The organism is Knoellia sp. B-D-2 (genome assembly GCF_057714695.1).
In genome coordinates this window covers 2543886-2657459 of sequence record NZ_CM173189.1, presented here as the reverse complement: position 1 = coordinate 2657459, position 113574 = coordinate 2543886, and the positions used below count along the sequence as shown (strand labels likewise).

Annotated in this window: 108 protein-coding genes and 1 pseudogene (2 of these 109 running past the window's edge); 67 read left to right on the top strand and 42 right to left on the bottom strand. The window is 70.2% G+C overall.

What is annotated here, in order from left to right; genetic code table 11:
• Together AC3EU2_RS12605 and AC3EU2_RS12600 are read left to right on the top strand one after the other, a co-directional pair.
• Positions 1-228, top strand: the final stretch of a protein-coding gene (locus AC3EU2_RS12605; RefSeq protein WP_488176644.1) for an acyl-CoA carboxylase subunit beta. The gene continues 1413 nt to the left of window position 1, outside the view; the window shows 228 of its 1641 coding nt (coding positions 1414-1641); its start codon lies beyond the left edge, outside the window; it ends in the stop codon at positions 226-228.
• Between the two features lie 80 nt (positions 229-308).
• Complete coding sequence (locus AC3EU2_RS12600) at positions 309-560, top strand: acyl-CoA carboxylase epsilon subunit (RefSeq protein WP_488176643.1); 252 nt, start codon at positions 309-311, stop codon at positions 558-560.
• Between the two features lie 110 nt (positions 561-670).
• On the opposite strand, the gene AC3EU2_RS12595 is transcribed toward AC3EU2_RS12600, so the two are convergent.
• The gene (locus AC3EU2_RS12595) at positions 671-1345 is read right to left on the bottom strand and encodes an MOSC domain-containing protein (RefSeq protein ID WP_488176642.1); all 675 of its coding nucleotides are present in this window, start codon (positions 1343-1345) and stop codon (positions 671-673) included.
• A gap of 67 nt (positions 1346-1412) precedes the next feature.
• Between AC3EU2_RS12595 and AC3EU2_RS12590 the strand changes: the two genes are divergently transcribed.
• The 4 genes from AC3EU2_RS12590 to AC3EU2_RS12575 all read left to right on the top strand — a co-directional run bounded on the left by AC3EU2_RS12590 (position 1413) and on the right by AC3EU2_RS12575 (position 6789).
• Positions 1413-2327 carry an endonuclease domain-containing protein gene (locus AC3EU2_RS12590; protein WP_488176641.1) on the top strand — a complete coding sequence of 305 codons (915 nt, stop codon included), beginning with the start codon at positions 1413-1415 and terminating at the stop codon, positions 2325-2327.
• 101 nt (positions 2328-2428) lie between these two features.
• Positions 2429-4132 (top strand): DUF885 domain-containing protein, encoded by a 1704-nt coding sequence (locus AC3EU2_RS12585; RefSeq protein WP_488176640.1) that lies wholly within the window; start codon positions 2429-2431, stop codon positions 4130-4132.
• 96 nt (positions 4133-4228) lie between these two features.
• Positions 4229-6127, top strand: a complete 1899-nt coding sequence (locus tag AC3EU2_RS12580; RefSeq protein ID WP_488176639.1) for a Na+/H+ antiporter — start codon at positions 4229-4231, stop codon at positions 6125-6127.
• Complete coding sequence (locus tag AC3EU2_RS12575; protein WP_488176638.1) at positions 6124-6789, top strand: Maf family protein; 666 nt, start codon at positions 6124-6126, stop codon at positions 6787-6789. Before AC3EU2_RS12580 ends, AC3EU2_RS12575 begins: the two co-directional genes overlap by 4 nt.
• A gap of 69 nt (positions 6790-6858) precedes the next feature.
• Here the strand turns inward: AC3EU2_RS12575 and AC3EU2_RS12570 are convergent, their stop codons facing one another.
• Positions 6859-8451, bottom strand: a complete 1593-nt coding sequence (locus AC3EU2_RS12570) for an acyl-CoA carboxylase subunit beta (protein ID WP_488179487.1) — start codon at positions 8449-8451, stop codon at positions 6859-6861.
• A gap of 25 nt (positions 8452-8476) precedes the next feature.
• Complete coding sequence (locus tag AC3EU2_RS12565) at positions 8477-9664, bottom strand: acyl-CoA dehydrogenase family protein (protein WP_488176637.1); 1188 nt, start codon at positions 9662-9664, stop codon at positions 8477-8479.
• A gap of 65 nt (positions 9665-9729) precedes the next feature.
• Between AC3EU2_RS12565 and AC3EU2_RS12560 the strand changes: the two genes are divergently transcribed.
• The 4 genes from AC3EU2_RS12560 (at position 9730) to AC3EU2_RS12545 (ending at position 12741) form a co-directional block, all read left to right on the top strand.
• Positions 9730-10149, top strand: a complete 420-nt coding sequence (locus AC3EU2_RS12560) for a MerR family transcriptional regulator (RefSeq protein WP_488176636.1) — start codon at positions 9730-9732, stop codon at positions 10147-10149.
• Positions 10150-10178: 29 nt separating this feature from the next.
• Positions 10179-10358, top strand: a complete 180-nt coding sequence (locus AC3EU2_RS12555) for a hypothetical protein (RefSeq protein ID WP_488176635.1) — start codon at positions 10179-10181, stop codon at positions 10356-10358.
• A gap of 230 nt (positions 10359-10588) precedes the next feature.
• Positions 10589-11881 carry a sensor histidine kinase gene (locus tag AC3EU2_RS12550; RefSeq protein WP_488176634.1) on the top strand — a complete coding sequence of 431 codons (1293 nt, stop codon included), beginning with the start codon at positions 10589-10591 and terminating at the stop codon, positions 11879-11881.
• Positions 11878-12741, top strand: coding sequence for a response regulator (locus AC3EU2_RS12545; protein WP_488176632.1), 864 nt, complete (start codon positions 11878-11880; stop codon positions 12739-12741). Before AC3EU2_RS12550 ends, AC3EU2_RS12545 begins: the two co-directional genes overlap by 4 nt.
• Positions 12742-12757: 16 nt before the next feature.
• Here AC3EU2_RS12545 and AC3EU2_RS12540 read toward each other — a convergent pair whose 3' ends face one another.
• The gene (locus AC3EU2_RS12540; RefSeq protein WP_488176631.1) at positions 12758-13681 is read right to left on the bottom strand and encodes a PfkB family carbohydrate kinase; all 924 of its coding nucleotides are present in this window, start codon (positions 13679-13681) and stop codon (positions 12758-12760) included.
• Between the two features lie 46 nt (positions 13682-13727).
• Here AC3EU2_RS12540 and AC3EU2_RS12535 point away from each other — a divergent pair, with 46 nt between their 5' ends.
• Both AC3EU2_RS12535 and AC3EU2_RS12530 read left to right on the top strand, forming a co-directional pair.
• A complete protein-coding gene (locus AC3EU2_RS12535) occupies positions 13728-14645 on the top strand; it encodes an AAA family ATPase (protein ID WP_488176630.1) in 918 nt (305 codons plus the stop codon).
• An 11-nt stretch (positions 14646-14656) separates the two neighbouring features.
• Positions 14657-16117 (top strand): VWA domain-containing protein, encoded by a 1461-nt coding sequence (locus AC3EU2_RS12530; RefSeq protein ID WP_488176629.1) that lies wholly within the window; start codon positions 14657-14659, stop codon positions 16115-16117.
• Between the two features lie 38 nt (positions 16118-16155).
• On the opposite strand, the gene AC3EU2_RS12525 is transcribed toward AC3EU2_RS12530, so the two are convergent.
• Positions 16156-16992 carry an aldo/keto reductase gene (locus AC3EU2_RS12525; RefSeq protein ID WP_488176628.1) on the bottom strand — a complete coding sequence of 279 codons (837 nt, stop codon included), beginning with the start codon at positions 16990-16992 and terminating at the stop codon, positions 16156-16158.
• Complete coding sequence (locus AC3EU2_RS12520; protein WP_488176627.1) at positions 16968-17924, bottom strand: EamA family transporter; 957 nt, start codon at positions 17922-17924, stop codon at positions 16968-16970. Before AC3EU2_RS12520 ends, AC3EU2_RS12525 begins: the two co-directional genes overlap by 25 nt.
• 40 nt (positions 17925-17964) lie before the next feature.
• On the opposite strand from AC3EU2_RS12520, the gene AC3EU2_RS12515 reads away from it, so the two are divergent.
• Positions 17965-18468, top strand: coding sequence for a MarR family winged helix-turn-helix transcriptional regulator (locus AC3EU2_RS12515; RefSeq protein ID WP_488176626.1), 504 nt, complete (start codon positions 17965-17967; stop codon positions 18466-18468).
• Between the two features lie 27 nt (positions 18469-18495).
• Positions 18496-20271, top strand: a complete 1776-nt coding sequence (locus tag AC3EU2_RS12510) for an acetyl/propionyl/methylcrotonyl-CoA carboxylase subunit alpha (protein ID WP_488176625.1) — start codon at positions 18496-18498, stop codon at positions 20269-20271.
• A 98-nt stretch (positions 20272-20369) separates the two neighbouring features.
• On the opposite strand, the gene AC3EU2_RS12505 is transcribed toward AC3EU2_RS12510, so the two are convergent.
• From AC3EU2_RS12505 to AC3EU2_RS12495, 3 genes are all read right to left on the bottom strand, one after another.
• Positions 20370-20990, bottom strand: coding sequence for a hypothetical protein (locus tag AC3EU2_RS12505; RefSeq protein WP_488176624.1), 621 nt, complete (start codon positions 20988-20990; stop codon positions 20370-20372).
• Between the two features lie 227 nt (positions 20991-21217).
• The gene (locus AC3EU2_RS12500; protein WP_488176623.1) at positions 21218-21814 is read right to left on the bottom strand and encodes an antitoxin; all 597 of its coding nucleotides are present in this window, start codon (positions 21812-21814) and stop codon (positions 21218-21220) included.
• 83 nt (positions 21815-21897) lie between these two features.
• Positions 21898-23316, bottom strand: coding sequence for an NAD(P)H-quinone dehydrogenase (locus AC3EU2_RS12495; RefSeq protein ID WP_488176622.1), 1419 nt, complete (start codon positions 23314-23316; stop codon positions 21898-21900).
• 28 nt (positions 23317-23344) lie between these two features.
• Between AC3EU2_RS12495 and AC3EU2_RS12490 the strand changes: the two genes are divergently transcribed.
• The 18 genes from AC3EU2_RS12490 (at position 23345) to AC3EU2_RS12405 (ending at position 42868) form a co-directional block, all read left to right on the top strand.
• Positions 23345-24193, top strand: a complete 849-nt coding sequence (locus AC3EU2_RS12490) for a purine-nucleoside phosphorylase (protein WP_488176621.1) — start codon at positions 23345-23347, stop codon at positions 24191-24193.
• A gap of 10 nt (positions 24194-24203) precedes the next feature.
• Positions 24204-25907 (top strand): phospho-sugar mutase, encoded by a 1704-nt coding sequence (locus AC3EU2_RS12485; RefSeq protein WP_488176620.1) that lies wholly within the window; start codon positions 24204-24206, stop codon positions 25905-25907.
• 42 nt (positions 25908-25949) lie between these two features.
• A complete protein-coding gene (locus AC3EU2_RS12480; protein WP_488176619.1) occupies positions 25950-26756 on the top strand; it encodes an isocitrate lyase/PEP mutase family protein in 807 nt (268 codons plus the stop codon).
• Positions 26756-27226 (top strand): DnaJ family domain-containing protein, encoded by a 471-nt coding sequence (locus AC3EU2_RS12475; RefSeq protein ID WP_488176618.1) that lies wholly within the window; start codon positions 26756-26758, stop codon positions 27224-27226. The genes AC3EU2_RS12480 and AC3EU2_RS12475 overlap by 1 nt, the downstream gene beginning before the upstream one ends.
• A gap of 82 nt (positions 27227-27308) precedes the next feature.
• Complete coding sequence (locus AC3EU2_RS12470; protein WP_488176617.1) at positions 27309-27857, top strand: hypothetical protein; 549 nt, start codon at positions 27309-27311, stop codon at positions 27855-27857.
• Between the two features lie 183 nt (positions 27858-28040).
• A complete protein-coding gene (locus AC3EU2_RS12465) occupies positions 28041-28760 on the top strand; it encodes a hypothetical protein (RefSeq protein WP_488176616.1) in 720 nt (239 codons plus the stop codon).
• Positions 28761-28845: 85 nt separating this feature from the next.
• Positions 28846-29853: a deoxyribose-phosphate aldolase gene (gene deoC / locus AC3EU2_RS12460; RefSeq protein WP_488176615.1), complete on the top strand. Its 1008-nt coding sequence runs from the start codon at positions 28846-28848 to the stop codon at positions 29851-29853.
• A 23-nt stretch (positions 29854-29876) separates the two neighbouring features.
• The gene (locus tag AC3EU2_RS12455; RefSeq protein WP_488176614.1) at positions 29877-31316 is read left to right on the top strand and encodes an aldehyde dehydrogenase family protein; all 1440 of its coding nucleotides are present in this window, start codon (positions 29877-29879) and stop codon (positions 31314-31316) included.
• A gap of 1 nt (position 31317) precedes the next feature.
• Positions 31318-32229, top strand: a complete 912-nt coding sequence (locus AC3EU2_RS12450) for an aldehyde dehydrogenase family protein (RefSeq protein ID WP_488176613.1) — start codon at positions 31318-31320, stop codon at positions 32227-32229.
• Positions 32226-32840 carry a uridine kinase family protein gene (locus AC3EU2_RS12445; RefSeq protein WP_488176612.1) on the top strand — a complete coding sequence of 205 codons (615 nt, stop codon included), beginning with the start codon at positions 32226-32228 and terminating at the stop codon, positions 32838-32840. Before AC3EU2_RS12450 ends, AC3EU2_RS12445 begins: the two co-directional genes overlap by 4 nt.
• 76 nt (positions 32841-32916) lie before the next feature.
• Complete coding sequence (locus tag AC3EU2_RS12440) at positions 32917-34302, top strand: magnesium chelatase ATPase subunit I (protein ID WP_488176611.1); 1386 nt, start codon at positions 32917-32919, stop codon at positions 34300-34302.
• A gap of 9 nt (positions 34303-34311) precedes the next feature.
• Positions 34312-36324 (top strand): vWA domain-containing protein, encoded by a 2013-nt coding sequence (locus tag AC3EU2_RS12435; RefSeq protein WP_488176610.1) that lies wholly within the window; start codon positions 34312-34314, stop codon positions 36322-36324.
• Between the two features lie 83 nt (positions 36325-36407).
• Positions 36408-37553, top strand: a complete 1146-nt coding sequence (locus AC3EU2_RS12430) for a glycerophosphoryl diester phosphodiesterase membrane domain-containing protein (RefSeq protein ID WP_488176609.1) — start codon at positions 36408-36410, stop codon at positions 37551-37553.
• The gene (locus AC3EU2_RS12425) at positions 37550-38194 is read left to right on the top strand and encodes a DUF4129 domain-containing protein (protein WP_488176608.1); all 645 of its coding nucleotides are present in this window, start codon (positions 37550-37552) and stop codon (positions 38192-38194) included. Before AC3EU2_RS12430 ends, AC3EU2_RS12425 begins: the two co-directional genes overlap by 4 nt.
• Entirely contained in the window at positions 38191-39396 is a 1206-nt protein-coding gene (locus AC3EU2_RS12420; protein ID WP_488176607.1) for a DUF4350 domain-containing protein, read from the top strand. Before AC3EU2_RS12425 ends, AC3EU2_RS12420 begins: the two co-directional genes overlap by 4 nt.
• Positions 39393-40403: an AAA family ATPase gene (locus tag AC3EU2_RS12415; protein ID WP_488176606.1), complete on the top strand. Its 1011-nt coding sequence runs from the start codon at positions 39393-39395 to the stop codon at positions 40401-40403. The genes AC3EU2_RS12420 and AC3EU2_RS12415 overlap by 4 nt, the downstream gene beginning before the upstream one ends.
• A gap of 7 nt (positions 40404-40410) precedes the next feature.
• Entirely contained in the window at positions 40411-41703 is a 1293-nt protein-coding gene (locus tag AC3EU2_RS12410) for a DUF58 domain-containing protein (protein ID WP_488176605.1), read from the top strand.
• A gap of 247 nt (positions 41704-41950) precedes the next feature.
• Positions 41951-42868 carry a hypothetical protein gene (locus AC3EU2_RS12405; RefSeq protein WP_488176604.1) on the top strand — a complete coding sequence of 306 codons (918 nt, stop codon included), beginning with the start codon at positions 41951-41953 and terminating at the stop codon, positions 42866-42868.
• Positions 42869-42981: 113 nt separating this feature from the next.
• On the opposite strand, the gene AC3EU2_RS12400 is transcribed toward AC3EU2_RS12405, so the two are convergent.
• A complete protein-coding gene (locus AC3EU2_RS12400; RefSeq protein ID WP_488176603.1) occupies positions 42982-43977 on the bottom strand; it encodes a stage II sporulation protein M in 996 nt (331 codons plus the stop codon).
• A 43-nt stretch (positions 43978-44020) separates the two neighbouring features.
• Here AC3EU2_RS12400 and AC3EU2_RS12395 point away from each other — a divergent pair, with 43 nt between their 5' ends.
• The gene (locus tag AC3EU2_RS12395) at positions 44021-44842 is read left to right on the top strand and encodes an RDD family protein (protein WP_488176602.1); all 822 of its coding nucleotides are present in this window, start codon (positions 44021-44023) and stop codon (positions 44840-44842) included.
• 30 nt (positions 44843-44872) lie between these two features.
• Here the strand turns inward: AC3EU2_RS12395 and AC3EU2_RS12390 are convergent, their stop codons facing one another.
• The 5 genes from AC3EU2_RS12390 to AC3EU2_RS12370 form a co-directional block, all read right to left on the bottom strand.
• Positions 44873-46015: an adenosine deaminase gene (locus tag AC3EU2_RS12390; RefSeq protein ID WP_488176601.1), complete on the bottom strand. Its 1143-nt coding sequence runs from the start codon at positions 46013-46015 to the stop codon at positions 44873-44875.
• A complete protein-coding gene (locus tag AC3EU2_RS12385) occupies positions 46015-47304 on the bottom strand; it encodes a thymidine phosphorylase (RefSeq protein WP_488176600.1) in 1290 nt (429 codons plus the stop codon). Before AC3EU2_RS12385 ends, AC3EU2_RS12390 begins: the two co-directional genes overlap by 1 nt.
• 30 nt (positions 47305-47334) lie before the next feature.
• Complete coding sequence (locus tag AC3EU2_RS12380; protein ID WP_488176599.1) at positions 47335-47730, bottom strand: cytidine deaminase; 396 nt, start codon at positions 47728-47730, stop codon at positions 47335-47337.
• Positions 47727-48962, bottom strand: coding sequence for an amidohydrolase (locus AC3EU2_RS12375; RefSeq protein ID WP_488176598.1), 1236 nt, complete (start codon positions 48960-48962; stop codon positions 47727-47729). Before AC3EU2_RS12375 ends, AC3EU2_RS12380 begins: the two co-directional genes overlap by 4 nt.
• Positions 48963-49084: 122 nt before the next feature.
• On the bottom strand, positions 49085-49645 hold the full coding sequence (locus AC3EU2_RS12370; protein WP_488176597.1) for a GbsR/MarR family transcriptional regulator: 561 nt from the start codon (positions 49643-49645) through the stop codon (positions 49085-49087).
• 53 nt (positions 49646-49698) lie between these two features.
• On the opposite strand from AC3EU2_RS12370, the gene AC3EU2_RS12365 reads away from it, so the two are divergent.
• Positions 49699-50634 carry an ABC transporter ATP-binding protein gene (locus tag AC3EU2_RS12365; protein WP_488176596.1) on the top strand — a complete coding sequence of 312 codons (936 nt, stop codon included), beginning with the start codon at positions 49699-49701 and terminating at the stop codon, positions 50632-50634.
• Positions 50631-52223, top strand: a complete 1593-nt coding sequence (locus tag AC3EU2_RS12360; protein ID WP_488176595.1) for an ABC transporter permease — start codon at positions 50631-50633, stop codon at positions 52221-52223. The genes AC3EU2_RS12365 and AC3EU2_RS12360 overlap by 4 nt, the downstream gene beginning before the upstream one ends.
• Before the next feature lie 96 nt (positions 52224-52319).
• Here AC3EU2_RS12360 and AC3EU2_RS12355 read toward each other — a convergent pair whose 3' ends face one another.
• Positions 52320-53399, bottom strand: a complete 1080-nt coding sequence (locus AC3EU2_RS12355) for a mannose-1-phosphate guanylyltransferase (RefSeq protein ID WP_488176594.1) — start codon at positions 53397-53399, stop codon at positions 52320-52322.
• Positions 53400-53495: 96 nt separating this feature from the next.
• Between AC3EU2_RS12355 and manA the strand changes: the two genes are divergently transcribed.
• A complete protein-coding gene (gene manA, locus AC3EU2_RS12350; RefSeq protein WP_488176593.1) occupies positions 53496-54665 on the top strand; it encodes a mannose-6-phosphate isomerase, class I in 1170 nt (389 codons plus the stop codon).
• A 73-nt stretch (positions 54666-54738) separates the two neighbouring features.
• Positions 54739-55932, top strand: coding sequence for a glycosyltransferase family 4 protein (locus AC3EU2_RS12345; protein WP_488176592.1), 1194 nt, complete (start codon positions 54739-54741; stop codon positions 55930-55932).
• 14 nt (positions 55933-55946) lie between these two features.
• On the opposite strand, the gene AC3EU2_RS12340 is transcribed toward AC3EU2_RS12345, so the two are convergent.
• Positions 55947-56546 carry a dTDP-4-dehydrorhamnose 3,5-epimerase family protein gene (locus AC3EU2_RS12340; RefSeq protein WP_488176591.1) on the bottom strand — a complete coding sequence of 200 codons (600 nt, stop codon included), beginning with the start codon at positions 56544-56546 and terminating at the stop codon, positions 55947-55949.
• Complete coding sequence (rfbA, locus tag AC3EU2_RS12335; protein WP_488176590.1) at positions 56546-57424, bottom strand: glucose-1-phosphate thymidylyltransferase RfbA; 879 nt, start codon at positions 57422-57424, stop codon at positions 56546-56548. The genes AC3EU2_RS12340 and rfbA overlap by 1 nt, the downstream gene beginning before the upstream one ends.
• A 65-nt stretch (positions 57425-57489) precedes the next feature.
• Between rfbA and rfbB the strand changes: the two genes are divergently transcribed.
• Together rfbB and rfbD are read left to right on the top strand one after the other, a co-directional pair.
• Positions 57490-58497, top strand: coding sequence for a dTDP-glucose 4,6-dehydratase (rfbB, locus tag AC3EU2_RS12330; RefSeq protein WP_488176589.1), 1008 nt, complete (start codon positions 57490-57492; stop codon positions 58495-58497).
• Positions 58497-59351 (top strand): dTDP-4-dehydrorhamnose reductase, encoded by an 855-nt coding sequence (rfbD, locus tag AC3EU2_RS12325; RefSeq protein ID WP_488176588.1) that lies wholly within the window; start codon positions 58497-58499, stop codon positions 59349-59351. Before rfbB ends, rfbD begins: the two co-directional genes overlap by 1 nt.
• Positions 59352-59358: 7 nt before the next feature.
• On the opposite strand, the gene AC3EU2_RS12320 is transcribed toward rfbD, so the two are convergent.
• Genes AC3EU2_RS12320 through trpS form a run of 3 tightly spaced genes read right to left on the bottom strand, consistent with a single transcriptional unit; the run spans position 59359 to position 62055 of the window.
• Positions 59359-60498 (bottom strand): YihY/virulence factor BrkB family protein, encoded by a 1140-nt coding sequence (locus AC3EU2_RS12320; protein WP_488176587.1) that lies wholly within the window; start codon positions 60496-60498, stop codon positions 59359-59361.
• A gap of 2 nt (positions 60499-60500) precedes the next feature.
• On the bottom strand, positions 60501-61013 hold the full coding sequence (locus tag AC3EU2_RS12315; RefSeq protein ID WP_488176586.1) for a 2'-5' RNA ligase family protein: 513 nt from the start codon (positions 61011-61013) through the stop codon (positions 60501-60503).
• A 10-nt stretch (positions 61014-61023) separates the two neighbouring features.
• Positions 61024-62055 carry a tryptophan--tRNA ligase gene (gene trpS / locus AC3EU2_RS12310; protein WP_488176585.1) on the bottom strand — a complete coding sequence of 344 codons (1032 nt, stop codon included), beginning with the start codon at positions 62053-62055 and terminating at the stop codon, positions 61024-61026.
• Between the two features lie 32 nt (positions 62056-62087).
• Between trpS and galK the strand changes: the two genes are divergently transcribed.
• A complete protein-coding gene (galK, locus tag AC3EU2_RS12305; RefSeq protein WP_488176584.1) occupies positions 62088-63248 on the top strand; it encodes a galactokinase in 1161 nt (386 codons plus the stop codon).
• 65 nt (positions 63249-63313) lie between these two features.
• Positions 63314-63901, top strand: coding sequence for an arsenate reductase/protein-tyrosine-phosphatase family protein (locus AC3EU2_RS12300; protein ID WP_488176583.1), 588 nt, complete (start codon positions 63314-63316; stop codon positions 63899-63901).
• A 10-nt stretch (positions 63902-63911) separates the two neighbouring features.
• Here the strand turns inward: AC3EU2_RS12300 and AC3EU2_RS12295 are convergent, their stop codons facing one another.
• Positions 63912-65345 carry a tyrosine-protein kinase domain-containing protein gene (locus tag AC3EU2_RS12295; protein WP_488176582.1) on the bottom strand — a complete coding sequence of 478 codons (1434 nt, stop codon included), beginning with the start codon at positions 65343-65345 and terminating at the stop codon, positions 63912-63914.
• A gap of 111 nt (positions 65346-65456) precedes the next feature.
• Between AC3EU2_RS12295 and AC3EU2_RS12290 the strand changes: the two genes are divergently transcribed.
• Positions 65457-67319 (top strand): polysaccharide biosynthesis protein, encoded by a 1863-nt coding sequence (locus tag AC3EU2_RS12290; RefSeq protein WP_488176581.1) that lies wholly within the window; start codon positions 65457-65459, stop codon positions 67317-67319.
• Here AC3EU2_RS12290 and AC3EU2_RS12285 read toward each other — a convergent pair.
• Together AC3EU2_RS12285 and AC3EU2_RS12280 are read right to left on the bottom strand one after the other, a co-directional pair.
• Complete coding sequence (locus AC3EU2_RS12285) at positions 67297-67911, bottom strand: sugar transferase (RefSeq protein WP_488176580.1); 615 nt, start codon at positions 67909-67911, stop codon at positions 67297-67299. The genes AC3EU2_RS12290 and AC3EU2_RS12285 overlap by 23 nt on opposite strands.
• Positions 67908-69062 (bottom strand): DegT/DnrJ/EryC1/StrS family aminotransferase, encoded by a 1155-nt coding sequence (locus tag AC3EU2_RS12280; protein ID WP_488176579.1) that lies wholly within the window; start codon positions 69060-69062, stop codon positions 67908-67910. Before AC3EU2_RS12280 ends, AC3EU2_RS12285 begins: the two co-directional genes overlap by 4 nt.
• A gap of 124 nt (positions 69063-69186) precedes the next feature.
• On the opposite strand from AC3EU2_RS12280, the gene AC3EU2_RS12275 reads away from it, so the two are divergent.
• From AC3EU2_RS12275 to AC3EU2_RS12235, 9 genes are all read left to right on the top strand, one after another.
• Positions 69187-70419, top strand: coding sequence for a glycosyltransferase family 4 protein (locus AC3EU2_RS12275; RefSeq protein ID WP_488179485.1), 1233 nt, complete (start codon positions 69187-69189; stop codon positions 70417-70419).
• Positions 70416-71438: a polysaccharide biosynthesis protein gene (locus AC3EU2_RS12270; protein WP_488176578.1), complete on the top strand. Its 1023-nt coding sequence runs from the start codon at positions 70416-70418 to the stop codon at positions 71436-71438. The genes AC3EU2_RS12275 and AC3EU2_RS12270 overlap by 4 nt, the downstream gene beginning before the upstream one ends.
• The gene (locus tag AC3EU2_RS12265; protein ID WP_488176577.1) at positions 71435-72046 is read left to right on the top strand and encodes a GNAT family N-acetyltransferase; all 612 of its coding nucleotides are present in this window, start codon (positions 71435-71437) and stop codon (positions 72044-72046) included. Before AC3EU2_RS12270 ends, AC3EU2_RS12265 begins: the two co-directional genes overlap by 4 nt.
• Positions 72047-72110: 64 nt before the next feature.
• Positions 72111-73217 carry a polysaccharide biosynthesis C-terminal domain-containing protein gene (locus AC3EU2_RS12260; protein ID WP_488176576.1) on the top strand — a complete coding sequence of 369 codons (1107 nt, stop codon included), beginning with the start codon at positions 72111-72113 and terminating at the stop codon, positions 73215-73217.
• Positions 73214-74344 (top strand): non-hydrolyzing UDP-N-acetylglucosamine 2-epimerase, encoded by a 1131-nt coding sequence (gene wecB / locus AC3EU2_RS12255; protein WP_488176575.1) that lies wholly within the window; start codon positions 73214-73216, stop codon positions 74342-74344. Before AC3EU2_RS12260 ends, wecB begins: the two co-directional genes overlap by 4 nt.
• A gap of 497 nt (positions 74345-74841) precedes the next feature.
• Positions 74842-75570: a glycosyltransferase family 4 protein gene (locus AC3EU2_RS12250; RefSeq protein ID WP_488176574.1), complete on the top strand. Its 729-nt coding sequence runs from the start codon at positions 74842-74844 to the stop codon at positions 75568-75570.
• Between the two features lie 26 nt (positions 75571-75596).
• Positions 75597-76796, top strand: coding sequence for a hypothetical protein (locus tag AC3EU2_RS12245; RefSeq protein WP_488176573.1), 1200 nt, complete (start codon positions 75597-75599; stop codon positions 76794-76796).
• 23 nt (positions 76797-76819) lie between these two features.
• Positions 76820-77845 (top strand): glycosyltransferase, encoded by a 1026-nt coding sequence (locus AC3EU2_RS12240; protein ID WP_488176572.1) that lies wholly within the window; start codon positions 76820-76822, stop codon positions 77843-77845.
• A 37-nt stretch (positions 77846-77882) separates the two neighbouring features.
• Positions 77883-79151 (top strand): O-antigen ligase family protein, encoded by a 1269-nt coding sequence (locus AC3EU2_RS12235; protein ID WP_488179484.1) that lies wholly within the window; start codon positions 77883-77885, stop codon positions 79149-79151.
• On the opposite strand, the gene AC3EU2_RS12230 is transcribed toward AC3EU2_RS12235, so the two are convergent.
• Together AC3EU2_RS12230 and AC3EU2_RS12225 are read right to left on the bottom strand one after the other, a co-directional pair.
• Positions 79042-80130, bottom strand: a complete 1089-nt coding sequence (locus AC3EU2_RS12230) for a glycosyltransferase family protein (protein ID WP_488176571.1) — start codon at positions 80128-80130, stop codon at positions 79042-79044. The two genes, AC3EU2_RS12235 and AC3EU2_RS12230, sit on opposite strands and share 110 nt — an antisense overlap.
• 162 nt (positions 80131-80292) lie before the next feature.
• On the bottom strand, positions 80293-80757 hold the full coding sequence (locus AC3EU2_RS12225; RefSeq protein WP_488176570.1) for an acyltransferase: 465 nt from the start codon (positions 80755-80757) through the stop codon (positions 80293-80295).
• Positions 80758-81054: 297 nt separating this feature from the next.
• Between AC3EU2_RS12225 and AC3EU2_RS12220 the strand changes: the two genes are divergently transcribed.
• Positions 81055-82428 (top strand): IS1380 family transposase, encoded by a 1374-nt coding sequence (locus tag AC3EU2_RS12220; protein ID WP_488176569.1) that lies wholly within the window; start codon positions 81055-81057, stop codon positions 82426-82428.
• A 219-nt stretch (positions 82429-82647) separates the two neighbouring features.
• Here the strand turns inward: AC3EU2_RS12220 and AC3EU2_RS12215 are convergent, their stop codons facing one another.
• Positions 82648-83814: a nucleotide sugar dehydrogenase gene (locus tag AC3EU2_RS12215; protein WP_488176568.1), complete on the bottom strand. Its 1167-nt coding sequence runs from the start codon at positions 83812-83814 to the stop codon at positions 82648-82650.
• Positions 83815-83901: 87 nt separating this feature from the next.
• Here AC3EU2_RS12215 and aqpZ point away from each other — a divergent pair, with 87 nt between their 5' ends.
• The 6 genes from aqpZ (at position 83902) to AC3EU2_RS12185 (ending at position 88553) form a co-directional block, all read left to right on the top strand.
• On the top strand, positions 83902-84744 hold the full coding sequence (aqpZ, locus tag AC3EU2_RS12210) for an aquaporin Z (RefSeq protein WP_488179483.1): 843 nt from the start codon (positions 83902-83904) through the stop codon (positions 84742-84744).
• Positions 84745-84835: 91 nt separating this feature from the next.
• A complete protein-coding gene (locus AC3EU2_RS12205) occupies positions 84836-85087 on the top strand; it encodes a type II toxin-antitoxin system Phd/YefM family antitoxin (protein WP_488176567.1) in 252 nt (83 codons plus the stop codon).
• A complete protein-coding gene (locus tag AC3EU2_RS12200; protein WP_488176566.1) occupies positions 85084-85518 on the top strand; it encodes a PIN domain-containing protein in 435 nt (144 codons plus the stop codon). Before AC3EU2_RS12205 ends, AC3EU2_RS12200 begins: the two co-directional genes overlap by 4 nt.
• Positions 85519-85545: 27 nt before the next feature.
• Positions 85546-87756: an NADP-dependent isocitrate dehydrogenase gene (locus AC3EU2_RS12195; RefSeq protein WP_488176565.1), complete on the top strand. Its 2211-nt coding sequence runs from the start codon at positions 85546-85548 to the stop codon at positions 87754-87756.
• Between the two features lie 142 nt (positions 87757-87898).
• Positions 87899-88228 (top strand): nucleotidyltransferase family protein, encoded by a 330-nt coding sequence (locus AC3EU2_RS12190; protein WP_488176564.1) that lies wholly within the window; start codon positions 87899-87901, stop codon positions 88226-88228.
• Between the two features lie 94 nt (positions 88229-88322).
• Complete coding sequence (locus tag AC3EU2_RS12185; RefSeq protein WP_488176563.1) at positions 88323-88553, top strand: HepT-like ribonuclease domain-containing protein; 231 nt, start codon at positions 88323-88325, stop codon at positions 88551-88553.
• Here the strand turns inward: AC3EU2_RS12185 and AC3EU2_RS12180 are convergent.
• On the bottom strand, positions 88499-88978 hold the full coding sequence (locus tag AC3EU2_RS12180) for a GNAT family N-acetyltransferase (protein WP_488179482.1): 480 nt from the start codon (positions 88976-88978) through the stop codon (positions 88499-88501). The genes AC3EU2_RS12185 and AC3EU2_RS12180 overlap by 55 nt on opposite strands.
• Positions 88945-89958: a UDP-glucose 4-epimerase GalE gene (gene galE, locus AC3EU2_RS12175; protein ID WP_488176562.1), complete on the bottom strand. Its 1014-nt coding sequence runs from the start codon at positions 89956-89958 to the stop codon at positions 88945-88947. The genes AC3EU2_RS12180 and galE overlap by 34 nt, the downstream gene beginning before the upstream one ends.
• An 84-nt stretch (positions 89959-90042) precedes the next feature.
• Here galE and AC3EU2_RS12170 point away from each other — a divergent pair, with 84 nt between their 5' ends.
• Entirely contained in the window at positions 90043-91032 is a 990-nt protein-coding gene (locus AC3EU2_RS12170; protein WP_488176561.1) for a malate dehydrogenase, read from the top strand.
• Positions 91033-91285: 253 nt separating this feature from the next.
• Here the strand turns inward: AC3EU2_RS12170 and AC3EU2_RS12165 are convergent, their stop codons facing one another.
• The 7 genes from AC3EU2_RS12165 to AC3EU2_RS12135 all read right to left on the bottom strand — a co-directional run bounded on the left by AC3EU2_RS12165 (position 91286) and on the right by AC3EU2_RS12135 (position 98028).
• A complete protein-coding gene (locus AC3EU2_RS12165; RefSeq protein WP_488176560.1) occupies positions 91286-91681 on the bottom strand; it encodes a lasso peptide biosynthesis B2 protein in 396 nt (131 codons plus the stop codon).
• 55 nt (positions 91682-91736) lie between these two features.
• Entirely contained in the window at positions 91737-93545 is a 1809-nt protein-coding gene (locus AC3EU2_RS12160) for an ABC transporter ATP-binding protein (RefSeq protein ID WP_488176559.1), read from the bottom strand.
• Complete coding sequence (locus AC3EU2_RS12155) at positions 93542-94456, bottom strand: hypothetical protein (protein WP_488176558.1); 915 nt, start codon at positions 94454-94456, stop codon at positions 93542-93544. The genes AC3EU2_RS12160 and AC3EU2_RS12155 overlap by 4 nt, the downstream gene beginning before the upstream one ends.
• A complete protein-coding gene (locus AC3EU2_RS12150) occupies positions 94453-95595 on the bottom strand; it encodes a 50S ribosomal protein L11 methyltransferase (RefSeq protein ID WP_488176557.1) in 1143 nt (380 codons plus the stop codon). Before AC3EU2_RS12150 ends, AC3EU2_RS12155 begins: the two co-directional genes overlap by 4 nt.
• 24 nt (positions 95596-95619) lie before the next feature.
• A complete protein-coding gene (locus AC3EU2_RS12145; protein ID WP_488176556.1) occupies positions 95620-95745 on the bottom strand; it encodes a hypothetical protein in 126 nt (41 codons plus the stop codon).
• Positions 95746-95850: 105 nt separating this feature from the next.
• The gene (locus tag AC3EU2_RS12140; protein ID WP_488176555.1) at positions 95851-97719 is read right to left on the bottom strand and encodes an asparagine synthetase B family protein; all 1869 of its coding nucleotides are present in this window, start codon (positions 97717-97719) and stop codon (positions 95851-95853) included.
• A gap of 6 nt (positions 97720-97725) precedes the next feature.
• The gene (locus AC3EU2_RS12135; RefSeq protein WP_488176554.1) at positions 97726-98028 is read right to left on the bottom strand and encodes a PqqD family protein; all 303 of its coding nucleotides are present in this window, start codon (positions 98026-98028) and stop codon (positions 97726-97728) included.
• On the opposite strand from AC3EU2_RS12135, the gene AC3EU2_RS12130 reads away from it, so the two are divergent.
• The 3 genes and pseudogenes from AC3EU2_RS12130 to AC3EU2_RS12120 all read left to right on the top strand — a co-directional run.
• Positions 97966-99114: a nucleotidyltransferase family protein gene (locus tag AC3EU2_RS12130; protein ID WP_488176553.1), complete on the top strand. Its 1149-nt coding sequence runs from the start codon at positions 97966-97968 to the stop codon at positions 99112-99114. The two genes, AC3EU2_RS12135 and AC3EU2_RS12130, sit on opposite strands and share 63 nt — an antisense overlap.
• 899 nt (positions 99115-100013) lie before the next feature.
• Positions 100014-100760 carry a glycosyltransferase gene (locus AC3EU2_RS12125; protein ID WP_488179481.1) on the top strand — a complete coding sequence of 249 codons (747 nt, stop codon included), beginning with the start codon at positions 100014-100016 and terminating at the stop codon, positions 100758-100760.
• A gap of 202 nt (positions 100761-100962) precedes the next feature.
• Positions 100963-101361 (top strand): annotated as a pseudogene (locus AC3EU2_RS12120) (malate dehydrogenase); the annotation flags it as partial.
• Positions 101362-101424: 63 nt separating this feature from the next.
• Here AC3EU2_RS12120 and AC3EU2_RS12115 read toward each other — a convergent pair.
• On the bottom strand, positions 101425-102216 hold the full coding sequence (locus tag AC3EU2_RS12115) for a ceramidase domain-containing protein (protein WP_488176552.1): 792 nt from the start codon (positions 102214-102216) through the stop codon (positions 101425-101427).
• Between the two features lie 92 nt (positions 102217-102308).
• Between AC3EU2_RS12115 and AC3EU2_RS12110 the strand changes: the two genes are divergently transcribed.
• The 4 genes from AC3EU2_RS12110 to AC3EU2_RS12095 all read left to right on the top strand — a co-directional run bounded on the left by AC3EU2_RS12110 (position 102309) and on the right by AC3EU2_RS12095 (position 107045).
• On the top strand, positions 102309-103118 hold the full coding sequence (locus AC3EU2_RS12110) for an N-formylglutamate amidohydrolase (protein WP_488176551.1): 810 nt from the start codon (positions 102309-102311) through the stop codon (positions 103116-103118).
• Positions 103115-104284: a peptidase MATCAP family protein gene (locus AC3EU2_RS12105; RefSeq protein WP_488176550.1), complete on the top strand. Its 1170-nt coding sequence runs from the start codon at positions 103115-103117 to the stop codon at positions 104282-104284. Before AC3EU2_RS12110 ends, AC3EU2_RS12105 begins: the two co-directional genes overlap by 4 nt.
• Complete coding sequence (locus AC3EU2_RS12100) at positions 104281-105327, top strand: glutathione synthetase (RefSeq protein WP_488176549.1); 1047 nt, start codon at positions 104281-104283, stop codon at positions 105325-105327. The genes AC3EU2_RS12105 and AC3EU2_RS12100 overlap by 4 nt, the downstream gene beginning before the upstream one ends.
• A gap of 248 nt (positions 105328-105575) precedes the next feature.
• Complete coding sequence (locus AC3EU2_RS12095; RefSeq protein ID WP_488176548.1) at positions 105576-107045, top strand: S8 family peptidase; 1470 nt, start codon at positions 105576-105578, stop codon at positions 107043-107045.
• Positions 107046-107169: 124 nt separating this feature from the next.
• Here AC3EU2_RS12095 and AC3EU2_RS12090 read toward each other — a convergent pair whose 3' ends face one another.
• The 4 genes from AC3EU2_RS12090 to AC3EU2_RS12075 form a co-directional block, all read right to left on the bottom strand.
• On the bottom strand, positions 107170-108039 hold the full coding sequence (locus tag AC3EU2_RS12090; protein WP_488176547.1) for a bifunctional methylenetetrahydrofolate dehydrogenase/methenyltetrahydrofolate cyclohydrolase: 870 nt from the start codon (positions 108037-108039) through the stop codon (positions 107170-107172).
• A 244-nt stretch (positions 108040-108283) separates the two neighbouring features.
• Positions 108284-109723 carry a YlbE family protein gene (locus tag AC3EU2_RS12085; protein WP_488176546.1) on the bottom strand — a complete coding sequence of 480 codons (1440 nt, stop codon included), beginning with the start codon at positions 109721-109723 and terminating at the stop codon, positions 108284-108286.
• On the bottom strand, positions 109723-111216 hold the full coding sequence (locus tag AC3EU2_RS12080; protein ID WP_488176545.1) for an AllF/FdrA family protein: 1494 nt from the start codon (positions 111214-111216) through the stop codon (positions 109723-109725). Before AC3EU2_RS12080 ends, AC3EU2_RS12085 begins: the two co-directional genes overlap by 1 nt.
• Entirely contained in the window at positions 111213-111920 is a 708-nt protein-coding gene (locus AC3EU2_RS12075; RefSeq protein ID WP_488176544.1) for an oxamate carbamoyltransferase subunit AllH family protein, read from the bottom strand. The genes AC3EU2_RS12080 and AC3EU2_RS12075 overlap by 4 nt, the downstream gene beginning before the upstream one ends.
• Positions 111921-111998: 78 nt before the next feature.
• Between AC3EU2_RS12075 and AC3EU2_RS12070 the strand changes: the two genes are divergently transcribed.
• The gene (locus tag AC3EU2_RS12070; RefSeq protein WP_488176543.1) at positions 111999-113327 is read left to right on the top strand and encodes a PucR family transcriptional regulator; all 1329 of its coding nucleotides are present in this window, start codon (positions 111999-112001) and stop codon (positions 113325-113327) included.
• A 129-nt stretch (positions 113328-113456) separates the two neighbouring features.
• On the opposite strand, the gene AC3EU2_RS12065 is transcribed toward AC3EU2_RS12070, so the two are convergent.
• Positions 113457-113574: the final stretch of a DUF1479 domain-containing protein gene (locus AC3EU2_RS12065; RefSeq protein ID WP_488176542.1), read on the bottom strand. The gene runs 1169 nt beyond the window's last position; the window shows 118 of its 1287 coding nt (coding positions 1170-1287); its start codon lies off the right edge, out of view; its stop codon occupies positions 113457-113459.

The following is a 113574-nucleotide window of genomic DNA, read 5'->3' as shown; positions in this document are numbered from 1 at the left end:
CTCGCCGCCGCCGCCGACCAGGGCGCCGACGTCGACGCCACCCGGCAGAGGTTCATCACCGAGTACGAGGACACCCTCGCCAACCCCTACGTCGCCGCCGAGCGGGGTTACATCGACACCGTCATCACCCCCTCGAACACCCGGATGAACGTCACCAAGGCGCTGCGGGCCCTGCGCACCAAACGCGAGACCCTCCCGCCCAAGAAGCACGGGAACATTCCCCTATGACCTCTTCGCAGGCTCAGAGCTCAGGGGGACCCGGCCCTATGACCTCTTCGCAGGCTCAGAGCTCAGGGGGACCCGGCCCTATGACCTCTTCGCAGGCTCAGGACGCGGACGGCGCCGCCCCCGGCACCGTTCCGGCACAGCGCATCGAGGTCCGCGGCGACGCCACCCCCGAACAGGTGGCCGCCCTCGTCGCGGTCCTCTCGGCCGCGGCCGGCGGCCCGGTCGAGGCCGGCGGGCACCGAGCCGTCTCGGAGTGGTCGGCACCGGCGCGGGCGATGCGCCGCCCCCTCACCCCGGGGCCGGCCGCCTGGCAGAACTCCCTGCGTCCCTAACTCGCCAATTCCCCCACTCGGTCCGCGACACGCCGGTATGCCGTCCGCTCGCCTTCCGTCCCCAACTCACCAATTCCCCCGTTGGGTCCGCGACACGCCGGTGTGCCGTCCTAGGCGCTCCGTGACCGGGACCCTTCCCACCTGGCCAGGCGACCCGCGAGCTCCTCGTGCCCGGCGGGAGTCAGGACCCGGGCGCCCAGCACCTCTCGCGCGAGGTCACGGTCGCCCATCCACGCGCGGAACGCGGTCGGCACGGTGATCCCGTGGCCGGGACGCCACGCCACCTCGACGGGGGCACCCGGACGGACGGTTCCCGGCTGAAGCACCGCGAGGTAGGCCCCGGTCCGGCCCCGAGCCGTGAAGGCCTTGACCCAGCCGCGGACGCCCATGTGGGCGGCGAACGTCGCGCACGGCACCCTCGGCCCCGTCACCTGGAGGATCACGTTCCCCCCGACCCGCCACTGCTCCCCCACCACCGCCGCGTCGACGTCGAAGCCCGCCGTGGTGAGGTTCTCGCCGAACGCCCCCGGCGCCAGATCCCGACCGAGGTCCATTCCCCACGAGTCGAGCTCCTCGCGGGCGAAGGCGTAGACCGCCTGGTCGGTCCCTCCGTGGTGCTTGCGGTTCATCACGGCATCACCCTCGACTCCGCTGCCCCCGGCGCCCTTGGGACCGGGGTCGAACACGTGGATCTCGTCCGTCGACCGCTTGTCGATCCCGGTCCGGCGCTTGATGATTCCCGCCCTCGGCGGGCTGGTGTTGACCGAGTGCACGCGCGCTGACATGAGCTGAATCCTAGGCGCCTGTGGAAAACCCGGACGAGGTATGCCGGCCAGTTGCCACTGTGGTCCCATGTCCGATTTCGACCCCTTCCGCCCCTTCCTCACGGACTGGGCTCGAGCGGCCGGCGTGAGCAAGCGGGAACTGGCGGGACCGGCATACCGACAGATCTTCCGGGGAGTGCATGTCAGTGTCGTGGTGCCCGACTCCTTGGTGGTGCGCGGCCGCGCGGCGCTTCTGCGTGCGCCCTCGCACGCACTGCTCAGCCATGACAGCGCAGCGCAGCTGTGGGTCCCGTCGTGGCCGCGCAGCAGCGAGGTTCATCTGGCGTTCAGCCGCAACGTCAAGACGATGGGTGACGGCATCCGGGCGCATCGCTTCACGTACCGGATGGAGCGGTGGCGACGGCACGGGTTGCCGGTCACGGGTCCGGCCATGACCTTCATCCACCTCGCCGTCCGGCTCGACCTCGTCGAGCTCGTCTGCTTCGGTGATCGCCTCGTCGCTCGCGGGGTCATCTCACCGGAGGAGCTTGTGCAGGCGGCGCTCACCTGGGAAGGCCACGGGCGCCGGGCCTCGATCACCGCCGCCCGGCTGGTGCGGGCCAGGTCGGAGTCGGTCCCGGAGACCCAGTGCCGACTCCTCATGGTCCTGGCCGGGCTCCCGGAACCGCAGTGCAACCACCCCTACCTCGTCGACGGCGTGGAACGCTTCCGGCTCGACCTCGCGTGGGTCGGGGCGAAGGTGGCTCTGGAGTACGACGGTCGTTGGCATGACGAACCGGGGCAACGGGTCAAGGACGAGGCCCGACGCAAGGAGATGCGCGCGGCCGGCTGGATCATCATCGTCATCCGCGCCGTGGACCTGTACGACCACCCCGAAGACGTCGTCCGGCGGGTGGCCGAGGCGCTGCGCGAGCGCGGGTGCACCGTCGACGTGAGTCTCGCCTACCAGCGGTGGTTCCCGTCGCGAGACGACGTCGCCTGACGAGGACCTCCGGAGGACGCGTCGGTGGGTGAACGGCATACGGCGTGTCGCGTGCCCAACGGGGGAAATGGCGAGTTGGGGCCGGGGGTAGCGTGCGGCGGGTGACCGACACCTCCACCGCCACCACGTCCGCCCGCCGCGAGCCCACCGCCGTCGACGCCATCGCCGAGCGCCACTTCGACGCCGTCATGGAGAGCAGCCCGATCGAGGCCACCTACCTCGGCGTCGACGTCCGGCAGGGCGAGCTCGACGACTTCTCGCCGGAGGGGTACCGCGCCCGGGCCGAGCTCGCCCGAGCCACCCTTGCCCGGCTCGAGACCGTCGACCCGGTCGACGACATCGACCGGGTGACCGTGGCCGCGATGCGCGAGCGGCTCGGGCTCGACGTCGCCCTCCACGAGTCGGGGTACGACCGCGCGGACCTCAACGTCATCGCCTCCCCGATGCAGTCGATCCGCGACGTGTTCGACCTCATGCCCACCGACACGCCGGAGCAGTGGGCGACCATCACGACCCGGCTCGGCGTCGTGCCGGCGGCCCTCGAGCAGTGGTGCACCTCGCTCCTCGCGTCTGCCGCGGAGGGCCGCGTGTCCGCCCGGCGCCAGGTCGAGGCCTGCATCAGCCAGTGCGACGACCTCGTCGGCGACGACGGCTTCTTCGCCACCTTCGCCGCTGCAGCGCGCACCGCGGACGGCGAGCCGCTGCCCGAGGAGCAGCAGGCCGCGCTGACGGACGCGGCCACCCGCGCCGGAGACGCCTACGCCGAGCTCAAGACGTTCCTGCGCGACCGGCTCCTCGACGTCGCTCCCGCCGACGACGCCGTCGGCCGCGAGCGCTACCAGCTCGCCAGCCGGCACTTCCTCGGCGCGACCGTCGACCTCGAGGAGACCTACGCCTGGGGCCAGGAGGAGACCGACCGCCTCGACGCCGAGATGCGCCGCACGGCCGACCGGATCCGGCCCGGCGCCACCGTGAAGGAGGCGATGAAAGCCCTGGGCGAGGACCCGGCCTACCGGCTGGACGGCACCGACGAGCTCCAGCGGTGGATGCAGACCAAGGCCGACGAGGTCATGGACCTGCTCGACGGGACGCACTTCGACATCCCCGCCCCCGTGCGCACGATCGAGTGCCGCATCGCGCCGACCCACACCGGCGGCATCTACTACACCGGCCCCAGCGAGGACTTCACCCGACCGGGCCGGATGTGGTGGTCGGTGCCCAAGGGTGTCGAGACGTTCGGGACGTGGGCCGAGCTGAGCACCGTCTACCACGAGGGCGTGCCGGGCCACCACCTCCAGGTCGCCCAGACGACCTACCGTGCCGAGCTGCTCAACCGGTGGCGGCGGATGCTCTGCTGGGTCAGCGGCCACGGCGAGGGCTGGGCGCTCTACGCCGAGCGCCTCATGGTCGAGCTCGGCCACATGGAGAACCCGGGCAACTACCTCGGCTTCCTCGACGCGCAGTCGCTGCGCGCGGCCCGCGTCGTCCTCGACATCGGGATTCACTGCGGGTTCGAGGCGCCGGCGGAGGTCGGCGGTGGCGAGTGGACCTACGACAAGGCGTGGCAGTACCTCAGCGCCCACGCGAACAACGACGAGGCGTCGCTGCGCTTCGAGCTCGATCGCTACCTCGGCTGGCCGGGGCAGGCGCCGAGCTACAAGATCGGTGAGCGGATCTGGATGCAGCTGCGCGACGAGACCGCGGCGCGAGAGGGCGACGCCTTCGACCCGAAGGCGTTCCACCGGCGCGCCCTCGACGTCGGCTCCGTCGGCCTCGACGTCCTCGTCGAGGCCATGCGCCCCTGACCCGGCCCCGACCCCTACCCCGACCCCGGCCCCGGCCCCGGCCCCGGCCGACGGACAGGTGCCGCCCTCCCCCGGCCCGCCGGTGACAATGTTCCGGTGACCCTCGCCCTCACCCTCGCCGCCATCGCCGTGACGGTCATCCTCGTCGCGCGCCTGTGCGCCCCCCTCGGGCTCCCCTCGCCGATCGCGCTGCTGCTCGTCGGCCTCGTCGCGTCGGTGCTGCCGTTCGTGCCCGACGTCTCGCTCGATCCCGACGTCGTCCTGCTCGGGCTCCTCCCGCCGCTGCTGTACGCGGCGGCGCTCGGGACCTCGCTCGTGGACATCCGCGCGAACCGGCGCGCGATCCTCGGCCTCTCGGTGGGGCTCGTGCTCTTCACGACGTTCGGGGTCGCGCTCGTCGCGTGGTGGCTCCTGCCGATCCCGTTCACGGTGGCGGTCGCCCTCGGCGCGATCGTCGCCCCACCCGACGCCGTCGCGGCCACGGCGGTGGCGCGCGGGATCGGGCTGCCCCGGCGGGTCACGACCATCCTCGAGGGCGAGTCCCTCCTCAACGACGCGACCGCGCTGGTGACCCTGCGGACCGCGATCGCCGCGGCAGGGCTGGCGACCACGCACCACGGCTTCGCCTCGCACGGAGCGGTCTCGGTGGGGTCGGTCGCCCGGGACTTCGGCCTCGCGGTCGTCGGTGGTGTGGGCGTCGGGTGGGTCGTCTTCGTCCTCATCGGCCTCGTCCGCAAGCAGCTCACCGAGGCCTCGTGGGACACGGCACTGTCCTTCGCGGCCCCGTTCCTGTCCTACCTCCCCGCCGAACAGCTCGGCGCCAGCGGTGTCCTCGCCGTGGTGACGACGGGGCTGATGCTCGCCCACAAGGCGCCGGTGCTGCAGTCCGCGACCTCGCGCCTCAGTGAGCGGATCAACTGGGCGAGCGTGACGTTCCTGCTGGAGAACGCCGTCTTCCTCCTCATCGGGCTGCAGCTCTCGCGGCTCGTCACCGACGTGGCGGCGAGCGAGATCACGGTGGGTCGCGCCGTCGTCGTCGGGCTGGCCGTCCTCGTCACGGTGCTCGCACTGAGGCCGCTGTGGCTCTTCCCGTTCACCTGGCTGGTCACCCGGCTCGACCGCTCCGACCGCACTCCCCTCGACGTCCCCGGGGTCACCGTCACCTCCTGGGCCGGCATGCGCGGCGTCGTCACCCTCGCGGCAGCGCTCACCCTCCCGCAGTCCACCGTCCACCGTCCGACGCTGGTCCTCATCGCGCTCATCGTCACCGTGGGCACGCTGGCCCTCCAGTCGACGACGCTTCCGACGCTCGCGCGGGCCCTCGACGTGCGCGGGCCCGACCCCCGGGAGGACGCGCTGCAGGAGGCCACCGTCGTGCAGGCGACGACCGGTGCCGGCCTGCGGGCGCTCGACGCCGAGGCGGACCTCGACCCCGCGGTCGCGCAGGAGCTGCGCTACAACGCCGAGCTCCGGGTCAACCGCATCTGGGAGCGGCTCGGGACGCTCGGGCCGAGCGTGGACGAGACCCCGAGCGAGGCCCGGCGCCGTCTCCGCACGGTGATGCTCGAGGCCGAGCGCCGCGAGCTGCTGCGCATCCGCGACGAGGACGACGTCGACCACGAGATCCTCTCCAGCGTGATGAACCAGCTCGATGCCGAGGAGGCGGCGCTCTCGTGGCGCACAGCCCGGGCCGCCCGGATCCGTGATGCCGTCGTGCGCACGCCGGACCAGGTGTCGCGCGCGTGCGAGCACCTCGTCGGCGAGCCCGACTGCGCGGTCCCGTCGAGCGCCGAGGGCTGCGAGCAGTGCCTGCGCGAGGGCATGACGTGGGTGCACCTGCGCATCTGCACGCGGTGCGGCCACGTCGGCTGCTGCGACTCCTCGCCGGGGCAGCACGCGTCACGGCACTTCGGCGACACCCGGCACCCGGTGATGCGCTCGCTCGAACCCGGTGAGGCGTGGAGATGGTGCTTCGTGGACGAGGTCCTCGGATGAGCGGCGTATGCCGTCCGGTCGTGCTCGTGCTGGCGTCGGCGTCCCCGGCGCGGCTGGCGACCCTGCGCGCCGCCGGGGTCGAGCCGGTCGTGCAGGTGAGCGAGGTCGACGAGGACGCGGCCCTGGCGGTTGCTGAGGAGGTCCACGGCCGTCTCGGCCCGGCCGACGTCGCCCTCCTGCTGGCCCGGGCCAAGGCGGAGGACGTGGCGCGGGCGCGGGTCGCCGGCGACGCGCCCGAGGCCCTCGTCCTGGGCTGCGACTCCGTCCTCGAGCTCGACGGCGAGGCCCACGGGAAGCCGGAGGACGCCGCCGTCGCGACGGCCCGCTGGCAGCGCATGCGGGGGCGCTCCGGAGTCCTGCACACGGGGCACTGGCTCGTCGACGACCGCGGCCCCGACGACGGCGGCACGAGCGGCACGGTCGGCGCCACCGCCTCGACGACGGTGCACTTCGCCGACCTCGACGACGACGAGATCGCCGCGTACGTCGCGACCGGGGAGCCGCTGCACGTCGCCGGCGCCTTCACCCTCGACGGGCTCGGCGCTCCCTACGTCACGGCGATCGAGGGCGACCCCTCCAACGTGGTCGGTGTCTCCCTCCCCCTCCTCCGCGACCTCCTCGGTGAGCTGGGCGTGCCCTGGCGCGCCCTCCGCGACCGCTGACTCCGAACCTCCCGCCTCGTGTGCCTGAGCGCGAGCCCAAGGTCGCGCTCAGACACACGAGGCGGGGTGTCAGACGGGAGGGATGTCGCGACGCTTCGTCGCGAAGGCCCGGTCCCGGTGGGCGGCGTAGCGCAGCCGCCGCAGCAGCTCCGAACGCAGGTCCTCGGGCTCGACGATGTGGTCGATGACGAGGTCGGCGGCGAGCCGCTCGAGGTCGACGTCCTCCTCGTACTCGCTGCGTCGAGCGGCGACGAAAGCGTCCCGCGCCTCGGCACCCTCGGCGGCCTCGATCTCGGCGATCTTGTTGGCGTAGACGGCGTTGACCGCTGCCTCCGGGCCCATGACGGCGATGCGAGCCGTGGGCAGCGCGATCGTCGCGTCCGGCCCGAAGCCCGGCCCGCCCATCGCGTAGAGGCCCGCGCCGTAGGCCTTTCGGACGACGACGCAGAACTGCGGGACGGTGGCGGACGACACGGCCGAGACCATCTTGGCGCCGTGGCGGATGATGCCGCCGCGCTCGACCTCGGAGCCGATCATGAAGCCGGGCACGTCGGCGAGGTAGATGAGCGGGATCGAGTACGCGTCGCAGAGCCAGATGAACCGGGTCGCCTTGTCGGCACTGTCGGTGAACAGCACCCCGCCCTTGACCATCGAGTTGTTGGCGACGATGCCGACCGTCTCGCCGTCCATCCGGCCGAAGCCGATGACGAGCTCCGGGGCGAAGAGCGCCTTGATCTCGAAGAAGCTGTCGTCGTCGATGAGCCCGTCGATGATCTCGTGGACGTCGAAGGGCTGGCTCTCGCGCTCGGGCACGCTCGCCCGGGTCAGGGGCGCGTGCGGCTGCTCCATCGCGTACGAGGGGCCGGGGGTCCGCCAGTTCTGCGGGACGTACGAGAAGTAGAGCTTCGCGAGCTCGATGGCCTCGGCGTCGTCGTGGGCGAGGATGTCACCGACCCCGGAGACGGTGCAGTGCATGCGCGCACCACCCATCTCCTCGAGCGAGACCGTCTCGCCGACGACCATCTCTGCCATCCGCGGGCTGCCGAGGTACATGGACGCGTTGCCCTCGACCATGATGAGCAGGTCGGTGAAGCTCGGGATGTAGGCGCCACCGGCGGCTGACGGCCCGAAGAGGCAGCAGATCTGGGGCACCTTGCCCGACAGTGCCACCTGGTTGTGGAAGATGCGGCCGGCACCGCGACGGCCGGGGAACATCTCGACCTGGTCGGTGATGCGCGCGCCGGCGCTGTCGACGAACCAGAAGACCGGCAGCTCCTCGCGCAGCGCCGTCTCGGTCGCCCGGACGATCTTCTCGACGGTGCGGGCCCCCCACGACCCCGCCTTGACGGTCGGGTCGTTGGCAATGACGACGACCGGGCGGTCGTCCACGGTGCCTCGACCGGTGACGACGCCGTCCGCGGGCAGGCCCTTGGCCAGGGCGTTGGCGTAGCGGCCGTCCTCGACGAAGCTGCCCTCGTCGACGAGCAGCGCGATGCGGTCGCGGACGTAGAGCTTGTTCTGGGACGCGAGCTTGGCCGCCGCCTTCTCGGGGGGTGCGGCCGAGGCGACGAAGGCGGCCTCGAGGCGGGCCCGCACGTCGGCCACCCGGGGGTCGCCGACCACGGCGGGACCTGCGCTGTCTGGGGACTCGCTGACCGGCATACCCCTCACTGTGTCAGCCACGAGCTCAGGCCGGGAGACCGAGGTGGCGGGCGATGACCATGCGCTGGACCTCGCTCGTGCCCTCACCGATCTCGAGGATCTTCGCGTCGCGGTAGAACCGGGCCACGGGGTACTCCTCCATGAAGCCGTTGCCGCCGAAGACCTGCGTGGCGATGCGGGTCGCGGAGACGGCGGCCTCGCTCGTGTAGAGCTTGGCGATGGCGGCGGCCTTCTTGACGTCGGCGACGGACCGGCGACCGACGTCGTGCTCGTCCTTGAGCCACGCGGCCTTGTAGGTGAGGACGCGGCTCGTCTCCGCCATGACGGCGAGGTCGGCGAGCTGGAAGGAGATGCCCTGGTTGACCCCGATCGGCCTCCCGAACGCGGTGCGCGACGACGCGTATGCCGTGCTCTCGGCCAGCATGCGCTCGATGAGTCCCAGCGCGAGGGCGGAGATGGCGATGCGGCCGTCGTCGAGGGTCTTGAGGAACTGCTTGAAGCCGCTCCCCTGGTCGCCGAGGAGGTTGCTCGACGGGACGCGGCAGCCGGCGAAGCTGAGCCCGTGGGTGTCGGAGATGTGCCAGCCGAGCTTGTGGTAGGGCTCCTCGACGGTGAATCCCGTTGTGCCAGAGGGGATCATGATGGCGCTGATCTCCGGACGTCCCTTGTCGTCGGTGCCGGTGCGGGCCGTCACGGTGACGACGGAGGTGATGTCGGTGCCGGAGTTGGTGATGAACGCCTTGGCGCCGTCGACCACCCACTCGTCGCCGTCACGGACCGCCTTGGTGCGCGTCGCGCCGGCGTCCGAGCCGGCGTCGGGCTCGGTGAGGCCGAAGCCCGCGAGGGTGCGCCCGGCGACGAGGTCGGGCAGCCACTGCTGCTTCTGCTCCTCCGTGCCGAAGGTGAGGATCGGGTTGATGCCGAGGCCGACCCCTGCGGAGAGGGTGATGCCGATCGACTGATCGACCCGGCCGAGCTCCTCGATCGCGACGCACAGGGTGGTGAAGGCACCGCCCTCCTCGGGGTCGAGGCTGCCCCCGAACTCCTCGGGGACGACGAGGCCGAACAGGCCCAGGTCACCCATCTTCGGGACGAGGTCGGTCGGGAAGTGCGAGTCCCGGTCCCACTGGGCCACGTGCGGCTCGACCTCACGCTCGGCGAAGTCGCGCACGACCTTGCGGAAGTCCTCGTGGTCCTGGCTGAGCTCGAACATCGTCGTCCTCTCGGGGGGCGGGCACTGCTTGACGTTGACGTCAACGTAAGGCAATACTGCCGACCGTGGCAACCCGGAGCGCGGCCCTGACGGCCCCCACGACCCCCGAGCAGACCTGGACGATCCGCGAGATCGCCGAGGAGTTCGACGTGACCCACCGGACCGTCCGCCACTACGAGGAGCTCGGGCTCATCACGCCCGAGCGCCGGGGGACGACGCGGATCTACCACCGCCGCGACCGGACCCGTCTCGGACTCATCCTGCGCGGCAAGCGCCTCGGCTTCCCGCTCGAGCAGATCCGCACGATCATCGACCTCTACGACGCGCCCCGAGGGCGCCGGAGCCAGCTCGAATACGTCCTCGCGCAGATCGACGAGCGTCGCGCGGACCTCGAGCAGCGGCGCCGGGACCTCGAGGACGCCTTGACCGAGCTGGACCGTTTCGAGGATCGTTGCCGCGAGGACCTCACCCGGCACTCGTCGTGAGCCCGGGGCCCGAACGAGAGAAGGCTGCGATGGACCGCTCGGACGAACCATCAGCGTTCGCGTGGATCATGTCGGGCACGGTGGGTGCCGTCGTCGCAGCCGGGCTCGGCAAGTTCCTCCTGGACCGCCGGCGCCACCGTGCCGTCCTGGACGCGCAGGCTGCCGCGGAGGCCGAGGAGATGGCCGAGGCGGAGGGCCACCCCAGCTGACGCGGGGCCGGGCGACCCGCTCGCCCGGCGTTCCTGGGGCGAGAAGCTCGCGGATTCGTGGGTGTCCCGCGCGCGCACGGCAGGGAAAGACTGCGTGGACCACTCCCCCGTCGTCCCTGCCGGACCACGCCTGCCCGGAAGGCCCGTCACCGTGTCCCGAGTCGAGGTGTCCCCGCTCGCACTCCGGGCACGCCGGGCCCCGGCGCGGCCGCTGGGGCAGGATGGCCCGCGTGGCGAACGAGACCGAGACGGGGACCGTCGCTGGAGTCGTCAAGGTCCCGACGACCGCCGCCGGGGCGGAGCGCGCGTTCGCCCTGCTCATCGTGGGTGCGCGCGTCGGGACCGTCGTCCAGATGGCGCCGTCGCTGCCGCAGGGCATGTCCCAGTCGTCGACGCGGTGGGGCTACCTGCTCGTGTGGCTGCTCGCCGCGGGCACGGCGACCGTCGTCAGCGTCGTCGTGTGGCGCAAGGGCCGCACGCTCACGCCGCGGGAGTACCTCGTGGACGCCGCCCTCTGCGTGCTCATCCTCCTGCTGGGGCTCGTCGTGGTCCCTGAGGACATCAGGCTCGGCACCTGGTCGAGCTTCCAGCCGGGCTACGCGGTCTCGGTCGTGTGCTGCGGTGCGGCCGTGCGGAGCAGCCGCGTGTGGCTCCTCGCCCTCCTCGCCATCAGCGCTGCCCACCTGGCCTTCCTCCTGCCGGTCCTGTCCCGGGACACCGCGGCGACGATCGTCGGCAACGTCCTCAGCCTCGTCGTCCTGGCCGGCGTCGGCCGCTGGGTGGCGCTGTTCGTCCGGCGCATCGCCGAGGACGGGGACCGGGCCCGCGCCCAGGCCCTCGAGCTCGGCCGCCGCGAGGAGGAGCAGCGCGCCCAGCTCGCCATCCACAACGGGGCCGCGGTGATCCGGATGCTCGGCGACCCCGCCCTCGACGACCGGGCCAGGCTCCTGCTGCAGGAGGAGGCCCAGCGCGAGGGCCGGCGCATGCGCTCCTACCTCCAGGGCCGTGACCACACCGGCCCGCTCCTCACCGCAGCCGGCGGCCACGGCGGATCGGTGACGCTTCCGCACGCCGTCCGCCGCGTGTGCGACCGCTTCAGCGACCTGCCCCTGCACGCGACCCTCGACCTCGCCGACGCCGTCGTCATCGACGACGCCGCCGCCGAGGCGCTCGACCACGCGCTGGCCAGCGTCCTCCTCAACGTCCGCAACCACTCACGGGCCGAGACCGTCGTCCTCCACGCCGACTCCGGCGACTCCGGCGACTCCGGCGTCTCCGGCGACGAGCCCGCTGCCGACGCTGCCGACGCGTCCGACGCGTCCGACGCGTCCGACGCGGGCGAGCCGTGGGTGCTCACCGTCCACGACGACGGAGTCGGCTTCGACGCCGACCCCGAGACCTTCGGCGTCGGCCTGCGCGAGGTGGTCGTGGGCCAGCTGCGCCCCCTCGGCATGGACGTCGAGGTCTCGTCGACACCCGGGCTCGGGACGACGGTCACCATCAACGGAAGGACCGCCTCGTGACCCCCCACGACGCCACCACGCCGGGCGAGCCGGTCGCCGCAACCGCCCGTCCCGCGGTCCGGGTGGTCGTCGTCGACGACGCCACCGTGATCCGCGAGTCCCTGCCGGCGCTCCTGCCCGGCCTGGGCTTCACCGGGAGCTTCGCCAACGTCGAGACGATGCTGCGCGCCCGCCCCGAGGCCGACGTCGTGGTCCTCGACCTCCACCTCAGCAACGCTGGACAGCCGAACGTCAGGCAGGGGGTCGCGGCGATCCGGGCGGTGACCGACGCCGGCTACCGCGTCTGCGTCTTCAGCCAGGAGGAGCGCCGCTTCGTGCTCGCCGCGTGCCTCGCAGCCGGGGCCCACGGGCTCGTGTCCAAGGCCGCCTCCACCCCGCGGCTCGAGGAGGCGCTGCGCGAGGTCGCCGCCGGGCAGGTCGTCATCCCGCCGGCGGTGATCGGCCTCGTCGAGGTGCTCGTGCGCCGCAACAGCCTGACGATCCTCTCTGACCGGCAGCGCCACGTCCTCGCCGGACGGGCGCGCGGGCTCACCTACGCCGAGATGAGCGGACGGCTCCACCTGTCCGAGTCGACCCTGCGCGGGTACTGGGGCGAGGTGACCCGCAACGTGTCCGAGCACTTCCAGCGGACCGCCCCCGGCGACCTCGAGCACGCCCTCGGGCTCGGCCCCGGCGACCTGCTCGACTACTGGCCCGAGCCGCTCCCACCCGGTGCGCTCGGGACCTCGCGGACCTCGCCGACCTCGCGGACGCCGGGGAGTCCCGGCACTCCCGGCACTCCCGGCACTCCCGGCACGCCCGGGTCCGCGACCTCGCCGCAGCGGGTGGACCGCTGGTGGCGGCTGCACCGAGGCCGCTGACCCGCGCACCGACCGGTCAGGTCCGCGTCGCGAGGAACGCGTCGATCTCGCGCGCGGTCGGGGCGGTCGCCGGCCCGCGCCGGGTCACCTTGATGGCGCCGCCGGCGTTGGCGCGGCGCGCGGCCTCGACCCAGGACATCCCCGCCGCCCGGCATGCCACGAGCACCCCCGTGTGCGTGTCGCCGGCCCCGTTGGTGTCGACCGCCGTCTGCGGGTAGCCCTCCAGGTCGGTCGTCTCCCCGTCGGCGTGGACGGCGCACCCCTCGGGTCCGTCGCGCACCACGGCCACCGCTCCCGCAGGGAGGTGCTCGACCGCCCTCGCCACGGCGGTGACGATGTCGGACTCGCCGGTGAGGGCCTCACTCTCCTCGGCATTGCCCGTCCACACGCTCGTCATCGCCAGCATCCGCAGGCGCACGTCGTCGTCGAGCTCGGCAAAGATCGCCCCCGGGTCGAGCACGACCTCCACCCCGGACGGCAGGCCGGCGAGCCACTCGAGCAACGGGTCCCGGGTCTGCCCGGTGAGGGTGTAGCCGCTGACGCAGACGAGGTCACCCGGCTCCGGCTCCGACGTCTGGAGCGACGCGACCGTGATGACCCGCTCGGCGGCCTGGGTCGTGACGAAGGTGCGCTCGGCGGTCGGCTCGAGCATGACGACACAGATCCCGGTGTCGAGGTCTGGGACGACCGGACTCGACACCTGCACGCCCTCCGCGGCGAGAGCGGCCCGGACGAGGTCGCCGTGGGGACCTGTCCCCGTCGCCCCCGCGTGCACGCACTGGGAGCCCTGGCGCGCGGCGGCGAGCAGGATGTTTGCCGCTCCCGCGGCATACTCCTTCGGCGGCGGGGCCATGACGTTGCCGCCGCGGCGCGGCAGCGCCGGCACCTCGACGACGACGTCGACGAGCGCCTGGGCCGTGTGGATCACCCGGGGAGACATGCACCGCAGCGTATGCCGTGCCGTCCCGGCTGCGAGGATGTCGCGCGTGAGCATCTCCGCCCCTCCGACGCCCGACGCCTTCCGCTTCTCCTCGATCGACGAGGTGCGGGAGCGGCTGGCCGACGCCGGCTACCTCGCCTCCGACGCGATCGCGACGACGACGTTCCTCGCCGACCGGCTCGGCAAGCCGCTCCTCGTCGAGGGCCCCGCGGGGGTCGGCAAGACCGAGCTCGCGAAGGCGGTCGCCACGGCGACGGGAGCCGAGCTCATCCGGCTCCAGTGCTACGAGGGCGTCGACGAGGCCCGGGCGCTCTACGAGTGGAACCACGCCAAGCAGCTGCTGCGGATCACCGCCGAGCGTGACGCCGCTGACGGCTGGGACGCGTTGCGGGACAACATCTTCAGCGACGAGTTCCTCCTCCCCCGGCCCCTGCTCGCCGCGATCCGCAGCGAGGAGCCGGTCGTGCTGCTCATCGACGAGCTCGACAAGGCCGACGTCGAGATCGAGGGGCTGCTCCTCGAGATCCTCGGCGACTTCCAGGTGACCGTGCCCGAGCTCGGCACCATCACCGCCCGGCACCGCCCGTTCGTCGTCCTCACCTCCAACGCCACCCGTGAGCTGTCCGAGGCCCTGCGGAGGCGCTGCCTCTTCCTGCACATCGACTACCCGAGCGCCGAGCTCGAGCGGCAGATCGTCACCCTGCGCGCCCCGGGCCTCGACGACGCCCTCGTCGCCTCCGTCGTCCGCCTCGTGCAGCGCCTGCGTGAGCTGCGCCTGCGCAAGGCCCCGTCCGTCGCCGAGACCGTCGACTGGGCGCGCACCCTCATCGCCCTGGGCGCCACCCGTGACGCGGACCTCAGCGCCGACCTCGTCCGCGACAACCTCGGTGTCCTCCTCAAGCACCAGGACGACATCGAGCGCGCGGCCGTGGCGCTCGACCTCCCTGCCCCGGCGACCCGCTGACGAGCCCGCCCATGTCCGTCGCCCTCGACTCCCGCCTCGTCGGCTTCGCGCGCGCCCTGCGCGGCCATGGGGTCGTCGTCGGCACGAGCGAGGTCGTCGACGCCGGCGCCGTGACCCACGCCCTCGGCCTCGACGACCGGGACCGGCTGCGCGAGGGCCTCGCGTCCGCGCTCCTGCGACGGGCCGGCCAGCGGCAGGTCTTCGACGACCTCTTCGACGTCTGGTTCCCCGCCGCGGTCGGGGACCGCACGCACGGCTCGGCGCAGTCCTCCCCCGCGACCCTGCCCGAACGCCGGGCCAGGGCGGAGGAGCTGCGGGAGGAGCTGGCCCGGGCCCTGGCCGCCGGTGACGAGCGGGCCCTCGACGAGCTCGCCGCCCGCGTGGTCGCCGAGCTGGGCGCCCTCGCGAACGCCGCGACGACGGGCTCCTTCTCGGTGCAGCAGGCCCTCGACACGCTCGCCCCGCAGACGGCCATCGCCTCGGCCCTGGCCCGGCTGCAGGACGCCGGCGAGGACTCCCCCGGCGGCAGCGGTGACGGCAGCGGCGGATCCGGCGGAGCGGGAACGGGCGTGTCCGGGCCGGCCGGTGGCGCCGGGTTCGCTTCGCGCTTCACCCGGGACGAGCTCCGCTCCGGGGTGGCGGCCTTCCGGCGCCGCGTCGAGGTCGAGACCCGCCGGCGCAACGCCGAGGCCCGAGGCGCCGAACGGATCAGCCGGTATGCCGTCCGGGCCCCCGCTGACCAGACGCCCTTCCTGCTCGCCGGACCGGACGAGCTGGACGAGCTCCGCGCCGCCGTCGCCCCCCTGTCGCGCAAGCTCGCGACGCGGCTCGCCGCCCGCCGTCGACGGGCGTCGCGTGGCTCGATCGACGTCAGGCGCACCCTGCGTCGCTCACTGTCGACGGGCGGCATACCGATCAGGCCGGCACTGCAGCACGCCAAGCCGCACCGCCCGGACCTCGTCATCCTCTGCGACCTGTCGACGTCGGTCTCGGGGTTCTCGCGGTTCACGATCCTGCTCGTGCAGGCGCTCGCCGGCCAGTTCCGGCGGGTGCGCATCCTCGGCTTCGTCAACCGGGTGGACGACCTCACCGACCGGGTCCTCAGCGCCCCGCCCGGCAGCGACCTCAGCGGGGCGTTCGACGACCTCTCGCGGATGACCCGCTGGCACCGCAACAGCGACTACGGCGCCGTCCTCGCCGACGTCGTCGAGAACCACCTCGACGCCATCGGCCACCGCACCGCCGTCCTCGTCCTGGGCGACGCGCGGTCCAACCACACCGACCCGCGGCCGGACATGCTCCGCGAGATCGCCGGACGGGCCCGCCACGTCTCCTGGCTCAACCCCGAGCCGGCCCGCATGTGGGGCAGCGGCGACTCCGTGGCGCTGCTGTACAGCGAGATCGTCGACATGCACGAGTGCCGCAACCTCGCCCAGCTCCGCGACTTCGTGTCCCGCCTGCTCCCCGTCTGACCCCGGGACCGTTTCCCGCCGTCCCCGGAAAGAGGACCTCAGCCGTTGAACTCGTCGGGGTTCGGGCCGGTGCGCATCCCCCGGTCGAGGGCGGCGATCTCGGCCATGTCGGCCTCGGTGAGCGTGACGTCGGCAGCGGCGAAGTTCTCGGCGATCCGCGACGGGGTCACCGACTTCGGCAGGACGACGAAGCCGTGGGCGACGTGCCACGCGATGACGACCTGCGCGGGCGTCGCGCCGAGCCGCTCGGCGATCGCACCGATGACCGGGTCGTCGAGGACCTCCTTGCCGGACGCGAGCGGGCTCCACGACTCGGTGACGATCCCGTGGGCGTCGTTGAACTCGGCCACCTCGCGCTGCTGCAGGTAGGGGTGCAGCTCGACCTGGTTGATCGCGGGCCACTCGCCGGTCTCGTCGAAGAGCCGCTGGAGGTGCTCGACGTGGAAGTTGCAGACACCGATCGCCCGCACCCGGCCGGAGTCGCGCAGGGCCTGCAGCGCCTTCCACGCGTCGACGTAGCGGTCCTGCTCCGGGAAGGGCCAGTGCAGGAGGAAGAGGTCGAGGGTCTCGAGGCCGAGGCGGTCCATTGACGCGTTGAACGACTCGACCGTCTCCTGGGCACCGAACTCCGAAGGCCACACCTTGGTCGTCACGAAGATGTCGTCGCGAGGCACGTCCGTGGCCGCGAGCGCACGCCCGACACCGGACTCGTTGTTGTAGAGCTTGGCCGTGTCGATGTGGCGGTACCCGGTCTCGAGGGCGGCCAGCACGGCGGCGTCGACCTCGTCGTCGGGGACCTGCCAGACGCCGAAGCCGACCTGCGGGATCTGGATCTTGGCGGTGCCGGACGTCAGGGGGATGTCGTTGATGGGCATGCGTCCACCGTATGCCGGGTGCGCACCTGCCGCGCACGGCGCACCTTCGCGACGCCGCCGCGGACCTGGGGCTGGGCGAGCACGACGCTGCCGAGGACGAGGGCCATCCCGAGCAGGTGCACGGGCCCGAAGGGCTCGCCGAGCAGCACGACGCCGAGCAAGGTCCCGGCGACGGGGTTGAGCAGGCCGATGACGGCCACGGCCCCGGCGCTCATCGACTCCAGACCGGTGAACCAGGCGACGTAGGCGACGCCGGACCCGATGAGTCCGAGGTAGGCCAGGGCGAGCCAGCCCGAGAGCGGCAGGCTCGGGGGCGGGCCCTCGAGGAGCAGGGCGAACGGCAGGAGGACGAGCCCGCCGGCGACGAGCTGCCACGTCGTGACGATGAGCACCGGCTCGTCGACGGCCCACCGCTTGGTGAGCACGAAGCCCGTGCTCGCCGAGGTGACGGCGCCGATGGAGGCGAGGAGCCCGATGAGGTCCACGTGCCCGCCGCCGTCACCCTGGAGGACGAGGAGCAGGACGCCGAGGGCGCCGACGAGCGAGGCCAGCACGGTCGCGGGCGTGGAGCGCTCGCGGAGGATGGCCCAGGCCAGACCCATGGTGATCATCGGTGCGACCGCGGTCAGTGTGGACCCGAGCCCGCTCGGGAGCCGGATCGCCGCGACGAAGAGGAGCGCGACGAACAGCCCCATCGTCAGGGTGCCGAGGACCACCGAGCGCCACCACCAGGAGCCGCGTGGCAGGCGCCGGTGCCACGCGAGCATGAGCAGCCCGACGGGCAGGATCCGCATGACGCCGGCGAAGAGCGGACGGTCCGGCGGGAGGAAGAGGTGCGTCACGGCATACGTCGAGCCCCAGACGACCGGGGCGATCGCCGTGACGGCGACGAGCGCGAGCCCACCGAGCTTCTTCCCAGAGATAGTTTCCACGGAAGAGACAATACCTTCCGAGGAAGGTATATTCCGCCCCATGCCCGACCAGAGCCCTCCCGACCGCGCGGCCCAGATCGTCGAGCAGTGGCGCACGGAGCGACCCGACCTCGACCCCACACCGTTCCTCGTCATCGGCCGACTGCACCGCGTGGCCGCCGCGCTGACCACCGAGCTGGTGCGCGTCTACGCCGAGTTCGGGCTCGGCGAGGGCGAGTTCGACGTCCTCGCGACCCTGCGACGCCAGGGCGGCGACTTCGCCCTGACGCCGTCGGACCTGTCCGAGCAGACCGTCGTCACGAGCGGGGCGGTGACCAAGCGGGTCGACCGGCTCGTCAGCCTCGGGCTCGTCGAGCGGCGGCCCAGCGGGACCGACGGCCGCTCGCGCCTCGTGGCCCTCACACCACCGGGACGCGCACTCATCGACCGGGCGTTCACCGCCCACATGGCCAACGAGGCCCGGCTGCTCGAGGTGCTCTCGCCCACAGAGCGCGCCGGCCTCGAACGCGGCCTGCTCGCCCTCGCCCGGTCCCTCGACGTCTGAGGCCGCACACCCACTACAGTCCCGGTCATGGCCATCAGCAAAGTCCTCATCGCCAACCGTGGAGAGATCGCCGTCCGGATCGCCCGCGCCTGCAAGGACTCGGGCATCGGCTCCGTCGCCGTCTACGCCGAGCCCGACCGTGACGCCCTGCACGTCACGGTGGCCGACGAGGCCTATGCGCTCGGTGGCACGACCCCCGGCGACTCCTACCTGCTCCAGGACAAGCTGATCGAGGTCGCCAAGGAGGCCGGCGCCGACGCGGTCCACCCCGGCTACGGCTTCCTCGCCGAGAACGCCGACTTCGCCCAGAAGGTCATCGACGCCGGCCTCACCTGGATCGGCCCCTCCCCGGAGGCGATCGACGCCCTCGGCGACAAGGCCAAGGCCAAGCACATCGCCGTCAAGGCGGACGCGCCACTGGCCCCCGGCACCAAGGACCCGGTCAAGGACGCCGACGAGGTCGTCGCGCTGGCGAAGGAGTTCGGGCTCCCCATCGCGATCAAGGCGGTCTACGGCGGTGGCGGTCGCGGCCTCAAGGTCGCCCACACCCTCGAGGAGATCCCCGAGCTCTACGAGTCCGCCGTCCGCGAGGCCGTCACGGCGTTCGGCCGCGGCGAGTGCCTCGTCGAGAAGTTCCTCGACCGGCCGCGCCACGTCGAGACGCAGTGCCTCGCCGACCAGCACGGCAACGTCGTCGTCGTCTCCACCCGTGACTGCTCGCTGCAGCGGCGCAACCAGAAGCTCGTCGAGGAGGCCCCGGCGCCGTTCCTCACCGACGAGCAGAACGCCGAGCTCGTCCGCGCCTCCAAGGCCATCCTCCGCGAGGCGGGCTACGTCGGCGCCGGGACCTGCGAGTACCTCGTCGCGCAGGACGGCACGATCAGCTTCCTCGAGGTCAACACGCGCCTCCAGGTGGAGCACCCGGTGACCGAGGAGGTCACCGGCATCGACCTCGTGCGCGAGCAGTTCCGCATCGCCGACGGCGAGGAGCTCGGCTTCGACGACCCGACGCCGGTCGCCCACTCGTTCGAGTTCCGGATCAACGGCGAGGACGCCGGCCGCAACTTCATGCCCGCGCCCGGCACCGTCACCCGCATGGTCGTCCCGCACGGGCCGGGGGTCCGCTGGGACGCCGGCATCGTCCAGGGGGACACCGTCGCCGGGGCGTTCGACTCGATGATCGCCAAGCTCATCGTCACCGGCCGCACCCGCAAGCAGGCCCTCGAGCGCTCGCGCCGGGCGCTGGCCGAGCTCGAGGTCGACGGCATGCCCACGGTCCTGCCGTTCCACCGCGCCGTCGTCGACAACCCGGCCTTCGCGCCCGAGGGTGACGCGCCGTTCACCGTGCACACCCGCTGGATCGAGACCGAGTTCGACAACCAGATCCCGCCCTTCGCCGCCGACGGCGCCGCCGCCGACGGCGAGGAGCCGGGCGAGCGCCAGCGCGTCACCGTCGAGGTCGGCGGTCGCCGCCTCGAGGTCGTCCTCCCCGCCGGCCTCTCACTCGGCGGCGGCGGCGGTGGCGCGGCGAAGAAGAAGGCGCCCAAGCGCTCCAGGGGCAAGAAGGCCGGCGCCGCGGCGTCGGGCGACTCCCTCACCGCGCCCATGCAGGGCACGATCGTCAAGGTCGGCGTCGAGGACGGGGCAGAGGTCGCCGAGGGCGACCTCGTCGTCGTCCTCGAGGCGATGAAGATGGAGCAGCCGATCACCGCGCACAAGGCCGGCACGATCAGCGGGCTCGCCGCCACGGTGGGTGCCACGGTGACCAACGGCCAAGTCCTCTGCGAGATCAAGGACGCCTGACCACGCCGACCACCGCCTGTTCGCGAAGTGGACGACACCCCGCCCCGAGGACTGGGGGGCGGGGTGTCGGCTCCTCGCGAACAGGGGTTGGCGCGGCGTCAGCCCAGGAAGGTCATGACGTCCGTGCAGAAGTCGCGCTCGCCGAGCTGGCGAGTGCCGTGGTCGGCCAGGACCTTGTCACTCACGTCCACGTCGTCCTCGGGATCGGCAGGGTCGCCGATGTCGACCACGACCTGGATCTTCACGAGTCCGGCGTCTACGCCGACGAGCTTGCCGTTGCCGTCGAAGAGCTTCCAGCCGAGGCGGTCCATGATGGTGATGACGAGGTTGCCGTCGTCGTCCCACACGAGCTTCTGGTCGCGTGACGAGAAGGCCGTCTGCTCGTGGAAGCTGGCACCGGTCACGACGTTGGTCCACGTGTTCTTGGCCGAGAAGTGGAACGAGTAGTAGTCGAGGCCGCCCTTCCTCGTCCTCGCGGCCTCGGTCAGGTTGAGCTGGCCGTCGAACCTCACGGGGAACGGCACGTCCGGGCAGAACTCTGCTCCGTGCTGCTCCTGCTCGATGTGGCTTTGCCGGTCGATGACATGGTCGCGGAACACGACGTTCCCACCGGGTGCAGCGGAGGCGGGCCCGACCGATGTCAGGGCTGCCGGTACGGCGAGAGCGACGATCGCAGCCGCGGCGGCGAGTGCGCGGGACGGGGCGGCTCGGTGGTTCATGGGCGTCTCCTTCGGGCTGGCGGCGACGGGCACTGCACTCCGTGGGTGTGGGCGACGCCGAGTTCGGCTCTGCGGTGATGCGCCTCACGCTAGGAGCGCGCCCCGGTCACCGACAATCTGCATTCAGCCACCCGACCTGACCATCTTTGGTCGCGGTGAGGTCACCCGAACGCCCCGTCGGCCATGGCCTGGATACGGGGCGTTCGTCGAGGTCGCGTGGCCTCGCCTCAGCGGGTGGTCGGGTCGTCCTGGCCGAGGTCGATCCGGTTGCCGCCGTCGGCGGGCTGGGTGCCGCCGGGCTGGCTCGTCGCGCCCGGGTCACCCTGCTGGGTGGAGCCACCCTGCGGGAGCCCGCCACCCTCGCCCGGGCTGGTGGACCCGGTCGACTGGGGGTCGGCGTCCGGCGCGGGGAACCCCGTCTCGGGCAGCTGCGGCTCGCCCTCCCCGGGGATGATCGAACCCGGCTCGGCGGGGTCCTGCCGCGGCTGCGGGTCGTCGCCGGTGCCCGGGGCGGGGCTGGGCACGGGGACCTCGGACGGCGGCATCGGCGTGGGAGGGGTCGTGGGTGTGGAGCCCGGGTCGGCCGGCGGGGCACTCGGGTCGGCCGGGACCGTCCCGCCCTCGTTGCTCGGCAGGCCCAGCTTCTCCTCGAGCATGTCGCCGCCCTTGTCGATGGCGCCCGAGAACTTGCCGCCGGTCTTCGCGTCGAGGAAGTCCTCGACCTTGTCGATGGCGCTGCGGGCCGAGTCGGGGTTGTCCTTGGCGTACTCCTTGGCCTTGGTGATGGCCTCGTCGCCGCTGATCGGCTGCTTCTGGTCGCTCATGGTGCTCACGTCTCCCAACGATGTCGCGTGGTTCGGACGCTCTCCAAACTAGCGACGCGACCGGGCAGGAGGGGGCTTGGCGCTCAGCTGCCGGTGGCGTGCAGCCGGCGTGCGGCCTCCGCGATGGTCCCGGAGAGCGAGGGGTAGACCGTGAACGTGCTCGCCACCTGGTCGACGTTGAGCCGGTGGTGCACGGCCAGCGTCACCGGGAAGATCAGCTCGGAGGCGCGCGGCGCGACGACGACACCGCCGATGACCGCACCGGAACCCTTCTGCGCGAACAGCTTGACGAAGCCGTCGGTGATGCCGGCCATCTTGGCCCGGGGGTTGCGGGACAGGGGCATCATGACGACGTCGGCGTCGGCCGTGCCGTCGTCGATCGCCGTCTGCGAGATGCCGACGGTGGCGATCTCGGGGTCGGTGAAGATGTTGGCCGAGACCACGCCGAGGTTGAGCGGGGCGACGGCGTCGCCGAGGGCGTGCGACATGGCGATGCGTCCCTGCATCGCGGCCACGGACGCGAGCGGGAGGACGCCGGTGCAGTCGCCCGCGGCATACACCCCTCGCACCGAGGTGCGCGAGACGCGGTCCACGGCGATGTGCCCGGACGGCGTGAGGTCGACACCGATCTCCTCGAGCCCCATGTCCGCGGTCTGTGGGACGGAGCCCACGGCCAGCAGCGCGTGCGACCCCTCGACCTCGCGGCCGTCCTCGAGACGCACGACGACACCGTCGCCGCGGCGCTCGACGGACGCCATCCGCGAGCGCCCGAGCACCTCCATGCCGCGGCGCGTGAACACGTCCTCGATGACGGTGGCGGCGTCCGGGTCCTCGCCGGGCAGGACCCGGTCGCGCGAGGACACGAGGACGACGTCGGACCCGAGCCCGAGGTAGGCCTGGGCGAGCTCGGCCCCGGTGACGCCCGAGCCGACGACCACGAGCCGCTCCGGCAGGGCGTCCAGGTCGTAGATCTGCTGCCAGGTGAGGATGCGCTCGCCGTCGGGCTGCGCGGAGGCCATGATCCGGGGGGTGGCACCGGTCGCGACGAGGACGACGTCGGCGTCGATCGTCTCCGTGCCGCCGTCGGTGAGCGTGGCCTCGACCCGAGTGGGGGACAGCAGCCGGCCGGTGCCCCTGAGGACGCGGACGCCGACCTCGAGCACCCGCTCGCCGATGTCGTGGCTCTGCGCGGCGGCGAGGTCCTTGACCCGGGCGTTGACCTCGGCGAGCTCGGCGACGGCGTCGCTCACGGCGTCGCCCTCACCGTCCTCGAGGTGCACGCCGAGGTGGGCGGCGGTCTCGAACTCGGACATGTAGTCGGCCGTGGAGATGAGCGTCTTGGAGGGGACGCAGTCGGTGAGCACCGCCGCCCCGCCGAGCCCGTCGCGGTCGACGATCGTCACCCCGCCCCCGAGGTGGGCGGCGACGAGGGCGGCCTCGTAGCCACCGGGTCCGCCCCCCAGGATGACCACTCGACTCGTTCTCCCGTTCACGCGGCCCATCCAACCACGCGGCCGATACCCTGCTCGCGTGACCGACAACGCCGCCGCCCCGCACTCGCTCGACCTCGCCGACCCCGCGACCGACCCCTTCGCGGTGGCCGAGGCCGCGGCCGGGGTGATCCGCGAGCGGACGGGCGTCGCGACCCACGACGTCGCCCTCGTCCTGGGCTCCGGCTGGGGCCAGGCCGGCGACCTCATCGGCGAGACCCTGGCCGAGATCGACAACACCGACGTGCCGGGCTTCGGCAGGGCCGCCGTCTCGGGCCACTCCGGCACGATGCGCTCCGTCGCCATCGGCGACACCGGTCGCCGCGCGCTGGTCTACGGCACCCGAACCCACTTCTACGAGGGTCGCGGCGTCCGTGCGGTCGTCCACGGGGTGCGCACCGCGGCCGCCCTCGGCTGCCGCACGATCGTCCTCACCAACGGCTGCGGCGGGGTGCGCGAGGAGTGGGCTGCCGGGACGCCCGTCCTCATCAGCGACCACATCAACCTCACCGCCCACTCCCCCATCGAGGGCGCGAACTTCGTCGACCTCACGGACGTCTACACCCCGCGGCTGCGCGACCTCGCCCGTGAGGTGGACGGCGACCTCGGGGAGGGCGTCTACGTCCAGTTCCGCGGACCGCACTACGAGACCCCCGCCGAGGTGCGCATGGCCCGCGTCATGGGCGGCGACCTCGTCGGCATGTCGACCTCCCTCGAGGCGATCGCCGCGCGGCAGAGCGGCATGGAGGTCCTCGGCATCTCGCTCGTGACGAACCCGGCGGCCGGCATCTCCAAGACCCCGCTCGACCACGCCGAGGTCCTCGAGGCCGGCCGGGACGCCGCCGACCGCTGTGGCCGACTCCTCGCCGCCGTCGTCGCCAAGATCTGAGAGGTACGCAATGACGTATGCCGGCCGGCACGGGTCCGTGGGCACCCCCGGCTCCGAGACCCCCCACGCGGAGCTCTTCGAGGCCGCCCGCGCCTGGGCCGCTGACGACCCGGACCCGCAGACCCGGGCCGAGCTCGAGGCCGTGGTCGACGCGGCGTCCTCCGGTGACGCGGCGGCGACCGCCGACCTCGCCGACCGGATGTCGGGGATGCTCCAGTTCGGCACCGCCGGCCTGCGTGGGGCCCTCGGTGGCGGCCCGAACCGGATGAACCGCGCGGTGGTCATCCGTGCGGCAGCCGGCCTCACGGCATACCTCAAGACGTCCCAGCCGTCCCCGATGGTCGTCATCGGGTTCGACGCGCGCATCAACTCCGACGTCTTCGCCCGCGACACCGCCGCGGTCGTCGTCGGCGCCGGTGGGGTCGCCGCCGTGCTGCCACGGCCGCTGCCGACCCCCGTCCTCGCCTACGCGGTCCGCCTGCTCGGGGCCGACGCCGGTGTCATGGTGACGGCCAGCCACAACCCGCCCGAGGACAACGGCTACAAGGTCTACCTCGGCGACGGCTCCCAGATCGTCTCGCCCTCGGACGTCGAGATCGCCGCCCGGATCGCCCGCGTCGAGCGAGTCGCCGACGTGCCGCTCCCCGACGACGGGTGGGAGACGCTCGACGAGTCCGTGCTCGAGCGCTACCTCCGCGACGTCGTCGGGGTCGTGTCGCCGGACACCCCCCGAGACCTCGTCGTCGTCCACACCGCGCTCCACGGCGTGGGGTCCGAGACCGTCGCCCGAGCCTTCGAAGCGGCGGGGTATGCCGTCCCGCTGCCGGTCCCGAGCCAGGCCCAGCCCGACCCCGCCTTCCCCACCGTGTCCTTCCCCAACCCCGAGGAGCCCGGGGCCATGGACGCGGCGCTCGACCTCGCCGAGCAGACCGGTCCCGACGTCGTCATCGCCAACGACCCCGACGCCGACCGCTGCGCCGTCGCCGTGCCCGGCCCCGGTGGCTGGCGGATGCTGCGTGGCGACGAGGTGGGCGTGCTCCTCGGCGCGCACCTGCTGGAGCGCGGAGTGCCGTCGGACGCCGTCTTCGCCAACTCGATCGTGTCGTCGCGGATGCTCGCCACCGTGTGCCGGGCCGCCGGGATCGCCCACGAGGAGACGCTCACCGGCTTCAAGTGGATCTCCCGGGTGCCCGGACTGCGCTACGGCTACGAGGAGGCGCTCGGGTACTGCGTCGACCCGGCGAACGTGCGCGACAAGGACGGTGTGTCCGCGGCGCTCGTCGTCGCCGAGATCGCCGCGACGCTCAAGTCGGCCGGTCGGTCGATCCCCGACCGGCTCGACGAGCTGGCGGTGACCCACGGCGTGCACGCGACCGACGCCTTCTCGGTGCGCGTCGAGGACCTCTCGCTCATCGACACGATCATGGCGAGGCTGCGGGCGCAGCCGCCCACCACCGTGGCGGGAGTGGGCGTCGCCCGTCTCGACGACCTCGCAGCCGGTGACGGTGGGCTCCCGCCGACCGAGGGCCTGCGCTGGTTCCTCGACGACGACTCGAGGGTCATCGTGCGCCCGTCCGGGACCGAGCCCAAGCTCAAGGTCTACCTCGAGGTGGTCGAGGCCGTCACCGACGGCGACCTCGCCGGGGCCAGGTCGCGGGCCGCGGGGCGGCTCACCGCCATCCGGTCCGACTTCGAGGCGGCCACCGCCCCCTGAGGAATACAGTGGACGTCTTCCGGGACTGAGGCGAGGTGCGACATGGGCGTCCGCGACGACCGCGTATCGGAGTTCCACCGGCTGCACGCCGCAGGGTGCTTCGTCATGCCGAACCCGTGGGACGTCGGCAGTGCGCGCATCCTCGAGCGGATGGGCTTCCCCGCACTGGCGACGACGAGCGCCGGGCTGGCCTGGTCGCTGGGCCTGCCGGACGCCGAGGTCGGGGTGGAGGACGCCCTCGAGCACCTGCGCGCCGTCGCGGGAGCCGTGTCGGTGCCGGTCAACGCCGACTTCCAGGACGGGTACGCCGAGGAGCCCGCCGGGGTCGCCGAGAACGTCCGGAGGGCCACCGACACCGGCGTGGCCGGTCTCTCGATCGAGGACTCGTCGGGTGACCCGGACGAGCCGTTGCTCGCCTTCGACCTCGCGGTCGCGCGGGTCGCGGCCGCACGGCGGGCGATCGACGAGTCCGGGACCGGTGTGCTGCTCACCGGGCGGTCGGAGGGGTTCGTCGTCGGGCGCCCCGACCTCGACGAGACGATCCGCCGACTGCGCGCCTTCGCCGAGGCTGGCGCGGACTGCCTCTACGCGCCACGGCTCACCCGGCTCGAGGACGTGGTGGCGATCGTCGAGGCGGTGGCCCCACTGCCGGTGAACCTGCTCGTCAACAGCCCGTTCACGACCGTCTCGGAGGCGGCCGGGCTGGGCGTGCGGCGGATCAGCGTCGGCGGCACCCTCGCGCGCACGGCGTGGGGTGGGTGGCTCCCGGCCGCGCAGGAGATCGCCGACGAGGGCACGTTCTCGCGGTTCGAGGCGCTCCCCGATGTCGAGGGGCTGTTCGGTCGCTGATGTCGTTCCAGGAGTCGTGGGTCGAGAAGCAGATCCGGGAGGCGCAGGAGCGGGGCGACTTCGACAACCTGCCGGGCGCCGGTCGGCCACTGCAGGGGCTGGATGACCCGGACCCCGACTGGTGGGTCAAGAAGATGATGGCCCGCGAGGGGCTGGACCTCGCCGACGCGATGCCGCCGGTGCTCATCCTGCGCCGCGAGTTCGCCGGGTTCCCCGAGTCGCTGCTCGACCTGCGGACCGAGGAGGGCGTGCGGGAGGTGCTGCGCGACTACAACGTGCGGGTCGTCGAGGACCGCCGCCGTCCGGTGCTCGGGAAGCAGTCGCCGGTCTGGGCCCCGACCGTCGACGTCGACGCCATGGTCCAGCAGTGGCGCGACCTGCGGGCTGAACGACTCCCGGCACCGGCCCCGGAGCCCGAGCCGCCGGCAAGCCCGCCCCGGGGGCGCAGCTTGTGGCGCTTCCGACGTTGAGCACCGAAAACGTTTGTGACACAGTCGATTTGATGGGATCAGCACCTTGTCAGTGTCATCGAACGGGTGTACGATTTGAGGCATGGAAGAGACGTCACCGCAGACGCCGGGACCTGAGGGCGAGGTCCTCACCGTCGTGTCCTCGTTGGCTGATGTCAGCGCGGAGGGTCTCTCCGAGGCGGAGCGGGTCGCGACCGTGTCGGCACTGGAGTCGCTCAAGGGTGCCGCTGCGGCCGCGCAGACCAGGCTCACCGCGGCAGCCGTGGCCGACCGGGAGCAGCTCGGCGAGGACTCCCGCTCGGTGCGCGCCGACCTCGCGCTCGCCCGCCGCTGCTCACCCACTCTCGCCCACCAGCACGTCGGTGTGGCGAAGGCGCTGGTGGGCGAGATGCCGCACACCCTGCAGGCCCTCGAGCGTGGCGAGATCAGCGAGCGGCGCGCCACCATCATGGTTCGCGAGACCGCCTGCCTCAGCGTCGAGCACCGCGCCGAGGTGGACCGGCGACTGGCACCCGTGCTCGGGTCCTCGGTGACAAGGCGCTGGCCGCGGCGGCCCGACGCGCCGGTGCCGCGTTGGACGCGGAGTCCCTGGCCGAGCGCCACCGCCGGGCCGTCGCGAGCCGCCGCGTGAGCATCCGCCCCGCCGCCGACGGGATGGCTGTGCGTCGCGCGTAGTTGTCCGTGCGCCGCTGTCCCATCCGCACTCGCGCGCTGAGCGCGCATCGTGCTCCCGCCAGGCCCAGCCGGCGACGCACGGACAACGACGCGCTCCCTTGGCTCGGCCCGCGCCGACACCCGGGGCAAGGGCGCGTGGTTGGCCGACCGCGCGCTCGAGCTGCTCAGCGGTCGCGCTCACGGCCAGCCGCAGCCGGTTGAGGTCAACCTCGTCATGAGCGACCGGGTCCTTCTGCCTGCAGCGTTCGGTGGCGCGGCGCCGGTGGACGACGTCGCTGTCATCCCGGGCTGGGGACCGGTTCCCGGAGCCGACGCCCGCGCCCATGTCGCCGACGTGCTCGACCACCACGATGGCGCTGACGACACCGGTTTCCCGTGGTTGCGGCGACTCTTCACCGACCCCACCGGCCGCGACCTCGTGGCCCTCGACTCCACGCGGCGCCGGTTCCACGGCGGCCTCCGCCGGTTCCTCCAGCTGCGTGACCCCACCTGCCGGGTGCCGTGGTGCGACGCGCCCGCCGTCCAGACCGACCACGTGACCGCGATCCACGCGGACGGGGACACGACAGCCGGCAACGGCAACGGCAACGGCAACGGCAACGGTCAGTGCCAACGTCACAACCTCGTCACGGAGCTCGCCGGTTGGCACGTCGGCGCGCAGTCGACAGGGCTCGACGGCACGGGACCGCACGGCATCCGGATCACGACGCCGACCGGCCGCGTCCATGACTCCACCGCGCCCCCGATCCTCGGCGAGGGGTGGATCCCGCTCGAACCGGAGGACGGGGTGGACGACTTCGAGCAACGGTTCTGCGACTGGCTGGAGCACGCCCACGAAGGTCACTCCTGGGCCGCGTGAGCCCGGGCCGCACCCCGGGGCACCACCTGGCCGATGGAGCAGTCGGGCTCACGGCATGCGACCCGGGCACGGATAGACTCCGTGGGTGAGCACCCTCAAAGCGGACGTCGACCCTGCGCTCGATGCCACGGCCCGCGCCCGAGACCTCGTCGGCGTCTCCCGGCTGACCAACCAGGCCCTCACCGGCTGGCTCCACGGCCTCCCCGGCGTCGACCAGGTCGGCTGCGAGGCCCGGGCGGCCAGCCTGGGCACCCGGTCGATCAAGACGACGAGCAAGGCGTGGGCCATCGACCTCGCCATCTCGATGATCGACCTCACGACGCTCGAGGGTGCCGACACCAGGGGTCGCGTACGAGGGCTCGCCGCCAAGGCGCTCCTCCCCGACCCGAGCGATCTCAGCACCCCCCGCCCGGCGGCGGTCTGCGTCTACGGCGACATGGTGACGACGGCCAAGGAGGTCCTCGGCGACAGCGGCGTCAAGGTCGCGGCGGTCGCCACGGCCTTCCCGAGCGGCCGGGCGAGCATGCCGGTCAAGCTCGCCGACACCAAGGACGCCGTCCGTGCCGGAGCCGACGAGATCGACATGGTCATCGACCGTGGCGCCTTCCTGTCCGGCGACTACCTCACTGTCTTCAACCAGATCGCCGAGGTCAAGAAGGTGTGTGGTGACGCGCGCCTCAAGGTGATCATGGAGACCGGCGAGCTCGTCACCTACGACAACGTGCGCCGCGCCAGCTGGCTGTCGATGCTCGCCGGTGGCGACTTCATCAAGACGAGCACCGGCAAGATCCAGCCGGCGGCGACCCTCCCGGTCACGCTGATCATGCTCGAGGCCGTGCGCGACTGGCGCGACCTCACCGGGACGATGGTCGGCGTCAAGCCCGCCGGCGGCATCAAGACGAGCAAGGACGCGATCAAGTTCCTCGTCACCGTCCACGAGATCGCGGGCGAGGACTGGCTCGACAACCACTGGTTCCGGTTCGGCGCGAGCAGCCTGCTCAACGACCTCCTCCTGCAGCGCCAGCGGATGACGACCGGCGCCTACTCCGGCGCCAACTACATCGCCGACGACTCCCCCTCCACGGCCTACTGAGCGAGACGACAGGACAACGCGAGATGCCCACCTTCGAGTACGCACCGGCCCCCGAGTCCCGGGCCGTCGTCGACCTGCAGAGCTCCTACGGCCTGTTCATCAACGGCGAGTTCGTCGACGGCAGCGGCACGAGCTTCAAGTCGATCAGCCCCGCCACGGAGGAGGTCCTCGCCGAGGTCTCCGAGGCGACCGACGCGGACGTCGACGCGGCCGTCAGAGCCGCGCGGACGGCATACACCCGGGTCTGGTCACGCATGAGCGGCGCCGACCGCGGCAAGTACCTCTACCGCATCGCCCGCATCCTCCAGGAGCGCGCGCGCGAGTTCGCGGTCCTCGAGACCCTCGACAACGGCAAGCCGATCAAGGAGAGCCGCGACGTCGACGTGCCGATCGCGGCGGCGCACTTCTTCTACCACGCGGGGTGGGCCGACAAGCTCGAGTACGCCTCTCTCGGAACGAACCCGCGGCCGCACGGCGTGGTCGGCCAGATCATCCCGTGGAACTTCCCGCTGCTCATGCTCGCGTGGAAGATCGCCCCGGCGCTGGCCACCGGCAACACCGTCGTCCTCAAGCCGGCCGAGACGACACCGCTCACCGCGCTGCTCTTCGCCGAGGTGTGCCAGCAGGCCGAGCTGCCCCCGGGCGTCGTCAACATCGTCACCGGCTCCGGCCCCACCGGCCAGGCCATCGTCGACCACCCCGGCATCGACAAGATCGCGTTCACCGGTTCGACCGGCGTCGGCAAGATGATCGCCCGCTCGATCGCCGGCACGCGCAAGAAGGCCACGCTCGAGCTCGGCGGCAAGGCCGCCAACATCGTCTTCGACGACGCGCCCATCGACCAGGCCGTCGAGGGCATCGTCAACGGCATCTTCTTCAACCAGGGCCACGTCTGCTGCGCCGGCTCGCGCCTGCTCGTGCAGGAGTCGATCGCCGACGAGTTCGACCGCCGGCTCAAGCGCCGCCTCGGCACCCTGCGCGTCGGCGACCCCCTCGACAAGAACACCGACGTCGGAGCCATCAACAGTCGCGCCCAGCTCGACCGCATCGTCGCGCTCACCGACGTGGGCGAGGGCGAAGGCGCCGTGCGCTGGGACAGCGGGTGCGCGCTGCCGACCAAGGGGTTCTGGTTCCGTCCGACGATCTTCACCGGGGTCAGCCAGACGCACCGCATCGCGCAGGAGGAGATCTTCGGGCCGGTCCTGTCGGTCCTCACCTTCCGCACGCCGCAGGAGGCCGTCGCCAAGGCCAACAACACCCCCTACGGCCTGTCCGCCGGCATCTGGACCGAGAAGGGCTCGCGCATCCTCTGGATGGCCGACCAGCTCAAGGCCGGTGTCGTGTGGGCCAACACGTTCAACCAGTTCGACCCGACCAGCCCGTTCGGCGGGTACAAGGAGTCCGGGTACGGCCGCGAGGGCGGTCGCCACGGTCTCGAGGCCTACGTGAAGACGGGAGCCTGACGTGAGCCGGGTTGATGTCAAGAAGACCTACAAGCTCTACATCGGGGGCAAGTTCCCACGCAGCGAGAGCGGCCGCTCCTACGAGGTGTATGCCGCGCCGTCCAGCCGATCGCGTTCCGCCACAGGGCGCTTCCTCGCCAACGCGGCGCAGGGTTCCCGCAAGGACGCCCGGGACGCGGTGACCGCGGCGCGCGCCGCGCAGCCCGGCTGGGCCGGCGCCACGGCCTACAACCGCGGCCAGGTCCTCTACCGCGTCGCCGAGGTCATGGAGTCGCGCCGCCCCCAGCTCGTGCAGGAGGTGCGCGACGCCGAAGGATTGACGCCTGCTGCCGCCGAAGCCGTGGTCTCGCAGGCGATCGACCGCTGGGTCTGGTACGCCGGGTGGTCCGACAAGTACGTCCAGATCCTCGGAGGGCTCAACCCCGTCGCGGGTCCGTACTTCAACATCTCCGCGTCCGAGCCGACCGGCGTCGTCGCCGTCCTCGCGCCGCAGGGGTCGAGCCTGCTCGGTCTCGTGTCGGTGCTGGCCCCGATCATCGTGTCCGGCAACGCCGCCGTCGTCGTGACGAGCGCCGACCGTCCGCTGCCGGCGATCACGCTCGCCGAGTGCCTCGCCACGTCGGACGTCCCCGGTGGGGTCGTCAACATCATCAGCGGCAAGGCGTCCGAGATCGCCCCGTGGCTCGCGAGCCACCGCGACGTCAACGCCATCGACCTCTCCGGCGCGGCCGACGCCGACGGGGTCGACTGGGCCGCGCTCGAGGAGGCCAGCGCCGACAACCTCAAGCGTGTCCTGCGGCCTGCGGGCGAGGGCGCCGGCGCCGTCGAGCCCGACTGGAGCCAGACCCCCGACCTGTCCCGACTCACCGCCTTCCTCGAGACCAAGACGGTCTGGCACCCCAAGGGCCGGTGAGCGGCGCCGACCCACGGGCCCGCGTCGTCGTCCTCGCCGGACCGAGCGGGGCCGGCAAGTCCCGGCTGGCCGAACGCCTCCACGAGACGCACGGCTGGCCGATCGTGCGGCTCGACGACTTCTACCGCGACCAGGACGACCCCGCGAACCCCCGCAGCGCCGAGCTCGGGATCGTCGATTGGGACCACCCGGGATCGTGGAACCTCGACGCCGCCGTCGCCTCCCTGTGCGAGCTCGTCGAGACCGGCTCGACGCTCACCCCCGTCTACGACATCTCCCGGAGCCGGGCCGTCTCGACGACGACGGTCACCGCCCGCCCCGACCAGCTCGTCCTCGCCGAGGGGATCTTCGCCGCCGAGGTCGTGGCCGCCCTGCGTGCGGCGGGGGTCCTGCACAGCGCATGGTGCATCCACCACCGGCCGTTCGTGACGTTCGTGCGGCGACTGGCGCGCGACCTCACCGAACGGCGCAAGAGCCCGATGGTGCTCGTCCGGCGCGGGCTGGCCCTCATGCGGGCCGAGCCCGAGGTGATCCGCCGCCAGGTCGAGCTCGGCGCCGAGGCCGCCCGCGCCAAGGACGTCGAGGCGCGACTCGCCCAGTCGCACGGCTGAGCCGCGGTCGCCCGGGCGCGCACCCGGCATACGACCGCGCCCCGGGCGGGGTTGCGCCCGGGGTTAGCGTGGAGGGGTGACTGCACCTGAGCCCCGCACCGTCGGTCAGCTGCGCGCGGCGGGCCACGAGCCGAAGAAGCTGCGCCAAGAGATCCGTGACAACCTCCTCGCCAGGCTCCGGGCCGGCGAGGACCCGTGGCCCGGCCTGCACGGGTTCGGCGACTCGGTGATCCCCCAGGTCGAGCGGGCGCTGCTCGCCGGCCACGACGTCGTCCTCCTCGGGGAACGCGGGCAGGGCAAGACCCGGCTGCTCCGGGCCCTGGTCGGCCTGCTCGACGAGTGGACGCCGGTCATCGAGGGCTCCGAGCTGGGCGAGCACCCGTTCGAGCCGATCACGCCCGCCTCGATCCGACGCGCCGCGGAGCTCGGCGACGACCTGCCGGTCACGTGGCGTCACCGCAGCGAGAGGTACGCCGAGAAGCTCGCGACACCGGACACGAGCGTCGCCGACCTCATCGGCGACGTCGACCCGATGAAGGTGGCCGAGGGCCGCAGCCTGGGCGACCCCGAGACGATCCACTTCGGGCTCATCCCGCGCAGCCACCGCGGCATCGTCGCGATCAACGAGCTGCCCGACCTCGCGGAGCGGATCCAGGTCGCGATGCTCAACGTCATGGAGGAGCGGGACATCCAGATCCGCGGCTACGTGCTGCGCCTCCCGCTCGACGTCCTCGTCGTGGCGAGCGCCAACCCCGAGGACTACACCAACCGCGGCCGGATCATCACCCCGCTCAAGGACCGCTTCGGCGCCGAGATCCGCACCCACTACCCGCGCGAGATCGAGGAGGAGATCGCGGTCATCGCGCAGGAGGCCCATCTCGTCGCCCACGTGCCGGCCCACCTCCTCGAGGTCCTCGCCCGCTTCACCCGGGCCCTGCGCGGGTCCTCGAGCGTGGACCAGCGGTCCGGGGTGAGCGCCAGGTTCGCCATCGCCGGTGCGGAGACGATCGCCGCCGCGGCGCTGCACCGCGCGACGACCCGCGGCGAGGACGTGGCCGTGGCCCGCGTCGTCGACCTCGAGACCGCCGTGGCCGTGCTCGGCGGCAAGATCGAGTTCGAGACCGGCGAGGAGGGTCGCGAGACCGAGATCCTCCACCACCTCCTGCGCACGGCCATCGCCGAGACGGTGCGCGCGCACCTGGGAGGGGTCGACCTCCGGCTCCTCGTCGACGCGATCGAGGAGGGCGCCACCGTCAGCACCGGCGCCCGCGTCAGCGCCCGCGACTTCCTCGCCGGTCTGCCCGTGCTCGGCGAGTCCGACCTCTACGACCAGGTCACCGACCGCCTGGGTGCCACCGACGACGGGTCGCGGGCGGGCGCGATCGAGCTCGCCCTCGAGGGTCTCTACCTCGCCCGCCGGATCGGCAAGGAGACGGGCGCCGGGGAGACCGTCTATGGCTGAGCCGCGACGATGAGCCGGTACCGCAGGTACGACGGCGGCGACCCGCTCGCTCCCCCGGTCGACCTCGCCGAGGCGCTCGACGCCATCGGGCAGGACGTCATGGCCGGGTCGTCCCCCGAGCGCGCGATGCGTGAGTTCCTGCGGCGCGGCGGCCGGGACGCGACGGGGCTCGACGACCTCGCGCGCCGGGTGGCCGAGCGGCGCCGGGAGATCCTCGAGCGCCACGACCTCGACGGCACGATGCGCGAGGTGCGCCAGCTCCTCGACACGGCGGTGACGGCCGAGCGCGGCCAGCTCGCCCGCGACATCACGATGGACGACGGCGACCGCGCGTTCCGCGAGCTCATGCTCGAGAACCTCCCCACCTCCACCGCGTCCGCGGTGAGCGAGCTGTCCGACTACGACTGGCAGAGCCGTGAGGCGCGTGAGGCCTACGAGCAGATCAAGGACCTCCTCGGCCGCGAGCTCCTCGACCAGCGCTTCGCCGGGATGAAGCAGGCGCTCGAGGGCGCCACCGAGGAGGACCGCGCGGCCGTCCAGGAGATGCTCTCGGACCTCAACGACCTGCTGGAGAAGCACGCCCGCTCCGACGGCTCGCCCGAGGCGACCGCCGACGTCGAACGCGCCTTCGCCGAGTTCATGGACAAGCACGGCGACTTCTTCCCCGAGAACCCCCAGAACGTCGACGAGCTGGTGGACGCCCTCGCCCAGCGCGCCGCGGCCGCCCAGCGGATGCTCGCCTCGATGACGCCCGAGCAGCGCGCCGAGCTCATGGAGCTGTCGCAGCAGGCCTTCGGGTCGCCGGGGCTGATGGAGCAGCTCGCGCGGATGGACGCCAACCTCCAGGCGCTGCGCCCCGGCGAGGACTGGTCGGGGTCGGAGACCTTCGAGGGCGGCGAGGGGCTCGGGCTCGGCGACGGCACGGGCGCGCTCCAGGACCTCGCCCAGCTCGACGCGCTCGCCGACCAGCTGTCGCAGTCCTACGGCGGTGCGCGCCTCGACGACGTCGACCTCGACGCGCTCGCCCGACAGCTCGGCGACGACGCCGCCGTCGACGCCCGGACCCTCCAGGAGCTCGAGCGCGCGCTGCGCGACAGCGGCTACCTCAGGCGGGGCTCCGACGGCGAGCTGCGGCTCTCGCCCAAGGCGATGCGACAGCTGGGCAGGTCGCTCCTGCGCGACGTCGCGGACCGGATGAGCGGCCGCTCCGGTGCCCGGGAGACGCGGACGTCGGGCCTCGCGGGTGAGCCGTCGGGCGCCACCCGGCGGTGGGAGTTCGGCGATACCGAGCCGTGGGACGTGCCGCGCACGATCACCAACGCGGTGCTGCGCGACGGCGGGTCGCCGGTGCGCCTGCGGATCGACGACGTCGAGGTCGTCGAGACCGAGGCCCGGACGCAGGCGGCGGTCGCGCTCCTCGTGGACACCTCCTTCTCCATGGCCATGGACGGCCGCTGGGTGCCGATGAAGCGCACCGCCCTCGCGCTGCACCAGCTCATCCGCTCGCGCTTCCGGGGCGACCAGCTCCAGCTCATCGGCTTCGGCCGGCACGCGGAGGTGATGGAGATCGAGCAGCTCACCGCGCTCGATGCGCGCTGGGCCAAGGGCACGAACCTGCACCACGCTCTGCTGCTGGCGAACCGGTTCTTCCGCCAGCACCCGAACGCCCAGCCGGTGCTCCTCGTCGTCACCGACGGCGAGCCGACCGCCCACCTCGAGCCGGACGGCCAGGTCTGGTTCGCCTACCCGCCCGACCCGGTCACGATCGCGCACACGGTCCGCGAGCTCGACGGGTCGGCACGGCTCGGGGCGCAGGTGACGTTCTTCCGGCTCGGCGAGGACCCCGGCCTGGCCCGCTTCATCGACTCGATGGCTCGGCGGGCGGGCGGGCGGATGGTCAGCCCCGAGCTCGACGACCTCGGTGTCGCGGTGGTCGGCTCCTACCTCGGCTCACGCGGGCCGGGAACCTCCTACCGCGACCACTTCGCCGACTGGCCGGGAGGTCGCGGCTTCTGGGCCTGACCCGGCTCTCGGCCGGGCCGCTCGAGACACCGGCGCCTCGGTTAGGGTTCTGAGCAGTTCACCGCCACGGGGAAGGCAACGCATTGAGCGACCAGGGTTGGACCGCACCCGGTCAGGGTTCCGGACGCCCGGACCAGGGGCCACCGCCGCCTCCCGGCGGGTATGCCGACCGGCCCGGTCCCGCCTCCCCGCAGGTCCCGCCGCCCTCCCGCTACGTCCCCCCGCCGGGCGGGTGGCTGCCGCCGAGGATGGACTTCCGGCCCGGAATCGTCCCGCTGCGCCCCCTGGGCATGAACGACGTCTTCGGTGGCGTCTTCCGCGCTGTCCGCGGCAACGTCGCCGCCACCGTCGGGCTGGCCGCCCTCACCTCGCTGGTCTTCCTCGTCCCGTTCACGGCGCTGGGGGCGTGGGTGTCGAGCCAAGAGTCCTCGGTCCCGCTCGAGGACTCGTTCGCCAGCAGCGACACCGCGGGCCTCATGGGCTCGCTCGGGTCGTTCATCCCGTCGATCGGGTCGTGGTTCTCGACGATCCTGCTCGCGGGGTTCCTCGCCTACGTCATCGGCCAGGCCGTGCTGGGCCGCAAGGTCAGCGCGGGTGAGACCTGGCGGGGCACGAGCCGCCGCATCGGGGCCCTCGCCGGGGCAACGCTGCTCACCTCGCTCGTCTTCGTCGTCTCGCTGGCCGCCATCATCGGGCTGCCCGTCGTCCTCATCGTCGCCGCCGACAGCACCGGCAGTGACGGGATGCTCGCCGCCGGGGTCCTCGCGCTCCTCGCGGGCGTGCTCGTCGCCGTCGTCCTCATGCTCTTCCTGTGGACCCGGCTCGCCTTCGTCACGCCCTCCCTCATCCTCGAGAACCTCCCCGTCGGGCAGGCGTTCGCGCGGTCGTGGCGGCTCACCGGCGGCCAGCCGTTCTGGCGCCTGCTCGGCATCCGCCTGCTGGCCTCCCTCGCGATCGGCATCACCGGCTCGCTCATCACCGCGCCCCTGGCCCTCATCGGCGCCGGTCTCGTGTTCGCGGGCCTCCCGATGGACCAGATGTACATCTGGCAGGCCGTCATCACCGGCGCCACCGGGGTCGTCGCGGGGGCGATCACGACCCCCATCACCGCCGGCATCGACTCCCTCCTCTACGTCGACCAGCGCATCCGTCGTGAAGGCCTGGACGTGCACCTCGTCCAGACGGCACAGGGCACCGCCGCCGCGCCCTGGCCCCGCGCCCAGGCATGACGCCGGGCCTCGGGCTCCTCGACGCGCCACCTCTCGACCCGTCCCGCACCGAGGGACGTCGCTGGCTCGAGGAGGAGCTGGCCAAGGCGCGGTACGACGTCGAGCCCAGCCTCTGGGACCGCTTCCAGGAGTGGCTCCTCGGGCTCTTCGACACCACCGGCCCCGGCCTGCCCTCGTGGGTCTTCGCTCTCGTCCTCCTCGTCGGGCTCGCGGTCCTGGCGCTCGTCGTCGGGCTGCTGCTCCGGCCCGAGGCCCGCTCCCGTCGTGGCGGTGACCACGGCGGCGTGCTCGACGACCGCGGAGTCGACGCCACGGCATACCGGGATCGCGCGCAGCGCGCCGTGAGCGACGGCGACTGGGAGACAGCGCTGCTCGACGCCTACCGGGCGATCGTCGCGTCGGCCGTCGAACGGACGATCCTCGACGAGCTGCCCGGACGGACCGCCCACGAGGCGTCCCTCGAGCTCTCGCGTGCCTTCCCGACGGAGTATGCCGGCCTGCGCAGCTCCGCCGACCGGTTCGACGCCGTCCGCTACGGCCACGACCGTGGCGTCGAGGCCGACGCCCGGGCCGTCCTCGCGCTCGACGAGCGGCTCGCCCGGGCCCGGCCCGAGCTGGCCGGCACCGTGGTGTCGTCGTGACCGTCACGGGCCGCTGGCGGCGCTCCGCCCTGTGGGCCCTCGTCGTCGCCCTGGGTGTCGGCGCCCTCGCCCGCATCGCCATCGTCTCCACTCCCCCCGGCGAGGCCATGGAGCCCGAGGGGGTCGGTCCCGCCGGAGCCGCCGCCCTCGTCGCCGTCCTGGAGCAGAACGGTGTCGACGTCGAACCCGTGACGTCCATCGACGAGGCGGCGTCCTCGCTCCGGGCCCGCCGCGCGGACACGACGGTCGTCGTCGCCAACCCGAGCAACCTCGGCACGGCGGCGGCGCGCTCCCTGCGAGAGTCCTCGACGGGTGTCGACCGCCTCGTCGTCCTCTCGCCCTCGACGGCGCAGCTGCGCGCGCTCGGCGCCGACGTCACGGCCCTGCCCGTCGGGGCCGGCGTGCAGGTCGACAGCCGGTGCGACATCGGCCCGGTCGACGAGGGCGACTCCCTCGTAGGGATCGACACGCGCTACGAGGCCGGGGACGCCGCCGACGCCGACGACGTCCGGGTCTGCTTCCCCCTGACGATCGAGTCGGCCGAGGGCGACGGAGGTGACGACGGCGGGGCCGGGGACCACGGCGCCGGGCTCGTCGACCTCCCCGCGTCGTCGGACCGTGCACCCCTGACCGTCGTCGGCAGCCAGACCGGGTTCGCCAACGGCGCGATCACGCAGGAGGACAACGCGGCCATCGCCCTCCGGCTGCTCGGCGGCTCGCCGCGGCTGGTCTGGTACCAGCCCGGCGTCGCCGACCTGGCCGCCGGCGAGGACAGTGGCGCGGAGGGCGGGCTGCTGCCGGCCTGGTTCGCCCCGGCGCTGGCGCTGCTCGCCACCGGGCTCCTCGTCCTCGCGCTCGTCCGCGGTCGGCGGCTCGGACGGCTGGTGCGCGAGCCGCTCCCCGTCGTCGTCCGCGCCATCGAGACCACGGAGAGCCGCGGCCGGCTGTACCGCCGCGCGCAGGACCGCCCCCGGGCCGCGGCCGTCCTCCGGCTGGCCACCCTCGACCGGCTCCGCTCGCGTCTCGGCCTGCGCCGCGGCGACCCCGTCGACGTCGTCGCCCGCGCGACCTCCGCCGCCACCGGGCAGCCGGTGAGCGAGGTCCTCGACCTCGTCGCCGGACCCCACCCCACCGATGACGCCGCCCTCGTGCGGCTCGCCCAGGACCTGACCGCACTCGAGGAGAAGGCACACCGCCCATGACCGAGAACCCCACGCCCCAGCTCGCCTCGCCCCGGCCGGCCGCGCCCCAGCCCACCGCGCCCGAGGCGCGTGACGCCCTGCTCCAGGTGCGCGCCGAGGTGGCAAAGGCCGTGGTCGGCCAGGACGCCGCGGTGACGGGCCTGCTCGTCGCCCTCCTCTGCCAGGGGCACATCCTCCTCGAGGGCGTCCCGGGTGTCGCCAAGACGCTGCTCGTCCGGTCGCTGTCGCAGGCACTCGACGTGCAGACCAAGCGGGTGCAGTTCACCCCCGACCTCATGCCGGGCGACCTCACCGGCTCGCTCGTCTTCGACGTCCGCACGAGCGACTTCACCTTCCGCCAGGGGCCGGTGTTCACCAACATCCTGCTTGCCGACGAGATCAACCGGACGCCGCCGAAGACGCAGTCGGCCCTGCTCGAGGCGATGGAGGAGCGCCAGGTCAGCGTGGACGGCGCGCCGCACCCGCTGCCGTCCCCGTTCATGGTGGCGGCGACGCAGAACCCCGTCGAGTACGAGGGCACCTACCCGCTGCCGGAGGCCCAGCTCGACCGCTTCCTCCTCAAGGTGACGCTGCCGCTCCCGCCGCGCGCCGACGAGGTCGCGGTCCTGCGGCGGCACGCCGACGGCTTCGACCCGCGCGACCTCGCGGCCGCGGGGCTGCGCCCGGTCGCCTCGACGACCGACCTCGAGGCCGGCGCGCACGCGGTCCGGCAGGTCGAGGTGAGTGACGACGTCGCGGCCTACGTCGTCGACATCGCCCGCGCGACGCGCACGTCACCGTCCCTCTCGCTCGGGGTCAGCCCACGCGGGGCGACCGCGCTCATGTCGACGGCGCGTGCCTGGGCCTGGCTCAACGGGCGCGGCTACACCACCCCCGACGACGTCAAGGCCCTCGCCCACGCGACGCTCGCCCACCGGCTGTCCCTGCGCCCGGAGGCCGAGCTCGAGGGGGTGGACGTCTCGGCCGTCCTCGACAGCGCCCTCGGCTCCGTCCCGGTTCCTCGCTGACCTGCTCATGGCCCTGACCGCCCGAGCCCTGTGGCTCGTCCTCCTCGGCATCGTCCCGGTGGTGCTCCGGCCCGCCGCCTCGACGGTGTGGCTGTGGCTGCTGCTGTGCGCGGTCGCCGCCGGCGTGGACGCCTGGCTTGCGCCCCGGCCGCGGGACCTGCACCTCGAGCGCGAGCTGCCGCCCTCGGTGCGGCTGGGCGAGTCGGTGCGGACCTCGCTCCTCGTCACCAACCCGGGGACCCGCACCGCCGTCGGGGTGCTGCGGGACGCCTGGCCGCCGTCCGCGGGAGCCGAGCTGACCCGGCATACGCTCCGCCTGGCCGGAGGCGAACGCACTCGGCTCACCACCGTCCTCACGCCGACCCGGCGCGGCGACCGGCATGCTGACCGCGTCACCCTCCGGCTGCGCGGGCCGCTCGGTGTCGCCGCACGGCAGGCGTCGGTCGACGTGCCGGGGCGGCTGCGCGTGCTCCACGCGTTCCCGTCGCGCCGGCACATCCCGAGCCGGCTCGCCGTGCTGCGCCAGCTCGACGGGCGGGCCGCCATGCGCACCCGCGGGCAGGGCACCGAGTTCGACTCCCTGCGCGACTACGTCGAGGGCGACGACGTGCGCTCGATCGACTGGCGCGCGACCGCCCGGCGACGCGACCTCGTCGTGCGCACGTGGCAGCCGGAGCAGCACCGCCGCATCATCATCGTGCTCGACTCCTCCCGCACGAGCGCCGGGCGCATCGGCGACGCCCCCCGGCTGGACTCGGGGATGGACGCCGCCCTCTTCCTCACCGCCATCGCCGGCCACGCCCGCGACCGGATCCACCTCATCGCCGGCGACCGGGTGGTGCGGGCCCACGTGTCCGGCCACGACCGCGTGCGCACCCTGCACGACGCCATCTCGGAGCTCGCGCCGGTCGAGGCCCAGCTCGTCGAGGCCGACTGGCGGCTGCTCGCCACCGAGGTGAGCCGGGTGGGTACCCAGCGGGCGCTCGTCGTGCTCATCACGCCGCTCGAGTCGTCCGCGCTGGAGGAGGGGCTGCTGCCGGTGCTGCCGGCGCTGGCGGCCCGGCACCGGGTCGTCGTCGCGTCGGTCTCCGACCCGGCGGTGGACCTGCTGCGGGCCGGGCGGGGTTCGGCGACCGAGGTGTACGCCGCCGCGGCGGCCGAGCGCACCGTCGCCCTGCGTGGTCGGACGGCCACGGCGTTCCGCTCGCTCGGGGTCGAGGTGCTCGACGAGACGCCGGACCGGCTGCCGCTCGCCCTCGTCGACCACTACCTCGCCCTCAAGCGCCAAGGCCTCCTCTGACCCCGCCCTCGCCTCCCGTCCCTTCCCTCGCAACGTCAGCGCCAACGGTCGTTCTAGCAACCACCGACGCTGACGTCCCGGCACCACCCCGCGCTTGCGTCAGCGCCGAGGGTCGTTCTAGCAACCGTTGGCGCTGACGTCATGCGTATGCCGGGTGCCGTCCACAGCGGCTCGGCCCGCCTTCCGGTGTCCACAGGCCGCCAATTCACCCCTGTGACCGGCCCGCCCGAACCCACATCGTCGACGCATGCCGCTCCAGCGACCCCGCCCCGACATCACTCCCCTGATCGAGGAGCGGCTCGGCATCCTGCCGATGTCGGAGCTTCGCGCCGCCGGGGTCACACGCGGGCAGCGGCGGGCTCACGTGGCGCGCGGCACGTGGCAGGTGCTGCCCCGAAAGGGAGTGCTGGCGTTCACCGGCGCCCCGACCGGCGAGGCCGCGTGGCGTCATGCCCTCCTGTCCGTGGGCCCGAGTGCCGCGCTCGGAGGCATCACGGCCCTGCACGCACACGGCCTCGTCGGGTTCACCGAGCCGTCCCCCCACGTGTGGGTCCGACGCGGCGACGAGAAGTCCCCCACTCCGGGCGTCGTCCTCCACGAGACCCGACGGTGGGGCGCCGAGGACGTCGTGACCGCTGGGATCCGTCGATCGACACCACCCGTGGCAGCGGTCCAGGCTGCTCTCTGGTCGGTGAGCGTCCGCCAGGCCATGCTCTGCCTCGTCATGCCCATCCAACAACGGATCGTCCGCGCCGAGGACGTCCAGAGGGAGCTGGAGCGCGTCAGACGGCACCGGTTCCGCAAAGCGTTGCGGGCCGGCATACGCGACATCGCGCTGGGAGCCGAGTCCCTCAACGAGCTCGACTTCACCGCCGAGTGCCGGCGACGGGGGCTGCCCGAGCCGACTCGACAGGTGGTGCACCGGCTGCCGACCGGTCGGGTGGTCCTCGACGCCCGATGGGAGCGGTACGGCGTCGTCGTCGAGGTGAACGGCGCGGGGCACGACGCGCTCGACGTCGCGATGCGGGACGAGCTGCGCCTCACGGATCTGCAGGCGGAGGGTGAGGCAGCGATCCCCCTGTCGGTGCTCACCCTGCGGTGCGACCCGGACCCGTTCTTCGACGCCCTGGCACGACTCCTCAGAGCACGCGGGTGGCAGGGGTGAGCGGCGCCCCGCACCGCGGCCCCCAGGCACCCGCGCAACGTCAGCGTCAAGGGCCGCTAGAACCGCCGTTGACGCTGACGTTGCGGAGGAAGGGGAGGGGAAGGGGGGGTGGGTCAGGCGGCGACGGGGGCCGAGGCGGACTGGTCGCTCTCGGCGACGTCGCCGGTGACCCCGGCCCGTGCGGCCCGGCGCCCCGCGACGAAGACGTACGCGAAGAAGAGGGACTCGGCAACGACGCCGATGAGGATGCGCGCCCAGGTCGGCAGGCCGGACGGCGTCACGAACCCCTCGATCCCGCCGCTGACGAAGAGGACGACGACGAGCCCCAGGGCGATCCCCGCCGCCGTGCGACCCTCGGCGGCCAACGAGTCGAGCCGCGAGCGGGGTCCCGGCTCGATCCAGGACCAGAACAGGCGCAGCCCCACGGCCGCCGCGACGAAGACCGCCGTCAGCTCGAGGAGCCCGTGCGGGAGGATCAGCCCGAAGAAGAGCGCCCCCCGGTCGTAGCTGACCATGAGGCCGCCCGCGATCCCCACGGCGATGACGTTCTGCGCGAGGACCCAGAGGACCGGCAGCCCGAGGACGCCGAGCGCGATGCACTGCGCCGCGACCCACGCGTTGTTGAGCCACACGAGCGTCGCGAACTCGTGGTGCGGGAACTCGGAGTAGTAGTTCTCGAAGTCCGTGCCCACGTAGGCGTCGATCTCGCGCTGGGTCATCTGCTGGGTGAACACCTCGGGGTGCCGCACCGCCCACGCCCCGACGACGAACGCCAGCACCACGCTGCCGAGCATGGTCGCGAGCCACCAACGGCGGGTCCGGTAGAGCGCCGCCGGGAAGGTCTGCGTGAAGAAGGCTCCGAGGTCTCGCCAGGTCGTGGCTCGACTCCCCGTGGCCGTGTGCCGCGCGCGGGCGAGGACCGACGAGAGGTAGCTGACCAGCGACGGGTCCGGGCTCGCCGAGCGCACGACCGAGAGGTGCGTGGACACGCGCTGGTAGAGGTCGAGCAGCTCGTCGGACTCCGCGCCGGTGAGCCGACGGCGGCCGGCGAGCTCCTCGAGCCGGCGCCACTGACCCACGTGGGTGGCGATGTAGGCGTCGAGGTCCACGCCGTCACTCTATGCGCCGGTGCCGCGGGATAGCCTCGGCTGCATGAGCGTGGACGGCGGGTACCGCACCTACGCCGGCGACGACCTCGTCACCGGCGAAGGAGTCTCGGTCGAGGTCCCGGTGGCCAGCGTGCCCAGCCGGGTCGGCTCCCGGCTCATCGACCTCGTCATCACCTTCGCCCTCGCGCTCGGCAGCTTCTTCGGTGCGGGCATGCTCGTCGGCGGCATGTCGGACGCGGTGGCGCAGGCCGCCGGGATCCTGCTCCTCGTCTCGCTCACGGTGATCCTGCCGGTCGGCTTCGAGGTGCTGACCAAGGGCCGCAGCCCCGGCAAGTACGCGCTCGGGCTCTGCACCGTCCGGGACGACGGCGGGCCGATCACGCTGCGGCACAGCGTCATCCGTCACCTCGTCGGATTCGTCGAGTTCTACCTGCTGCAGGGCGCGCCGGCCATCGTCGCCGCCGTGGTCCACCCGCGGGCGAAGAGGCTCGGGGACATGGCGGCGGGGACCTATGTCATGTCGCTGCGGCACAAGCTCCAGGTCACCGTTCCACCCGAGGCCCCGGCGGCGCTGGAGCACTGGGTCCGGGCCGCCGACATCGGGCCGCTGCCGGCGTCACTGGCCATCGGCGTGCGCCAGTTCCTCACCCGCACCGGCGGACTCACGCCGCAGGCGCGCCACCACCTCGGCCACGACCTCGGGGAACAGGTGCTGCGCCACGTGTCGCCGCAGCCCCCGCCGGGGATCCACCCGGAGTGGGTCCTGCGTGCCGTCCTCGCCGAGCGGCGGCACCGTGACCTCGCCCGGATGCAGGCGGAGGCGGCTCGCGCCCGGCGCGTCCTGCCGCCCGACCCCCTGGCCTGAACACCGCCACGAGGACGGCGACGGTGAGGGTCAGGTCGCGGCGAACAGGGCGGCATACCCCGGCTTGACGACCCGCTCGATGATGGCGAGCCGCTCGTCGAACGGGATGAACGCGGACTTCATCGCGTTGATCGTCGCCCACCGCAGGTCGTCGAGCGTCCAGCCGGCCTCGTCGACGAGGAGCTGCATCTCGCGCGACATCGACGTTCCCGACATGAGCCGGTTGTCGGTATTGACCGTGACGCGGAACCGCAGCTCCTTGAGCAGCGAGATCGGGTGTGCCGCAACGGACTCCGCGGCACCCGTCTGGAGGTTGGAGGTCGGGCACATCTCCAGCGGGATGCGACGGTCACGCACGTATGCCGCGAGCCGACCGAGCGTGTGCGTGTCACCGTCGTTCGTGATGTCGTCGACGATGCGGACTCCGTGGCCGAGCCGTTCGGCGCCGCACCACTGGATCGCCTCCCAGATGCTCGGCAGCCCGAAGGCCTCGCCGGCGTGGATGGTGAAGTGGGCGTTCTCGCGGCGGAGGTACTCGAAGGCCGAGAGGTGCCGGCTCGGTGGGAAACCCGCCTCGGCGCCGGCGATGTCGAACCCGCCGACTCCCTGGTCGCGATAGCGGATCGCCAGCTCGGCGATCTCGTCGCTCTTGGCGGCGTGACGCATGGCGGTGAGCAGCGAGACCATCCGGATCGGCGTGCCGGCCGCGGCCGCCTCGGTCTCACCCTCGCGCAGTCCCTCGAGGACCGCCTCGACGACCTCGGTCAGGGCGAGGCCCCCCTCGACGTGCAGCTCCGGGGCGAAGCGCGACTCGGCGTAGACCACGCCGTCGGCGGCAAGGTCGAGGGCGCACTCGCGCGCCACGCGGCGCAGCTGTTCGGGCGTCTGCATGACCGCGACGGTGTGGCTGAACGTCGAGAGATAGCGCTCCAGCGAGCCGGAGTCGGCGCTGTCACGGAACCAGCGCCCGAGCTCGTCGGTGTCGGTGGCCGGCAGCTGGTCGTAGCCCGACTCGGCAGCGAGGTCGATGATCGTCTGCGGCCGCAGGCCACCGTCGAGGTGGTCGTGGAGGAGCGCCTTGGGGGCGCGCGCGACGATGTCGGCGGAGACGGCAGGCACGGCGGACGAGCCGGGGACCACGGACTCGGCGGAGGCGACGGAACCGAGGGTCATCAGGAGATCCTGTCGATGAGGAGGGGGAGGAGGTCGGGGCGCGAGCCCTCGGGAGCGATGGTGAAGCCGCCCTCGAGCGCCTCCTTCGCGCGCTCGAACCGCTCGGGGGTGTCGGTGTGCAGGGTCATGAGCCTCTCGCCCCCGCGCACCACGGCGCCGGGCTTGGCGTGCAGCTCGATGCCGGCACCGGCCTGCACCGGGTCCTCCTTGCGGGCACGACCGGCGCCGAGCCGCCACGCGGCGACTCCCACGGCATACGCATCGAGCTGGGTGAGCACACCGTCGGCCGGAGCGAGGATCTCCTCGGTGTGCCGGGCGACCGGCAGCTCCGCGTCCGGGTCGCCGCCCTGGGCCGCGATCATCCGGCGCCACGCGTCCATGGCTCGGCCGTCCCGGAGCGCCGCGGCGACGTCGTCGCCGTCGCGACCGGCCGCGGCGAGCATCTCCTGCGCGAGGGCGACGGTGAGCTCGACGACGTCCTCGGGACCGCCGCCGGCGAGCACCTCGACCGACTCCCGCACCTCGAGCGCGTTGCCGGCGGTCAGGCCGAGCGGGGTCTGCATGTTCGTGAGCAGGGCGACCGTCTTGACGCCCGCATCCGTGCCGAGCTCGACCATCGTGCGCGCCAGCTCGGTCGCGTCCTCGCGGTTCTTCATGAACGCCCCGGACCCGACCTTGACGTCGAGGACGAGGGCGCCCGTGCCCTCGGCGATCTTCTTGCTCATGATCGAGCTGGCGATGAGCGGGATGGCCTCGACGGTCCCGGTGACATCGCGCAGGGCGTAGAGCTTCTTGTCGGCCGGCGCCAGGCCCGTGCCGGCCGCGCAGATGACCGCGCCCACGTCGTCGAGCTGGGCCAGCATGGCCTCGTTGGTGAGGTCGGCGCGCCACCCGGGGATCGACTCGAGCTTGTCGAGGGTCCCGCCCGTGTGGCCCAGGCCGCGTCCGGACAGCTGTGGGACGGCGACGTCGAAGACCGCGACGAGCGGCGCCAGGGGCAGCGTGATCTTGTCGCCGACACCACCGGTCGAGTGCTTGTCGGCGGTCGGGCGCGACAGCGACGAGAAGTCCATCCGCTCGCCGCTCGCGATCATCGCCGCGGTCCACGTGGCGATCTCGCGCCGGTTCATCCCGTTGATCAGGACGGCCATGGCCAGAGCGCTCATCTGCTCGTCGGCGACCGCTCCGCGCGTGTAGGCGTCGATGACCCAGCGGATCTGGTCGTCGCTCAGCTCGCGCTTGTCCCGCTTGGTGGTGATGACGTCGACGGCGTCGTGGCTCTCGCTCATGGCGTCATCATGTCACCCACCGCGGGGCCGTCAGATCTGTCGGAGATTCTCCGGCCCGAAGGCCTGCGGAAGGATCTGCTCCATGGTTCGGATGCCCTCGGGCGTCATGACGAGGCATGCGGCGCCGCCGTTCTCCCACAACAGCTGTCGGCACCTGCCGCAGGCCATGAGGGGCTCGCCGCGGCCGTCGACGCAGGCGACGGCGACGAGCCGGCCCCCGCCGGTCGCGTGCAGCTCGGAGACCATCCCGCACTCGGCGCACAGGGCGACGCCGTACGCAGCGTTCTCGACGTTGCAGCCGGCCACGATCCGGCCGTCGTCGGTGAGCCCGGCGACGCCCACGCGGTAGTTCGAGTACGGCGCATAGGCGAGTGCTGTCATCTCGACGGCCTTCTCCCGCAACGCATTCCAGTCGATGTCACTCATTGGCCTGCCTCGATCGTGATGGAGTGGAGGTCGGCGAGCCGGTCGCCACCGGCCTTGACGGTGTGTGCGACGACGACCGATGCCAGCAGCCGGGCACCGACGCCGATCGAGTCCTCGTCGATGACGACGTCACCTTGGTGCAGGTCGAAGGTGCGGCCGCCGGGGGTGCGGGTCCCGAGGCGCGCCATGGCGCCGGGAGCGTGCGGGAGGTACCACGAGTAGTCCTCGCCGCCCAGGGACTGCAGCGTCGGGGCGACCTGCAGGCCGGCGCCGAGGCACGCGAAGCGCAGCGCGTCGATGGCGTCGGTCTGGTTGACGACCGGTGGCACGCCCTTGATGCGCTCGAGCCGCGCGTCGACCCCGTAGGGGGACACGACTCCCTGGACGATCTCGTCGAGCAGCGGCCCGACGGTGGCCCAGGCCTCGGCGTCGAGCATCCGCAGCGTCCCGCTGCACTCCCCCGTGCTCGGGATGACGTTGCTCGCCGTCCCGGCCCTGATGACGCCCCAGACGAGGGCGGCGCCGGCGCGCGGGTCGAGCCGTCGGGACAGCGCGGCCGGCACGTCGGTGACGACCTTGGCGAGCGCGTAGGTGAGGTCCTCGGTGAGCTGGGGGCGCGAGGTGTGACCTCCCCGACCGGTGAGGACGACCCGCAGGTGGTCGCACGCGGCGGTGATCGGCCCCTCGCGCAGCCCGACCTGTCCGACGTCGAGCGACGGGTCGCAGTGCAGCGCGAAGATCGCGTCGACCCCGTCCATGACCCCGGCCGCGATCGCGTCGTGCGCGCCTCCGGGCATGACCTCCTCGGCCGCCTGGAAGATCGCGCGGACCGCGGTGCCCCGCTCGCGCAGGTCCTGCTCGAGCTCCCTGAGGGTGAGCATCGCGCCGAGGAGGGCGCTCACGTGGACGTCGTGGCCGCACGCGTGCGCGACGCCGTCGACGGTGGAGGAGAACGGGAGCCCGGTGCTCTCCTGCACGGGCAGGGCGTCCATGTCCGCGCGCAGGGCGACCCGGTATGCCGGCTGCTCGGCTCCGACCTCCGCGACCAGGCCCGTGCCCGGGAGCCTGCGAACCCGCACCCCGGCGCGGTCGAGGCGCGCCGCGACCGCCTCGGTGGTGCGCGACTCGAGGCGCGCCAGCTCCGGGTGGGCGTGGAGGTCGCGCCGGAAGTCGATGAGCTCGGGCAGCGCCGACGCGACGCTGGCTCCGATCGCGGTGAGGGTGTCAGTCATGAGACCGCCATGCTACTGGCGCCCGCCCCTTCCGCCGTGCGCCCTCGTTGCGTCAGCGCCGATGGTCGCTCTAGCGACCACTGGCGCTGACGCAAGCAGGAGGGGGGTGGGTGGGTCCCGGGTCAGCGGGTGCGGGGGTGGGGGTGGGGGTGGGGGTGGGGGCGGGTGCGGGTGCGGGTGTAGGCGTCCCACCGGGCAAGGATGCCCTGCATCTCCTCGGTGACGAACTCGAGGAACTCGCGGGACAGCTGCAGCCGCTCCCCCGCGCTCGACCCGGCGCCGAGGTGGGCGACCCCGTCGGCGAGCGCCGCGATGATCGGTGCGTAGACCTGGTCGGTGCTCGTCAGGGCGCCGTGCCACGCGTCGTCGAGCACGACGAACACGTCCTTGCGCCCCCCGCGCTCCCGCTCGCGCCGGAGCAGGCCCACGTGGCCGAGGTAGCGGACGGCACCGGACACCCCCGCCGGGCTGACCGAGAGCTCCTCGGCGACCTCCGCGGCGGTCATCCGCCCGTCCTCGTCGACGAGGAGGGCGGCGAACACGCGGGCGGGCATGGGTGGGAAGCCTGCCGCGGCGAGCGCGGCCCCGAGCCGCTCGACCACGGCGTGCGAGACCTCGTGCGAGACCTCGCGCGCCTCGGCAGGGACCGAGGGAGGAGGGATCGCGGTGGAACGGGACGGCATACCTGCGAGTTTAGAGCATTCACGAACTTGTGAAACCGCTGTAGATTGGGGACGTGAACGTCATCGAGACCCGCGACCTGCGCAAGACGTTCGGGCCCACGGCGGCCCTGGACGGACTCGACCTCACCGTCCCCGAGGGTGAGATCCACGGCTTCCTCGGCCCCAACGGCGCCGGGAAGTCCACGACGATCCGCATCCTCCTCGGACTCCTCCGGTCCGACTCGGGCACGGCCACGGTGCTCGGCGGCGACCCGTGGCGGGACGCGACCGAGCTGCACCGACGCATCGCCTACGTGCCGGGCGACGTCGCGCTCTGGCCCAACCTCACCGGCGGCGAGACGATCGACCTCCTGGCCCGCCTGCGCGGGGGGATGGACGGGCAGCGCCGACGCGACCTCGTCGAGCGGTTCGGCCTCGACCCGACGAAGAAGGCCCGGTCCTACTCGAAGGGGAACCGCCAGAAGGTCGCCCTCATCGCCGCCCTCGCCTCCGACGCGTCCCTGCTGCTTCTCGACGAGCCCACCGCGGGCCTCGACCCGCTCATGGAGCACGCGTTCCAGGACGAGCTGCGGGCTGCCAAGGGGCGCGGGCATTCGGTGCTGCTCTCGAGCCACATGCTCAGCGAGGTCGAGCACGCGTGCGACAGCGTGAGCATCGTGCGCGATGGGCGCATCGTCGAGTCGGGCACGCTCACGCAGCTGCGCCACCTCTCCCGCTCCACCGTCCACGCCACGGTGAGCACCCCGGTCGGACGAGGCATCGCGCAGTGGCCCGGCATCGAGGACGTCCTCGTCGATGTGACCGGCACCGACATCCGCTTCTCTGTCGAGGCCGCCCACGTCGGCGACGCGGTCAGCCGGCTCGACGCCCTCGGGATCACCGCCCTCACCTGCGAGCCGGCGAGCCTCGAGGACCTCTTCCTCGCGCACTACGCCGTGGCGACGCCGGCCGCCCGGGAGGGTGAGCAGCTGCGGGCGCGGGTGCCATGACCGCCCTCGCCGGCACCGGCACCCTGCTGCGGCTCGCGTGGCGGCGTGACCGCGTGCTCATCCCGGTCAGCCTCCTCGCCCTCACCGTCCTGTCCGTCGGATCGGGGCAGGCGACCCTGGCGCTCTACCCGAGCGAGGCGGCCGCGCGCGACGGGCTGGGCTCGGTCCTCGCCAACCCGGGCATCGTCGCGATGTACGGCCCGATCGGCGCCCTCAACCGGGACGCGCTCGCGGTGTTCAAGACGGTGCTCATGGGTGCGGTCTTCGTCGGGCTTCTTGCGTATGCCGTGGTGCGCCGCCACACACGCGTCGAGGAGGAGGTCGGTCGCCTCGAACTGGTCGGATCCGGAGTGGTCGGACGCAGGGCACCGCTGGTGGCCGCCGTCACCCTCGCCGGACTCGCCGTCGTCGGGGCGGGAGCCCTCTCCGCCGTCGGCCTCACCCTGGTCGGCCTCGACCCGGTCGGGTCGGCCGCCCTCGGGGTGGCGTGGGTCGTGGCCGGCACGGCGATGATCGGCGTCACCGCGGTCGCCGCCCAGCTCACGGCCAGCGCCCGGGCCTGCGCCGGCATCGCCCTCGGCGTGATGGGGGTGATGTTCCTCGTGCGCGCGATCGGCGACACGACCGGTGGCGCCGCAGGGGTGCTGACGTGGGCCAGCCCGTTCGGCTGGGCCAGCAAGGTCGCCGCCTACGGCGCGAACCGGTTCTGGGTCCTCGCCCTCGCGGTCGCCTTCGCGCTGGCCCTCGTGGCGCTCGCGTTCTGGCTGCTCGAGCATCGCGACCTCGGTGCGGGACTCGTGCCCGCGCGGCCGGGGCCGGACCGCGGCAGCGAGACCCTCGGTACCCCCGTCGGCCTCGTGTGGCGCCTCGCCCGGCCCTCCGTCGTGGGCTGGCTCGTGTCTTTCGTCGTGCTTGGCGGCGTCCTCGGCAGCCTGCTGCCCGCCGTCGCCGAGATGGCCGAGGACCCGGGAATCGTCGAGATGCTGCGGATGCTGGGCGGCAGCGCCGGGACCATCACCGACATCTTCCTCGCGACCGAGCTCGCTTTCGTCTCCGTGGCGGCCTCGGCCGCAGGTGTCGCCATCGCCCTCCGGATCGTGGGCGAGGAGAACGCCGGTCGCGGTGAGTCGGTGCTGGCCACCTCGACTTCGCGCTCCTCCTGGCTGGGCGCACACGCACTTCACGCCTTCGCCCTCCCCGCGACCCTGGTCCTCACGATGGCACTCGTCATCGGGCTCGTCGGTGCGGGGAGTGCGGGTGTGCCGGGCCTCGGTGAGCTCGTTGCGGCCGGTGCAGCGCGCATCCCCGCGATGGCGGTCATCGTCGCCGTCGCGCTGCTCGCGGCCGCGGTGACCCCGACGTGGGCGCCGGCCATCAGCTGGAGCGTGCTCGCGCTCACCTTCGGACTGGGCGAGCTGGGGCGGACCATCGGGCTGCCCGACTGGATCATCCAACTCTCGCCGTTCGCCCACGTCCCGAACCTGCCCGGCGGGGAGTGGGCTTGGACGCCGGTGCTCGTGACCGCCGCGGTCGCCGCGGCGGTCACGGGAGCGGCGTTCGCGGCATACAAGGTCCGCGACGCCGCCTGACCCGGCCTGCCCCCTCACCTCCCCTCTCGCAGCGTCAGCGTCGACGGTTGCTAGAGCAACCGTCGACGCTGACGCAAGGGGAAGCGGGCAGCGGGATCAGGTGAGGTCGGTGCGGCCGAGGGCCTTGAGCTGCTCGACGATGTGCTTGACGTCCTGGGCCCGCTCCCTCGTCGTGACGAGCACCGCGTCCCCCGAGTCGATGACGACGACGTCCTCGAGCCCCACGACGGCGACGGGTCGGCCACCGCGCGGGGAGACCAGACCGGTGGAGTCGACCGAGTGCACCAGGGACGCGTCGCCGAGCACCCGGGGGCCGCTCTCGGGCGCGGGCAGCAGCGCGGCCAGGCTCGAGAAGTCACCGATGTCGTCCCACGCGAAGTCACCGGGGACGACGGCGACCACCCCGATGTCGGCCGCCGGCTCGGCGACGGCGTGGTCGATCGCGATCTTCTCGAGGGTCGGCCACACCTCCTCGAGCCGCCCGGGGTCGGCCGCGATGGCTCGCACGCCGTCGGCCATCTCCGGGTGCCACCGGCGCAGCAGGTCGAGCAGGATGCTGGCTCGCACGACGAACATGCCCGCGTTCCAGCGGAACTCACCGGTGGAGAGGTAGGCCGCGGCTCGCCCGGCGTCGGGCTTCTCGACGAACTGGCGCACCCGTCGGGCGGTGGGGGCCCCGGCGATCGTCGACCCCATCTGGATGTAGCCGAAGCCGGTCGACGGGTGGGTCGGCTCGATGCCGATGGTCACGACCAGCCCGTCTCGGGCCACCTCGACGGCCTCGGCGACACACCGGTGGAAGGCCTCGGCGTCCGGGATGACGTGGTCGGCGGCGAACGACCCGATGACCGCCTCGGGGTCTCGGGCCTCGACGAACGCGGCGGCCAGGCCGATCGCCGCCATCGAGTCGCGTGGCGCCGGCTCGGCCAGCACCTGGTCGTCACCGAGCGAGGGCAGCTGCTCGCGCACCGCGGCGACGTGCGCCGTGCCGGTGATGACGACGACCCGCTCCCCCACGAGCGGCGCGACCCGGTCGAGGGTCTGCTGCAGCAGGCTGCGTCCCGAACCGGTGAGGTCGTGCAGGAACTTCGGATGGCCCGCCCGGGACAGCGGCCAGAGCCGCGTCCCCGCACCCCCAGCGGGGATGACGGCCCAGAACCCGGGAATCTCTGCCATGGGCGTCAGCGTAGTCACGCCGAGCGGGCGGCCCGACCCGCGCCGACTAGGCTCCGTGCCGAGTCAACACACGTCGTCCTGGGTAAGGGTCATGGCATGGATCTGTTGGAGCCGGTGCTGTTCACCGACGCCTGGGGGTCCCACGTGTCGATCGCGAGCCTCCAGGGCCGGGGCATCCCGAGCGCCGAGCCCGAGTCCGAGCTGTGGATGGGCGCCCACGAGAGCGGCCCCTCCGGGATCAGGAGGGACGGCGTGGCCACCACCCTCGCCGAGGTCATCCGGCAGCACCCGGTCGCCGAGCTCGGTGAGCGGTGCGCCGCTGACTTCGAGGGCCGGCTGCCGTTCCTGCTCAAGGTGCTGGCACCGGGTCGGGCGATCTCCATCCAGGCGCATCCCACCGCCCAGCAGGCTCGAGAGGTGCGCGAGCGCGACGGCGACGCGACCTACGTCGACGACTGGGCTAAGCCCGAGCTGCTCGTCGCGATCGCCCCCTTCACGGTGTTCGTCGGGATGCGCACCCTCGACGAGGTCAGCGCGTTGGCGAAGCGGCTCGGCGTCCCGCGGCTCACATCGCTCGTCGAGGCGGCTGCCCGGGAGCCGGACCCGGAGCACGCCCTGCTCCGCTCGATCCTCGCCGTGCCGCACGACGATCACGTCGGATTCGTCCGCGAGCTCGTCGCCGCCTGCGTCCGGGCCTCGGCCAGCCCGGACGACGAGGGCCACCAGTGCGCCGCCATCGCCCACGTCGCCGAGGACCACCCAGACGACATCGGCATCGCGGTCCTGCTGCTCATGTACCACCGGGTGCTCGAGCCGGGCGAGTACGTCGACGTGCCCGCAGGGGTCCTCCACTCCTACGTCAGCGGTCTCGGCATCGAGGTCCTCGCCAACTCCGACAACGTCGTCCGGGCGGGACTGACGCACAAGCAGATCGACGTGCCAGAGCTGCTGCGCATCGTCGACCCCGACGAGGACGGCTGCGTCGGCCACCCCGAGCCCGATCCAGAGCTCCCCGCGACCGTGCGCTTCCCCAGCAGGTCCGACCGGTTCGCCCTGCGCCGCCTCAGTGCGCCCGCCGACGTCGTCCTGCCCGGTGACGGCACGCCGCGCATCGTGTTCTGCCTCCACGGCGAGGTCACCCTGACCACCGCGGGGGCGAGCCTCGAGCTGGGACCGGTGCGGGCGGCATACCTCTCCGCGCGGGACCAGAAGGTCTCGGTGACGGGCAGCGGCGAGGTCTACCTCGTCACGCTCCCCGGCGTCTGACGTTCACGCGCTGCTCACCCGACCCACCAGCGCCCGCCGCCGCATCGGCACCCGTGCGCGCCACCGTGGGCACGTGCGCATCGCCCTGGTGACGGAGTCGTTCCTGCCGACGCTCAACGGCGTGACGACGAGCGTATGCCGCGTGGCCCAGGGCCTGCGCGCGCTCGGCCACGAGGCCCTCATCATCGCGCCCGGGCCCGCGCCGGAGTCGTTCGAGGGGTTCGCCGTGCGCGGGCTGCCGTCGTTCTCCGTGCGTCAGTTCCCCACGGGCCTGCCGACGCCGGCGCTGCGTCGGGCCATCGACGACTTCGCCCCCGACGTCGTCCACGCCGCGTCGCCGTTCGTCCTCGGGGCCCGCGCCCTCCAGCTCGCCCACCGCACCGGCACACCGTCCGTCGCGATCTACCAGACCGACATGCCCGGCTACCTCGCGCAGCGCGGACCCGGTCGCCTCGGGGCCGGTGCGGCCGAGGCCTCGTGGCACTGGATCCGCCGGATGCACGGCCACGCGGACCTCACCCTGGCGCCCTCCCGCGCGACCCTGGCGGAGCTCCGCGCGCGCGGCGTGCCCCGCACCGACCTGTGGGGACGCGGTGTCGACACGACCGTGTTCTCGCCGCGCTGGCGCACCGCCCCGGACGGTGCGGCCCTGCGCCGGGCGCTCGCACCGGGCGGCGAGGTCGTCCTCGGCTACGTCGGTCGGCTCGCCCCCGAGAAGGAGCTGTGGCGGCTCGCCGAGGTGGCGCGCCTGCCGGGAACCCGGCTCGTCGTCGTCGGCGACGGTCCCAGCCGCGCCGAGGTGGGGGCCCTGCTCACCGAGGCGGTCGCCACGATGCCGGGCCGCCCCAACCGTTCACCGCTCTTCCTCGGTCGCCAGAACGGTGTGTCGCTGGCGCAGGCGTATGCCGCGTTCGACGTGTTCGTGCACACCGGCACCCGCGAGACCTTCGGCCAGACCCTCCAGGAGGCGGCGGCGTCCGGGGTACCCGTGGTCGCACCGGCCCGGGGCGGGCCGCTCGACCTCGTCGACCACGGCCGCACCGGCCTGCTCTTCGACCCGGACCGGCCGGGGTCCCTGCACGACCACGTGGCCGCGCTCGTGGCCGACCCCCGCCGGCGCGTGGCGATGGGGGCGGCCGCCGAGGAGGCGGTGCGCGGGCGCTCGTGGGAGTCGCTCACCGAGCAGCTCGTCGGTCACTACGAGGTGGCGCGGGTCGGGCGTTCGGAGCGGACGCCGCGCTCGGCGCTCCCGGCGCCAGCGGCCTGACCCAGCGTCGTGACTCAGCCTCGGCGCGAGGCCATGTGCGCCTGCCACGCGGCATACGTCGGCAGGAGACCTGACCGCTCCGCCTCGGCGAGCGTCGGAGCGGCCTCGTCCTTGGCGGAGAGCGTCACCGCGAGGGCGGCCGGGAGGTCGAGCCCCACCGCCGGGTCCAGCGGGTGGATGCCGTGCTCACCGGTGGGGTTCCAGGTGGCGGTCACGAGGTACATCGCCGTGGTGTCGTCCTCGAGCGCGTGGAAGGCGTGCCCGAGCCCTTCGCCGATCCAGACCGCGCGCCGGTCGACCGTGTCCAGCAGGACGGAGTCCCACTGCCCGAAGGTGGGCGAGCCGACGCGCAGATCCACTACGTAGTCGACGAGCGAACCGGTGAGCGCGGTGACGTACTTGCCCTGGCCCGGCGGGACGTCGGCGAAGTGGATGCCGCGGACGGTCCCCTTCGAGGACACCGACACGTTGGTCTGGACGATGTCCGGCCGGTGGCCGAGGCGCTCGGCCAGCAGGTCGCCGCGGAAGGACTCGAGGAAGCGGCCGCGGCCGTCCGCGATCTGCCGCGGCGTGACGACGTACGCGCCCTCGACCGCGAGCGGCTCGATCTGCATCAGGGGAGTTCCTTGCCGTGCTCGAGGCACGCATGGATGTAGCCGCCGTAGCCACTCCTCACCTGGGCGTCGCCGAGGGCGCGGAAGCTCTCGTCGTCGATCCAGCCAGCCCGCCACGCGATCTCCTCGACGCAGCCGATCTTCGTGGCCTGCCGGGCCTCGATGAGGTGGACGAACTGGCTCGCGTCCATGAGCCCCTCGAAGGTCCCGGTGTCGAACCACGCGGTCCCCCGCGGCAGCACCGTCACCGCGAGGTCGCCTCGCTGCAGGTAGACGTCGTTGACGGCGGTGATCTCGAGCTCGCCCCGCGCACTGGGCTTGAGATCGCGAGCGATCCCCACCACGTCGTTGTCGTAGAAGTAGAGGCCGGGCACGGCGTAGCCCGACCGGGGCGCGGCCGGCTTCTCCTCGATGGAGAGCACCCGGCCGTCGTCGTCGAACTCCACGACGCCGTACTCCGTGGGGTTGACCACGTGGTGGGCGAAGATGTGCCCGCCGCTGACCCCGGAGAGCGTCTGGAGCGATCGCCCGAGCCCGGCGCCGTAGAAGATGTTGTCCCCGAGCACGAGCGCCACGGAGTCGGACCCGATGAAGTCGGCGCCGATGACGAAGGCCTGGGCGAGGCCGTCGGGACTGGGCTGGACGGCATACGAGAGCTCGATCCCCCAGTCACTGCCGTCACCGAGGAGGCGCACGAACTGCTCGCGGTCCTGCGGGGTCGTGATGATGAGGACCTCGCGGATGCCCGCCATCATCAGCGTGGACAGCGGGTAGTAGATCATCGGCTTGTCGTAGACGGGCATGAGCTGCTTGCTGATGGCACGCGTGATCGGGTGCAGACGTGTGCCCGAGCCCCCCGCGAGGATGATCCCCTTCATGCGCCGAACCCTATCGATCCGTCAAGAGTGATCCGCAGGAACGGTCCATCAGTACCCTGAGCACCGTGCGCATCCTCGTCACCGGCGGAGCCGGCTTCATCGGGTCGAACTTCCTCCACCTGACCGCCGACACCCGCCCCGACGCGACGATCACGGTCCTCGACGCGATGACGTATGCCGGGAACGCGGCTTCGCTCGCCGGGCTCGACGACCGCGTCCGTCTCGTCGTGGGTGACATCACCGACGCGGGGCTCGTCGACGGACTCGTGTCCCAAGCCGACCTGGTGGTCCACTTCGCCGCCGAGTCGCACAACGACAACTCGCTGACGGACCCGTGGCCGTTCGTGCACACCAACGTCATCGGGACCTACACGTTGCTCGAGGCCGTGCGCCGCCACGGCACCCGGTTCCACCACGTCTCGACCGACGAGGTCTACGGCGACCTCGACCTCGACGACCCGGGCCGGTTCACCGAGGCCACGGCCTACAACCCGTCCAGCCCGTACTCCTCGACCAAGGGAGCCAGTGACCTGCTCGTGCGCGCGTGGGTCCGCTCGTTCGGCATCGCCGCGACGATCTCGAACTGCTCCAACAACTACGGCCCGCGCCAGCACGTCGAGAAGTTCATCCCGCGCCAGGTCACCAACGTCCTCGACGGCATCCGCCCCAAGCTCTACGGCGACGGCCTCAACGTCCGCGACTGGATCCACGTCGACGACCACAACCGGGCCGTCTGGACCATCATCGAGCGGGGGCAGGTCGGCGAGACCTACCTCATCGGCGCGGACGGCGAGGTGGACAACAAGACCGTGGTCCGCGACCTCCTCGAGCTCATGGGCAGGGACGCGGACGACTACGACCACGTCACCGACCGGGCCGGGCACGACCGGCGCTACGCCATCGACCCGACCCGCCTGAGGACCGAGCTCGGCTGGGCCCCGGAGTACCCCAGCTTCCGTGAGGGGCTCGCCGCAACGATCGAGTGGTACCGCGACAACGAGGACTGGTGGCGACCGCAGAAGGACGCGACCGAGGCCAAGTACGCCGCCGTCCAGAGCATCGTCCCCCGCTGATGGCGCGCTGGCTCGTCACCGGGGCGGGCGGCATGCTCGCCCACGACCTCCTCCCCCTGCTCGTGGACGCCGGCCACGAGGTCACGGCCGTGCGCCACGCCGACCTCGACATCACCGATCCCGCTGCGTGTGACGCCGCGGTCGCCGGTCACGACGTCGTCGCCAACCTCGCGGCATACACCGCCGTCGACCGGGCCGAGACGGAGGAGGCGCAGGCCTTCGCCGTCAACGCGGTGGGCGCCGCGAACGTCGCTCGCGCATCGCACCGGCACGGGGCTCGCCTCGTCCACGTCTCGACCGACTACGTCGTGGCCGGCTCCGGCTCGACCCCGTATGCCGCGGACGCTGTGGTCGCGCCGTTGTCGGCGTACGGGCGGACCAAAGCCGCGGGCGAGTGGGCCGTCCGGGCCGAGTGCCCCCAGTCGTGGATCGTTCGGACCGCTTGGCTCTACGGCGCCGGGGGAAGTAACTTCGCCACGACGATGCAGCGCCTCGCCGCCGAGCGGGACACCCTCACCGTCGTCGCGGATCAGATTGGGCAGCCGACCTGGACCGCCGACCTGGCCGAGGGGATTCTCCGCCTCGTCGGGACCGAGGCCCCCTTCGGGACCTGGCACGGCACCTCTGCCGGGCAGACCTCGTGGCACGGGTTCGCCCGAGCGGTCTTCGAGGAGCTCGGGCTCGACCCCCAGCGGGTGCAGCCGATCAGCACGATCGACTTCCCGACTCCGGCACCGCGTCCTGCCTACAGCGTGCTGGCCCACGACATGTGGGCCTCGGCGGGCATCGACGCCCTCCCTGACTGGCGGGACGCCCTGCACCGAGCCGCCCCGAGCGTCCTGCGAACCACCTGAGCCAGACTCAGCGCCCGCGGATGACGCGGCGCATCAGCCGCCCGGCTACGCCCAGGCCGGTCGCAGCAGCGGCACCCAGCACGGCGCCCAGGGCGAGGTTGACCCGGTCGTCGGTACGCCGGGCCGAGGGCGCCACAACCTTCCCCGTGTACGGACCGGGTTCCGCAGGCTCCAAGGACGCCGGCGGTCGTCCGAGCCACACCGGGTCCTCGACGTCGGGGTCCAGAGAGGCCGAGACGGGCAACGCGGGACCCTCGACGAGCTTGTCGCGCTCGCCCTGCGAGAGGTTCTCGGCCGCGTCGGACTCCAGCGAGTTCGCCGACCACGCTGCCGAGAGCAGGATGATGCGCGACAAGAAGTTGAGCCACGCGAGGAGGCCGACCACGAGCGCGATGGACGCGAACAGCGGGTTGTCCGTCGTCCCGGCGATGAGGCTGGTGCCGAGCACCTTGAGCAGGGTGATGCCGATGCCGCCGACGACGGCGCCGCCGACCAGCCCGCGCCACGGCACGTCGACGCCGGACAGCAGCCGCAGCATGACGAGCACGACGAACCCGTCGAGCAGCGCGCCGATGACGAGGGCGACCGCACGCAGCAGCCACTGCTGCTCCCCGAGTCCGATGGCCTCGGCGACCCACGACGTGAGGGCGCTCGCGACCCCGGTCACGGCGGCGGACACGAGGATCGCCAGCCCGAGCAGGACGAGCACGCCGAGGTCGCGCAGCTTGGCCGTGACGACGTTGCCCGGCGCCCCCTCCGCACCGAAGATCGTGCGCACGCCGTCGCGCAGCGCACCGAGCCAGCCGAGACCGGCGAACAGCAGTCCCCCGAGACCGACGAGACCCGTCACCGTCAACGCGCCGCCACCGGGCGCCTCGATCGGGATGAGCCCCTTGTCCCCGTCCTTGACGAAGCCGGGGAGCGTGTCGTTGAGGTAGTCCCTGATCTGGTCGAGCCACTGCTGGTTGTCCTGAAGCAGGACCCCGAAGATCGTGAACGCGAGGGCGACGACCGGGAAGATCGAGAAGAACGCGAAGTACGCGACGCCGCCGGCGAGCAGGTTGCCGCGCGAGTCGCCGTAGCGCTTCCAGGCCTTCCACAGCGGGGTGCCCTGCACCCGGGCCCAGAGAGCCTTGACCTTGTCCATGCTCAACCCTTCAGGGCGAAGGTCGACCGGGGTCGCCACACCCCGTCGTCGGTCTGGTGGAACAGCTCGATGGAGCCGACCTCGAAGCTGCAGCGGAAGGCGACGAGCTCGTCGAAGGCGACGTCGAGGTCGGCCTCGCTGAGGTGGTGGGCCACGGTGACGTGGGGGTGGTAGTTGAACTCGAGGTGGCGCTCGACCGGCCCGCTGCGCACGTCGCGCTCGAGCAGCTCGCACTGCGAGATCCCCAGGGACACCTGGACGAAGACCACCGGTGACAGCGGGCGGAAGGTGCCGGTCCCCGAGAGCGCCATGCGGAACGGCGGGTGCGTCGCGGCGACGTCACCGAGATGGTCCTCGAACGCCTCGAGCGCCCGGTCCCCGATCTCGGTCGGCGGCAGCAGCGTGACGTGCGGGGGGATGAAGCGCGCGAGCGGGTCACCGAAGCGCTCCCGGGCGTCCTGCAGCACCGACCCGTGGGGTTCGGGCACGGTGATGGCCACGCCGTGACTGGGCACGCCGGCGACCCTATCGGGCGGCCGGGAGGAGCCCGACGCGCTCACGGACCCGCTGCATGGTGGCCCGGGCCACGACCTGCGCCCGTTCGGCCCCGGACGCGAGGATGCGGTCGAGCTCGGCGGGGTCGTCGAGGAGCTCGCGCATCCGCGCCTGGAACGGCGTGAGGGCACCGACGACGACGTCCGCGACCTCCTTCTTGAGGTCGCCGTAGCCGCGACCCGCGAAGGACGCCTCGAGGTCCTCCACGGAGGTCCCGGAGAGCACCGAGTGGATGACGAGGAGGTTGGACACGCCCGGCTTGTGCTCGAGGTCGTAGCGGACCTCGGCCTCGGTGTCGGTGACGGCGGAGCGGATGTTCTTGGCGATCCTCGCCGGGTCCTCCATGAGGTCGATGAGGCCCTTGGGCGACGAGCCGGTCTTGCTCATCTTCGTGGTCGGCTCCTGGAGGTCCATGATCTTGGCCGAGCCCTTGACGATGTAGGCGTCGGGGACGACGAGGCCCTCGCCGAAGCGGGTGTTGAACCGCTCGGCGAGGTCGCGGGTGATCTCCAGGTGCTGGCGCTGGTCCTCTCCGACGGGCACGTAGGCCGCGTCGTACATGAGGATGTCGGCCGCCATGAGCATGGGGTAGGTCAGCAGGCCGACGCTGGCGTTGCCGCCCTTGGACACCTTGTCCTTGAACTGGGTCATCCGCCGGGCCTCGCCGTCACCGGTGAGGCAGTTCATCACCCACCCCAGCTCGGCGTGCTCGGTGACGTGGCTCTGGCAGAACACCGCCGACCGCTCCGGGTCGACGCCGCCGGCGAGGAACTGCGCGGCGGTGACCCGGGTGCGGTGCCGCAGCACCTCCGGGTCGGTCGGCACGGTCAGCGCGTGGAGGTCGGCGACGAAGTAGAAGGCGTCGAACTCGTCCTGCAGCTTGACCCAGTTGACCAACGCCCCGAGGTAGTTGCCGAGGTGGAGCGAGTCACTGGTGGGCTGCATCCCGGAGAGGATCCGGGGTGCCGCCGAAGCGCGGTCGGGTGCGGGCATGGGCGTCATTGTGTCAGGTGGCCCGCCCTAGACTCACAGGCGTGCCACCCCTCCAGGACGCGTTCGCGACACTGACCGGTCACGCCCCCGACGGGGTCTGGTCGGCACCCGGACGGGTCAACCTCATCGGCGAGCACACCGACTACAACGGCGGCCTCGCGCTGCCCATCGCCCTGCCGCACCGCACCCGGTGCGCCGCCTCCCCCCGTGACGACGACCTCCTCCGCATCCACTCCTTGCAGGACGACTCGTCCGTCGAGGTGAGCATCCTGGATGTGGCACCCGACATGCCCAAGGGTTGGACGGCATACGTCGCCGGAGTCGTGTGGGCGCTTCGCCAGGACGGGTATGCCGTCCGCGGCCTCGACGTCGTCGTCGACGGGCGGGTGCCCCTCGGGGCGGGCCTGTCGAGCTCCGCGGCGCTCGAGTGCGCCGTGGCAGCAGCAGCCTCGGACCTCTTCGGGTTGGGCCTGCTCGACACGACCGAGGGCCGCCGGCTCCTCGCCGCGGCCTGCCAGCGGGCCGAGAACGACATCGCCGGCGCCCCCACCGGCGGCATGGACCAGGCCGCGGCGATGCACTGCACCGAGCGGCACGCGCTGCGACTCGACTGCCGTGACGGCGCGATCGAGCAGGTGCCGTTCGACCTGTCAGCCCACGATGTCGTCCTGCTCGTCACTGACACCAAAGCGAGCCATGCACTGGCCGACGGGCAGTACGGCGCGCGTCGGGAGTCGTGCGAGCAGGCGGCCGAGATCCTCGGGGTCGAGACCCTCCGCGAGGTGGTGGGGCAACCGATCGACGCGGTCCTCGCCCGGCTGCCGGACGACGTGCTGCGCCGCCGCACCCGCCACGTCGTCACCGAGATCGCGCGGGTCGACGCAGTCGTCGACGCGCTGCGCGAGGGCGACCTCGACGAGGTGGGCCGGCTGTTCGTCGCGTCGCACGAGTCGCTGCGTGACGACTACGAGGTCTCCTGCACCGAGCTCGACCTCGTCGTCGACACGGCGATGGCCCACGGCGCCCTCGGGTCGCGGATGACCGGCGGCGGCTTCGGCGGCTCGGCGATCTCCCTCGTGCCGGCTGCGGACGTCAAATGGCTGTCCGCCGCGATCGAGACGGCGTTCGCGGACGCCCAGCTCACCGCCCCGTTCTCCTTCGCGGTGGCTGCCTCCGGTGCGACGTCCGCCGACACGACCTGACGGCCATTCGCCCGAGATGTGCATTCTCCCGCGAGGCTACTCAACGCCCAGTTATGGTGTGCGGCATGGACCCAGACGCCGCCTTCGACGCGCTCACCGGACGTGTCCTCGTCGTCTGCACCGGCAACGTCTGCCGGTCGCCCTATCTCGAGCGCGTGCTGGCCCGCGAGCTCTCGGACACCGGGATCACGGTCTCCAGCGCTGGCACCGGTGCCCTGATCGGCGACGCCATCGACCCTCAGTCGGCGGAACTGATCACCGCGGCCGGGGCGAGCGCGCACAACTTCGCCGCTCGTCAGATCACAAAGGAAATGGTACGGGAGGCAGATCTCGTCATCGGGGCCGCACGTGAGCACCTGGGCCCGGTCGTCCAGCTCTTCCCACGCGCTCTGCGCTACTCGTTCGCCCTGCGCGACCTGGGCGACCTCCTCGCGAACGTCTCCGAAGGCGAGATCGCCAGCGCGGCGGGGGACAACCGCGTGGCCAAAGTGGCGACGGTCGCCATCGGCCGGCGCGGGACTGTCAGCCCACGAGTGCCTGACCAGTCCGGCATCGTGGACCCGTTTCGCCGGGACAGGGCCGTCTTCAAGCAGATGGCCGACCAGATCGGTCAGTCCCTGCCTGTCGTCGTGAAGGCACTGCGCGGAGCCTGAATGGCGAGCGTCAGTCGACCGCGAGGTCCTGGCGCGGTTGTGTGGTGACGTCGTCGGACCGATGCAGACGGCCGGTCTTCGTGCGGCGTTTTGAGCCCGCGCCCTCGGGCCGGTACTCGTACCGATAGTCGTAGTAACTACCCCGATTCTGTCGGGGGACGCGGTTGAGGACGATGCCCAGCACCGTCCCGTTCACCGTCTCGAACGTCTCCAAGGCGTGCTCGAACTGGTCCTTGGTGACGATGCCGCTGCCCGCCACCATGATGGCGCCGTCGGTGAGGCGCGTCAGCACGGTCGAGTCGGTGACCGGCAGGACCGGAGCACCGTCGATGAGGACGAAGTCGAAACGTTGTCGAAGCTCGTCGAGGACGTTGCGCATGGCGGTTGACCCCAGCAGCTCGCTGGGGTTGGGCGGCGTCGCCCCGGCGCCCAGGACGGTGAGCGAGTGCGTGCCGAAAGGTTGCAGCACGTCGTCGAGGTCGTAGCGTCCGATGAGCACGTCGGTGAGTCCGACCGACCCCTCGAGCCCGAGGTAGGTGAGCATCCGCGGACGCCGCAGGTCGCCCTCGACGACGCAGACGCTCGACCCGGACTCGGCCATGGCCAGCGCCAGGTTGGCGGTCGTGGTCGTCTTGCCTTCGCCCGTGATCGAGGACGTGATGACGATGACGTGCGGGTGCTCCGTGGCATCGACGAACTGGAGGTTGGTGCGCAGACTGCGGAAGGCCTCGGCACGCCCGGCGTGCGGGTCCGCTTGGATGATGAGCGGATGCTTCGACGCGTCCTCATCGAAGGGGATGCCGCCGAGCACGACGGCATCGGTCAAACGCTCGACGTCCTCTTTGGAGCGGAGCTTGGTGTCGATGAGATGCTTGAGCACGGCAGCGCCAAAGCCGGCAAGGAGCCCGAGGACGAGGCCGAGCGCGAGGTTGCGGGCCGGGCTCGGACTGACCGGGGCCGACGCCACCGTCGGCTCACGCAGGAGCGTCACCTTGACGGGACTGGCGGCCTCAGGGGTGACGCGCTCAAGATCCGCGACGACGTTCGGGAAGACTTCAGCAATCGCCTGCGCGATGTCCCGTGCCTTGGTCGGGTTGGGGTCCGTGACCGATACATCAAGCAGCACCGTGTCCGGGGGGGTCGTGGCGGTGATCTTGCCCGCCAGCGCTCCGACGGAGTCGCTCACGCCGGATTGTGCAATGACCGGCTCAAGAACCTTGGGGGCCAGCAGGAGCTGGCTATATGACTTCACCCGCTCTTGAGTGAAGTACCCGCCTTCCGCAAGGCCGCTGTTTGCTGAGGCGGCCGTCGACACGAAGAACTGGGTGCTCGACGTGTACATCGGCGTTGCCAAGAGGGTCAATGCGGCCGCGAGCGCCACGACGGTGAGTGAGACGACGGCGAGGGTTCGCCAACGACGTCTCAGGATCTGGACGTAGGCCATGAGGTCCAAAGCGTGTATTCCTAACGTGGGGGCGTCCGGCCTGTCAAGGGTACCGGCCCCGATGCAATAGTATGTTCTAGTCCCGCCGGGGGCCCAGACAGGCTAGTCCGCGTGGTTGACTCCGGACACCTACCCACCGAAAGCGATTGGCTCGTGTTGTTCCCGCTGAAGCGTCGTGAGGTCACCGTCCAAGCGGCCTGGGCGCTGGTGGACGCGCTGATCGTCTTCGTGGCTGCACTGACAGCGGCTTGGTTGCGCTTCGACCTCAACGCAAGTCAGGCCACGGACTCGCCCATCGTCTCCTTCGCGGCAGCCGCCGCGGCAACGCAACTGGTCGTGAGCCTTGCTCTGGATGTGCTCTGGCTGGACCACCGCCGAGGCTCCTTCGAGGAGACAGCCCAGGTCGCTCGCGGCGCGTTGCTCGTGGGGGCCCTCCTCGTCGCAATCCGCGTGTTCACCGACTGGTTCACGGTGCCGCGCAGCCTTCCCTTGGTCGTGCCGGTGATCGCGGTTGTGGGCATGTTCGCCCTGCGATTCATCGTCCGCTCCTACCGTTGGGGGCGACCAGACGTCGGGGACAAGGACACGGCCGTCATCGTGTACGGCGCGGGCGAGGGTGGTCGGCAACTCATCCGGGCACTGGCCCGGGACACCTCTCCTGAGGGCCGGTTCATCCCTCTGGCTGTGATCGACGACGACCCACGCAAGCGACGTATGCCGGTCGAAGGCCTTCGGGTCAGCGGCGACATCACCCGCCTCCCGGAGGTCATCGAGAGCACTGGCGCCGGCACCCTCGTCGTGGCCATGCCGTCGATCTCCGCCGACCGCCTGCGCGACATCCGCGAGCTGGCCCGGCAGCACAGCCTGGACCTCCTCGTCCTTCCCTCCGTCGGGCGTCTCCTCGGCCCCGCCAGCGGTGCCGACCTGCGCCACCTGAACCTCGAGGATCTCCTCGGACGCCAGCAAATCACCATGGATGCCGTTGCCATCTCCGAGTCGATCACCGGCAAGCGGGTCTTGGTCACTGGTGCCGGCGGATCGATCGGGTCCGAGCTTGCCCGCCAGATCGCGAAGTTCGGCCCCGCCAAGCTGGTCCTGCTGGACCGTGACGAGTCGGCCCTGCACGGCAGCCAGATGAGTCTGACCGGCCGCGCTCTGCTCGACGACGGCACGCTCGCCCTGTGCGACATCAGGGACCCCGACGCCCTCCGTCGGGTCTTCGAGCGCGAGCGGCCCGAGGTCGTCTTCCATGCTGCGGCGCTCAAGCACCTCACGCTCCTCGAGCAATACCCCCTGGAGGCGTGGCAGACCAACGTCCTGGGCACGGAGAACGTGTTGGAGGCCGCCCGCTCGGCAGGCGTGCAGACCTTCGTCAACATCTCAACCGACAAGGCTGCCAGCCCGACCTGCGTGCTCGGCTACAGCAAGCGCTTGGCTGAGCGGCTGACAGCCCAGTACGCGCGCGAGGGTAAAGGAACTTACGTCAGCGTCCGCTTCGGCAACGTCCTCGGCTCCCGCGGCTCGGTGATTACGGCGTTCACCGCCCAAATCGAGCAGGGTGGGCCCGTCACGATCACCCACCCGGAGGTCGAGCGATTCTTCATGCTCATCCCCGAAGCGAGCCAGCTCGTCCTCCAAGCTGCGGCGATCGGCGTCAACGGCGACGTCATGGTTCTCGAGATGGGCGCACCTGTGAAGATCCTCGACGTCGCCCGAACCCTGATCGACCTGTCGGGGAAGTCGAACATCGAGATGGTGTTCACCGGGCTCCGACCGGGCGAAAAGATGTCCGAGGAGCTGTTCGCCGCTGGTGAGACGGTCGAGTCCGCGGGGCATCCCCTCATCAACAAGGTCGAAGTCCCGCCGATCCCGTCCGGAGAGGTGGCGCGAGCACAGGTCGCCGAGCCCGAGGACGCGCGCCGGTGGATGCTCGACCAGGCGGCCGAGAGCCTCAGCCCTGCAAGACAGCTCTGACCGTCGCCCAGAGAATGCGAAGGTCGCCGAGCCAACTGCGTGTCCGCACGTACTCGACGTACATGGCGGCCTTCATCGGCAAGAGCTCCTGGATGTAGAAGAGCTCCGGGTCGCCCTGCCCGGACAGAAGCTCGGCCTCATGACGCATCTTGACGCTGGCCGGGTCGGTGATACCCGGCCTCACGGAAAGAATCTCGTCACGCACATCCGCGGGCCACAACCTGACGTACGCCTCAACCTCCGGCCGAGGGCCGACGAGGGCCATGTCGCCTTTGAGGACATCGATGAGTTGAGGCAGCTCGTCCACTTTCGAACGGCGTAAGACTGCCCCGACGCGCGTGATGCGCGAATCCGAGCTGGTGCTGACACCCAGCCCACGGCTACCATCCGCCATCGTGCGGAACTTGTGAATGTGGAAGAGGTGCCCATCTCGCCCGACTCGCTCCTGACGGAAGAACACCGGCCCCCGGCTGTCGAGTCGCACGGCCAAGGCTGCGGTTGCCAAAACAGGAGAGGCCACAAGGAGCCCCGCGGCCGCGATGACCACATCAGTGGCTCGCCGGGTGAGTGCCTCTGAAGTGGAGCCAGTCATGACAATATTTCCCGGACCGCGCCGATGACGCGGGCTACCTGAGCGTCTGTCATCGAGGAGAAGATCGGAAGACTGACGACTCGGCCGAACTCGGCCGTCGCTACCGGGAGGTCGGCCTCGGTCTGATCGCACAGTTCACGCCAGACTGGATGCATGTGAAGCGGGATAAAGTGAACGCTGGTCCCAACTCCCGCCTCCGCCATGCGCGCTATGAAATCGTCGCGGTCGACTGGGCCGCCATCCGTCAGTCGAGCCACGTAGAGATGCCACGCATGAGTGTCGCCCTCTGGTGCGCCTGCCGGAAGCTTGAGCGGTAGGTCCGCAAAGGCGGCATCGTAGGCCGACGCGATCTCCGCTCGCCGCGCTCCCATGGTGGCGGCACGCGCCAGTTGAACTCGTCCCATAGCTGCCGCAGGGTCTGTGAGGTTGTACTTGAACCCTGGTGCCACGACCTCGTAGTGCCACAACGGGGTCTTGCTCTGATAGCGGTCGAAGACATCGCGGCTGATGCCGTGCAAGCGCATGACGCGCATCCTTCGAGCAAGGCTCTCGTCGCTAACCAGAACCATGCCCCCCTCGCCTGTGGTCATCGTCTTCGTTGCGTAGAAACTGAAAACGACTGCCTCGCTCCCGCTGCCAACCACCTCACCGTCTGTCACAGTCGGGATAGCGTGGGCCGCATCCTCGATGACCGACAGCCCATGTCTTCGAGCCAAGTGGCGCAGGGCCGCTGGAGACACGCCGAGTCCCGCGAAGTGCACAGGTATCACCGCACGCGTACGTTCGGTCACGGCACGTTCAGCTAGAGCCAAATCGATGTTCAGGGTCACCGGATCCACGTCTACGATGACCGGTTGCGCACCCAGGTACCTGACCACCTCGGCCGTAGCCGTGAATGTCCATGCAGGAACGATGACCTCGTCGCCAGGCTTGATTCCAATCGCCTCTAGTGCCAGATGCAGGCCAGCCGTAGCCGAGTTCACCGCAACGGCAATTCGGCCGGGCGCAAGGGCAGCCGCAAACTCGGTCTCGAACTCCTTCGCATGGCGCCCAGTCGTCAGCCAGCCGGATCGGACGGCGTCCGCCACAGCGTCCACTTCAGCCTCCGTGATGTCAGGCACGGCAAAGGGGATGAAGGACTCGGCGGACATGGGCTCCTCAGACGCGGAAAGGTAGCGGACTGGACCAACTGTATGCTGTTGCAGGGAAGGTCTGGGCCAGCGAGCGTCTCGACGATATCCACAGAAATGGAGCATTCAACTCGTGCGCGTCGGGATGCTCACCCAGTGGTACGAACCCGAGCCCGGCCCCGCTGCCCTTCCTTCAGTGTTGGCCCGGGGTCTCGCTGCCAGGGGCCACGAAGTGCAGGTGGTGACTGGGTTTCCCAACTATCCGTCGGGCAGGATCGCTGACGGCTACCGGTTGACGCGCAAGCTCGACGAAGTGGTGGACGGAGTCGGCGTTCGTCGCGTGGCGCTGTATCCACATCACGGCGCCAGCACCGTTGGTCGGCTAGCCAACTACGGGTCCTTCGGCCTGAGCGCCCTCGCCTCAGGACTGGGTTCTCTGCGGAGCTGCGATGCCGTCTGGGTGAATTACTCACCGATCACCATCGCGGCTCCGATGCTCGCCGCTCGCTACGCCTTCGGAGTCCCCATGGTGACCCACGTCCTCGACCTCTGGCCCGACACGGTCTTCGCCAGTGGCTTCGGTGGGGCCGGCAGGACCGCGTCGACGATCCACGCCGGCCTCGACCGCTGGTGCTCGGCGATGTACGCCGCGTCCGAGTCGGTCGCCTACATAGCGCCGTCAGTCGGCGGGCTCCTTCGCGACCGCGGGGTTCCGGCGGATCGACTTCACTACGTACCGATGTGGGCGAACGAGTCTGTGTTCCAACCGACGACCCACTCCATGCGAGCCGAGCTGGGCATCCCCGAGTCGGCCGTCGTCCTGCTCTACGCGGGCGCGATGGGGCCGGCTCAGGGTCTCGAGACCCTGCTGGAGGCCGTACACCACGTGGACGACCCACGACTCGTCTGCCTTCTCGCGGGGTCAGGCATCAGCGAGGCGGGCCTGCGAGCGAAGGCCTCCGGGCTGCGGGCCGACATCCGCTTCCTCGGACGGGTGGCTTCATCGTCCATGACCGAGCTCATGGCAACGTGCGACCTCGCCTACATCGGCCTGCGGGCCCACGAGCATTCAGCCGCCACCATGCCCAGCAAGACCCAGGCCACGCTCGCCTCCGGCCGGGCGGCGCTCGTTGCGGCCGACGGTGACGTGCGCTCGGTGGTCGTGGAATCCGGCGCTGGGATCCCTGCGGACCCCGGCTCACCGGAAAGCGTGGCGAGTGCGATCCGTCAGGCCCTTGCCGAGGGTCGGGCCGCCTTGGCTGCTCGCGGGGCGCGCGGTCGCGAGTACTACGAACGCACGTTCTCCGTGGACACTGCTGTCGGCGCGATCGAGTCCCTCCTCACCCATGCTGCACTGAAAGGCACCTCCCGACGATGACCATCAACATCAATGGCGCAACGGTCACGATCACTGGAGGCACAGGTTCGTTCGGCCGCATCATGACCGAACACCTGCTGGCACGTGGGGTCGCCGGGATTCACATTCTGAGCCGCGACGAGGCCAAGCAGGACGGGATGCGCCGCTCACTGGCCGACTCTCGCGTGAAGTACTTCCTCGGAGACGTTCGGGACAAGGACAGCGTCCTTGACGCGATGACAGGCGTCGACTTCGCCTTCCACGCCGCCGCTCTCAAGCAGGTGCCCTCGTGCGAGTTCTTCCCGGACCAAGCGGTGAAGACCAACGTCGTCGGCAGTCACAACGTCATCACCGCCGCACACGAGCGAGGTGTGCGGTCCGTCGTGTGCCTGAGCACCGACAAAGCCGTCGCTCCGGTGAACGCCATGGGGATGTCCAAGGCCCTCATGGAGAAGACGGCGCAGGCCTTTGCCAGGAACAACCCGAACTCCCCCACCACGGTCAGCATCACCAGATACGGCAACGTCATGTACTCCCGCGGCTCGGTCATCCCTCTCTTCGTCGATCAGATCCGGCGGGACCGCCCTCTCACGGTGACCGTGCCCGAGATGACGCGCTTCCTCATGTCGCTCAGGGAGTCCGTCGACCTCGTCGAGCATGCATTCCTGCATGCCCAGCCCGGCGACCTGTTCGTTCGCAAGGCGCCCGCGTCCACCGTCGAAACGCTGGCCAAGGCCGTGGGCGAGCTCCTCGGGCATCAGGACCCCGACGTCGCCGTGATCGGGATGCGTCATGGGGAAAAACTCCACGAAACCCTGCTCTCTGTCGAGGAGAGTGCACAGGCGGAGGACCAAGGTGAGTACTTTCGGGTACCGCTCGATGCGCGGTCCCTCGAGTACTCGCTCTTCGTCGAAGAGGGGGACCGAACCGCCGCAACGCAGCAGGACTACACGTCGGCGAACACCACGCGGCTCGACGTGACGGCCACGAAGGAGCTCCTCCTCACGCTTCCTGAGATTCGGCAGCTTGTCGACGCATGACCGCCTTGATCACCAGCCCGCTGCGCGCCTCGGACGTGGCTGAGCTTGCTCGCATCCATCGGCAGGCTTTCCCCACCTTCTTTCTGAGCAGTCTTGGGGAGCCCTTTCTGCGGCAGTTCTACGCAGGCTTCCTAGACGACAAGGAGTCGGTCGCGCTCGTCCTCCGCGATGCGCACGACGGCAGACCCGTCGGTGCCGCCGTAGGGCCACTCAGCCCTGCAGGCTTCTTCACACGCCTCCTTCGCCGCCGCCTCATTCAGTTCGCGCTGGCAGGAGCACGAGCAGCGGTGTGCTCACCAAGGGCTTTTCCGCGCCTCCTGCGCGGGATCCTGTATCGCGGCCACAGCAGCTCGCCCCCCGGTGCTCTCCTGAGCTCGATCTGCGTCTCTCCGGCGGTCAGCAGGTCGGGCGGCGGTTCCGTCCTTCTGCGCGCGTGGCAGACAGAGGTTGCTTCGCGGGGGGTGTCAGCCGCCCATCTCACGACTGATGCAGATGACAATGCCGGCGTCAACGCGTTCTATGAGGCTCGCGGGTGGGTCGTCCGGGACACCTACATCACGCCCGAGGGCAGGCGCATGCACCTGCGTGTGAACGACCGGCTTGACTGAGCGCAGTGCTCGTCACCCGTAAAGTGGCTGCCCAGACGCCGGGCTCCACGCCGCGAAAGGACTCATGAAAATTCTGCTCACCGGTGCGTCCGGTTTCCTCGGCTGGCACACACGGCTGCGTCTGCGGGCCCTCACCGACCATGAAGTCGTGCCGGTCGACCGCGCTTCCTGGGCCGGCCTGGGCGAGGCCGTCTCCGACACGGATGCGATCATCCACATCGCCGGTGTCAACCGAGCCGAGGACGAGGTGGTCCGCCAGGGCAACGAGGACCTCGCCCGAGATGTGGCGACCGCGATGTCCGCGGGCAGCCGCCCCGTGCGCGTCGTCTACGCCAACTCGATCCAAGACGGCAACGGCACGGCATACGGGCTCGGCAAGGCCCGGGCACGCGAGATCCTCGCGGCGGCCGCGGAGGCAACCGGGGGCTCCCTCGTCGACGTGCGCTTGCCCAACCTCTTCGGCGAGCACGGGCGGCCGGCATACAACTCGTTCGTCGCCAACTTCGTCCAAGCCGTCCGTGAAGGTTCCGCGCCGACCGTGAACGACAGCGAGGTCGGCCTGCTGCACGCACAGGGCGCAGCCGCTGCGCTCATCGACGGCCTCACGGGTGCGGCTCGGCGGATCGACCCGCCGAGCACGCCGGTCACGGTGCAGGGCGTCCTCGACCTGCTCCACGAGTTCAAGGCGTCCTACGACACCGGTGAGATCCCGGACCTGTCGACGCCGCTCCGGGTGGACCTGTTCAACACCTACCGCGCGGCGCTCTTCCCGGACCGTTACCCCATCCCCCTCACGCCACACACCGATCCGCGCGGCACCTTCGTCGAGACGATCCGGGTCCGCGGCGGCGAAGGGCAGGCTTCCTTCTCGACCACCGTCCCCGGCGTCACCCGGGGCGAGCACTTCCACCTCCGCAAGGTCGAGCGGTTCGCGGTCATCGCCGGCGAGGCTCGCATCTCGCTGCGCAAGATGTTCACCGACGAGGTCATCGACTTCGCGGTCTCAGGTACGCAGCCGTGCGCGATCGACATGCCCGTCGGCTGGGTCCACAACATCACCAACACCGGCGCTGACACGCTGGTCACCCAGTTCTGGTCGCACGAGCTGCACCGACCCGAGGACCCCGACACCTATCCCGAGACCGTCCGCACCCAGGGAGCATCCGCATGAAGGTCATGACGATCGTCGGGACCCGACCCGAGCTCATCCGCCTCTCGCGGGTGATTCACCGGCTCGATGAGACCGTCGACCACGTGCTCGTGCACACCGGTCAGAACTACGACTACGCCCTCAACGAGGTGTTCTTCAGCGACCTCCGCATCCGCAAGCCGGACCACATGCTCGGGGTCGACACCTCGAGCCTGGGTGCGGTGCTCGGCGGCACCCTCATCGCGGCCGAGACGGTCATGCTCGAGGAGCGCCCCGACGCGGTCCTCGTCCTCGGTGACACCAACTCGTGCATCGCCGCGGTCATGGCCAAACGGCTGCGCATCCCGACCTACCACATGGAGGCGGGCAACCGCTGCTTCGACGAGAACGTGCCCGAGGAGACCAACCGCCGCCTTGTCGACCACGTCGCCGACTTCAACCTCGTCTACACCGAGCACGGCAGGCGCAACCTGCTGGCCGAGGGTCTGCACCCCCGGCGCATCATCAAGACCGGGTCGCCGATGCGCGAAGTCCTCGACGCCTACCGCGACGAGATCCTCGCGTCGACCGTGCTCGACCGCTTCGACCTCACCGAGGGTGGCTACTTCCTTGTCAGCGCGCACCGCGAGGAGAACGTCGACTCCCCCAAGCGCCTGCGCGCCCTCATCGACTGCCTCACCGCCGTGTATGCCGCGTTCGGGCTCCCCGTCTTCGTCTCGACCCACCCACGCACCCGCAAGCGGCTCGAGGCGCTGCCGGACTGGTCGGACCCCGAGGGCATCACCTTCAGCGACCCGCTAGGCTTCCACGACTACAACAAGCTCCAGCTCTCGGCTGCTTGCTGCCTCTCGGACTCCGGAACGATCGCGGAGGAGTCGACGCTGCTCGGCTTCCCCGCTGTGACCCTTCGGGACTCGATTGAGCGGCCGGAGGCGCTAGACACTGGCGGCCTAATAATGACCGGGCTGCACGCCGGCGACGTCGTCACGGGGGTCCGGGCCGCCATGGCAACACCCCGAAGTCGTGACGGGGTGGGTCACCTCACGCCCGACGATTACCTCATCGACAACACGAGCGAGCGGACCGTCAACTTCATCCTCTCAACAACGAACCGACATCATCAATGGGCTGGAATACGGTCCACTTGAATAGCCCGGGCGACGAATACGCAAGCGACGGTCGGGCCCCTGCGCGTTTAGAAAGCGGTGACCCCATTCTTCGGGTTACGATTCTCGCCGATTGGTTCCCCCCCGCCACGAAGGCCGGCGGACCGGTACGCAGCCTCCAAGCGATCAGCGCCATGGAGGCGCCATCTCACAACCTCCGGATCTTGACCCGAGACCGAGACCTCGGCGATTCCGAACCCTTCGAACCCGCACGCACAACCGCTGTGGACTCATCGAGTCCGTTTGATGTCATCAGGCCGACACCATCTGTCGCCTCGACGATCTGGCACCTCCTGCGGAGGGAACGGAAAGCCGATCTCCTCTACGTGAACAGCGTGTGGTCCCCGGCTCTCGGCTACGTGCCGCTCATTCTATTCGGGATCGGGGCACTTCGACCTAAATCTCTCCTGCTCGCCCCACGGGGCGAGCTGAGTCCTCAGGCGCTCAAAGTTGGCAGTCGCCTCAAGAGGTTTGCGCTGGTGATCCTGCGCTGGCTCATCTCGCACAGGACGAATCTGGTCATCCACGCTTCGAACGAGCGAGAAAAGGCCGACGCCATCAGTGCCCTTGGGCGTAAGATCCCTGCCCTCGTTGAGGTGGATCCGCCACCCGCGCCGGAAGGGGCGTCACCCCCTGTACCCGAAGGACCACTCCGATTGCTCTTCCTGGCGCGTATGGTGCCGATCAAGAACTTCAAGCTCCTCGCCGAGGCCGCGCGGAGCCTTAGCTCGCCAACAGTGATCACGGTGGTCGGCACCATCGAGGATGAGGATTACTGGTCACTCTGTAGGCGAGTCTTACAATCTACCAGTCCCACCGTGACCGTGCAGATCTTGGGGCACCTCTCGGAAGGTGATATTAGAACCGCAATACTCTCCTCGGACGCGATGATCCTGCCGACGCGAAGTGAGAACTTCGGCTATGCCATCGCCGAGTCATTAGCGCTCGGATGTCCGTGCATCGTTCCAGACACCACCTTGTGGACCTCGGTGCTCCTCAATGGCGGCGGCTGGGTGATCAATCCGGACGATCCAAAGGCGTTGTCAATTCTGTTGGACGGACTACACGGCAGCGGGGTGCTGCGTGAACTAGGCACGCGCACCTCTGCCTTCGCGGCGTACGAGCAGTGGTTCACCGACTCCCGCGTGGCACAGAGCAGCCTGTTCACGCGGGCGTTCCGCATGGCCACCGGAGCGCAGGACGCCTAATGCTCACGATGTCCAAGCTTCGCAGCATGATCGTCCGCGCATCCAATCACGTCCTGATAACCCCTGGCGTGTTCGCCGCAGGCGCATTGATGACGGCCTCCGCAGCTGTCCTGGCGGCCCGACAGGGGCAACTGCACGACATCGCTGCTTACGCCGCAGGCGTAGGCGTTGCCGCACTCCTCAGTGTCCTAGTGGGTGGGGGGACAGCTCTGGTCTACGCCACGGGGCAGCCCGCAGATCAGGCCGCCGTACGAATGTTGCGCTGGCGGGCCATAGCGCCCACCATGCTGGTGTTGACCATCGTGAGCACCTTCGGCTTCCGCTTGGTGGCCCCCGACCTTTCACCTTGGCCGGTGCTTCTGGGCGGGTTGACGGTGATCATCAACAACTTGGCCGGACTTGACGCCGCGACCCTTCAGCAGAAGGGGCGCCTTTTCTGGTGGGGTTTCTCCTCCATCTTAGGACGCGTCGTCACGTTGTCCATGGTCCTTATGTCCGTTTCGTACTCAACATCGATGACAGCAGGAGCCCTAGCGACTCTCGTGCTCAACGCCGCGCTCCGGAAAGGTCTGACGCCTCAACGAGCCAGGTCGACGGAGTCGTTTCGACGAATGGCGCGTCGGGCCTTTAAGCCGCAGTTCGGCCTCATGTCTCTTATGGACACCGTCCTGCTTCGGACGCCCTTCGTCGTGGCACCTATCATTGCGTCGCCAGCGCAGGCAGGGATGTTCGCAAGCCTTTTGAGTGCCCAGCAAAGCCTCAGCGCGCTGCTGACGAGTGGCCTCTACACGATCATGACGATGCGAGGGGGTGGTCAGACCGAAGCCTTAGCCATGCATCATCGCACTGAGCGCCTAATCGTTCTTCTGTCCGTTCCCGGAACACTGTTCGCACTCGTACTTACCTCGCCTGTTATGGACCTGTTTGGATTCGCCGGACTGCAGTTTGCGGAACAACTTTGGTGGCTGGTCATCCTCGTGCTGCCTTTTGCGGTATGGAACCGTCGATCTCAGTATCGATTGTTGATCTCCGGACGAACCAACGAGGCTTTGCACGTCGTTGGGGTCATCAGTATGGTCGTGGTCCTTTTCGCAGTTACGTCAATCGGTACAAAGAACCTGCTACTTCTTGCGGGCAGTATACTTGCGGGTGAGATAGTGGGGGCATGTTGGCTGGCCTCTCGCACTCGCAAGGCGAGGAGCGGCGACGACATCGCCGCCGGATAGTAGGGTAGATAATGATTCTATGGATGTCGGTCATTGCGACGCCACAATTCACACCTGTCTTAAACCGGCTATCCAAGGAATACGGCCTCGACCTCCACGCGCACTACCTCAACGTTGGCTCCGGAGGTCGCGAGTGGGGCGATTTGGATCTGAGCCACCCGCACACATTCCATCGCCCCAATTCGTTCTTGCAGGACCTGTTTTGTGGATTCAGGCTGGCGAGGCTGCCCGACCTCCGAGCAGCTATTGTTCTTGGCTACAATCGACCGATGGCCATCGGCCTGCTTGTCGGTTGCCGGGTCCGGCATATCCCGATCTTCACTTTGTCCGATAGCGACGATTCCCAGCAACTCGCACAGGCGTGGTCCCGGAGAACGCTCAAGCGGCTTTTCCTACGCTTGGTTTACGCTCCGAGCACGCGGGTTTGGACCATAGGTCCTTCTAACAGCGATTTCTGGCGACGAGTCGGCCTAACCAACCAGAAGTTCATTCCATTCGAGTCGCCTATTCCCGAAGGCGACGTCTCTGAAAGACCTTCGACGAGTGTCACGCCAACAGTCCTGTACGTTGGCCGCTTCGCGGCCGACAAAGGGACGGTGCAGGCACTGCAGGCTGTGCAGAAACTTCACGACAGTGGGCTGCCCGTGGTCTTGCGCCTGATCGGCCAAGGAGACCTCGATGACGTGAAGGCTTTCCGCGGCAAGCCTTTCGTGGAATTTGTCGGATCGGTGCCCAACGGTGAGCTTGGCCCGCACTACTCCGCGGCGTCTTGTCTCGTTGTCCCTTCCCGTTCGGAGCCCTACGGCTTGGTCGTGACTGAAGCCTTGCAGTTCGGGCTCCCCGTAGTGGCCACCAACGGGGTTCCGGCGGCTCTTCAGCACTGCAACCACGGATGGAACATAGTTGAGGCAGGAGATGTGGACGGACTGGCGGCAGCACTGGCGACCTGTCTGCAACTGTCCGAGAGATGGCCGCGACGCGAACCCGCGGACACTGCCCGAATCTACGCAGAGGACATCCACGAGATCTTGAGTGACGCACGTGACTGAACTTCTGCAGGAGCCCCTTGCCCTCGCAGCCCTTGTTATGGGATGCCTTCTCCTCGTCGGGGTGGTCCTGCTATCACCGCGATTAGGAACCTGGGCAATTCTATTAGCCTTCGTATTTACTGGCCTGAAGTTTGGCAACATCGCGACCGGCGCCATAGATACTCGACCGGTCGCCGCGATGGCGGTAGTGGCGATGCTGCTGCATGCGACGTTACTTCAACGAAAGCGGGGTGATCACGATCACCCCACACGGCCTAGTACTATCCATTCACTGCTCGTTTGGTCGTCCCTCGGCTTCGCGATCTTTGGCTTTGCCTCGACACTTTGGTCACAGGTTCCAGAGCGGTCCCTCTACTCGTCGGTTGCCTGGCTAGTTCTCGTTGCGATCATCGTCTCGTCCAGAACGGTGGGGCCTCAATACACCCTGCAGAGTATTCGGCGACTGGTCTTTCTTCTCGTAGGCGTCTCCGCGGCCTTAGTGGTCGTCGGCGCGCCCGGGGCGTGGTACGCCGGCAGAGCAATGGGTCTCTTCCGCAACCCGAATGGGCTGGGGCTCTACTGCGTACTGGCTGCACCCTTCGTCCTTGCCTACCCGAACAAGCGGGTTCGGTGGCTCTGGCTCCCACTCTTCGTCATGTGCGTTGCCACCGGCTCCCGGGCTGCCACGGCCGCAATGCTGGCCTCCCTCATCGTTTTCCTGTGGCAGATCGCAGCCCCCCTCGCTAAAGCGGCAGCCATGATTTGCCTAATGCCTGCGGCCTATCTCGCCTTCGGTGAGATCAGAGGTGTCAGCGGACAGGCTGATGCACCGACTATTCTCCGAGCCACCGACACACGCACCTTTGTGTGGGTAAAGGCGATTCCGCAAATTCAGGAGCATCCGTGGGGAGGTGTCGGAATGGGTGCCCTCGAGTCCGAATCAGGGTCGACAGCCATCAAGGTTCTAGCTGAGCTGGGCGTTTTGGGCGCCCTCGTTGCCTGCATCGTTCTTGCTGTCTGCTGGACGGCATCCAAGAATTCCGTCGGCGCCCGCGCGCTGGTGGTCGGTGGGGTGGCAAATGCGGCACTCGAGGGGTGGCTGTTCACGGCCGGCTCGGTCTATGCCGTCATCTTCTTCATGTCCATCGCGGCGGTCGCAGCAGCGCCCGGGCCGCATGCACTCCTTCACGCAACGTCCCTACCTGAAGGACACGCCACTAGTCGGCGAGAACGCCGGCCGCTGCGACGGCGCGGGAGCGCCAAGAGTTCGCCTCTTTCGCTTCAATCAGGGCTGCGCGCATCCTCTGGGACACACCCTTTTCAGTAACCTCCTGTAGCAGTGCTCGCAGCGATTCATCCCGCCAAGGAATCGCCCAACCAATGCCTTGCTCCGTGACGATGCTTCCTACAAAGGTCCCTTTGACCGCTAGAATGGGCAACTCGTTGCCTAGGTACTCAAACACCTTCACCGAAACCGCAAAGTCTGAATACTCCGTGGGGCGCACGAAGAACACGCCCACGTCCGCAGTGGCGTACAGGGCTTGGAGCTCCCTGCCGCTCTTATGCACAACGCTCACGTTGGGCATATTCTCGGGGTAACTGTTGCGAACTCTTCTCCAATCGTCCTGCCGTGTACATATCGTCAGGTGTACCTTGTCGAGGGTTGCCACGTTCTCAACCAACTTGGTAAGGTCGTAGAGAACCCCAAGACCCCCCACGTAAACAAGGTGAAGGTTGCCGTGTCTCGTCTCGATTCGCTCTCCCTCCGCAGCACGGGGATCGAATCCTGGCGGGAGGGCCATCGGTGCCATCTGGGGTGCGAATGGGACATGTCGTGCCATTGGCAACGAAGGCAGGAAGAGTGTGGAGACGACGAGTCGGTAGACGCAGAGGTCCAGGAAATACAGCACACTCAGCAGGTTGCGACGCAAACGGCTCTTGTACTGATCCGAGCCGGCCACGCGCCAGTATATGTCTCGATAGAACAACCCCACACGAAGTCCCTGACGGCGACATCTCCCCAGAAACGCCATATCCATAACCGGGTGAAATTTCCGTATCGATCCCTCTGCCAGGGCAGTCGGCAGCGATGAGTTCTCCGAGTAAACGAAATCGTGGCACACCCCCTTTTGCCACATTGAGCGGATGATTCGTATCTGTGCTCGCCGCTCAACGGCCGTACCGGCAACTACGTCAACATGATATCCAGCATCCCTAAAACCCTGCAGCATGGCAAGCGGCCTGATCGCATTACCAACGGGCGTATTTGGATCTAAGGGATACGGGACATGGAAGATCATTCGCATTGCTTCTCCTGTTTGACCGAGTTCACTGACCACGGCGCGCGGTGTGTGGGGTAGACCTTCTGAGCTCTCGGTGATCACTGTCGCCTATAAGTGACCCAAGTCCGGCGCATGACGAATCAGAGCGAACTCAGCGCTTCGCGGAGCACTCCTGTCCGTTCCGCTTCAGACAGCCTCGCTCAGCGAATCCTGTGAGCGGTCATCTGGTAGTGCACGGACCAGACGAGCGGGAACGCCGGCTATCAACGAGTCTTGAGGAAAACTCTTGGTCACCACAGCGCCTGCCGCCACGATGCATCCCTTACCCAACGTGACTCCACCCAGAAGCGTCACCCGAGCGCCCAGCCACGAACCGTCGCCGATGGTGATGGGATGCGCTAGACCAACTCCAGCTCGTCGCTGGAAGGAGCCGATCGCATGACTGCCTACGACGAAAACCGCGTCCGGACCTATGTCGCACTTGGCTCCAATGCAAATTGGAGCGCTTGGAGTCGAGAAGAAGTGAGCATTCGCTCCCACCCACGTGTCAGCCCCAATCTCAACGTTTGCCGAATGAAACTGAGACCTCGGCAGCACCCTGGCCCCCGGACTGATGCCGACTCCAGCCGCCCGCAACAGCAAGCGTCGCATCGCGAAGAACCTGACTCCTGGGAGCAAACCATCCAAACTCGCAAGTGCTGTGAGAAAGAACCAGCGTCGAATCATCGAGAGCCTTTCACATCGGGCAAAAGCCCGCTCCGCGTAGTGCTGGGAGCCTACAGCACCGTTCACGGTACCTAGCCTCGATCGTTCACGTGTTGTGACCTGACACGGCACCCGGAAACACCAAAGTGCCTGTCCTGCAACGGAATACTTGTACTTGCGACAGTCAAGAATCCGGTACGGGAAGGCACCTGGTAAGTGAAGAGTACAACGTAGTCGGCGGGGTTGTCCGTGAGCGGGGATGGGACCGGCGTGGTGGCCCACGCGGGGAATGTGGCAGTGCGGATGTTGGCCGACCGGACCGGGCTCACCGACGCCCTGTCGGCGGCACTGGCCCGGCGCGGGTTCACCCCGGGCCATGACCGGGGCCGGGTGCTGGTCGACGTCGCGACGATGATCACCGCGGGTGGGCAAGCCATCGCCGACATCGACACGTTGCGTCACCAGGGCGAGGTGTTGGGCGCGGTCGCGTCGCCGCCGACGGTGTGGCGGGCCTTGGACGAGCTGAGCCCTGCTGTACTGCGCCGTGTTGCGGCGGCTCGCGCGAAGACGCGTGCTCGAGTGTGGTCCCTGATCCCGGGCGGAGTGCCCGCCTCTGCAGTAGACGGGACCACGCTGGACGCTGACGTGGTCGTGCTTGACGTGGACGCCACGATCGTGATCGCGCACTCCGAAAAGGAGCACGCCACCCGCACGTTCAAGAAGACGTTCGGGTACCACCCGATCGGCGTCTGGTGCGATAACACCGGGGAGCTGTTGGCGGCGTCGCTGCGGCCAGGCAACGCCGGCTCGAACACCACCGCTGATCACCTTGAGGTATTGACAGCCGCGGTCGGCCAAGTCCCCGCGCTGCACCGCAAGAAGCTCCTGATCCGCGCCGACGGCGCTGGCGCCTCTCATGGCCTGTTGGACTGGCTCACCACGTTGAACACCGCCCCCGTGCATGGTGCTCGGGGCCGGTCGGTGGAGTACTCGGTCGGGTTCGCCGTCACCGAGCAGGTCCGCGCCGCGATCGCCGTGGTGACCAACCGTGCCTGGGCGGCCGCCTCGGACGCCGATGGCGAGGTCCGTGAGCACGCCGACGTCGTCGAGATCACCAACCTGCTCAACCTGAACCGGTGGCCGGACGGAATGAGAGTCATCGTCCGCCGCGAGCACCCCCACCCCGGCGCGCAACTGTCCCTGTTCGAAGAACGCGACGGGTGGCGCTACCAAGCGTTCGTCACCACCACCACGACCGGACAGATCGCCTTCCTCGAAGCACGCCACCGCGCCCACGCCCGCGTCGAAGACCGGATCCGCGTCGCCAAGGACACCGGCCTGGGCCGGTTCCCCTCCCGGGAGTACGACATCAACCAAGCCTGGCTGACCGTCGTCGCCCTCGCCGCCGACCTCACCGCGTGGCTGCACCTGCTCGCCCTACCGCAGGCATTGAAGACGTGCGAACCCAAAGCGTTGCGGTACCGGCTCCTGCAGATCCCAGCCCGCCTCACCCACGGCGCCCGACGCCGAAGACTGCGGCTGACGAAGTCCTGGCCCTGGGTCACCGACGCCGTCACCACCTTCGCGAACGTCATGGCCATCCCGCTGCGCACCTGAGCGTCGAGCACGTGCCTTGACCGCCCACCACCAGGACCCGGAGACCCGCACCGCAGCGCCAAGCGGCGATCCAGCGCACCCCGAATCCGGTTCAGCCCCAACCACTTCCATCGAGACCATCAACCCCTACCGAAGGCCCCCGGTGAAAGAGGGAGGCTAGGAACACCGGGGCGCAGGCGAAATAGGTCGCTCCGCATCGCTACGCTGGAGAAGTTGGCGCTAGTCGCGGCCGAAGAGGTCGCGCGTGTAGACCTTGTCCGACACGTCATCGAGGGCCTCGCTGACCCGGTTGGCGACGATGACGTCCGAACGACTCTTGAACTCCTCGAGGTCGCGCACCACCTCGGAGTTGTAGAAGCGGTCCTCCTCGAGCGCCGGCTCGTAGAGCACGACCTCGACCCCCTTGGCCTTGATCCGCTTCATGATCCCCTGGATGCTCGACACGCGGAAGTTGTCCGACCCGGCCTTCATGATGAGCCGGTACATCCCGACGACCTGGGGCTTGGACTGCAGGATGTCGGTGGCGATGAAGTCCTTGCGCGTCGTGTTGGAGTCGACGATGGCGCGGATGAGGTTCTGCGGGACGTCGCTGTAGTTGGCCAGCAGCTGCTTGGTGTCCTTGGGCAGGCAGTAGCCGCCGTACCCGAACGACGGGTTGTTGTAGTGCGAGCCGATCCGCGGGTCCAACCCGACCCCGTCGATGATCGAGCGGCTGTCGAGACCATGCGACACGGCATACGTGTCCAGCTCGTTGAAGTAGGCGACGCGCATCGCGAGGTACGTGTTCGCGAAGAGCTTGATCGCCTCGGCCTCGGTCGGCTCGGTGACGAGCACCGGGACGTCGTCGTCGAGCGCACCCTCGACAAGCAGCTCGGCAAAGCGTCGGGCCGCAGAGCTCGAACCACCGACGACCACGCGGCTCGGGTGCAGGTTGTCGTGGAGAGCCCGCCCCTCCCGCAGGAACTCCGGCGAGAACACGATGTCGAGCCCCGGGTGCAGCGAGCGCAGGCGTTCGGTGAAGCCCACCGGCACGGTCGACTTCACGACGACGGTGGCCGACGGAGCGAGCGACGCGACCGACGCGATGACGGACTCGACCGAGGACGTGTCGAAGAAGTTCGCGACGGGGTCGTAGTCCGTCGGGGTCGCGACGACGACGTAGTCGGACCCGGGCAGCGCATCCTCGGCCGACGTCGTCGCGCGCAGCGACAGCTCCCCGCCGGCGAGGTACTCCTCGAGCTCGGGGTCCTCCAGAGGCGACTCGCCCCGGTTGACCTGGTCGACGCGCTCGGCGGACAGGTCGACGGCCACGACGTCGTGGTGTTGAGCCAGGACGACGGCGTTCGACAGGCCGACGTATCCCAGCCCCACTACGGAGATCTTCACGGCCGCCAACCTACCGGCCGCCACACCCGACGACACCTCCGCAGTGCCCGCAGCACATCGCCCATGACGCCGCACCGGTACGCCACAATGAACGCCATGGTGACCCCCGAGATGTCCAAGCGCCTCCTGGCGGAGTTCGTCGGCACGTTCTGGCTCGTCTTCGGTGGGTGCGGCTCGGCAATCTTCGCCGCCGGCTACCTCTCGACCCCGACGCTCGGCTCGGGCGCTCCCGTGCACCTGGGCATCGGCTTCCTCGGCGTCGCCCTCGCCTTCGGTCTCACCGTCGTGACGATGGCGTATGCCGTGGGGCACGTCTCCGGGGCCCACTTCAACCCAGCGGTGACGATCGGCCTCACGGTCGCCAAGCGCTTCGAATGGAAGGACGTCCCCGGCTACGTCGTCGCCCAGGTCCTCGGTGGCCTCGCCGCCGGAGGAGCCCTCTGGGCCATCGCCCGGGGCCGCGACCTCTTCGACGCGACCGGCAACATGGCCGCCAACGGGTTCGCGGAGCACTCCCCCGGCGGCTACTCGATGTTCGCCGTCCTGTGCGCCGAGGTCCTGCTGACGATGTTCTTCGTCTACGTCATCCTCGGCGTGACCCGGGAGAGCGCCCCGACCGGCTTCGCCCCGCTCGCGATCGGCTTCTGCCTCACGCTCATCCACCTCATCTCCATCCCCATCTCCAACACCTCGGTCAACCCCGCCCGCTCCACCGCGGTCGCGTTCTTCAACGCTGACGGCGCCCCAGGACAGCTGTGGCTCTTCTGGGTCGCACCGATCATCGGCGCCGCCATCGCTGGTGCGACCTTCCACCTCATCACGGGTGTCGACCGCCGCGACCGCGACATCAGCGGTGCGGTCCGGGCCGAGGACGTCGTCGTGCCCGACGGGGTCGACCCGGACGCCCCCCGAGCGCACATTTCCCCGTAAGCGCGACCGGCACGGGCGGCATACGCCGGGTTCGACGTCGTTCGACCGCTTCGCCCCAAGGGCAGTGTCTCACGGGTGATACACTGCAGGTATGAGCGCAGACATGGCGCACGAGGTCACCGTGCGGGAACTTCGAAACCAGGGTGGTCGGGTCCTGGATCGAGTGGAACGCGGCGAATCGCTCACCGTCACCAAGGACGGGACTCCCGTGGCCGAGCTTCGACCGCTGCCCCGTCGCGGCTTTCCCGCGGCTGAACTGATAGCGCGAGCGAAGCGGACGCCCAAGGTGGACCCCGAGCGGTTGCGTCGGGACATCGACGAGGTTCTGGACCAGTCCCTGTGAGGCACCCGAAGGGGATACTCGACACCTCCACCGTCCTCCGCCTTCACGAGCTCGACGCACAGGACCTGCCCGAGGACGCAGTGATCTCCGCCATCACCCTGGCGGAACTCTCTGTGGGGCCGCTCGTGACCACGGACGAAGCCGAGAGGGCCGCCCGTCTCGCCCAGGTCCAGCGCGCGGAAACCGATTTCGGGGATCCGCTGCCGTTCACGGCTGAAGCCGCGCGGACCTTCGCTCAGGTCGCCTCCGACATCCGCAGGGCGGGGCGCAAACCCCAGGCTCGCGCATTCGACGCACTCATCGCGGCGACGGCGAAGGCCGCCGACCTGCCCCTGTACACGTTCAACGCCCAGGACCTCGTCGGCGTGACCGGCTTGGAGGTCGTGTCACTCCCCCGCACCGACGCTGATCCGGACAGGCTGCACGCCTGACCACCGTCGTTCGATAGGTTCGGGCGCATGGCGAAGATCATCTACACCCTCACCGACGAAGCACCCCTCCTCGCGACCTACTCCTTCCTCCCGGTGATCGAGGCCTTCGCCTCCACCGCGGGCGTCGACGTCGAGACGCGAGACATCTCCCTCGCGGGCCGCATCCTCGCGGTCTTCGCGGACCAGCTGCCTGATGACCAGAAGGCGGCGGACTCCCTCGCCGAGCTCGGTGCGCTCGCGACCACGCCCGAGGCCAACATCATCAAGCTGCCCAACATCAGCGCCTCCGTGCCGCAGCTCAAGACCGCGATCAAGGAGCTGCGCGACAAGGGCTTCGACCTCCCGGCCTTCACGGACGAGCCGAGCACGGACGCCGAGAAGGACGCCAAGGCCCGCTATGCCAAGGTCATGGGCAGCGCCGTCAACCCGGTGCTGCGCGAGGGCAACTCCGACCGTCGCGCCCCTTCCGCCGTGAAGAACTACGCCAAGGCCCACCCGCACTCGATGGGCGCCTGGAGCGCGGACAGCAAGACCAACGTCGCGACCATGGGCCACGACGACTTCGCCAGCAACGAGCAGTCCGTCGTCCTCGAGGCGGCCGACACCTTGACCATCCGGCTCGTGTCCGACTCCGGCACGACCGTCCTCAAGGAGGGCCTCACGGTCCTCGAGGGCGAGGTCGTCGACGCCACGGTCATGCGCGCCGCCGCGCTCGACGCCTTCCTCAAGGAGCAGATCGAGCGGGCCCGGACCGAGGACGTCCTCTTCAGCGTCCACCTCAAGGCGACGATGATGAAGGTCTCGGACCCGATCATCTTCGGCCACGTGGTCAAGGCCTTCCTGCCCGAGGTCTTCGAGAAGCACGGTGCCGCCCTCGAGGCCGCCGGCCTCTCCCCCGACAACGGCCTCGGCGCCATCCTCGACGGGCTCGCCGACGTCGCGAACGGCGACGAGATCCGCGCGGACATCGAGGCAGGACTCGCTGCCGGACCCAAGCTGGCGATGGTCAACTCCGACAAGGGCATCACCAACCTGCACGTCCCGAGCGACATCATCATCGACGCGTCCATGCCGGCGATGATCCGCACGTCCGGTCACATGTGGGGTCCCGACGGCGAGGAGGCCGACACCCTTGCGGTCGTCCCGGACAGCTCGTATGCCGGCATCTACCAGGTCGTGCTCGACGACTGCCGCGCCCACGGCGCCTTCGACCCGACGACGATGGGTTCGGTCCCCAACGTCGGGCTCATGGCCCAGAAGGCCGAGGAGTACGGCTCGCACGACAAGACCTTCGAGATCGCCGAGGCCGGCAAGGTCGAGGTCGTGAACGCCGCCGGCGACGTCCTCATGTCGCACGACGTCGAGCCCGGTGACATCTGGCGCGCCTGCCAGACCAAGGACGCCCCCATCCGCGACTGGGTCAAGCTCGCCGTCACCCGCGCCCGTGCCTCGCAGACGCCCGCGGTCTTCTGGCTGGACGAGAAGCGCGCGCACGACGCCAAGCTCATCGAGAAGGTGCGCACCTACCTCGAGGGCGAGGACACCGACGGGCTGGACCTTCAGATCCTCAGCCCGGTGGAGGCGACGAAGGTGTCGCTCGAGCGGATCCGCCGCGGTGAGGACACGATCTCCGTCACCGGTAACGTCCTGCGCGACTACAACACCGACCTCTTCCCGATCCTCGAGCTCGGCACCAGCGCCAAGATGCTCTCGGTCGTGCCGCTCATGAACGGTGGCGGGCTCTTCGAGACCGGCGCCGGGGGCTCCGCGCCCAAGCACGTGCAGCAGCTCGTCCAGGAGAACTACCTGCGCTGGGACAGCCTGGGCGAGTTCATGGCGCTCGCCGAGTCGTTCCGCCACCTCGCGACGACCTCCGACAACGCCAAGGCGCAGGTCCTCGCCGACACCCTCGACCGGGCGACCGAGACCCTCCTCCAGGAGAACAAGGGCCCGGCCCGCAAGGTCGGCCAGATCGACAACCGCGGCAGCCACTTCTACCTCGCCCTCTACTGGGCGCAGGAGCTGGCGAAGCAGACCGAGGACGCCGACCTGGCGGCGAAGTTCACCACGGTCTCGGAGACGCTGACGGCGCAGGAGCAGCAGATCAACGACGAGCTGCTCGCCGTGCAGGGCTCGCCGGCTGACATCGGCGGCTACTACCGCCCCGACGAGGCCAAGGTCACGGGGGTCATGCGCCCGTCGAGCACCTTCAACGAGGCGCTCGCAGCCCTGGCCTGACAGCAACCGCACCACCACGTATGCCGTGTGCTCACCTCGAGGGTGAGCACACGGCATACGCGCTTCCGACGGGAGAACCGGTCGGGCGCAGTCTGACAATGGAGCTCCCCGCCATCGGGAGCCGCCCGGCTACGCTTGATGCATGACCGAATCCGGACAGCGGCCCCGAGGGCAGCTCACCGGCCCCACGGGCCGTCGCGCCGTGGCGCACCGCAGTGAACTGCTGGATGTTTTGAGACGGCATGGTGTCACCAATCCGGAGGTGTTCGGCAGCTCGGCCCGAGGTGACGACCACGAGGGCAGCGATCTCGACCTCTTGGTGGACTTCCCGTCGGGCACCGACCTCATCGACATGGTCAACATCAAGCTCGAGCTCGAAGCAGTCCTCGGCGTTCCCGTGGATCTCATCCCGCGCGATGGCCTGAAGGATCGCGTTCGCGTCACGGCCACCCAGGACCTGGTTGCGCTGTGAGCCGACCGGACTCGGCCCGGTTGGAAGACATCGCCCAGGCGATCGACTCAATCCGCTCGCATCTTCAGCAGGGCCCATCTCGGTCGGCATCGTCATGGACGCCGTGGCCATGCGGCTTCTCGAGATCGGTGAGGCCGCCAAGGGCTTGAGCCCCGAGGTGACTTCGGCAGAACCAGAGGTCGACTGGCGTGGGATCGCCGGGATGCGCGACTTCCTCGCCCACCACTACTTCGCTACCCGACCTGATGTCATCCAGATGACGCCCGACAGTCAGAGGGTGAGCTTCATCCCGAGGTGCGAGGCGACGAAGCCGAGGCGCTCGTAGAAGCGATGGGCGTCCTCGCGGCGGGCATCGGTGTTGAGCTGGACGAGCACGGCGCCGCGGCGACGGGCCTCGTCGACGGCCCAGCCGACGAGCTGCTCACCGAGCCGCTGGCCGCGATGGGTGGACGCGACGCGCACCGATTCGACCTGGGCCCGCGTCGCGCCCTGCCGCGACAGCCCGGGGAGCAGGCTCAGCTGGAGCGTGCCGACCACGACGCCGTCGTCGTCGAGGACGACGAGCTCGTGGTCCGGGTCGGCGTCGATCCGCTCGAAGGCCGCCAGGTATGCCGTGGGGTCAGCGAGGTCCTCCCGCCCGGCCCCGAGCGGGTCGTCGGCCAGCAGCGCGACGATGGCGGGCACGTCGTCACGCGTGGCTCGCCGAACCCGTGGGGTCACGGGTAGCCGTCGGGGTTGGCGCTCTGCCAGCGCCACGTGTCGGCGCACATGTCGTCGACCGTGCGGGTCGCCTTCCAGCCGAGCTCCGCCTCGGCCCTGGACGGGTCGGCGTAGGACGCGGCCACGTCCCCGGGACGTCGCGCGACGACCTCGTAGGCCAGCTCGTGGCCGACGGCCCGCTCGAACGCCTGGACCATCTCGAGGACCGACGTGCCGTGCCCGGTGCCGAGGTTCCACGTGCTCACCGGCTCGTCGATGGCGCCGAGGCGGGTGAGGGCGGCGATGTGCCCGGCGGCGAGGTCCTCGACGTGGATGTAGTCACGCACGCCCGTCCCGTCCGGTGTCGGGTAGTCGCCCCCGAAGATCGACAGCTTCTCGCGCCGACCGACGGCGACCTGGGCGATGTAGGGCATGAGGTTGTTGGGGATGTCGCTGGGGTCCTCACCGATCGTGCCGCTCGGGTGGGCACCCACCGGGTTGAAGTAGCGCAGCAGCGCGATCCGCCACGTCGGGTCGGCCGCGCCGACGTCGCGCAGCACCTGCTCGATCATCACCTTGGTCCAGCCGTAGGGGTTGGTGGCCGAGGTGGGCGCGTCCTCGCGCATCGGCACCTCGGCGTCGGCGCCGTAGACCGTCGCCGAGCTCGAGAAGACGAGCTTGCGCACACCGTGGCGCCGCATCGCCCGGACCAGGGAGAAGGTCGAGACGAGGTTGTTCTCGTAGTACTCGAGAGGCTTCTCCACGCTCTCCCCGACGGCCTTGAAGCCGGCGAAGTGGATGACCGCGTCGAACCGCTCGTCGGCGAACAGGTGCTCGGTCTTGTCGTGGTCGGTGAGGTCGAAGGACCTCACGTCCAGCGGCGTCCCGGTCAGCACTTCGACCCGGCCGACCACCGACGGCTTGGCGTTGGCGAACGAGTCGACGACGGTGACGTCGTGACCGGCAGCCACGAGCTGGACGACGGTGTGCGAGCCGATGTATCCGGCACCACCCGAGACGAGAACGCGCATGGTTCCACCCTACGGGCGGCCCTGCGCCCCTCGCTGATAGCGTCGAGAGCGACCACAACTGCCCCGTACGAAGAGGTACACATCGTGAGCGCGACACCCGTCAAGGTGGCCGTCACCGGCGCCGCCGGTCAGATCGGCTACAGCCTGCTCTTCCGCATCGCGTCCGGCGCCCTGCTCGGACCCGACACCCCCGTCGAGCTGCGCCTGCTCGAGATCACGCCAGCGCTGAAGTCGCTCGAGGGCGTCGTCATGGAGCTCGACGACTGTGCCTTTCCGACGCTCGCGAAGGTCGAGATCGGCGATGACGCGAACACGGTCTTCGACGGCGTCAACCTCGCCCTGCTCGTCGGCGCCCGCCCACGCGGTCCCGGCATGGAGCGCGGCGACCTGCTCTCGGCCAACGGCGGGATCTTCGCCCCGCAGGGCAAGGCCCTCAATGAGGTCGCTGCCGACGACGTGCGCATCACCGTGACCGGCAACCCGGCCAACACCAACGCCCTCATCGCGATGAGCAACGCCCCCGACATCCCCACCGGGCGCTTCTCCGCGCTGACCCGCCTCGACCACAACCGCGCGATCAGCCAGCTCGCGGCCAAGCTCGGCGTGCCGGTCACCGAGATCAAGAAGATGACGATCTGGGGCAACCACTCCGCGACCCAGTACCCCGACCTGTTCCACGCCGAGGTCGGTGGCCGCAGCGCCGCCGAGGTCGTCGGGGACCAGGGCTGGCTCGCCGACACCTTCATCCCCACCGTCGCCAAGCGCGGCGCCGCGATCATCGAGGCCCGCGGCGCGTCCTCCGCGGCGTCGGCCGCGTCGGCCACCATCGACCACGCCCGCACCTGGGTGCAGGGCACCGCGGACGGCGACTGGGTCTCGATGGCGGTCCGCTCCGACGGCTCCTACGGCGTGGAGGAGGGGCTCATCTCCTCCTTCCCCGTCACCGTCAATGACGGCCAGTGGTCCATCGTCCAGGGCCTGGAGATCGACGACTTCTCCCGCGGCAAGATCGACGCCTCCGTGGCCGAGCTCGCCGAGGAGCGCGACGCGGTCAAGGAGCTCGGCCTCATCTGAGCGAGCGCACAGCGCAAGGCGAGCACGCGGCATACGAGATCCTTCGTATGCCGCGTGTCTGCGTTCGTCTCACGCTGACACCGGCGTGGATTGGGCACTTCGCCGCGTCCCGGCGCTCGGGACGCGGTTCCCGGACGCGTGCCGACGTGGGCCCGCCCGTCGCCTTGGCCGCGCGGTCAGACGCGGTTGGAAGGACCAAGGACACGCTCCTCGGCCCGAGGTCTCACGTTCACCGAGGACCGCCTCGCAGGGGCTAGTCCGTGGGATCCACGAACAGCGGCGGAACGGGTACCACGGCGTATCGACTGCGAACGTCGCCCGTGTCGTTCACCGGGACCCCGCGATACTCCACCCAGGCATGCGCTGAGAGATGCTGACCTTGCGGAGGAGCAAGGCCCATCACCACCTCAAGGTCGTGCCCGCGGCGGCGTGACAGCCACCAAATGGTGATGGCTCGGCCCAGGCAACGGCTCCGGAGTGGATCCAGCCTAGCCACAGTGGTCACCGCACTTGCGATCTCCGTTACGGGCTCAGGGATAGCGTCGTTCATCGGCCGTTTCTGTTGCGTTCCCGCCCGCATCAAATGTCGCATCGTTCTGCGGTAGCCGAACGCCAGCAGGAGGACCCGCACAGAGGGCAGCAGCACCATGGCTTGCGCACCTGCGATCCACCAAGAAGGGCGGGAGCGCATGCGGGGATGCGGTCTAGTCATGAACGTCGACCCCCAGGGCTGAGGCTTGGAGGCGGTACAGCTGGGCGTACCGGCCACCGCCAGCTGTGAGTTCGGCGTGCGTGCCTTGTTCGACCACTCGCCCCTCGTCCAACACGTAGATCTGGTCGGCGTCGACGACGTTGGCGAAGCGGTGAGAGATCACGAGGACTGCCCGGTCGGCGAAAGCCCGTCTCGTGCTGTTGATCAGATCCCGTTCGGCCGATGCGTCAAGGGATGCGGTGGGCTCGTCCAACACGAGCACGGGTGCCTCACGGAACAATGCCCTGGCCATGGCGACCCGTTGCCACTGACCGACCGAGAGGTCGGTCCCCCCTTCGAACGACGGGCTGAGCGTGGTCCGGTAGCCGCCGGGAAGTGTCGCAAGGAACTGATCCGCCTGTGCCGCACGGGCGCTGGCCACCACGTGGTCCGCATCGTCCACGCGCTCGCAGTCCCCCATCGCAATGTTGTCGTGGGCGCTGAGCTGATAGCGCATGAAGTCCTGGAAGATCACTCCCACTCGAGGTGGGCCGTCTTGGCGCCAGCGCACGTCCCCTTTTTGCGGTTGGTAGAGGTCACAGATCAGTTTGGCCACCGTCGTCTTACCGGAGCCGTTGGCGCCGACGAGCGCCACCACCTCGCCGGGTTCGATGGTCAGGCTGACGCCGCGCAGGGCGGGTGTGTCCGAGCCGGGATAGGTGAACCAGACGTCGGACAACACCACAGCTGAGGCACCTGCGTCGCCTCCGCCACCCCCGGGGTCCGGCCTCTGGTGACTTATGGCCGCGTTGCGGGCACGCTCCAAGAACTCGGCGTAGTCACCGAGAAAAAGGGACGCCTCCTGGATCTGACTGACGGCCCCGTTGATCCCTCGGACCCGAAGAGCGAGCTGCTGCACGGCGACCGCGCCGATGGCGGCATCGGCCAAGCTGACCTCGCCGCGCACACTCATCACAATGAGGGAAGCCAGCACGCCCAGCGTGATCAAGGTCGCACCGACACCGGCCACAAGCGAGCGCTGGATGCGTAGTCGCGAAGCTCGGCGAAGTGTCGCGATCTCTCGTTGGTAGAGGCGCTGGTACTGGCCACGTAAGTAAGGACCGGAACCGAACGCCCTGACCTCTTTGGCCTCATCACGGCCGGTGAGGACGTCCTGGAGGTACTGCCGCTCACGGTTGATCGGCGTAAGCGAGTGAACAGCCTCATAGAGGGCCCGACTGTTGCGGGTGGTCGCCAGCGCCATCGGCACTCCTGCAAGGAGCACTGCAGGGATGAGGAGCGGCTGCACTGTGACGAGGACGACCGCGATCGCGCCCCCTCCGGCCAAGGCGCCGGTCAACTGCGAGATCGCCTGCGCGACCTCCCAGGGACGGTGCACCGCCTGCCGCAATGAACGCTGCAGGTGATCCTGGAACTCCGGCGACTCGAACTCGCTGAGGGGAACCGCTGCCGCTGCTTCGACGATGCCGCCAGTGGCTTCCTGTTCGACAAGGTAGCCGAGCATCCAACGCTGCTCCGTCTGCACCACTGTTGCGATGGTGGCCACAGCTGTCGCGGCAGTCAGGGCCACGAGAGCGGGCACGAGAGACGCTAGGTCGTTCAACGAGGAGTCCGATGACAACCTCTCGATGAGGTCTCGCCCTGCGAGCATGGCGACGAGCAGGGCCAGGCTCGAGGCGCCCGCAGCAACCAGCACCATGAGGTACTCGCGAGGGGCAGCCCGGCGGATCGTCGCCACTGCCAACCGGACGTTGCCAGGCAGGCTCCTCCAGGACGTCGCCCGGTTGCCGTGTTCGATCATGGCGCCGCTGCCAGCAACGGCTCGAGTGTGTCGATGAGCTCAGGATAGACATCCCAGCTGCGACGAAAATTCACTCTCAGGCAAGGGATGTCCGTCGCCACGGCACTCGAAAGCTCGAAGGCCTGCGGCGCAATCCTCGCCTGGGACGCCGCCATGAGGAAACTGTGCCGGCTCAGCGTCGCTGTCGCCTGTGACAGAGAGAGCCGATGCACCGTGGCCGGTCCTGTCGTGTGACCGAGGTCCAGAATCAACGCGAGCGGAGCGGCCTCCTGCGCCAACGGGAGGTCCAGGACCAGGCGGTGCTTGTCCGACTCTGCCGCCAGGGCGTAGGAGGAATGGCCGGGCATCAGCGCTGTCCTGCTGTCGCCAGTCAGACGCACACCCGGGTAGGCGGGCATGGCTTGCCAGCCGTCGCCTGTATCGACGATCCGGCAGGCGTCGTCGCCGAGGACTCGCCAGCCCGCTTTCGCGAGTCCTGTGACGGTGCTCGACTTGCCCATGCCACTGTTCCCGACGAAGGCAACCGCCTGGCCCGACGGCGCAACAACGGAGCCAGAGTGCAGGACGACCTCACCCCGTAGAGCAAGCCACCGCGGGATGACGTGGTCGAGGACAAGGTGGGCGATGTAGTCAGCATCATCTGTGTCGATGGGGTCAACGACGACTCGAGCCGTTGCTGGCGAAAGCTCTGCGACCAATTCGGGAAACTGCAGAACGGCGCGACCCTGATCCCAGCCATAGCTGACCCAGTCGGATTCGTCGTCCCCCTGCGCGGGTGTAAAGGTGACGGTGGAGGTGTCCACTGCACCGACTCGCACATTGACATCTGACAGCACCCGTTCCTGGGCGGCGATCGCAACTGGTAGGGCGATGTTGCTGTCGATCCTCAAACCGTATGCGGCATAGATCATGGTCGGGCGTGCGCCCACTTCGACAGTTGTTCCCGAAGGACCGTTCGACCGCGAGCCGCGCTGACAAAGGCCTGGGGATGCAGGGCCAGGGTCTCGTCAATGATGCTGTCCATCGGTCTGTGGCCGTCGACCTTTCCCAGCGCTTCCGAGATCGCGGTGGCGACGGCGGTGGGCTCGAGCACCCTTCCATCAGCAGCCTGAAGCAGCTCCTCCGGCCCCAAAAATTGACCCAGCAGCGTGGACTGTCGCCACCGACGCAGGGACTCCTCCTGCCGCAACCAGCTGACCGACCAGGTGAAGATGCCAGGGTCGGGGCGCAAATCTATCGAGGTCTCCAGCCGATCACCGGTCTGGACGTCTATCGACTCGGTCAACGGGTAGAAGTTGCACCAACGCTGCATCCGATCGGCAACATGTGGCGCATTGCTCAGGTGCACTCCAGGCGCAAGTTCGGCGTCGAACCAGCCCAGCAAGCCATCAACGTGGGCCGAGCTCTCGAACTCGAACGTTGTGGTGGCCTGGACGCGCTCCAGTGAGGACGATGCGATCTTGCCCACGATCGCCGGACGGCCCGCCAGGGTGGCCTCAGAAGCCTCGATCCGCCACTCGGAGTTGATCGCCAGCTGGTGCAACGGGTCTGTGTCGAAGCCGGCGGGCCGACTGGCCCAGATGTCGACCTGCTCGCGTGGCCCGGGCGCGCTCACCGGCGCCAGATGGAGGGTGAACCCAGCAGGGACGAGGCGCCCCCCTGGTTTCAGCAGCCGCTCGCGGGCGTCCGCGAAATAGTCGAGCACCCCCGCGTCATAGACGAAACCACCGATCTGGTCGCAGATGATGACATCCGCGCGCTCAGGCAGATCCACGTCCGTCGAATGTCCACGAACGTGAACCACTCGGTCAGTCAGCGAGTTCCGCACCACCACGTCACGGGCCGGGCCGAGGATTGGCCCGCTGTCAACCATGTAGACGCGCCCAGCCCCCGCCTTGGCTGCCAACAACCCGAGCAACCCGGTACCGGAGCCGAGATCAACAACGACGTCGCCCGGGCGGACGACGTCGTAGAGGGCTTTCCGATAAGCCTGCAGCTTGCAGCGATCCCGAAAATATCCCGCGTGTTCGACCAGCTCCGAACTCGACACGCAACCCCTTCCCTGTCCGGTGGATCAGCCCATGCCCATGGTGGACATGCCGTCCGCCATACTGCCACCTTGCCCCTGCACGAGCTTGGTGATGGCACCGTAGCGCTTGAGCTGCGGACGCAGGTACTGCTTGCTCTCGACGTGCTTCATGATTCCTCCCATTGAAAACGATCACGGTGAGGGTCACTGTCAGGTGTCGCACAATGACTCGCGGGCGACGATAGCATTTCCAACCCTCATGCGTGTCGGGCAGGGTCAAATTGCCAACGACACCGCGATGCCTGCACTGATCGCCGCCCACAGATCAAAGCCGCTCGGTTGACCCGCCAGGGGCTGGAATGCGTCAACGGCCCGATCGTAGGTCCCGATGAGCGCTGGGACGTCCGCTCGGGCTCCAAGTCCCTCAAGCGCTGCGATGGCCTGCTCACGGTCGACTGCGGCGAGCAGTTTGCGCATGTAGGGACGCGACAGGTCGGCCTTGGTGGTTCGCACCGCAACAGACTCCGGGAGTCGCGCCCCGAACGCTGCCCGGTGCAACCCCCTGTACGTGCCGTCAATCCTGATCTGTGTCTCCGGCAATCGCATCCCGAGCTCAACCAACCGCCGGTCGAGGAACGGGTAGCGAACCTCCACGCCGCAGTCGGCGGCCAGCCGGTCGGTCAGCTCGTACGCCGGCGGATTGAACGCCGCGCGCAGGTAGTAGCCCTGGCGCTCCGCAGCCGCGCGGGACTGAGATCGACGTCGTGGCTCCCACGACGTCGACGGGCTCGGCGACGGCTGGTCCGACAGCCAAGGGCGGGCCCGACGCGCTCGCTCACGTTGACGCCGCAGGACTGTTTGATCCAATCGACCGGCCGGGCGCAGGTCCGCAGCTTGCCGCACGAGTCCGACCCCCATCTCACGACTGAGCGACCGAACGATCCACTGCAAGGCTTCACCGCGTGACCTGCCCGTCTGGCTCGCCCATCGCACGGCCTCACGGAGTCGCCCACTCGCTGCCAGGTCCAGCGACGCGCTGTCCAGCCCAAAGAAGAGCTCGTCGCCACCGACCCCGCACAGAGACACGGAGCGTCCTAGCGAACGTGAGGTGGTGTAGCAGGCGGCCGTGTCGACCGCATCGATCGCGTAAACAGGCTGGCCGTGTCTCTCCGTGTACTCGTAGAGGTCCAACGTCGGGGAGGCATCCGGCTCGATGAAGTGGAGCGGGATGCCCAAGAAGGCAGCCGCCGCCGTCTGGTACTGCGTCTCGTCGGCCTCCGGGTACTCGCGAAAGGCCAGACCGATCGCCTGGACATCCGCGCCCAGTCCGACCGCCGTCGCGGTGACGGTTGTCGAGTCGAAACCCCCACTGAGGTCGCACGCCACGCCGTCGCGGGTGCGCAGTCGGCTTCGCACCGCTTCATCAAATACTGCCGTGACCTGCTCGACTGTCGCCGCAAGGCTCTGCACCAGCGGCTCAGTCGAAGGATTCCAGTAGCGACGGCTCGTCACTGACCCACGACTCGCGACGAGGATGTGACCCGGTGGCAACGGCTGAACGCCGGACCAGATAGAACGGTCCCTTGGCGGCTCCCCGACCAGGTAGCCGTGCAGATAGTCCTCGTCGATCGAGGGGCGCTGCCCAACGCAGGCAAGGACCGCGGTCAGGGTGGAGGCCGCCGTGACACCGTTGGGATCCGCCGAGAAGAACACCGGCCGCACCCCCACCGGGTCGCGGGCCACAAGCAGTTCCTCGCGCTCGTTGTCCCACACCGCGAAGGCAAAGTCCCCTACGAGCCGATCCACGAGGCCGCTACCCCAGCACGCGTAGGCGGCAAGGATGAGGTCCGCGTCGGTGACGAGGGGGTGCCGCGCACGCCCACGCAGTTGACGGGCGAGTTCGACCCGGTTGTCGATGCGGGCATCTGCAACCAGCCAGATGTCTCGCGCCACATGGCGTTGGGGTTGGTGCTCCTGCTCGGCTTCCAACGTCGTCCATCCGGCCGCGTGCACGAGAGCGCACAGCCCCACGTCCTGAGATGCACGGCGGTCTTGACCTCGGTAGGCGATGGCGCCCGCCATCGCAGCGACAGAGTCCTCGGCCGTTCGGCCGACGAGATCAAGACGGGCAGCGAACCCGCTCACGCCTGGTCAGGCACCGACCACGAGCTTGCAGTCGATGAGCTCCGCGAGAAGCGCTCGGATGTCGCGCTCCAACGTGTCGCGATCGACGTCGTAGTCGGCACCCAGAGTGTCCACCAGCTCATTCAGACTCCGGGGCTGTTCCAACAACTCGAACACCTCGGCCCCGACCTGGTCGAGGCCGAAGAACTCCTCACTGTCCAGGTCGAGCAGAACCGTCTCGTCTCCAGCGCTGCGCCTCATCACGCCTTGGGCGGCGCGAAGCAACCTCGTTCCATCCACGCTCGATTCGTCAGGGCGGCTAGCGCTCATCAAGGCTTCCTCCGTTGCACTGGTCACGCGTTGATAGAGTTCACTGACCGCCACGGCGGTAGCAGTTGCGGATCAGATGCTAACGCAGGGCTAGCACGAGGGGTCATCTTGGGAGCCGCGATACCGGCCCATGTCGAGCGCGCGGTCCACGCCATCCATCTTGACGCCGCGACTGCAGAGGTCGTGGCGGCTGCCGAAGCGGGGAGCATCGGCGTGGTGTTGCTCAAGGGTCCCGCCACCGCGCGATTGCTTTATCCATCGGCGCCTGAGACCCGCCCGTACTCCGACGTCGACCTCCTGGTCAGCCCCGAAACGTTTAATCGTGTCGAGGACCTGCTGAAGGATCTCGGCTTCACCTCCCAAGCGGGTGAGTTTCAACTTGGTGCAACGACGTGGGCGCAGGGGTCGACTTGGGTACGAGGAGGAGCGATCCCCACCGAGGTGGACCTGCACCGCGGTTTTCACGGGGTAGCCAACTGGCCGGCGTGGTGGGACATTGTCGAACAGCACACCGAGTTCCTGGAAGTTGGCGGGCATCGAGTCCGAGTCCCCGATGCGGCTGGATGTGCGCTGATCGTCGCGCTGAACGACACCTCTGTCGGAAGGGATGCGAAATCGGGGACCGATCTTGCCACTGCCCTGTCGATGTTCGATGACGAGGTCTGGGCTGAGGCGATGCGGCGGGCCAAAGCGGTCGATGCTCTGCCGTCGTTCACGATGGGACTGTCAGGTCATGGGGTGGGCCGGGAGCTGGCCAAGCGCCTACGGCTCTCGTCCACACTGACGACTGAGGTGGCGACCCGGGCCCTCGTCCAATCCGGCGCAGACCCAGCGCAGGTGGGTCGTGCCTGGATGCTGACCCACCGGCTCGGCGGGGTGCTCAGTTGGCGCCAACGGGTCCGCGTCGTGTTCGACATGGCGTTCCCGCCTCCAGAACTTCTCCGTGTGAAAAGCCCCCTCGCGCGCCAGGGCCCGTGGGGATTCGCCGCGGCACTGGTAGTGCGCGTGTTCGGGCTGGCTGCCCGCACCCCGGGCATTCTCCTACTGGTGTACAGGGGCCGCCGGCGCGCTCGACGTAGCGGCTGAGCAACAGCGGCGGGCGCTCCCTTCACCACTGGCCCGCAGTCCGATGAGTCAAGGACACGGTTCTGTAGGGTAGTGGGGCATCGATGGCTCAGATTCGTTTCGAGAGGGAGCCTTCGAAGTTGCGAGCCGATCCTGGTCCGGGTCGCCCACCATCCCGAGAGACATAGCACACCCTGCGTGACCCAAGTCCGTGACACAGAGGGGCAGAAGGAGTCGTGGGATGCACGTGATAGCCACAAATGGCGAAGGGAACTGTCGACGCCCAGGCCACGGCACCGCTCGAATTTGTGGTCCCCAAACTAAAGGAGCTGCAGCGACCGGACAACGTTGTGTCCGGTGCGGGCATCGTCCACGAGGAGTCGAGGCCTTGGTTCCCCCTCCATCCCTCTGCCTCGTCGCTGCTTGGGCTGATTTGGCGAACCCTCCATGGCACGCATCAAGGTATTGATGAAAGTCCTGATAGTCGCCGACTTCTTTCCTCCCGCCGAGAAGGCTGGAGGGCCGGTCAAATCTCTCTCGAGAGAGATCGACCGTGAGGTCGCTGGACACGACCTCAATGTCGTCACCCGCGATCATGATCTGGGAGATGATGTTCCCTTCGGCAAGCTCGTCCACTCCTATGAAGGAGTTGGGGGCGTGGCGCGCATCCACCGGGTCCAGGCGAAGCCGGTTGTCGTCGCGCGCACGATCTGGCAGCACCTTGCAGACACGGAACTCGTCTACGTGAACAGCGTATTTTCGCCGCTTTTTTCGCTGCTGCCCCTGGCGCTTCTCATATTCCGTGGCCAGCGTCGCCCCAACATCCTCATCGCACCTCGGGGGGAACTCGCGCTGGCCGCGCGCGCCATCAAACAGTGGAAGAAAGCGCCGGTTGGCAGAATTGAAGCGCTTGTGCTGAGATATCTGAAGGTGATCTGGCATGCATCCAACAGCCGAGAGGCCGCGGACATCCGCGATTTCGCAGGTCAAGACGTCCCCGTCCTGGTCTCGAGCGACCTCGGCCCGAGTCCCGCTGTCAAAGTCACGTTTCGTCCCGCCAAAGTCTTTACGGTCGCCTTCGTCGCACGCATGGTTCCCATCAAGAACTTCGAACTGTTGCTACACGCAGCCGAGCAGTTCAATGGCCCTCTCCACATCTTGTGGTGGGTGAACTGGAAGATACGAGATATTGGGCGAAATGCAGTTCTCGACTACGAAGCCTCAATGCGCATATTCACGTCACAACACTCGGTCACGTCGCGGAGGCGAAGGTTTTTGACATCCTCCAACAAAGCCACGCCATGATTCTTCCCACCCGCGGCGAGAATTTCGGGCACGCGATAGCAGAAGCGATGTCAGTGGGCTGTCCGGTGTTGATTCCTGACACAACCATTTGGACTTCGGTGGTCGAGGCCGGCGGAGGGCGAATCATCGACGTCGATGACACAGGCCCCTTGCTGCGAGCCGTTGCCGAGATGAGCGTGCTGTCGACTGCAGAGCTGGAGAGGCAACGCAAGAGAGTTCTCTCCACATATTCCAGCTGGCACGCAGAGCAGATGCACCGAGGACCGTTGTTCGATCTTGCCATCCAGATGAAGCGCGACGTCCCGCAAGGTCGAGCGGCCCGGGGAAGTCGCACCCCTCGGCCCCCCAGATCGGGGCCGTGACAGACTCCCGTCACTCCGCCCTTGCCATCCCGATCGTCTGCGTGGACGCGACCTACTCCCAGTGCACAGAGACTTGGTGCTGCGAGGTGACACGCTCCCGAAGGCCAGCATCGCGTCTCGTTGGGGCTCGGGAGAACGGTGGTCCTGCGAGGTGCCCTCCCTCACAGGCTCGGTGCCTTGCCGTCGTGGGTGCGAAGCTTGTCGGAGGGCGGGGCGCGCCGTCGGCCGCCTCTCGACATCCGCTACCCAGAGCTGGCTCCCCGACACCTTCATCCCCACCGTTGCCAAGCGCGGCGCAGCGCAATCAGCGAGGCTCGCGGGCGCGTCCTCCGCCGCGACGGCCGAGTCCGCGACCATCGACCGCCCCACCTGGGTGCAGGGCACTGCCACGGCGACCAGGTCTCGATGGCGGGTCCGCTCCGACGGCTCCTACGGCGTGGAGGAAGGGCTCATCTCCTCCTTCCCGGTCACGGTCAAGGACGGCCAGTGGTCCATCGTGCAGGGCCTGGAGATCGACGACTTCTCCCGCGGCAAGATCGACGCCTCCGTGGCCGAGCTCGCCGAGGAGCGCGACGCCGTCAAGGAGCTCGGGCTCATCTGAGCGAGCGCACAGCGCAACGCGAGCACGCGGCATACGAGATCCTTCGTATGCCGCGTGCTCGCGTCACGGGGTCCGCTCGGCGGCGTAGTGGCGGAAGAGCAGGAAGGCCGCGGCCGCGCACATGAGGTGCCAGGCGCCGTGCTGCTGGAGCAGCGTGTCGGGGCGGCACCACGCGTGGCCGCGCATCCCGGTCGTCCAGATCGCGAAGGCGGCCGTGAGGGTCCCGACGGAGGCGAGCGCCCACCACCGGTCCTGGCGCGCCCCCGGCCGTCGGGCGAGGGCCACCTCCAGGCCCACCGCCATCCAGAGCTGCACCGCGAAGGCGGCGTTCCCGACGTGGCCGAGCACGGGGAGGCTGCCTCCGCGCAGGTCGACCGCCATCCCGGCGAGCACCGCCGCGGCGAAGACGCTTGCGAAGAACGCCGGCCGCTTCCCGAGGAAGCGCATGAGGGCGTAGGCGAGGGCGAATCCCGACACGAGGAACATGCTGAGCAGGTCGAGGTGCCCGCCGAGGTCGCTCTGGGTCGCGTGCATCGCCATGCTCCCCGGTCCGAGCAGCACGACGAGCGCGGCGAAGGCGGTGGCGAGTCCGGGGTGCCTGCCGAGGGTGAGACCCAGACGGGCTCGGTTGCCCGCGTGGCCGGCCACGGCCAGCCCGGACACGACGAAGCCGAGGTTGCTCCAGGTGTTGGCCGGCTGGCGGATCCAGCCCGGGCGGGCGGCCTCGCAGAAGCCGTCCCCGCGGCCGACGTCCGCTCCGAGCCAGCCCCACCGCGCTGCCGCGAGGACTGCGGCGAGCGAGAGGACGGCCGTGGCCGCGGCCAGCGCGAGCGGTCGCCGATCTCGTCTCGCCACCCCGTCACCGTAGCCGTCGCCGGTGGTGCGGCGCCGAAGATCGGCGGGTGCTTGGAGCCTCCCGCGTGGCCCGGTCAGGTAGACAGGAACGCATGTCAGACAACCCATCCCGCGACGCCTTCACCTTCGCCGGGGACTGGAGCGGCCAGCTCGTCGCCACCTCCATCCACGCAGGGCACGACCTGCGGGACGAGACTTCCGCCCTCATCGTGCTCGACGAGGAGACGCGGCTGCGCGAAGAGGACCCGTTCACCGAGCAGATCGCCTCGCTGTGCCCGGCGCGCCTCGTCGTCCACCGTTCCCGGTTCGAGGTCGACCTCAACCGGGACCGGGACGCCGCGGTCTACCGCCGGCCGTCGGACTGCTGGGGCCTCGAGGTCTGGCGGGAGTCTCCGCTGCCGGACGACGTCTCCGAGCGCAGCCTCGCCGTCCACGACGACTTCTACGCCCGCCTCGGTGAGCGGCTCGACGAGATGGCGGCGCGCGGCCCGTTCGTCCTCTACGACGTGCACTCGTACAACCACCGCCGTGACGGCGCCGACGAGCCGGAGGCCGAGCCCGAGGACAACCCTGAGGTCAACGTCGGGACCGGGTCCCTCGACCGCGACCGCTGGGGCGAGGTCGTCGACGCCTTCATCGAGTCCCTGTCGGGGACGGGCACCGCTGGTGGCGTGATCGACGTGCGCGAGAACGTGCGCTTCAAGGGCGCCAACCTCGCGGGCTGGGTGCACGAGCGCTACCCCGACCACGGCGTCGCACTGGCCCTCGAGTTCAAGAAGACCTACATGGACGAGTGGACCGGCGAGCCGGACCGGACCCGCATCGACACGCTGTCGCGCGGGCTCGCCGGGACCGTCGAGCCGGTGCTGCGTGCGCTGGCCTCCGTCGGGCGCGACCGATGAGCAGCGAGCACTTCTCGGTGGCCGACCTGGCCATCGACCACGTGCTGGCCCAGACCGCCGGGGGCATGCAGTTCCTCCTCGACGTGACCCCGGTCAACGCCGACGAGGTGCGCCGCGCGTTCGTCGACGGGCGGGTCGAGGACCCCTCGTTCACCTACCGGCCCCTGGAGGTCTCGCCGGACGTCCTCGCCAAGGCGCTCGAGAACATCGACGTCGCTGCTGTGGAGGACGCCACGCTCGGCCACCTCCTGCGGGCCAAGCACCGCGAGCTCGGGCTGCAGATCGAGATGCTGCGCGCCCGGGACTCCGACGACTTCAGCGCCCTCAGCATCGAGCTCTACGGTGCGGCGTCGCCGGAGCTGCGCAAGCAGGCCGAGAACATCCTGGGCCGGGTCCACCGCGTCGAGAGCGCCGGGCAGAGCCTGTCGGCGCCCGAGTTCCTCGAGCTCGCCCAGCTCGAGATCGACCACTACCGCTCGATCGACCCCGAGATCGACATCCACGCGGAGATGCGCGACGACGTCAACGGGGTCATGGTCAGCGGCAACACGCTCCTCATCGACAACGACGCCGCCGTCCAGCGGGCCCGCGCCAACGCGCTCATCCAGCACGAGGTCGGCACCCACCTCGTCACCCAGGTCAACGGCTCCGCCCAGCCGGTCCGCGTCCTCGGCGCCGGCCTCGCCGGCTACGACGAGACGCAGGAGGGCCTGGCGGTCCTCGCCGAGATCGGGTGCGGCGAGCTGACCCCGTTCCGCCTGCGGCAGCTCGCTGCTCGCGTGCTGACGGTCCACCGGATGCACGCGGGCGCCTCCTTCGTGGAGGCGTGGCGGGCTCTCGTCGACGAGGGCTTCCCGGAGAGCAGCGCGTTCACGACGACGATGCGCGCCTACCGCTCCGGCGGGCTGAGCAAGGACGCGATCTACCTCCGTGGCCTCGTCGCGCTGCTCGTCCACCTTCGCGGCGGCGGCGACCTCGACCTGCTCTGGCTCGGCAAGTTCTCGCTCGAGGACCTGCCGCTCATCCGCGAGCTCGACGAGCGCGGCGTCCTGCACCCCCCACGTCTCATCCCTCGTTACCTCGAGGACCCCGCATCGACCGAGCGGCTCGTCGCCGCGGCCGACCAGGCCGACGACGTCGCGCAGCTCATCAAAGGAGCAGCATGAAGATCGGTTTCGTCGTCAACGACGTCCTGAGCGAGTCGCCCCTCTACACGACGACACGGCTGGCCATGGCGGCCACGCAGATGGGCCACGAGGCGTTCCTCATGGGCATCGGAGACTTCGCGTACGAGCCGGACGGGTCGCTCACCGCGCGCGTCCGCGGCGGTGGCAAGGGCAAGAGCTATCGCTCGCTCGAGCGCTTCCTCGACGACGTGCAGAAGCCCGACGTGGAGGAGCGCCTCCCGCTCGGTGAGTTCGACGTCGTCATGCTCCGCAACGACCCGGCCGACGACGCCGAGGCCCGACCGTGGGCCAACACCGCCGCCGTGGCCTTCGGCGAGCTGTTCGCCGGGTCGGGCGTGCTCGTCGTCAACGACCCGACGAACCTCGCCCAGGCGCTCTCGAAGGCCTACTTCCAGCACTTCCCCGAGGCGGTCCGGCCGCAGACGCTCATCTCCCGCGACGAGGACCGGATCGCGGGCTTCATCTCCGACCTCGGCGGCCGCGCGGTCCTCAAGCCGCTGCAGGGATCAGGCGGAAGCGGGGTCTTCCTCGTCAACAGCGAGGAGTCGCCCAACCTCAGCCAGATCATCGAGGCGATCGCCCGGGACGGGTACGTCGTCGCCCAGGAGTACCTGCCCGCCGCCAGTGAGGGCGACGTCCGGATGTTCGTCATGAACGGACGCCCGCTCGAGGTGGACGGCCGGATCGCCGCCTTCCGCCGCAAGAGCAGCAGCGAGGACCTGCGCAGCAACATGTCGGCGGGCGGCAAGGCGAGCAAGGTCGCCGTCACCGACGGGATGCTCGAGCTCGTCGAGGCGGTCCGACCCAAGCTCGTCGCCGACGGCATGTTCCTCGTCGGGCTCGACATCGTGGGAGACAAGCTCATGGAGGTCAACGTCTTCAGCCCCGGCGGGCTCGGCTCCTGCCAGAGCCTCTACGGCCACGACTACGCCCCGCCGATCATCGAGGACCTGGCGCGCAAGGTGGGGATCAAGCGCCACTACCCCGACGAGCTGACCAACCTCCGCCTCGCCACCCTCTGACCCTGTGGCCCTCTGACCGTCCCTATCTCGCCAATTCCCCCGTTCGGCACACGGCGTGTCCGTCCCCAACCGGGGAATTGGCGAGTTGGGGACGGGGCGGGGGCGGACGGCATACGCGTCCGGGCCGGCCGTCGGCCCCGAAGGTATGGATTGCACAAAGTTTTGTGCAGAACCATTGCCCTCCGGTGGGCGACGGGGCAGGGTGCAGCGTGGGTCGCGATCGTGCGACCCACAACCAGGAGGAACACGTGAACTCGACCTTCATGCGCAAGGCCGCCGCCATCGCCGCCACCGCGACGTGCGCCGTGGCAGCCACGGCACTGACCGCGACCGCGCCCGCCGGAGCCGCCCCGCTCGCCGGGCCGACGTCGTTCGTCGTCGCCCAGGGCGGCACCGGGACCGACAAGGCCGTCGCCGCCGTCACGGCCGCCGGTGGCACCGTCGTCCAGGAATGGCCCCAGATCGGCGTCGTCATCGCCAGCGCGACCGACGACACCTTCGACGACAAGGCCCGCCAGTCCCCCGGCATCATCGCCGCCGGCCCGTCACGGGCCATGCAGGCCTACGAGCCCACGTCCACCGTTCCCGTGGACGGCGTGGTCCAGGGTCTCGGCGCCGGCACGTCCGGTGGCGACGACACCCAGGAGCCGCTTTTCGCCAACCAGTGGCACATGCGCCAGATCGGTGCCGACAAGGCCCACCTCAAGACCGACGGCAACCGCAACATCACCGTCGGCGTGCTCGACTCCGGCATCGAGGCCGACCACCCCGACCTCGCTGCCAACGTGGACGCCTCCCAGTCCGTCGACTGCACCGACCGCGGCGTCCCCAACACCGACTCCAAGGCGTGGCAGCCCACCACGTCCGACCACGGCACCCACGTCGCGGGGACGATCGCCGCGGCCCGCAACAAGCAGGGCGTCATCGGGGTGGCCCCGAACGTCAAGCTCGCGTCCGTCAAGGTCGTCGAGGACGCCGGCTACATCTACCCGGAGTACGCCATCTGTGGCTTCATCTGGGCCGCGGACAAGGGCATGGAGGTCACGAACAACTCCTACTACATCGACCCCTACGCGCTGTGGTGCAAGGCCAACCTCGACGAGAAGGCCGCGATCCTCGCCGTCGAGCGCGCGCTGAAGTACAGCGAGAAGAAGGACGTCGTCAACGTCGCCGCCGCCGGCAACTCGGCCTGGGACCTCTCCAAGCCGATCACCGACACGGGCAGCCCCAACAACACGGTGCCCACGCCCCGTGAGACCAACCAGCGCTGCTACGACATGCCCACCGAGGTCGGCAACACCGTGACCGTCTCCTCGGTCGGCCCGACGGCCGTCAAGTCGTACTTCTCCAACTGGGGCCGCAACGTCGTCGACGTCGCCGCTCCCGGTGGCGACTCGCGTGTCGTGGCCGACACCCCGTCCAAGAACGGTCGCGTCCTCTCGACCATCTGGGGCGGTGGCTACGGCTACAAGCAGGGCACCTCGATGGCGTCCCCGCACACCGCCGGTGTCGTCGCGCTCATCCGCGGCACCGACACGGGCCTCAACGCCAAGCAGGCGATGAAGACGCTCGAGCGCGAGGCCGACACCCTGGCCTGCCCCGAGTTCTACGACGCCAACCGTGACGGCGCCAACGACGCCACCTGTGAGGGCGGCGCCTCGGGCTCCGGCTACTACGGCCACGGGCTCATCGACGCGCTCGACGCCGTCACCAAGTGACCCACCGCTCCACCGCATGACCCGCACGACCGCATGACCAGTTCCACCGCATGAGATGAGGCCCGTGTCCCCCGGTGGGGGGCACGGGCCTCATCTGTTTCTCTGGGCCGCTGCCGCGGGTTGCTCAGCGGGAGGCGGCGGCGTGCTTCTCGGCGATCTCGACGACGTTGCTGAGGAGCATGGCGCGGGTCATTGGCCCGACGCCGCCGGGGTTGGGGCTCACCCAGCCGGCGACCTCGGCCACGTCGGCGGCGACGTCGCCGGCGATGACCGAGCGGCCGTCGTCCTCGACGACGCGGCTGACACCGACGTCGAGGACCGCGGCGCCCGGCTTGACCATGTCGGCGGTGATGAGCCCGGGCACGCCCGCCGCGGCGACGACGATGTCGGCCCGACGGACCTCGGCGGCCAGGTCGCGCGTGCCGGTGTGGCACTGGACGACGGTGGCGTTCTCCGAACGGCGGGTGAGGATGAGCGAGAGGGGCCGGCCCACGGTGATGCCACGGCCGACGACGACCACTCGGGCACCGGCGATCGGCACGTCGTAGCGACGGAGCAGCTCGATGCACCCGACCGGCGTGCACGGAAGCGGCGCCTCGTGGCCGAGGACGAGCCAGCCGAGGTTGGTCGGGTGCAGCCCGTCTACGTCCTTCTCGGGGTCGACCTCGGCGAGGATCCGGTTCTCGTCAAGGCCGGTCGGCTGCTGCACGAGGAAGCCGGTGCACGCCGGGTCGGCGTTGAACTCGCGCACGACCGCGAGGACGTCGTCGAGGCTGGAGTCGGCGGGCAGGTCGCGACGCATGCTCGAGAGGCCGATCTCCGCGCAGTCCTTGTGCTTGGCGTTGACGTACCAGCTGCTGCCCGGGTCGTTGCCGACGAGGACGGTGCCGAGTCCGGGCACGATCCCGCGCTCGGCGAGGGCGGAGACCCGGCCGCGCAGCTCCTCCTTGATGGTCGCGAGGATCGCCTTGCCGTCGAGAGTCTGTGCGGTCACGCGCGCCATCCTCCCAGACCTGCGGCCTCCGCCCGGCACCTCCCCGTCACCCCTGCGTCAGCGCCAACGGTGGTTCTAGCGACCACTGACGCTGACGCAAGCAACCCGGGGCCCCGTAGCGTCAGCGCCAACGGTGGTTCTAGCGACCACTGGCGCTGACGCAGGCAACCCCGGGGGCCCATTGCGTCAGCGCCAACGGTGGTTCTAGCGACCACTGGCGCTGACGCAATCAACGCGGGGCAGGTCAGACGCGCGCTGCCAGCGCTGCCAGGGCCGCCGGGAAGCACTCCGCCGGGGGCGTCACGAGCCCGGCGCCGACCTGGCCCGTCCCCGCCACGCGCCCGGCCATGCCGGTGTTGATCTGCGGCAGGATCCCGGTCCGCACGACCGACACCACGTCGATGCCGGTCGGCGTGCCGCGGAAGTCGAGGATCGGCACCTGGTACATCGGGTGCTCCCCCATCGTGATCTCGTACATCGTCTGCGTGGCCCGCAGCGCGAACGCCACGTCCCCGCCGACGAACTTGACGATCGCCGGGGCCGCCGCCATGGCGAACCCGCCGATGCCGGCGGTCTCGGTGATCGCCGAGTCGCCGATGTCGGGGTTCGCGTCGTCGGGCCCGTAGTCCCCGAGGAACAGCCCCTCCGGGGTGTTCGCCGGACCGGTGAACCACTCGTCGCCGGTCCCCGAGACCCGGATGCCGAAGTCGGTGCCGTTGCGCGCCAAGGTCGTCACGAGCGACGAGCCCGGGATGCCGTGCGCGGCCATCGTCGCGAGCTTGCAGGCCGGCATACCGAGGTTGAGGAAGAAGTGCTCGTTGGCGCCCGAGAAGCGCACCGCCTCGGCGATGTCGCTCGAGCTGGCGTCGGCGGTGATCATCCCCGGGAGGAGCTCGCGCAGCAGCATGAGCGAGCCGGCCCGGTTGCGGTTGTGCCCCTCGTCGCCCATCTGGAGCATCTGCGCGAGGATCGACTTGATGTCGAACGGTCCGGTGGCCCGCACCGACTGCTGGAGGATCGGGCCGAGGACGTCGGTCATCCAGTGCAGCCGGTCGACGACCTCGGGCCCGTACGCGCCGTAGCGCAGCACCTTGCCGAGCCCCTCGTTGAGCGAGCACCACGACCACGCGTCGTGAACCTCGTCGCGCAGCCCGTACATCCACATCGACGGCGAGACGACGCCCGCCATCGGGCCCACCGCGTTGCGGTGGTGGCACGGCTCGAACGTGAACTTCCCTGCGGCGAGGGCCTTCTCGGCCTCCTCGGCGGTGTCGGCGAGACCCTCGAAGAGCACCGCGCCGATGAACGCCCCGCGCAGCGGCCCCGACGCGCGCTCCCAGTCGATGGGCGGACCGGCGTGCAGGAACGTCCCCCGCTCGAGTCCGAGCGCGTCCTTGGCCTGCTTGACGTCGCACAGCTCGGCGGTCGAGGCCGTGAGACGGGCGTATGCCGTCGCGTTCGCCTCCGCACGCCGCGCGTCGGCCATGACCCGGCCGAGGTCGGCCTCGGTCCCCTCCATGGGCGGCTGCCAGTCGGCCGCGGTGACCGCGACGGCCTGACCGCGCAGGGCCTCGGCGAAGAGGGGCACCCCGGCGGTGGCCACGGCGGGCGACTCGACGGCGAGGAGCCCACGCAGGGGCCCGCGCAAGGCCCCGCCCGTGGTCGGTGCGGTGGGCTGGGTCATCAGAGACCTCCGAGGAAGGTGAGGGCGTGCCGGGTGGCATCACGGTTGGAGAGGAAGACCGAGGCACCGGCGGCGGCGAGCGCCTCGCAGGTCGCGGTGAGCCCCTGCGGGTCGCCCTCGGTGCCGGTGACCGAGACGACGACGGGCAGGACCCGTCCACCGTCACGGGCGGCGGTCCGGGCCGCGCGAATGGCGTCGGCGAGCTCGCCGGCGGGGTCGGCGTGGGCGCCGTACCCGAGGATGAGGTCGAGGAGCAGGACGCCGCAGGTCGGGTCGGCCGCCTCGGTGGCGATCCGCTCCATCCGCAGGCTGGGGTCGATCATCGGGTGCGCGCGGCCCTGGGTGAGGCCGTCGTCGCCGAAGTCGATGACGAGGTGTCCGTCGTGACGAAGGTCCGACCCGAGCGCGAGGTCGTCGCGCAGCGGGATGTTGGAGCGGATGTCGCCCAGCGTCTCGGCGGCGATGAGCATCGCGTCGTCGGCGAGCGTCCCGCCGCAGAAGAGGCCGCGCAGCGCCCCGGCCACGGTGCCGGGCTCCGGGTCCTCTGTCGCCACCCACGTGGGCCACTGCGGCACCTCGCGACCCTCGGCCCGCAGCACGGCCTCGAGCGCGGAGGTGAGGTCAGGGCGACCGGCACCGAGCGTGGCCCAGCGGACGGGCACACCGAGCCCGCCGGCATACGCCTCGAGGTCGGCGAGGACCGCCTCGTCCGGCGGCTTGGAGACGACGACGATCGACGTCGTCGCGGGGTCCGCGGCGAGGGCGGCGAGCGCCTGCCGGGTCGAGCGCCCACCGACGGCGGTCTTGAGGTCGCGGCCGCCGACCCCCAGGCAGTGGGAGATCCCGACCCCGGCGGCGTCGAGCAGGCACATGAGCTGCTGGGCCCCGGTGCCGGACGCGGCGACCATCCCGATCGGGCCGGCCTCGACGACGTTGGCGAAGCCGAGGGCGACTCCCCCGATGACGGCCGTGCCGCAGTCCGGGCCCATGACGAGCACGTCGGCGTCCGCGGCGGCGTCCTTGAGGAGGATCTCGTCCTCCACGGAGACGTTGTCCGAGAAGAGCATCACCGAGGCGCCGGCCGCGATGGCGTCGAGCGCCTCGGCCGTGGCGAAGCGCCCGGGCACGGAGATGAGGGCGAGGTCGGCTCCGCCGGCGCGCAGGGCTCCTCCGACGGTGCGCGGCGTGGGCGGGTCGCCGAACCCGCCGCTGGAGGGCACGGACTTCGCGGCGAGGGCGGCCTCGGCGACGGCGATCCCGGCCGCGACCCCCGCGTCGTCGGTGCCGCGGACCGCGAGGACGAGGTCGTTCGGGCCCGCGCCGTCGGGGATGTCGAACCCCATCCCGGTGAGCACCTCGACGTTGAGCTCGGTCGCCATCGCCACCTGGGCCGCCTCCACTCCCTCGGCGTCGGCGACGGTGCGTGAGACCTGGAGCAGGGTGACGGAGTCGTGGTACGCGCCTCGGCGCACGTCGACGTGGGTGATGCTCACGACAGGATTCCTTCCGGCTGGGGGCTGGTGGCGGCGTGGAGGACGAGGTCGATTCCCTCGACCAGTCCGGCGCCGGAGGTGTGACCGATGGCGAGGACCTGCTCGCGAGTGCGCTCGACGTCCGGGGAGCCGGCCACCGCGGCGGTGACGTGGTCGACGACGCAGGACACGGCATACCCCTCGTTCGCGGCGCCGAGCAGGGACGCGGACAGGCTCGTCGTCCGCTCGAGCGGGAGCGTCTCGGGACCGGCGATGCCGACCGCGCGCGCCGCGAGGAGCGCACCGCAGAGGACGTCGTCGGCGCGGGGGGTGAGCCCCTCCCCTCGCCCGACGTCCGCGAGGAGACCGCGCCAGTCGAAGGTGGCCGCGCTGGGTGCCGCCGTCCCGACTCGCCGTGGTCGCCACGAGCGCACGACGCGTATGCCGTGTCCGCGCAGCGCGACCACATCACCTCCGAGCATGACGATGTCGCCCGGCACGACACCCCACGGGTGCGGCGAGGGGGTGGCGAGGAGGATCGCGGTCGGGAGGACGAGTGCGTCACTGGTGACGACGGCGACGACGTCGGCGTGCTCGGCGGCTTCGTCGGCGAGCGCGAGGTAGAGCGCCGTCGGGAACGCCGCGAGCACCACGGCGGGCCTCACCCGGCCCGCGACGAGACCCCGGACGAGCGGCGACACCGCGGCGGGGATTGTGGGAAGCACCCCTGAAACGGTAGTCAGGATGACTACAGTGGCCGGATGGTAAAAGTTGCCAACGATCCGCCTGCTGAGGGCCAGCACTTGCCATCGACGGAGTCGGACGGCGACGACGTCGCGTCGACGGTCGCGTCGCTCCGGCGTGTGGTGGAGCACCAGTCCGAGCTGCTCCGGCGTGAGGACGAGGTCAACCGCATCCTCGTCCAGACCGTCCTCGCCGGCGGCTCGCTCGACGACCTCTGCGAGGCCCTCGTCACGCTCTTCCCCGGGGTGGCCCTCGTGACGACCACCGACGGCCGGACCGTCGCGAAGGCGGGTTCCGAGGAGTCGTTCGCCCACGTCATGGGGCTCGAGTGCTTCGACCGGACCGGGCGGCTCATCGTCGAGGACGAGCCCGTGGGGGTGCGAGCCGGGGGCGTGACGAAGTCGGAGCGGGCGATGGTGCGGATCGTCGCCGGCACCTCGGACCACGGACTGCTCGCGATCTTCACCCCGGGCCGGGTCCTCACGACGACCGACGTGCACGGGCTCGAGCGCGCGGCCGCCGTGGCGGCGCTGGCGATCACCAAGGACCAGGCCGTGTCGGCGGTCGAGGGCAAGTACCGCGCCGAGTTCCTCCGCGACACGCTCGTCGGCCGGGTGGGGTCCCCGACCGAGGCGGTCGCGCACGCCGCCGCGCTCGGCTGGAACCTCGACCGGCGCATGGTCGTCGTCGTCGCCGAGACCGACGAGGACGACGCCCACACGGCGCGGACCAGCGACGAGGTGCGCTCCCTGCAGGACCGGTTCGTGCGCGCGTGGGTGCAGGCGGTGCGCACCCGCGAGCCGATGGCGCCGGTGGCGGGCTTCAGCCAGGAGGTCGTCGCCCTCATGCCCGCGCCGTGTGGCGGCGACGGTGAGCACGACACCGTCATGCGGTCCGTGGGCGAGATGGTCAAGATCGTGCGCGGCGACGGTGGCGGCGGCCGGCGCTCGTTCTCCACCGGCGTGTCACGGCCCGTCGACTCGGTGGCCGACATCCCGCGGGCCTACTCCGAGGCGCTGCGCGCGGTGGCCGTCGGCCGGCAGATGCAGGGCGAGTCGGCGGTCATGCACTTCGACGGCCTGGGGATCTACCGGCTGCTGTCGCTCATCCCCGACACGGCCGACCTGCGTGCGTTCGTCGACGAGGCGCTCGGTGCGCTGGCCACCGACGACCAGGCGTCGTACGCCGACCTGCGCCAGACCCTGCAGGTCCTGCTCGACACCAACCTCAACGTCGCCGAGACGGCGCGACTCCTCTTCTTCCACTACAACACGCTGCGCTACCGGATCGCCAAGCTCGAGCAGATGCTCGGGCCGTTCACGACCGACCCGCAGCTCCGCCTCACCCTGGCGCTCGCCCTGCGGATCCGCCAGATGCGCGGCGTCTGAGCGAGCCTCCCTTGCGTCCGCAACCCTGGTCGGCTTTTCGACCAGGGTTGCGGACGCAAAGGAGCGCCACCGTTGCGTCCGCAACGTTGGTCGGGTTCGCGACCAGGGTTGCGGACGCAAGCGGGCGTGTCAGTCGGTGAGGCCGAGGCCGCGCCGGCCGATCTCGTTGAGCTGCTCGGGCTGGAACCGGCCCTTCCAGTCGCGCTCGTAGTGCTCCTCGGGGAAGTCGCTCGGGCTGGAACCAGTG

Bases quoted from the DNA above. Each gene is read 5' to 3' on its own strand.
- AC3EU2_RS12475 (WP_488176618.1), top strand. From the start codon at position 26,756: ATGTCGTTCCAGGAGTCGTGGGTCGAGAAGCAGATCCGGGAGGCGCAG.
- AC3EU2_RS12110 (WP_488176551.1), top strand. From the start codon at position 102,309: ATGTCAGACAACCCATCCCGCGACGCCTTCACCTTCGCCGGGGACTGG.
- AC3EU2_RS12235 (WP_488179484.1), top strand. From the start codon at position 77,883: ATGGGATGCCTTCTCCTCGTCGGGGTGGTCCTGCTATCACCGCGATTA.
- AC3EU2_RS12285 (WP_488176580.1), bottom strand. From the start codon at position 67,911: ATGACTGGCTCCACTTCAGAGGCACTCACCCGGCGAGCCACTGATGTG.
- AC3EU2_RS12360 (WP_488176595.1), top strand. From the start codon at position 50,631: ATGACCGCCCTCGCCGGCACCGGCACCCTGCTGCGGCTCGCGTGGCGG.
- AC3EU2_RS12575 (WP_488176638.1), top strand. From the start codon at position 6,124: ATGAGCGGCGTATGCCGTCCGGTCGTGCTCGTGCTGGCGTCGGCGTCC.
- rfbA (WP_488176590.1), bottom strand. From the start codon at position 57,424: ATGAAGGGGATCATCCTCGCGGGGGGCTCGGGCACACGTCTGCACCCG.
- AC3EU2_RS12515 (WP_488176626.1), top strand. From the start codon at position 17,965: ATGCCCGACCAGAGCCCTCCCGACCGCGCGGCCCAGATCGTCGAGCAG.
- AC3EU2_RS12595 (WP_488176642.1), bottom strand. From the start codon at position 1,345: ATGTCAGCGCGCGTGCACTCGGTCAACACCAGCCCGCCGAGGGCGGGA.
- AC3EU2_RS12525 (WP_488176628.1), bottom strand. From the start codon at position 16,992: ATGCCCATCAACGACATCCCCCTGACGTCCGGCACCGCCAAGATCCAG.
- AC3EU2_RS12415 (WP_488176606.1), top strand. From the start codon at position 39,393: ATGACCGAGAACCCCACGCCCCAGCTCGCCTCGCCCCGGCCGGCCGCG.
- AC3EU2_RS12165 (WP_488176560.1), bottom strand. From the start codon at position 91,681: ATGGTGCTGCTGCCCTCTGTGCGGGTCCTCCTGCTGGCGTTCGGCTAC.
- AC3EU2_RS12495 (WP_488176622.1), bottom strand. From the start codon at position 23,316: ATGGGCCGCGTGAACGGGAGAACGAGTCGAGTGGTCATCCTGGGGGGC.
- AC3EU2_RS12485 (WP_488176620.1), top strand. From the start codon at position 24,204: ATGACGTATGCCGGCCGGCACGGGTCCGTGGGCACCCCCGGCTCCGAG.
- galE (WP_488176562.1), bottom strand. From the start codon at position 89,958: ATGCGCGTTCTCGTCTCGGGTGGTGCCGGATACATCGGCTCGCACACC.
- AC3EU2_RS12195 (WP_488176565.1), top strand. From the start codon at position 85,546: ATGGCGAAGATCATCTACACCCTCACCGACGAAGCACCCCTCCTCGCG.
- AC3EU2_RS12270 (WP_488176578.1), top strand. From the start codon at position 70,416: ATGACCATCAACATCAATGGCGCAACGGTCACGATCACTGGAGGCACA.
- AC3EU2_RS12275 (WP_488179485.1), top strand. From the start codon at position 69,187: ATGCTCACCCAGTGGTACGAACCCGAGCCCGGCCCCGCTGCCCTTCCT.
- AC3EU2_RS12240 (WP_488176572.1), top strand. From the start codon at position 76,820: ATGTCGGTCATTGCGACGCCACAATTCACACCTGTCTTAAACCGGCTA.
- AC3EU2_RS12435 (WP_488176610.1), top strand. From the start codon at position 34,312: ATGAGCCGGTACCGCAGGTACGACGGCGGCGACCCGCTCGCTCCCCCG.
- AC3EU2_RS12510 (WP_488176625.1), top strand. From the start codon at position 18,496: ATGGCCATCAGCAAAGTCCTCATCGCCAACCGTGGAGAGATCGCCGTC.
- AC3EU2_RS12565 (WP_488176637.1), bottom strand. From the start codon at position 9,664: ATGTTCGAGCTCAGCCAGGACCACGAGGACTTCCGCAAGGTCGTGCGC.
- AC3EU2_RS12410 (WP_488176605.1), top strand. From the start codon at position 40,411: ATGGCCCTGACCGCCCGAGCCCTGTGGCTCGTCCTCCTCGGCATCGTC.
- manA (WP_488176593.1), top strand. From the start codon at position 53,496: ATGGATCTGTTGGAGCCGGTGCTGTTCACCGACGCCTGGGGGTCCCAC.
- AC3EU2_RS12375 (WP_488176598.1), bottom strand. From the start codon at position 48,962: ATGACTGACACCCTCACCGCGATCGGAGCCAGCGTCGCGTCGGCGCTG.
- AC3EU2_RS12300 (WP_488176583.1), top strand. From the start codon at position 63,314: ATGGACCCAGACGCCGCCTTCGACGCGCTCACCGGACGTGTCCTCGTC.
- AC3EU2_RS12205 (WP_488176567.1), top strand. From the start codon at position 84,836: ATGAGCGCAGACATGGCGCACGAGGTCACCGTGCGGGAACTTCGAAAC.
- AC3EU2_RS12505 (WP_488176624.1), bottom strand. From the start codon at position 20,990: ATGAACCACCGAGCCGCCCCGTCCCGCGCACTCGCCGCCGCGGCTGCG.
- AC3EU2_RS12100 (WP_488176549.1), top strand. From the start codon at position 104,281: ATGAAGATCGGTTTCGTCGTCAACGACGTCCTGAGCGAGTCGCCCCTC.
- AC3EU2_RS12295 (WP_488176582.1), bottom strand. From the start codon at position 65,345: ATGGCCTACGTCCAGATCCTGAGACGTCGTTGGCGAACCCTCGCCGTC.
- AC3EU2_RS12085 (WP_488176546.1), bottom strand. From the start codon at position 109,723: ATGACCCAGCCCACCGCACCGACCACGGGCGGGGCCTTGCGCGGGCCC.
- AC3EU2_RS12500 (WP_488176623.1), bottom strand. From the start codon at position 21,814: ATGAGCGACCAGAAGCAGCCGATCAGCGGCGACGAGGCCATCACCAAG.
- AC3EU2_RS12405 (WP_488176604.1), top strand. From the start codon at position 41,951: ATGCCGCTCCAGCGACCCCGCCCCGACATCACTCCCCTGATCGAGGAG.
- wecB (WP_488176575.1), top strand. From the start codon at position 73,214: ATGAAGGTCATGACGATCGTCGGGACCCGACCCGAGCTCATCCGCCTC.
- rfbD (WP_488176588.1), top strand. From the start codon at position 58,497: ATGGCGCGCTGGCTCGTCACCGGGGCGGGCGGCATGCTCGCCCACGAC.
- AC3EU2_RS12395 (WP_488176602.1), top strand. From the start codon at position 44,021: ATGAGCGTGGACGGCGGGTACCGCACCTACGCCGGCGACGACCTCGTC.
- AC3EU2_RS12590 (WP_488176641.1), top strand. From the start codon at position 1,413: ATGTCCGATTTCGACCCCTTCCGCCCCTTCCTCACGGACTGGGCTCGA.
- AC3EU2_RS12320 (WP_488176587.1), bottom strand. From the start codon at position 60,498: ATGGACAAGGTCAAGGCTCTCTGGGCCCGGGTGCAGGGCACCCCGCTG.
- AC3EU2_RS12145 (WP_488176556.1), bottom strand. From the start codon at position 95,745: ATGAAGCACGTCGAGAGCAAGCAGTACCTGCGTCCGCAGCTCAAGCGC.
- AC3EU2_RS12155 (WP_488176558.1), bottom strand. From the start codon at position 94,456: ATGATCTATGCCGCATACGGTTTGAGGATCGACAGCAACATCGCCCTA.
- AC3EU2_RS12245 (WP_488176573.1), top strand. From the start codon at position 75,597: ATGATCGTCCGCGCATCCAATCACGTCCTGATAACCCCTGGCGTGTTC.
- aqpZ (WP_488179483.1), top strand. From the start codon at position 83,902: ATGAACGCCATGGTGACCCCCGAGATGTCCAAGCGCCTCCTGGCGGAG.
- AC3EU2_RS12390 (WP_488176601.1), bottom strand. From the start codon at position 46,015: ATGACCCTCGGTTCCGTCGCCTCCGCCGAGTCCGTGGTCCCCGGCTCG.
- AC3EU2_RS12105 (WP_488176550.1), top strand. From the start codon at position 103,115: ATGAGCAGCGAGCACTTCTCGGTGGCCGACCTGGCCATCGACCACGTG.
- AC3EU2_RS12185 (WP_488176563.1), top strand. From the start codon at position 88,323: ATGGACGCCGTGGCCATGCGGCTTCTCGAGATCGGTGAGGCCGCCAAG.
- AC3EU2_RS12540 (WP_488176631.1), bottom strand. From the start codon at position 13,681: ATGTCTCCCCGGGTGATCCACACGGCCCAGGCGCTCGTCGACGTCGTC.
- AC3EU2_RS12265 (WP_488176577.1), top strand. From the start codon at position 71,435: ATGACCGCCTTGATCACCAGCCCGCTGCGCGCCTCGGACGTGGCTGAG.
- AC3EU2_RS12340 (WP_488176591.1), bottom strand. From the start codon at position 56,546: ATGCAGATCGAGCCGCTCGCGGTCGAGGGCGCGTACGTCGTCACGCCG.
- AC3EU2_RS12530 (WP_488176629.1), top strand. From the start codon at position 14,657: ATGTCCGTCGCCCTCGACTCCCGCCTCGTCGGCTTCGCGCGCGCCCTG.
- AC3EU2_RS12260 (WP_488176576.1), top strand. From the start codon at position 72,111: ATGAAAATTCTGCTCACCGGTGCGTCCGGTTTCCTCGGCTGGCACACA.
- AC3EU2_RS12225 (WP_488176570.1), bottom strand. From the start codon at position 80,757: ATGCGACGCTTGCTGTTGCGGGCGGCTGGAGTCGGCATCAGTCCGGGG.
- AC3EU2_RS12385 (WP_488176600.1), bottom strand. From the start codon at position 47,304: ATGAGCGAGAGCCACGACGCCGTCGACGTCATCACCACCAAGCGGGAC.
- AC3EU2_RS12190 (WP_488176564.1), top strand. From the start codon at position 87,899: ATGACCGAATCCGGACAGCGGCCCCGAGGGCAGCTCACCGGCCCCACG.
- AC3EU2_RS12380 (WP_488176599.1), bottom strand. From the start codon at position 47,730: ATGAGTGACATCGACTGGAATGCGTTGCGGGAGAAGGCCGTCGAGATG.
- AC3EU2_RS12280 (WP_488176579.1), bottom strand. From the start codon at position 69,062: ATGTCCGCCGAGTCCTTCATCCCCTTTGCCGTGCCTGACATCACGGAG.
- AC3EU2_RS12600 (WP_488176643.1), top strand. From the start codon at position 309: ATGACCTCTTCGCAGGCTCAGGACGCGGACGGCGCCGCCCCCGGCACC.
- AC3EU2_RS12480 (WP_488176619.1), top strand. From the start codon at position 25,950: ATGGGCGTCCGCGACGACCGCGTATCGGAGTTCCACCGGCTGCACGCC.
- AC3EU2_RS12425 (WP_488176608.1), top strand. From the start codon at position 37,550: ATGACGCCGGGCCTCGGGCTCCTCGACGCGCCACCTCTCGACCCGTCC.
- AC3EU2_RS12555 (WP_488176635.1), top strand. From the start codon at position 10,179: ATGGACCGCTCGGACGAACCATCAGCGTTCGCGTGGATCATGTCGGGC.
- AC3EU2_RS12570 (WP_488179487.1), bottom strand. From the start codon at position 8,451: ATGCCGGTCAGCGAGTCCCCAGACAGCGCAGGTCCCGCCGTGGTCGGC.
- AC3EU2_RS12160 (WP_488176559.1), bottom strand. From the start codon at position 93,545: ATGATCGAACACGGCAACCGGGCGACGTCCTGGAGGAGCCTGCCTGGC.
- AC3EU2_RS12355 (WP_488176594.1), bottom strand. From the start codon at position 53,399: ATGGCAGAGATTCCCGGGTTCTGGGCCGTCATCCCCGCTGGGGGTGCG.
- AC3EU2_RS12470 (WP_488176617.1), top strand. From the start codon at position 27,309: ATGGAAGAGACGTCACCGCAGACGCCGGGACCTGAGGGCGAGGTCCTC.
- AC3EU2_RS12230 (WP_488176571.1), bottom strand. From the start codon at position 80,130: ATGCGAATGATCTTCCATGTCCCGTATCCCTTAGATCCAAATACGCCC.
- AC3EU2_RS12135 (WP_488176554.1), bottom strand. From the start codon at position 98,028: ATGAGCGCTAGCCGCCCTGACGAATCGAGCGTGGATGGAACGAGGTTG.
- AC3EU2_RS12455 (WP_488176614.1), top strand. From the start codon at position 29,877: ATGCCCACCTTCGAGTACGCACCGGCCCCCGAGTCCCGGGCCGTCGTC.
- AC3EU2_RS12370 (WP_488176597.1), bottom strand. From the start codon at position 49,645: ATGCCGTCCCGTTCCACCGCGATCCCTCCTCCCTCGGTCCCTGCCGAG.
- trpS (WP_488176585.1), bottom strand. From the start codon at position 62,055: ATGACGCCCATGCCCGCACCCGACCGCGCTTCGGCGGCACCCCGGATC.